Origin of the sequence: Sorangium sp. So ce590 (assembly GCF_051521365.1) — a bacterium.
In the GTDB taxonomy this organism is placed as follows: Bacteria; Myxococcota_A; Polyangia; order Polyangiales; family Polyangiaceae; genus Sorangium.
The window spans coordinates 8768555-8883897 of sequence record NZ_CP150346.1; the positions used below are offsets into that span (position 1 = coordinate 8768555).

Annotated in this window: 91 protein-coding genes and 1 pseudogene (2 of these 92 running past the window's edge); 55 read left to right on the plus strand and 37 right to left on the minus strand. The window is 71.5% G+C overall.

Annotated elements, in window-relative coordinates; genetic code table 11:
• Positions 1 to 264 carry the 5' portion of a class I SAM-dependent methyltransferase gene (locus tag WMF28_RS32995; RefSeq protein WP_437597420.1) on the minus strand. Its footprint begins 1647 nt before the window's first position, so only the first 264 of its 1911 coding nucleotides appear in the window; its start codon is at positions 262 to 264; the stop codon falls past the left edge of the window.
• On the minus strand, positions 264 to 1292 hold the full coding sequence (locus WMF28_RS33000) for a LolA family protein (RefSeq protein ID WP_437597421.1): 1029 nt from the start codon (positions 1290 to 1292) through the stop codon (positions 264 to 266). Before WMF28_RS33000 ends, WMF28_RS32995 begins: the two co-directional genes overlap by 1 nt.
• Before the next feature lie 351 nt (positions 1293 to 1643).
• On the opposite strand from WMF28_RS33000, the gene WMF28_RS33005 reads away from it, so the two are divergent.
• The 4 genes from WMF28_RS33005 to WMF28_RS33020 all read left to right on the plus strand — a co-directional run bounded on the left by WMF28_RS33005 (position 1644) and on the right by WMF28_RS33020 (position 6533).
• Entirely contained in the window at positions 1644 to 2918 is a 1275-nt protein-coding gene (locus WMF28_RS33005) for a SpoIIE family protein phosphatase (protein ID WP_437597423.1), read from the plus strand.
• Between the two features lie 52 nt (positions 2919 to 2970).
• Positions 2971 to 5346, plus strand: coding sequence for a phosphoribosylformylglycinamidine synthase subunit PurL (purL, locus tag WMF28_RS33010; RefSeq protein WP_437597424.1), 2376 nt, complete (start codon positions 2971 to 2973; stop codon positions 5344 to 5346).
• A 107-nt stretch (positions 5347 to 5453) separates the two neighbouring features.
• The gene (locus WMF28_RS33015) at positions 5454 to 5864 is read left to right on the plus strand and encodes a response regulator (RefSeq protein ID WP_437597425.1); all 411 of its coding nucleotides are present in this window, start codon (positions 5454 to 5456) and stop codon (positions 5862 to 5864) included.
• A 150-nt stretch (positions 5865 to 6014) separates the two neighbouring features.
• Positions 6015 to 6533, plus strand: coding sequence for a nuclear transport factor 2 family protein (locus WMF28_RS33020; RefSeq protein WP_437597426.1), 519 nt, complete (start codon positions 6015 to 6017; stop codon positions 6531 to 6533).
• 102 nt (positions 6534 to 6635) lie between these two features.
• On the opposite strand, the gene WMF28_RS33025 is transcribed toward WMF28_RS33020, so the two are convergent.
• From WMF28_RS33025 to WMF28_RS33040, 4 genes are all read right to left on the minus strand, one after another.
• The gene (locus WMF28_RS33025) at positions 6636 to 7421 is read right to left on the minus strand and encodes a GAF domain-containing protein (RefSeq protein WP_437597428.1); all 786 of its coding nucleotides are present in this window, start codon (positions 7419 to 7421) and stop codon (positions 6636 to 6638) included.
• 14 nt (positions 7422 to 7435) lie between these two features.
• Positions 7436 to 7825 (minus strand): hypothetical protein, encoded by a 390-nt coding sequence (locus WMF28_RS33030; RefSeq protein ID WP_437597429.1) that lies wholly within the window; start codon positions 7823 to 7825, stop codon positions 7436 to 7438.
• A gap of 1322 nt (positions 7826 to 9147) precedes the next feature.
• A complete protein-coding gene (locus WMF28_RS33035) occupies positions 9148 to 10269 on the minus strand; it encodes an aminopeptidase (protein ID WP_437597430.1) in 1122 nt (373 codons plus the stop codon).
• An 87-nt stretch (positions 10270 to 10356) separates the two neighbouring features.
• Positions 10357 to 11712, minus strand: coding sequence for a class I SAM-dependent methyltransferase (locus WMF28_RS33040; protein ID WP_437597431.1), 1356 nt, complete (start codon positions 11710 to 11712; stop codon positions 10357 to 10359).
• Positions 11713 to 11936: 224 nt separating this feature from the next.
• On the opposite strand from WMF28_RS33040, the gene WMF28_RS33045 reads away from it, so the two are divergent.
• The 8 genes from WMF28_RS33045 to WMF28_RS33080 all read left to right on the plus strand — a co-directional run bounded on the left by WMF28_RS33045 (position 11937) and on the right by WMF28_RS33080 (position 20857).
• On the plus strand, positions 11937 to 12311 hold the full coding sequence (locus WMF28_RS33045) for a hypothetical protein (protein ID WP_437597433.1): 375 nt from the start codon (positions 11937 to 11939) through the stop codon (positions 12309 to 12311).
• A gap of 436 nt (positions 12312 to 12747) precedes the next feature.
• Positions 12748 to 13605, plus strand: a complete 858-nt coding sequence (locus tag WMF28_RS33050; protein ID WP_437597434.1) for a response regulator — start codon at positions 12748 to 12750, stop codon at positions 13603 to 13605.
• A 146-nt stretch (positions 13606 to 13751) separates the two neighbouring features.
• Positions 13752 to 14447, plus strand: coding sequence for a succinate dehydrogenase cytochrome b subunit (locus WMF28_RS33055; RefSeq protein WP_437597435.1), 696 nt, complete (start codon positions 13752 to 13754; stop codon positions 14445 to 14447).
• Between the two features lie 19 nt (positions 14448 to 14466).
• Positions 14467 to 16380 (plus strand): fumarate reductase/succinate dehydrogenase flavoprotein subunit, encoded by a 1914-nt coding sequence (locus WMF28_RS33060; protein WP_437597437.1) that lies wholly within the window; start codon positions 14467 to 14469, stop codon positions 16378 to 16380.
• A complete protein-coding gene (locus WMF28_RS33065; protein WP_437597438.1) occupies positions 16380 to 17153 on the plus strand; it encodes a succinate dehydrogenase/fumarate reductase iron-sulfur subunit in 774 nt (257 codons plus the stop codon). Before WMF28_RS33060 ends, WMF28_RS33065 begins: the two co-directional genes overlap by 1 nt.
• A gap of 1176 nt (positions 17154 to 18329) precedes the next feature.
• Positions 18330 to 19112 (plus strand): DUF5995 family protein, encoded by a 783-nt coding sequence (locus tag WMF28_RS33070; protein ID WP_437597439.1) that lies wholly within the window; start codon positions 18330 to 18332, stop codon positions 19110 to 19112.
• A gap of 48 nt (positions 19113 to 19160) precedes the next feature.
• Positions 19161 to 20204: a protein-methionine-sulfoxide reductase catalytic subunit MsrP gene (gene msrP, locus WMF28_RS33075; protein WP_437597441.1), complete on the plus strand. Its 1044-nt coding sequence runs from the start codon at positions 19161 to 19163 to the stop codon at positions 20202 to 20204.
• A gap of 2 nt (positions 20205 to 20206) precedes the next feature.
• Positions 20207 to 20857: a protein-methionine-sulfoxide reductase heme-binding subunit MsrQ gene (locus WMF28_RS33080; RefSeq protein WP_437597443.1), complete on the plus strand. Its 651-nt coding sequence runs from the start codon at positions 20207 to 20209 to the stop codon at positions 20855 to 20857.
• Between the two features lie 31 nt (positions 20858 to 20888).
• Here the strand turns inward: WMF28_RS33080 and WMF28_RS33085 are convergent, their stop codons facing one another.
• Positions 20889 to 21479: a DUF420 domain-containing protein gene (locus tag WMF28_RS33085; RefSeq protein ID WP_437575085.1), complete on the minus strand. Its 591-nt coding sequence runs from the start codon at positions 21477 to 21479 to the stop codon at positions 20889 to 20891.
• A 183-nt stretch (positions 21480 to 21662) separates the two neighbouring features.
• Positions 21663 to 23081, minus strand: a complete 1419-nt coding sequence (gor, locus tag WMF28_RS33090; protein WP_437597445.1) for a glutathione-disulfide reductase — start codon at positions 23079 to 23081, stop codon at positions 21663 to 21665.
• Between the two features lie 159 nt (positions 23082 to 23240).
• Between gor and WMF28_RS33095 the strand changes: the two genes are divergently transcribed.
• The 9 genes from WMF28_RS33095 (at position 23241) to WMF28_RS33135 (ending at position 32027) form a co-directional block, all read left to right on the plus strand.
• On the plus strand, positions 23241 to 24326 hold the full coding sequence (locus tag WMF28_RS33095; RefSeq protein ID WP_437597446.1) for a lysylphosphatidylglycerol synthase transmembrane domain-containing protein: 1086 nt from the start codon (positions 23241 to 23243) through the stop codon (positions 24324 to 24326).
• A 302-nt stretch (positions 24327 to 24628) separates the two neighbouring features.
• Positions 24629 to 25429: an acyltransferase gene (locus WMF28_RS33100; RefSeq protein WP_437597447.1), complete on the plus strand. Its 801-nt coding sequence runs from the start codon at positions 24629 to 24631 to the stop codon at positions 25427 to 25429.
• Positions 25430 to 25443: 14 nt separating this feature from the next.
• A complete protein-coding gene (locus tag WMF28_RS33105) occupies positions 25444 to 25674 on the plus strand; it encodes an acyl carrier protein (RefSeq protein ID WP_437597449.1) in 231 nt (76 codons plus the stop codon).
• Complete coding sequence (locus WMF28_RS33110; RefSeq protein WP_437597450.1) at positions 25671 to 26846, plus strand: hypothetical protein; 1176 nt, start codon at positions 25671 to 25673, stop codon at positions 26844 to 26846. Before WMF28_RS33105 ends, WMF28_RS33110 begins: the two co-directional genes overlap by 4 nt.
• A gap of 49 nt (positions 26847 to 26895) precedes the next feature.
• Positions 26896 to 27855, plus strand: a complete 960-nt coding sequence (locus tag WMF28_RS33115) for a GNAT family N-acetyltransferase (RefSeq protein ID WP_437597451.1) — start codon at positions 26896 to 26898, stop codon at positions 27853 to 27855.
• A gap of 119 nt (positions 27856 to 27974) precedes the next feature.
• Complete coding sequence (locus tag WMF28_RS33120; protein WP_437597452.1) at positions 27975 to 28670, plus strand: pirin family protein; 696 nt, start codon at positions 27975 to 27977, stop codon at positions 28668 to 28670.
• Between the two features lie 348 nt (positions 28671 to 29018).
• On the plus strand, positions 29019 to 29498 hold the full coding sequence (locus WMF28_RS33125) for a hemerythrin domain-containing protein (RefSeq protein ID WP_437597453.1): 480 nt from the start codon (positions 29019 to 29021) through the stop codon (positions 29496 to 29498).
• A gap of 235 nt (positions 29499 to 29733) precedes the next feature.
• Positions 29734 to 30378, plus strand: coding sequence for a hypothetical protein (locus WMF28_RS33130; protein WP_437597454.1), 645 nt, complete (start codon positions 29734 to 29736; stop codon positions 30376 to 30378).
• Positions 30379 to 30434: 56 nt separating this feature from the next.
• Complete coding sequence (locus tag WMF28_RS33135; RefSeq protein ID WP_437597455.1) at positions 30435 to 32027, plus strand: S8 family peptidase; 1593 nt, start codon at positions 30435 to 30437, stop codon at positions 32025 to 32027.
• A gap of 2 nt (positions 32028 to 32029) precedes the next feature.
• Here WMF28_RS33135 and WMF28_RS33140 read toward each other — a convergent pair whose 3' ends face one another.
• The 5 genes from WMF28_RS33140 to WMF28_RS33160 all read right to left on the minus strand — a co-directional run bounded on the left by WMF28_RS33140 (position 32030) and on the right by WMF28_RS33160 (position 37716).
• Positions 32030 to 32455 carry an STAS/SEC14 domain-containing protein gene (locus tag WMF28_RS33140; RefSeq protein ID WP_437597456.1) on the minus strand — a complete coding sequence of 142 codons (426 nt, stop codon included), beginning with the start codon at positions 32453 to 32455 and terminating at the stop codon, positions 32030 to 32032.
• A 167-nt stretch (positions 32456 to 32622) separates the two neighbouring features.
• On the minus strand, positions 32623 to 34293 hold the full coding sequence (locus WMF28_RS33145; RefSeq protein WP_437597458.1) for an MXAN_6640 family putative metalloprotease: 1671 nt from the start codon (positions 34291 to 34293) through the stop codon (positions 32623 to 32625).
• The gene (locus WMF28_RS33150; RefSeq protein ID WP_437597459.1) at positions 34290 to 35117 is read right to left on the minus strand and encodes an HmuY family protein; all 828 of its coding nucleotides are present in this window, start codon (positions 35115 to 35117) and stop codon (positions 34290 to 34292) included. The genes WMF28_RS33145 and WMF28_RS33150 overlap by 4 nt, the downstream gene beginning before the upstream one ends.
• Positions 35118 to 35155: 38 nt before the next feature.
• Complete coding sequence (locus tag WMF28_RS33155) at positions 35156 to 36910, minus strand: hypothetical protein (RefSeq protein WP_437597460.1); 1755 nt, start codon at positions 36908 to 36910, stop codon at positions 35156 to 35158.
• A gap of 146 nt (positions 36911 to 37056) precedes the next feature.
• Complete coding sequence (locus WMF28_RS33160; protein WP_437597461.1) at positions 37057 to 37716, minus strand: Uma2 family endonuclease; 660 nt, start codon at positions 37714 to 37716, stop codon at positions 37057 to 37059.
• 198 nt (positions 37717 to 37914) lie between these two features.
• Between WMF28_RS33160 and WMF28_RS33165 the strand changes: the two genes are divergently transcribed.
• The 3 genes from WMF28_RS33165 to WMF28_RS33175 all read left to right on the plus strand — a co-directional run bounded on the left by WMF28_RS33165 (position 37915) and on the right by WMF28_RS33175 (position 41614).
• A complete protein-coding gene (locus tag WMF28_RS33165) occupies positions 37915 to 40191 on the plus strand; it encodes an ArnT family glycosyltransferase (protein ID WP_437597462.1) in 2277 nt (758 codons plus the stop codon).
• 59 nt (positions 40192 to 40250) lie between these two features.
• Entirely contained in the window at positions 40251 to 40865 is a 615-nt protein-coding gene (locus WMF28_RS33170) for a TonB family protein (protein WP_437597463.1), read from the plus strand.
• Positions 40866 to 41311: 446 nt separating this feature from the next.
• A complete protein-coding gene (locus tag WMF28_RS33175; RefSeq protein WP_437597464.1) occupies positions 41312 to 41614 on the plus strand; it encodes a hypothetical protein in 303 nt (100 codons plus the stop codon).
• 17 nt (positions 41615 to 41631) lie between these two features.
• Here the strand turns inward: WMF28_RS33175 and WMF28_RS33180 are convergent, their stop codons facing one another.
• The 5 genes from WMF28_RS33180 to WMF28_RS33200 form a co-directional block, all read right to left on the minus strand.
• Entirely contained in the window at positions 41632 to 42414 is a 783-nt protein-coding gene (locus WMF28_RS33180) for a hypothetical protein (RefSeq protein ID WP_437597465.1), read from the minus strand.
• 148 nt (positions 42415 to 42562) lie between these two features.
• On the minus strand, positions 42563 to 43861 hold the full coding sequence (locus WMF28_RS33185) for a hypothetical protein (RefSeq protein ID WP_437597466.1): 1299 nt from the start codon (positions 43859 to 43861) through the stop codon (positions 42563 to 42565).
• The gene (locus tag WMF28_RS33190) at positions 43848 to 44495 is read right to left on the minus strand and encodes an RNA polymerase sigma factor (protein WP_437597467.1); all 648 of its coding nucleotides are present in this window, start codon (positions 44493 to 44495) and stop codon (positions 43848 to 43850) included. The genes WMF28_RS33185 and WMF28_RS33190 overlap by 14 nt, the downstream gene beginning before the upstream one ends.
• A gap of 261 nt (positions 44496 to 44756) precedes the next feature.
• Positions 44757 to 45560, minus strand: a complete 804-nt coding sequence (locus WMF28_RS33195; protein WP_437597468.1) for a class I SAM-dependent methyltransferase — start codon at positions 45558 to 45560, stop codon at positions 44757 to 44759.
• 57 nt (positions 45561 to 45617) lie between these two features.
• The gene (locus WMF28_RS33200; protein WP_437597470.1) at positions 45618 to 46664 is read right to left on the minus strand and encodes a glycosyltransferase family 4 protein; all 1047 of its coding nucleotides are present in this window, start codon (positions 46662 to 46664) and stop codon (positions 45618 to 45620) included.
• Positions 46665 to 47045: 381 nt separating this feature from the next.
• Here WMF28_RS33200 and WMF28_RS33205 point away from each other — a divergent pair, with 381 nt between their 5' ends.
• Complete coding sequence (locus WMF28_RS33205; protein WP_437597471.1) at positions 47046 to 47897, plus strand: hypothetical protein; 852 nt, start codon at positions 47046 to 47048, stop codon at positions 47895 to 47897.
• Between the two features lie 216 nt (positions 47898 to 48113).
• Here WMF28_RS33205 and WMF28_RS33210 read toward each other — a convergent pair whose 3' ends face one another.
• Positions 48114 to 49910 carry a glycosyltransferase family 39 protein gene (locus WMF28_RS33210; protein ID WP_437597472.1) on the minus strand — a complete coding sequence of 599 codons (1797 nt, stop codon included), beginning with the start codon at positions 49908 to 49910 and terminating at the stop codon, positions 48114 to 48116.
• A gap of 283 nt (positions 49911 to 50193) precedes the next feature.
• Between WMF28_RS33210 and WMF28_RS33215 the strand changes: the two genes are divergently transcribed.
• Entirely contained in the window at positions 50194 to 51558 is a 1365-nt protein-coding gene (locus WMF28_RS33215; protein ID WP_437597473.1) for a dihydrolipoamide acetyltransferase family protein, read from the plus strand.
• Positions 51555 to 52826, plus strand: a complete 1272-nt coding sequence (glyA, locus tag WMF28_RS33220) for a serine hydroxymethyltransferase (RefSeq protein ID WP_437597474.1) — start codon at positions 51555 to 51557, stop codon at positions 52824 to 52826. The genes WMF28_RS33215 and glyA overlap by 4 nt, the downstream gene beginning before the upstream one ends.
• Positions 52827 to 52904: 78 nt before the next feature.
• Here glyA and WMF28_RS33225 read toward each other — a convergent pair whose 3' ends face one another.
• The gene (locus WMF28_RS33225; RefSeq protein ID WP_437597475.1) at positions 52905 to 53723 is read right to left on the minus strand and encodes a hypothetical protein; all 819 of its coding nucleotides are present in this window, start codon (positions 53721 to 53723) and stop codon (positions 52905 to 52907) included.
• A 271-nt stretch (positions 53724 to 53994) separates the two neighbouring features.
• Between WMF28_RS33225 and WMF28_RS33230 the strand changes: the two genes are divergently transcribed.
• Both WMF28_RS33230 and WMF28_RS33235 read left to right on the plus strand, forming a co-directional pair.
• Complete coding sequence (locus tag WMF28_RS33230) at positions 53995 to 54273, plus strand: hypothetical protein (protein ID WP_437575114.1); 279 nt, start codon at positions 53995 to 53997, stop codon at positions 54271 to 54273.
• Between the two features lie 188 nt (positions 54274 to 54461).
• Positions 54462 to 55064, plus strand: a complete 603-nt coding sequence (locus WMF28_RS33235; protein ID WP_437597476.1) for a hypothetical protein — start codon at positions 54462 to 54464, stop codon at positions 55062 to 55064.
• 188 nt (positions 55065 to 55252) lie between these two features.
• On the opposite strand, the gene WMF28_RS33240 is transcribed toward WMF28_RS33235, so the two are convergent.
• Together WMF28_RS33240 and WMF28_RS33245 are read right to left on the minus strand one after the other, a co-directional pair.
• A complete protein-coding gene (locus tag WMF28_RS33240) occupies positions 55253 to 55591 on the minus strand; it encodes an HU family DNA-binding protein (RefSeq protein WP_129578885.1) in 339 nt (112 codons plus the stop codon).
• 364 nt (positions 55592 to 55955) lie between these two features.
• Complete coding sequence (locus tag WMF28_RS33245; protein ID WP_437597477.1) at positions 55956 to 68174, minus strand: tetratricopeptide repeat protein; 12219 nt, start codon at positions 68172 to 68174, stop codon at positions 55956 to 55958.
• A 614-nt stretch (positions 68175 to 68788) separates the two neighbouring features.
• Between WMF28_RS33245 and WMF28_RS33250 the strand changes: the two genes are divergently transcribed.
• The 4 genes and pseudogenes from WMF28_RS33250 to WMF28_RS33265 form a co-directional block, all read left to right on the plus strand.
• Positions 68789 to 69472 (plus strand): hypothetical protein, encoded by a 684-nt coding sequence (locus tag WMF28_RS33250; protein WP_437597478.1) that lies wholly within the window; start codon positions 68789 to 68791, stop codon positions 69470 to 69472.
• Between the two features lie 455 nt (positions 69473 to 69927).
• Positions 69928 to 70458 (plus strand): hypothetical protein, encoded by a 531-nt coding sequence (locus WMF28_RS33255; protein WP_437597479.1) that lies wholly within the window; start codon positions 69928 to 69930, stop codon positions 70456 to 70458.
• A gap of 189 nt (positions 70459 to 70647) precedes the next feature.
• Entirely contained in the window at positions 70648 to 71016 is a 369-nt protein-coding gene (locus WMF28_RS33260) for a VOC family protein (RefSeq protein ID WP_437597481.1), read from the plus strand.
• Between the two features lie 523 nt (positions 71017 to 71539).
• Positions 71540 to 71623 (plus strand): annotated as a pseudogene (locus WMF28_RS33265) (addiction module protein); the annotation flags it as partial.
• A gap of 235 nt (positions 71624 to 71858) precedes the next feature.
• Here the strand turns inward: WMF28_RS33265 and WMF28_RS33270 are convergent.
• Positions 71859 to 72026, minus strand: coding sequence for a hypothetical protein (locus WMF28_RS33270; RefSeq protein ID WP_437597482.1), 168 nt, complete (start codon positions 72024 to 72026; stop codon positions 71859 to 71861).
• Between the two features lie 393 nt (positions 72027 to 72419).
• On the opposite strand from WMF28_RS33270, the gene WMF28_RS33275 reads away from it, so the two are divergent.
• From WMF28_RS33275 to WMF28_RS33310, 8 genes are all read left to right on the plus strand, one after another.
• Positions 72420 to 72548: a hypothetical protein gene (locus tag WMF28_RS33275; RefSeq protein WP_437597484.1), complete on the plus strand. Its 129-nt coding sequence runs from the start codon at positions 72420 to 72422 to the stop codon at positions 72546 to 72548.
• A 98-nt stretch (positions 72549 to 72646) separates the two neighbouring features.
• Positions 72647 to 73696, plus strand: coding sequence for a hypothetical protein (locus WMF28_RS33280; protein WP_437597485.1), 1050 nt, complete (start codon positions 72647 to 72649; stop codon positions 73694 to 73696).
• A 37-nt stretch (positions 73697 to 73733) separates the two neighbouring features.
• Positions 73734 to 74366, plus strand: coding sequence for an RNA polymerase sigma factor (locus WMF28_RS33285; protein ID WP_437597486.1), 633 nt, complete (start codon positions 73734 to 73736; stop codon positions 74364 to 74366).
• Complete coding sequence (locus WMF28_RS33290) at positions 74363 to 75163, plus strand: hypothetical protein (RefSeq protein ID WP_437597488.1); 801 nt, start codon at positions 74363 to 74365, stop codon at positions 75161 to 75163. Before WMF28_RS33285 ends, WMF28_RS33290 begins: the two co-directional genes overlap by 4 nt.
• A 251-nt stretch (positions 75164 to 75414) precedes the next feature.
• Positions 75415 to 76296, plus strand: a complete 882-nt coding sequence (locus tag WMF28_RS33295) for a hypothetical protein (RefSeq protein WP_437597489.1) — start codon at positions 75415 to 75417, stop codon at positions 76294 to 76296.
• Between the two features lie 189 nt (positions 76297 to 76485).
• Positions 76486 to 77616, plus strand: coding sequence for a beta-ketoacyl-ACP synthase III (locus WMF28_RS33300; RefSeq protein ID WP_437597490.1), 1131 nt, complete (start codon positions 76486 to 76488; stop codon positions 77614 to 77616).
• 28 nt (positions 77617 to 77644) lie between these two features.
• Positions 77645 to 78343, plus strand: coding sequence for an iron-containing redox enzyme family protein (locus tag WMF28_RS33305; protein ID WP_437597491.1), 699 nt, complete (start codon positions 77645 to 77647; stop codon positions 78341 to 78343).
• A gap of 1 nt (position 78344) precedes the next feature.
• Positions 78345 to 79250: a DUF6999 family protein gene (locus WMF28_RS33310; RefSeq protein ID WP_437597492.1), complete on the plus strand. Its 906-nt coding sequence runs from the start codon at positions 78345 to 78347 to the stop codon at positions 79248 to 79250.
• Positions 79251 to 79356: 106 nt separating this feature from the next.
• On the opposite strand, the gene WMF28_RS33315 is transcribed toward WMF28_RS33310, so the two are convergent.
• On the minus strand, positions 79357 to 79884 hold the full coding sequence (locus WMF28_RS33315) for a MarR family winged helix-turn-helix transcriptional regulator (RefSeq protein WP_437597493.1): 528 nt from the start codon (positions 79882 to 79884) through the stop codon (positions 79357 to 79359).
• Between the two features lie 80 nt (positions 79885 to 79964).
• Here WMF28_RS33315 and WMF28_RS33320 point away from each other — a divergent pair, with 80 nt between their 5' ends.
• Together WMF28_RS33320 and WMF28_RS33325 are read left to right on the plus strand one after the other, a co-directional pair.
• The gene (locus WMF28_RS33320) at positions 79965 to 80846 is read left to right on the plus strand and encodes an SDR family oxidoreductase (RefSeq protein WP_437597495.1); all 882 of its coding nucleotides are present in this window, start codon (positions 79965 to 79967) and stop codon (positions 80844 to 80846) included.
• A gap of 248 nt (positions 80847 to 81094) precedes the next feature.
• Positions 81095 to 81646: a glucuronyl esterase domain-containing protein gene (locus WMF28_RS33325; protein WP_437597497.1), complete on the plus strand. Its 552-nt coding sequence runs from the start codon at positions 81095 to 81097 to the stop codon at positions 81644 to 81646.
• Here WMF28_RS33325 and WMF28_RS33330 read toward each other — a convergent pair.
• Positions 81643 to 82146, minus strand: coding sequence for a hypothetical protein (locus tag WMF28_RS33330; RefSeq protein WP_437597499.1), 504 nt, complete (start codon positions 82144 to 82146; stop codon positions 81643 to 81645). The two genes, WMF28_RS33325 and WMF28_RS33330, sit on opposite strands and share 4 nt — an antisense overlap.
• Positions 82147 to 82323: 177 nt before the next feature.
• Between WMF28_RS33330 and WMF28_RS33335 the strand changes: the two genes are divergently transcribed.
• Genes WMF28_RS33335 through WMF28_RS33345 form a run of 3 tightly spaced genes read left to right on the plus strand, consistent with a single transcriptional unit; the run spans position 82324 to position 84712 of the window.
• Entirely contained in the window at positions 82324 to 82989 is a 666-nt protein-coding gene (locus WMF28_RS33335) for a hypothetical protein (RefSeq protein ID WP_437597501.1), read from the plus strand.
• Positions 82962 to 83606 (plus strand): hypothetical protein, encoded by a 645-nt coding sequence (locus WMF28_RS33340; protein WP_437597503.1) that lies wholly within the window; start codon positions 82962 to 82964, stop codon positions 83604 to 83606. The genes WMF28_RS33335 and WMF28_RS33340 overlap by 28 nt, the downstream gene beginning before the upstream one ends.
• Positions 83603 to 84712 carry an Ig-like domain-containing protein gene (locus WMF28_RS33345; protein WP_437597504.1) on the plus strand — a complete coding sequence of 370 codons (1110 nt, stop codon included), beginning with the start codon at positions 83603 to 83605 and terminating at the stop codon, positions 84710 to 84712. Before WMF28_RS33340 ends, WMF28_RS33345 begins: the two co-directional genes overlap by 4 nt.
• Positions 84713 to 84722: 10 nt before the next feature.
• On the opposite strand, the gene WMF28_RS33350 is transcribed toward WMF28_RS33345, so the two are convergent.
• From WMF28_RS33350 to WMF28_RS33360, 3 genes are all read right to left on the minus strand, one after another.
• Positions 84723 to 86603 carry a serine/threonine-protein kinase gene (locus WMF28_RS33350; protein WP_437597505.1) on the minus strand — a complete coding sequence of 627 codons (1881 nt, stop codon included), beginning with the start codon at positions 86601 to 86603 and terminating at the stop codon, positions 84723 to 84725.
• Positions 86584 to 87939 carry a sigma 54-interacting transcriptional regulator gene (locus WMF28_RS33355; RefSeq protein WP_437597507.1) on the minus strand — a complete coding sequence of 452 codons (1356 nt, stop codon included), beginning with the start codon at positions 87937 to 87939 and terminating at the stop codon, positions 86584 to 86586. The genes WMF28_RS33350 and WMF28_RS33355 overlap by 20 nt, the downstream gene beginning before the upstream one ends.
• 732 nt (positions 87940 to 88671) lie before the next feature.
• Positions 88672 to 89256, minus strand: a complete 585-nt coding sequence (locus WMF28_RS33360; RefSeq protein ID WP_437597508.1) for a hypothetical protein — start codon at positions 89254 to 89256, stop codon at positions 88672 to 88674.
• Positions 89257 to 89447: 191 nt separating this feature from the next.
• Here WMF28_RS33360 and WMF28_RS33365 point away from each other — a divergent pair, with 191 nt between their 5' ends.
• On the plus strand, positions 89448 to 90056 hold the full coding sequence (locus WMF28_RS33365) for a helix-turn-helix domain-containing protein (protein WP_437604331.1): 609 nt from the start codon (positions 89448 to 89450) through the stop codon (positions 90054 to 90056).
• A complete protein-coding gene (locus WMF28_RS33370) occupies positions 90047 to 90868 on the plus strand; it encodes an SRPBCC family protein (RefSeq protein ID WP_437597509.1) in 822 nt (273 codons plus the stop codon). The genes WMF28_RS33365 and WMF28_RS33370 overlap by 10 nt, the downstream gene beginning before the upstream one ends.
• Before the next feature lie 29 nt (positions 90869 to 90897).
• On the opposite strand, the gene WMF28_RS33375 is transcribed toward WMF28_RS33370, so the two are convergent.
• Together WMF28_RS33375 and WMF28_RS33380 are read right to left on the minus strand one after the other, a co-directional pair.
• The gene (locus WMF28_RS33375) at positions 90898 to 91908 is read right to left on the minus strand and encodes an RNA polymerase sigma factor (RefSeq protein WP_437597510.1); all 1011 of its coding nucleotides are present in this window, start codon (positions 91906 to 91908) and stop codon (positions 90898 to 90900) included.
• Complete coding sequence (locus WMF28_RS33380; RefSeq protein ID WP_437597511.1) at positions 91905 to 92492, minus strand: dihydrofolate reductase family protein; 588 nt, start codon at positions 92490 to 92492, stop codon at positions 91905 to 91907. Before WMF28_RS33380 ends, WMF28_RS33375 begins: the two co-directional genes overlap by 4 nt.
• Positions 92493 to 94328: 1836 nt before the next feature.
• Between WMF28_RS33380 and WMF28_RS33385 the strand changes: the two genes are divergently transcribed.
• A complete protein-coding gene (locus WMF28_RS33385; RefSeq protein ID WP_437597513.1) occupies positions 94329 to 95084 on the plus strand; it encodes a hypothetical protein in 756 nt (251 codons plus the stop codon).
• Positions 95081 to 95803 carry a hypothetical protein gene (locus WMF28_RS33390; RefSeq protein WP_437597514.1) on the plus strand — a complete coding sequence of 241 codons (723 nt, stop codon included), beginning with the start codon at positions 95081 to 95083 and terminating at the stop codon, positions 95801 to 95803. The genes WMF28_RS33385 and WMF28_RS33390 overlap by 4 nt, the downstream gene beginning before the upstream one ends.
• Positions 95804 to 95980: 177 nt before the next feature.
• On the opposite strand, the gene WMF28_RS33395 is transcribed toward WMF28_RS33390, so the two are convergent.
• From WMF28_RS33395 to WMF28_RS33405, 3 genes are read right to left on the minus strand one after another with little or no spacing between them, the layout of a single operon-like run.
• Positions 95981 to 97516, minus strand: a complete 1536-nt coding sequence (locus WMF28_RS33395; RefSeq protein ID WP_437597515.1) for a hypothetical protein — start codon at positions 97514 to 97516, stop codon at positions 95981 to 95983.
• A gap of 40 nt (positions 97517 to 97556) precedes the next feature.
• Complete coding sequence (locus WMF28_RS33400) at positions 97557 to 99215, minus strand: hypothetical protein (RefSeq protein WP_437604332.1); 1659 nt, start codon at positions 99213 to 99215, stop codon at positions 97557 to 97559.
• A gap of 2 nt (positions 99216 to 99217) precedes the next feature.
• A complete protein-coding gene (locus WMF28_RS33405; protein ID WP_437604333.1) occupies positions 99218 to 100219 on the minus strand; it encodes a hypothetical protein in 1002 nt (333 codons plus the stop codon).
• A 346-nt stretch (positions 100220 to 100565) separates the two neighbouring features.
• Here WMF28_RS33405 and WMF28_RS33410 point away from each other — a divergent pair, with 346 nt between their 5' ends.
• The 3 genes from WMF28_RS33410 (at position 100566) to WMF28_RS33420 (ending at position 103443) form a co-directional block, all read left to right on the plus strand.
• Positions 100566 to 101696, plus strand: coding sequence for an RNA polymerase sigma factor (locus WMF28_RS33410; RefSeq protein ID WP_437597516.1), 1131 nt, complete (start codon positions 100566 to 100568; stop codon positions 101694 to 101696).
• A gap of 120 nt (positions 101697 to 101816) precedes the next feature.
• Positions 101817 to 102680, plus strand: a complete 864-nt coding sequence (locus WMF28_RS33415) for a helix-turn-helix transcriptional regulator (protein WP_437597517.1) — start codon at positions 101817 to 101819, stop codon at positions 102678 to 102680.
• 199 nt (positions 102681 to 102879) lie between these two features.
• Positions 102880 to 103443 carry a sigma-70 family RNA polymerase sigma factor gene (locus WMF28_RS33420; protein ID WP_437597520.1) on the plus strand — a complete coding sequence of 188 codons (564 nt, stop codon included), beginning with the start codon at positions 102880 to 102882 and terminating at the stop codon, positions 103441 to 103443.
• A gap of 412 nt (positions 103444 to 103855) precedes the next feature.
• Here the strand turns inward: WMF28_RS33420 and WMF28_RS33425 are convergent, their stop codons facing one another.
• From WMF28_RS33425 to WMF28_RS33435, 3 genes are all read right to left on the minus strand, one after another.
• Positions 103856 to 105052, minus strand: coding sequence for an IS110 family transposase (locus tag WMF28_RS33425; RefSeq protein WP_437597522.1), 1197 nt, complete (start codon positions 105050 to 105052; stop codon positions 103856 to 103858).
• A gap of 530 nt (positions 105053 to 105582) precedes the next feature.
• On the minus strand, positions 105583 to 106014 hold the full coding sequence (locus WMF28_RS33430; protein WP_437597524.1) for a hypothetical protein: 432 nt from the start codon (positions 106012 to 106014) through the stop codon (positions 105583 to 105585).
• Entirely contained in the window at positions 106011 to 106199 is a 189-nt protein-coding gene (locus WMF28_RS33435) for a hypothetical protein (RefSeq protein WP_437597525.1), read from the minus strand. Before WMF28_RS33435 ends, WMF28_RS33430 begins: the two co-directional genes overlap by 4 nt.
• Before the next feature lie 744 nt (positions 106200 to 106943).
• On the opposite strand from WMF28_RS33435, the gene WMF28_RS33440 reads away from it, so the two are divergent.
• Positions 106944 to 108182 carry a putative sensor domain DACNV-containing protein gene (locus tag WMF28_RS33440; RefSeq protein ID WP_437597526.1) on the plus strand — a complete coding sequence of 413 codons (1239 nt, stop codon included), beginning with the start codon at positions 106944 to 106946 and terminating at the stop codon, positions 108180 to 108182.
• 466 nt (positions 108183 to 108648) lie between these two features.
• On the opposite strand, the gene WMF28_RS33445 is transcribed toward WMF28_RS33440, so the two are convergent.
• Entirely contained in the window at positions 108649 to 112599 is a 3951-nt protein-coding gene (locus WMF28_RS33445) for an NACHT domain-containing protein (RefSeq protein WP_437597527.1), read from the minus strand.
• A gap of 1361 nt (positions 112600 to 113960) precedes the next feature.
• Between WMF28_RS33445 and WMF28_RS33450 the strand changes: the two genes are divergently transcribed.
• On the plus strand, positions 113961 to 115343 hold the 5' portion of the coding sequence (locus WMF28_RS33450) for a protein kinase domain-containing protein (protein WP_437597528.1). Its footprint extends 3 nt past the window's final position; the window shows 1383 of its 1386 coding nt (coding positions 1–1383); it begins with the start codon at positions 113961 to 113963; its stop codon lies beyond the right edge, outside the window.

Sequence of the window (115343 nt, forward strand, 5' to 3'; positions counted from 1 at the left end):
CGCCTCGCGCCGCCGCGTGAACAGGAGGACCCCCGAGGTGTCGCGATCGAGCCGCTGGTGGATCCCGAGGTACGCCTCGGCGTCGCCCCGGCCGCGGAGGAAGGCGCGGAGGCGCGTCACGACATCGTCGATCCGGTCCGCCTCCGGCGCGTGCGTCGACAGGCCAGCCGGCTTGTCGACAACGATGAGATCCGCGTCCTCGGCGAGGATCCACTCCGGATGGAAGTCGGGAAAGAGCTCGGAGAGCGAGAGGGGCGGTGTCATCAATTCTGCTTGACGTCGGTGCCGGGCGGCGCGGCGAACTGGAACTCCGCGGGATCGATCGACGCGGGCTGCGACGCGTCCTCGAAGTCGAACCGGTTCCGGTTGCCCTGCGCGTCGACGATGAGGACGCGGCGCACGACGCCCGGGTCCTTCTTCGCGAGGAGCGCCCTGTCGATATAGAACATCACGAACTCGTAGTGAGGAGTCGGCGCCCGCGGCTTGCCGACGAGCACGGGGCCGCCCGCGAAGCTCGCCTTCTCGTTGAAGGTGAACGTGAACGACGGGCGGAGCCCGTGGCCCATGAGGAACGAGAGGGCGCCCGGATACTCCGAGTTCTGCACCGGCGTCACGAACATCTGCCGGTCCTCGGCGACGTAGACCTTGAGCGACACGCCGTCGGAGACGATGCGGTTCTGGTTCGGTGGGTCGTAGCGAAACGAGATCCTGTCCGGCTTCGCGACCGAGAGCGTGCCGCTCTGCTTCTTGACGGCGCCGGAGATCTTCTGCGTGTGCTCCTGCTTGAAGCGGGCGAAGTACGTCTTCTTGCCGACGAAGATCGCGTCGACCTCCGCCGCCACGGCGTCCGCGGATCCGGCCTCGGCGGGCGGCACAGGGGGCGGCGCCCCCGCGCCCGACGCCGGCGCGGTGGTCGCCGCCGGCGCCTCGGCGCGCGCGCCCCCCGCGTCGCCCGCTGCCGTCGCGCCCCCAGCGTCGCGCGCTGCCGTCGCGCCCCCAGCGTCGCGCGCTGCCGTCGCGCCCCCAGCGTTCGCGGGCGGCTTCCGGCCCGCGTCTTCCGCCGGCGCGCCCGCGTCCGCCGGCGCCGCCGCGTCGGCCGCGCCCTCCGCGCCCGCGGGCGCCGCGGGGGCGCTCGCCGGCGGCGCGACGGCAGGGGGCGGCGGTTCCGGCGGCGCGGCGTCGGCCGCCGCGCCGTCGGCCGCCGCGCCGCCGGCCGGAGCGGGCGGCGCGTCGCAGGCCGCCGCGGCCAGGGCAGCGGGCAGGACGAGGGCGGCGAGGCGGAGGCGGATCATCGAGGAGCTCGCTTTCGAGGGGTGTGCGCCGCGTGTTCTAGGACAGGTAGGGCCGAGGTGGTAGCGCCGACGACGCCCCCGGCCGCGCCGCCGCGCTGGCCTCGACGGCGCTCTCGCGTCGTCGCCGGGGCGCGCTCGACCAGCGCCGCTCGAAAAATAACGGATGGCGCGCTGCGAAGGACGCCGGCCCGACCACGGAGCCGCGAGGGGAATCACGATGGAATCACGATGAAAACGGCCGCGGGAGCGACGGCGGACGCGACACGCGCTGGTCGACGAGCTCGCCTCGAGCATCCCGGGCGAGACCATGTCTTGACCCCTATTTCCACGTAGCCCAAACTCTCCGACCGCATGCGCGTGGGCACTCCTTCCCTGATCGATGCGTCGTCGCTCATCCTGATCCTGGACGTCTCGCGCAAGCTCGCGGCGCCGTGCGACCTCACGGAGCTGCTCGAGCTCATCATCAAGACGGGGCGGGAGGTGATAGGCGCCGACCGCGGGAGCGTCTTCCTCTACGACGAGGAGGCCAAAGAGCTCTACTCGCGTGTCGCCACGGGCGAGGCGCAGATCCGCGTCAGCATCGACAAGGGCATCGCCGGCGAGTGCGCGCGCAATCGCCGGACCGTCGTCGTCGACGATTGCTATACCGACCCGCGGTTCAATCCGGAGATCGACCGCCGGACCGGATATCACACGAAATCCGTGATCACGGTGCCGCTCATCGGGCTCGACGACAAGCTCGTCGGCGTGCTGCAGATGCTGAATTCGGCGGCGGGCCACTTCGGCCCGGACGAGAGCGACGTCGCCGAGCTGCTCGCGGCGCAGGCGGCCGTCGCCGTGCAGCGCACGCTCCTGCTCGAGGAGCGCATGATCAAGATCAAGCTCGAGCACGACCTCACCATCGCGCGCGACATCCAGCAGAACATCCTCCTGCGCCGGCTCCCGCGCTGCCCCGGATACTCGCTCTCGGCGTTCAGCAAGCCGGCGGACGACACCGGCGGCGACATCTACGACGTCATCCGGCTCGACGAGCGCGCGGACATGTCCCCGATCCTCCTCCTGCTCGCGGACGCGGCCGGCCACGGCATCGGCCCCGCGCTCAGCGTGACGCAGTTCCGCGCGATGCTCCGCATCGGCCTGCGCCTCTCGGCCGACATGGACGCGCTCATTCACCACATCAACCAGCAGCTCATCGAGGACCTGCCGAACGACCGCTTCATCACGGCGTTCCTCGGGATCCTCGACCCGGCCACCCACCAGCTCCGCTACCACGCGGCCGGGCAGGGGCCGCTGCTCCATTACCGGGCGGCCGAGGGCCAGGTCGCGTGGCGCGATCCGACGACGGTCCCGCTCGGCATGTTCAAGGACCTCGACCTGCCCCCGCCGCCCCCCCTCGTGATGGCGCCGGGCGACCTCCTCGTGCTGCTCACCGACGGCTTCTACGAGTACCAGGACGCCGCCGGCCAGGTGTTCGGCAAGGAGCGCGTCGGCGACCTCATCCACCGCCTGCACGCGCGCCCCACCTCCGACATCCTCGGCGCCCTCCTCGCCGAGGTGCGCCGTTTCGCCGGCTCGGCGAAGCAGATCGACGATCTTACGGCGCTGCTCGTGAAGCGGGACGCGTAGAGCGCGCTCCCCTGCTTCCCATCCCCCCGTCCTTGCGCTAGCTAGGCCCGCGATGAGCGCTGTCGTTGCCGCCCCTCCTCCTGGCTCCCCCTCCCCCTTCCCCGGCGATCCGCCGGTCGACATCGCGCTCGCGCAGGCGCACAAGCTCTCGGCGAGCGAGTGGGAGCGCGCGCGCGAGCACCTCGGACGGCAGCCGACGTTCACCGAGCTCGGGGTGCTCAGCGTGATGTGGAGCGAGCACTGCTCGTACAAGAGCTCCCGCGTGCACCTCGCCCGGCTGCCCACGACCGGCCCGCGCGTCATCCAGGGGCCCGGCGAGAACGCGGGCGTCGTCGACATCGGCGACGGGTTCGCGGCCGTCTTCAAGATGGAGTCGCACAACCACCCGTCGTACATCGAGCCCTACCAGGGCGCCGCCACCGGCGTCGGCGGCATCCTGCGCGACGTCTTCACGATGGGCGCGCGCCCCATCGCCAACCTCGACTCGCTCCGCTTCGGCCGGCCGGACCACCCGCGCACGCCGCAGCTGCTCCGCGGCGTCGTCGCGGGCGTCGGCGGCTACGGCAACTGCATCGGCGTGCCGACCGTGGGCGGCGAGCTCTTCTTCGACCGCGCCTACGACGGCAACATCCTCGTCAACGCCTTCACCTGCGGCGTGGTCCGCACGGACCGCATCTTCTACGGGCGCGCGAGCGGCATCGGCAACAACGTGCTCTACGTCGGCGCCAAGACGGGGCGCGACGGCATCCACGGCGCCACCATGGCCTCGGACGAGTTCTCCGAGGGCGGCCCGAGCCAGCGGCCCACGGTGCAGGTCGGCGACCCCTTCATGGAGAAGCTCCTGCTCGAGGCGTGCCTCGAGATCTTCGCGGAGGACCTGCTCGTCGGCGTCCAGGACATGGGCGCCGCGGGGCTCACCTCGTCGTCGGTCGAGATGGCGGGCAGGAGCGGCAGCGGCCTCGACCTCGACCTCGACCTCGTCCCGCGGCGCGCCGCCCGGCTCACGCCGTACGAGATGCTCCTCAGCGAGTCGCAGGAGCGCATGCTCCTCGTCGCGAAGCCCGGATGCGAGGCGCGCGTCATCGAGATCTGCACGAAGTGGGAGCTCGACGCGGCGATCATCGGCCAGGTGACCGACACGGGCCGCTGGGTCGTGCGCGCCACGCCCGGCTACGACCCGCTCGGCGGCGCGGCCGCCGGCGTCGCTCGCAGCCCGGTCGTCGTCTGCGACCTCCCGGTCGACTTCCTGACCGACGCGGCGCCGAAGTACGATCGCCCGCAGCGCGACGACGCCGCGCTGCCGGCGCGCCGGGCGTTCGACCCGCGCACCCTCCCGGCGCCGTCCTCGTGGTCCGAGCTCTTCCTCGCGATGGCGGGCTCCCCGAACCTCGGCTCGCGCGCGTGGGTGTGGCGGCAGTACGACCAGATCGTGCGGGGCGGCACCGAGGTCCGCGCCGGCAGCGACGCGGCGGTGGTGCGCGCCCCCTGCGACAAGGACGGCCAGCGGTACGAGAAGCTCCTCGCGTTCTCGAGCGACTGCAACGGGCGCCTCTGCGAGCTCGACCCGTTCCAGGGCGCGGCGATGGCCGTGGCGGAGGCGTGCCGCAACGTCGTGTGCTCGGGCGCCGAGCCGATCGGCCTGACCGACTGCCTCAACTTCGGCAACCCGGAGCGGCCGGAGATCATGCGGCAGTTCGCGCTCGCGATCGACGGCATGGCGGCGGCGTGCCGCGCGCTCTCGGTGCCCGTCGTGAGCGGCAACGTGTCGCTCTACAACGAGACCGACGGCCGCGCGATCCTGCCGACGCCGACGGTCGCCGTCGTGGGGCTCGTCGCGGACGCCGGCGACGTGCTGCGGGCGTCGTTCCCGGCCGCCGGCCTCTCGGTGCTGCTGCTCGGCGACCCGCGCGGCGGCCCGCTCGGCGGCTCGGAGTACGTCGCGCGCCACACCGGCGAGGTGAAGGGGCCGAGCCCCGCGATCGATCTCGATCGCGAGGTGCGGCTCCAGGGGCTCTGCCTCGCGCTCGCCCGCTCGCGGCCGCGGCTCCTCCAGAGCGCGCACGACGTCTCGGACGGCGGGCTCGCGATCACGCTCGGCGAGTGCTGCGCCGCCGCCGACGACCCGGCGGCGATGGTGGGCGCCCGCGTGCGGCTGCCGGAGGCGCCGAACGATGAAGCGCGCGAGGAGCTCGCCGAGGCGCTGTTCGGCGAGGCGCCGAGCCGCATCGTCGTCAGCGTCCGGCCCGAGGACGCGCCCGAGGTCGCGCGGAGGGCCAGGGAGGCCGGCGTGCCCTGCGCCGAGCTCGGCACCACCGGCGGCGACCGGCTCACGATCGCGGCCGCCGGCGGCGCGCTGGTGATCGACGTCGAGCTCGGCGCGCTGCGCGACGCGCGCGACCGGTGCCTCGAGCCGATCGTCGGGAGCTAGCGAGCAGGCAACTCGGGGTCTGCCCTTCGATGTTCCGGGCGGTTCCCCACGCGCTGCGTGCAGCGTCCAACTTGCGTCCTGCGCCGGGACAAGGGGAATTGGCGCCCATGGCGCTCCGCAAAGCCGTGATCCTCCTCATCGAGGACAGCGCGATCGATCGCACCCTCTACGGGCGCTATCTGAGGGACTGGGCGGACATCGACGTCACGCTGATCGAGGCGCCGACGGCCAAGGCTGCCCTCGAGGAGTGCCGGAAGAGCCCGCCCGATTGCATCCTCCTCGACTACCGCCTCCCCGACATGGATGGCCTGGAGCTGCTCGAGAAGCTCAAGCACGTCACCGATGCCCCGGTGATCTTCATCACTGGTCAGCCGGCGCCGATGATGCTGACGCGGGCCCAGTCGCTCGGCATCGCGGGCTATCTCTGGAGAGAGGTGGCCGGCTCCGCCCGGCTCCGCGAGGCCGTCCTGACCGCCCTCCGGGTGGGCGCCCTCGCCGTGGCGCCCTCGCCGTCGTGACGACAAGCGCCTGAGCGGACGCGCTCGCCGCTCCTGCGTGGCTCGGCTCCGCGCCCCGCGCCGGAAGCGCCGGAACGCAACGCGCGGCGGCGCTCCGCCCGGGGGGGGGTTTCGCGCGCCCGCGCGGCGCCGGTCGCCTATACTTTCCTGATGAAACGCTGGCTCCCGCTCGGGCTCATCGCCCTCGGCGCCGTCCTCGCCGTGGTGGCGCTGCTGTTCTCGCCCTCCGAGGAGGACCGGATCCGCGACCGGCTCGCCCAGCTCGAGGCCGCGGTGCGCATCGACGACGGCGAGCGGAACCCGCTGGTGCGCCACGGCCGCGTTCGCAAGGAGTTCGCCCAGATCTTCACGAAGGAGGCGAGCGCCCGCGTCGTCGAGATCGGCGATCGGCTCAGCGGCCGTGACGACCTCGCGGCGGCCGCGACCCAGGCCGCGGTCGTCTATCAGACCGCGGACGTGAGCTTCGGCGACACGGAGATCCAGGTCGATCCGGCCGGCATGACCGCCGAGGTGACCGCCACCGCGACCGTCACGGGCGCCCGGCACGGACACCCGGCCCGGCGCGACGAGCTGCCCGTGGCGCTCCGGCTCGAGAAGGTCGACGGAGACTGGAAGATCGTCTCGGCCACCGTCCACCCCCGGCGCGCTCCCGGCGACGACGGCCTCTGACCGCAACGCCGGGGCCCGGGCCGACACGCTGGTGCGCTGGCGGGTCGTTGTCACATTGGCCCGGAGAGAATTCACATGAAGGCGGGAAGATCATGGATCTCTTCATCCCGGCATCCCGGCTTCCCGGCTTCCCGGCTTCCCGCCCTCCCGCCCTCCCGCCCTCATGTTCCCCGCCTCGATCTCGGCGGGCTTCCAGGCGACGGCGGTCTGCTCCACGACCTGCTTCCACAGCGCGAAGGAGCGCCTGGGACCGAGCACCGCGCCCTCGGCCGAGCTCTCGACCGGCTTCTCGGGGTTGCCGCCCCAGCTCACCGTCTGGATCACCTCGGGCCGGAACCAGACAACGTACCAGGGATCCGGCTCGGGGATGGAGAGGCAGAGCACGCCGCTCGCCACGTCCTTGATGCGGGCGAAGTCGGGCTCGACCCTCGACAGGGACTCGGCGTGAAACACCGGCTGATCGGCGACGGTGCGCCGGAGCCACGCGTGCAGGCGCCTGAGCTCCTCCGGCCCGGGCGAGGCGCCGAGCGGGGTCGCCGCCTCGCCATGGAGCACGGCGACGCCCGGCGCGTCCGCGAGCTCCATGAGCGGTCCGGCGCTCTCCGCGAGCCCGACCATGAGATCTTCCCGGCGCGAGACCGCCGCGACGATCTCGTCCGTCAGGGCCTTGAGCGCCTGCTTCTGCCCCCTGTCCTCGAGCTTCTCCTTGGCCGCGAGCTGGATCGACAGGAACCTGCCGCAGAGCTCGCAGCCCTGCCGGATCTCGAACGACAGCGGCCTCGCCGTGCGGTGGTGGCAGGCGATGAGCCCCCAGAGGACCCCCTCGCGGATGAGCGAGACGCTCATCGAGGCGCCGACCCCCATGTTCTTGAGGTACTGGATGTGCATCGGCGAGACGCTCCTCAGCACGGAGAAGCTGAGATCGATGGGCTCGTCCGGCGGAGGGACGATGTCCGACGGCCGGTAGTCGACGTCCGGGATGATGCGGAGCCAGCTCCGGAGGTAGAGCTCCCGCGCCTGCGCCGGGATGTCGGAGGCCGGATAGCGCAGCCCGAGGTAAGGTCGATGTCCGGCTCCCTGGCCTCGGCGATGACCTCGCCGTTCCAGGCGCGGTCGAACCTGTAGATCATCACCCGGTCGTAGCCGGTGAGGCGCTTGATCTCCTGGGCCGCCGCCTCGCACGCCTCGAAGAGCCCCGCCGCCGACTGGATCCGCTCGATCGCCGCGTGAATCACCCGGTACACGCTCGAGAACGACACGTCGCCCGGCGCGCCTTGCGGCTCGAGCTCCACGATCAACCGCTCGCCCGACCGGTGCGCGATCGCGTCTCGTACTGTATTTGTGCGGCCGGATCGAGCGGTTCGACCGCTGCCGCCCCGGTCGACCGGCGCGCGGTCGCTCCCCGGAGGGCCGCTCCCGGCAACACGGACGTCGGCGCGCGTCCGCGGCAATCGCGCAAAAAAAGAAAGGCCGGTCGGGAGAGCCCGCCGGCCTGAGGTCCGCTGCCGCGGCCCCACCGGAGCCGCTCAGGAGCGCCGGCGGAATGGAGATCCACCGGAGAAACCTGAAAGACCCGCGGTCACAAGAGACAAGTCAGGAAAGCAAGGGAAACGATAAAAATTACAATGAAGAAAGAAAGGGCGAGCTAAAGAAGAAGTCGAAGCGGAGGCGAAGAGTAGTACGATTCAAGAAGTGAGTCAAAGCAAAAGAAGAAGCGAAAGCAAAGGATGAAGCGCAGACTGGAATCGTAGGGGCAAGCTCAAGCGAAGCAGAGGGCAAGCTGAAGCGAAGCGCGAAGCAGAGTCGAACTCGAGAGCTGCAAGAGGTAAGGGAAGCTCAGACCAAGGTCGACAGGCCGATCACGATAAGCCATCTCGTTCGGCAACGCGCGTCGCGCGTGCCTCGCTCATCCCTCCTTAATCGCCTCGCAAGGCGGGTATCGTCACGCAAACCGAAGCTCTCTCCGCCGGCGCCCGGCGACAAGTCAATCAAGGAGCCGACAGCAAGGTCCATGGCATCCATGGTGGCGGCGGGGTCACGATCGCTCGGCATGGGCTGCCGTCGATCCCCTCGCTCGGCGCCCCCCAACGACTGGGGCTCGCACTGCGAACGATGTGCCAGCGGGGCCGCTCCCTTCGAATCCCCATGAAACCGAGCGGCGAACGGGAGCGACATCTGGGGAGCCATTGAGCAACCGGCGGGCCAACCTCGATCCCCCCGCACGAGCGGGCCCCGAGGGCCAAAAAACCCGCAGAAACCCGCATCCAGCAGCGGGCCGCGCCGCCCGGGGGTGCGATGAACGTCATACATTTCCGCAGGGACTGGTCCGATCCACGGATGGGTTCAGATCCAGAACTGAATTCTTACCTGGACATGAAAACGTCCACCCATCGAGGGCCGGCCACCCTGCATCGCGCCATGAGAGCGAACGATTGCAATGATGCGGCACGCGCCGCGCGACGCACCGCAGCGTATTTTGACGCTGCATGCTGGTTCCAGCGCGCAGCACGGTACGCGGCGCGCAGCACGGCACGCGCGCGCAGCGCACCGCGGCACGCGGCGCGCGGCTCCAGAGAGCGCGCAGCGCGGCACACGAGCCTACGTGGGCACGGAGCTACCTGCACCCGGCCCGGATCAGCGGCTCGACCACCCGGCCGATGTTCTCCTGGGGCGCAGAGAACCTGTGGCCCTCGAGCTTCCTCAGCGCGCCCAGGAACCTTGGCCAGCTGCCGCCGCAGGTCGAGAGCAGCGCCTGGAGCTCCGGGGTCCCCGAGTTGTAGACGCGGAACTGCACGAGCGAGGCGTTGTTGAGCGGGCGGCGCGCCCCGATGTCCTCCTTGAGCCGGGCCAGCACCGCCTTCTTCTCGGCCCGCTTCTCGGCGTCCGACGCCGGGGACGCGTACAGCCGGTTGAGGTGGACGTACGCGTCGTGCAGCGCGCGCGCCCGCGCCTCACTCCGCTCCTGCTCCCTCATGTAGGCCGTCTTCTCCGCGGAGAAGGGGCCCAGCCGCTCATCCAGGTAGACCTTGGCGAGCTCGTCCCCGACGAAGCTCGCGAGGCTCTCGTTCAGCCTCGTCTGGCCCTTCACGTACAGCGTCGCGTGCAGCGACTCGTGCAGCACCACGTTGGCGAGCTCGCCGAGCGCCTCGTCCCCGCTCGAGATCATCGTGGACAGGACCGGATCCTCCAGCCAGCCGAGCGTCGAGTACGCGCCCGCCGGGCGCACGTCGACGTCCCAGCCGTCCGCCTTGAGCGGCGCGGCGAAGGCCTTGGCCTCCTTGAGATCGAACCAGCCCACATAGGGAACGTTGCCGACGATGGGGAAGCTCCACGTCTTGGAGCGGAACCGGAGCGGCTCGCACGCGCTCACCACCCAGACCGCGGCCGGGCGATCGAGCTCGACATACGTCCTGTAATTGCCGGTCGGGGTGAGCCCATGACGCTCTCCGAAGCGCTTGATATGCGGGACCTCGCGCAGCAGCGCGCGCGTCCGCCACGGCCTGCGGGCGTCGCCGACGGCGTCCTCGAGCGACTCGGCGCTCCACGCCATCGAGAGCTGACCGAGGCCCGCCTGCGCGATGTAGCGGATCTGGGTACACGAGGAGAGCAGGGAGCAGAGCGCGACCGCGAAGAGCACGGAGGCCGCCTTGCCCGCGCGCGCCAGGCGGCGAGGGCGCGACGCAGACCACGGGGGCACGGCGCCGGGACGGGCGCTGGCCGGTAGCCGTTCGCTCATACTCTAGCTGATAGCTGGCCGCGCGGGCTTCACAAGATCTTCCGCGCGGAGGGCGCGCGTGCCGGCGGGACAGCGCCGCCCCGCAGATCAGGACGGCGCGGCCGCCCCCCACGAGCTGAACTGCACGGCCGGGACGCTCGGCGCGCGCTCCCGCGGCGAGGGCTCCTCCACGGCGTACAGGGGCTCACGCGCGAGCGGGTAATCGCGCGGGGCCCCGTTCGACAGCACCATCTGCACGGCGCCCAGGTACCCGCTGCGGAACGCGGCGGCGGCGCAGGCCAGGTAGAACTCCCATGTCCTCAGGAAGACGGCGTCAAAGCCGGTGACCCGCTCGATCTTCTCCCGGTTGTCCAGGAAGTTGCGGCGCCAGCAGCGCGCCGTGAGCGCGGAGTGGCGCCGGAGGTTCTCCGCGTCGAGCACGTCGAGGCCGCGCGCGGCGGCGCGCGCCGCCATCCCATGGATCGATGGAGGCCAGTACCCAGGGAAGATGTGCTTTTGCACGAAGGGGTCAGTCCGCGGCGACTCCTGCTCCCGGGTGACGCTCTCGAGCAGGCAGACGCCGCCCTCGGCGAGCAGCGCCTTCACCTTGTCGTAGAACACGCCGATCCGGCGCGCGCCGGCGTGGCACATCGAGCCCTGGGAGACGAGCCGATCCCACCGCGGCTCGCCCTCGAGCTCCTCGCAGCTCATCACGCGGACCTCGACCGGGAGCCGCCGCGCCGCCGCCTGCTCGCGGATGTACCTCGCCTGGTTCTCGCAGAGGGTGATCCCGAGGCATTGCACGCCGTAGGTCTCCGCGGCGTGGAACATGAGGTGGCCCCACCCGCACCCGAGGTCGAGGAGCCGGTGCCCACGCCGGAGCGCGAGCTTCCGCGCGACGAGGGAGATCTTGTGCGCCTGCGCGTCGTCGAGCGCCTCGCCCGGAGACCGGAAGTAGCCGCACGAGGTCTGGAGGCGCCTGTCGAGGTAAAGAGGATAGAAGTCGTTGCCGAGCCCATAGTGGCGCTCGACGGCGAGCCTCTCGCGCTTCGCCGAGCCGGAGAGCAGCCCGAGCCGGAGCGCGTCGAGCACGCCCGAGAGGCCGCCCTCGCACGACGGCAGCGCGGGCGCGAGGCACGGCAGGCGCGCCTCGGCGGACCGCAGAGGCCGCGCGAGCTGGAACAGGCCGGCGAGCGAGTCCTCGAGATCTCCGTCGAACGTGACCTCGCGCCGGATATACGCCTCACCGAGACCCAGGGTGCCCCGGAGCGCCGCCTCGCAGAGCGCCCGGCGCGTCCTGAACGTCACGGCGAACGCCGGCGCGCCCGCGCCGAAGCGCAGCCGCTCGCCGCCCCACAGGCGCAGCTCGAACGGGGTCCCGTCATGGCGCTCCAGCAGGCGCGAGACCGCCTCCTTCACCCAACGGGACAACAGCGGAACTTCGCCCTTCCTGACGATGAACATCGGACCCCCTCCGCGACCCCCCGGCCGCCCGACGAGCTGAACCGAGCTGCGCTTTCCCGTCAAGCGACATGTCATCTTCGTCGACACCATCGCAACGAGTCACGTAACGCCCACAACGGCCGGCGGACAACCCGGACACGCGCAGTTGTCGGGGACAGGAGGAAAGCATTGCCGGGCGCGATCCGCATCACAGCGGTGTTCGGGGGACTCCCGACAACAGATTCGTGTCGGGGAGGTTTCATGTTTCTGGCAAAGGGCGAAAATCGGGCAGAGGATTCCAGTTTCTCCTTACCTTCTTCGGGTCGCGACCCGTCGACGTCGCCGGCCCGCTCCCCGGTCCGATCGTCTGCTCCGCGGGCATCCGCCGCCGCGATCGCGGGTTCTCGGCGCGCGCGTTCACGATCCGGATCGACGGCCCGTCGGGCGGCTGCGCGCACGCAGCGATCCGCGAGGACATCGGCCGCGACCTCGTCGCGCGCGACGAGCTCACGGACCGCATCGCGCGCGACGAGCTCACGGACCGCGTCGCGCTCGAGCTCCTCCTCGTGGAGAGCGGCAGCGACGCCCTCCCCTGCCCAACACGACCGGGAGCTCGTTGACACAACGAGCCACAGCACCGACGTCGCCGGCGGCGACCCGCAGAACATCGACCACATCCTCTCCGCCGTGCGGCGCGCGACCCCACAACGGCGCCTCCGCGAAACAGGCCTTCCGACGCGCGCCCCCCGCGCTCTCGCCCTGCGAGGAGCGCTCACACGGTCCGCTGGAGTCGGCATACCGGAGCACATCCGCGCCGGGCGCGCGGCGCCGCGTCCTGTCAAACGAGGACCGCGTCAACGCCGCTTCGACTTCCGTTTCGCTGGAATACCGGTTCTATTGGACTGTAGGCGAACTTTGGACAGCTGGTAGAGATGCGGAGGGGGCTCCGCCGGGTGGATCGACATTCGCCGCGACCGCCGCGGTCGTCGCGCGATCACCGCGGCGCCGGACGGCGAGGCGGCGCGGCGCACCCCCTGTAGACCAGAGGAGGCATCAGTGAGCCAGGCCCGACCCCATGTGCTGGTGGTAGACGCCGAGAAGAGGATCCTCGACAGGCTTGCGGTCGAGCTCAGCGACGGCGGCTTCGACGTCACGTGCGCCGAGAGCGGGCTCGCCGCGCTCGAGCTCGTCAAGGCGCGCCGGTTCGACCTCGCGGTCGCCGACGTGAGGGCGCCCGGCATGGAGGGCGCCGGGACCATCGCCGCGCTCAAGGCGATCAGCCCGGACCTCGAGATCATCGTCGGCGCCCCGTTCTCGAGCGCGCAGGCCGCCGTGGAGTGCATGAAGAGCGGCGCGTACGACATCCTCGAGAAGCCGTACGACATCGAGGACATGAAGCGGCTGCTCGGGGCGGCGATGCTGCGCACCCACCTCGACGCCGTGGCGGCCGTCCACCAGGCGAGCGCCGCCCTGGTCGCCTCCCTCTCGCGCGACGACTTCCCCGAGCGGGCCGTGGATCTCGCGGCGAAGGTGGTCTATACGACCGGCGCCGCGCTCTCCCTCGCGCTCGATCACGGGGCCGCGCTCTACCAGGCGGCGTCCGGCGCCGAGGTGCCTGCAGCGTTCATCGCGCGGCTCGCCGGCCAGATCGAGGGCGCGCTCGCCCCCGTCCGCCTGTCCGCGGACGACGCGCCCGACCTGCTCTGCACCACGGAGGGCGATCGCTTCGGCGCCGCCATCGTGGCGCCGCTCCGCCTGGGCGAGAGCTCGTTCGGCGGCCTCGTGGTGCTCCGCGACGAGCACCTGCCGGCGTTCACCAGCCAGGAAGAGCAGGCCATCGGCATCTTCGCGATCGCGCTCGCGCTCGCGTTTTACGGGCACAAGGTACGGCGCGCGGGCCCCCGCGCCGCCTGACGCTGACGCTTGCCCCCCGCGCCGCGACAGCGCGGGCAGCGCGCTTCGCTCGGCCGAGATCTGCGGCCGAGGCCCGCAAATTCTGCGGAGCGGGTTCGAGATTCCCTCTGGCTAACGCGTTCGCGCCCCACTAAAGGAGGGGAGCGATGAGCCCCACTGCTGCCCCATCGACTCTCCCCACCAGGGCCCAGCGCGTCGCGCTCTTCTACCGGGATCTCGTCGGCAAGAAGTTCGCGATGGCGCTGAGCGGCGTCGTCTTCTTCGGCTTCGTGATCGGCCACATGGCCGGCAACCTGCAGGTCTTCCTCGGCCGGCAGAAGTTCAACGACTATGCAGCCTTCCTCCACGGGACCCCCTCGCTGCTCTGGGGGACGCGGCTGGTCCTCCTCGCCGCCCTCATCGTCCACGTCTACACGGGCGTATCGCTCGCGCTGCACAGCCGCGCTGCCCGGCCGATCCGCTACCAGGTGAAGGGGCAGCGGCACCCGAACCTCGCCGCGCGCACGATGCTGCTGAGCGGCGGCGTCCTCGCCGCCTTCATCGTCTATCACCTGCTCCACCTGACGACGGGCACCCTGCACCCCGACTTCGTGCCGCTCGACGCCTACGACAACGTCGTGAAGGGCTTCAGCTCGGCGCCCGTGGCGATTGCCTACATGGTGTCGATGGGCCTGCTCGCGCTGCACCTCTACCACGGCGCGTGGAGCATGTTCCAGTCGATGGGCCTCAGCCACCCGCGCTACACGCCGGCGCTCAAGAAGTTCGCGGCCGCGTCGTCGATCCTGCTCGCCGTCGGCTTCTCATCCATCCCGCTGGCCGTCCTGTTCGGCCTCGTCCGCTGAGCCCGGAGCGTCCGTCACCATGCAGCTCAATGCGAAGATCCCCGAAGGTCCCATCGAAAAGATGTGGGACCAGCACCGCTTCAACCTGAAGCTCGTCAACCCGGCGAACAAGCGGAAGTACACGATCCTCGTCGTCGGCACCGGCCTCGCCGGCGGCGCGGCGAGCGCGACGCTGGCCGAGCTCGGCTACAACGTGAAGAGCTTCTGCTTCCAGGACTCTCCGCGCCGCGCTCACAGCATCGCCGCGCAGGGCGGCATCAACGCCGCGAAGAACTACCAGAACGACGGCGACAGCATCTACCGCCTCTTCTACGACACCGTGAAGGGCGGCGACTACCGCGCGCGCGAGGCCAACGTGTACCGGCTCGCGCAGCTCAGCGTGAACATCATCGACCAGTGCGCCGCGCAGGGCGTGCCGTTCGCGCGCGAGTACGGCGGCGTGCTCGCGAACCGCTCCTTCGGCGGCGCGCAGGTATCGCGGACGTTCTACGCGCGCGGGCAGACGGGGCAGCAGCTCCTCCTCGGCGCCTACCAGGCGCTCGAGCGGCAGATCGGCCTCGGCAAGGTGAAGATGTATCCGCGCACCGAGATGCTCGACCTCATCGTGGTCGACGGCAAGGCGCGCGGCCTCGTCACCCGCAACCTGATCACGGGGGCGCTCGAGACGCACCTCGGCGACGCGGTCGTCCTCGCCTCGGGCGGCTACGGGAACGTGTTCTTCCTCTCGACGAACGCGAAGGGGTCGAACGCCACCGCCATCTGGCGGGCGCACAAGCGGGGCGCGCTCTTCGCCAACCCCTGCTTCACCCAGATCCACCCGACGTGCATCCCCGTCTCGGGCGAGTACCAGTCGAAGCTGACGCTCATGAGCGAGTCGCTCCGGAACGACGGCCGCATCTGGGTGCCCACGAACCCGGGCGACACCCGCGCGCCGGAGCTCATCCCCGAAGGCGAGCGCGACTACTACCTCGAGCGCCGCTATCCGAGCTTCGGCAACCTCGTGCCGCGCGACGTCGCGTCGCGCGCGGCGAAGGCGGTGTGCGACGAGGGCCGCGGCGTGGGGCCGACGCGGCTCGGCGTGTACCTCGACTTCTCGGACGCCATCCGGCGCCTCGGCAAGCCGGCCATCGCCGAGCGCTACGGCAACCTCTTCGACATGTACGAGCGCATCACCGGCGACGACCCGTACGCCGTCCCCATGCGCATCTACCCGGCCATCCACTACACGATGGGCGGGCTCTGGGTCGACTACAACCTCATGAGCACGATCCCCGGCATGTACGTGCTCGGCGAGGCGAACTTCTCCGACCACGGCGCGAACCGCCTCGGGGCGAGCGCGCTGATGCAGGGCCTGGCCGACGGCTACTTCGTCATCCCCTACACCATCGGCGACTACCTCGCGTCGACGAAGCTCGAGCGGGTCGACGACCTCCACCCCGCCGTGAGGGACGCCGAGCGCGACGCGGGCGCCCGGCTGAACAAGCTGCTCGCGACGAACGGCTCGCGCACGGCCGACTCGTTCCACCGCGAGCTCGGCAAGATCATGTGGGAGCACTGCGGGATGGCGCGCAACGCGGCCGGGCTGAAGGGCGCGCTCGCGCGGATCCCGGAGCTCCGGGAGCAGTTCCACCGCGACGTCCGCGTCTCGGGCACGAGCACCGGCCTGAACCAGGAGCTCGAGAAGGCGGCGCGCGTCGCCGACTTCTTCGAGCTGGCGGAGCTCATGTGTCGCGACGCCCTCCACCGGGAGGAGTCGTGCGGCGGGCACTTCCGCGAGGAGCACCAGACCCCCGAGGGCGAGGCGAAGCGCGACGACGAGGCCTTCAGCTATGTCGCCGCCTGGGGATGGCGAGGCGAAGGTCAGGCGCAGGAGCTCTGCAAGGAGCCGCTCCAGTTCAATGAGGTTCACCTAACGCAGCGGAGTTACAAATAATGCGCCTCACCCTCCATGTCTGGCGGCAGAAGGGCAAGTACGAAGCGGGCCGGTTCGTCACGTACGATGTGCCTGACGTCAGCGAGCACATGTCCTTCCTCGAGATGCTCGATGTGCTCAATCAACGGCTCATCCTCAAGGGTGAGGAGCCGATCGCGTTCGATCACGACTGTCGCGAGGGCATCTGCGGCATGTGCGGCTTCATGATCAACGGCCAGGCGCACGGCCCCCTCCGTGGGACGACCGTGTGTCAGCTGCACATGCGTCACTATAAGGACGGCGATGTGCTGTGGCTCGAGCCGTGGCGGGCCCAGGCCTTCCCCGTCGTGAGCGACCTCGCGGTGGACCGCAGCGCGTTCGACCGCATCATCGCGGCGGGCGGCTACGTCTCGGTGCCGACCGGCAGCGCGCCGGACGCGAACGCCATCCCCGTGCCGAAGCCGATCGCCGAGCGCTCCATGGACGCGGCGGCCTGCATCGGCTGCGGCGCCTGTGTCGCGGCGTGTCCGAACGCGTCGGCCTCGCTCTTCACCGCGGCGAAGCTCACGCACCTGAACATCCTCCCGCAGGGCCAGCCGGAGCGTGATCAGCGGAGCCTCAACATGGTGGGCCAGATGCGCGTCGAGAACTTCGGCCACTGCACGAACATCGGCGAGTGCGAGGCGGTCTGCCCGAAGGAGATCTCCCTCGACGCGATCGCGAAGATGAACCGGGATTACCTGCGCGCGACGCTGGACTACCGCGACGTGCAGACAAAGGCCGGCGCCGGCTGAGGCGCGGCCGCGCCGCGCCGCCGGCCTGGACCGAGGCCGGCGCTCTCCTTCTCCTCCTCGACAGCGAAGACCCTCCCCGCGCGCGCCGTGAACGGCGGCGCTCTCCGTCGCGGCCATCCCCGCCCGCACAGGCGGGGCCGCGCCCTCGGCGCCGCCGCAGCACGCCCCGCCGCCCGCCGCGCGCCGAACGCCGGGGGCGCCCCCTCCTCCCGGCGGTGACGCCCAGCCCTCCGGGTCATCGCCGCCGTACGGCCGGCCCCCGGTGCCTGAGAGGCGCAGGCTGCAGGATTTCGGCGCGAGGATCACCCGAGCACCGCCCCGCGGCATGACAGGCGAGCCCTGGCTTCGCCGTGTACGCCGGCGCGGCCACACCGCCCCCCTACCGCCGTGACATAACGGCGACCTCCCCCGGTATTTCCGCACCATTTTTCACGGGAAACGCAAAGACTGCACCTCCCCTGTGGAAAACGAACCAGGAGTTTCCTGAGCAGCGACTCAGGGACTTCCCAAACGTTCTTCACCTCTTCAGCTCGAGCCGTACAGCCAACATCGGATAAACACTCGGCATGTTTCGAGAACATCTCCTCGCGACGTGCGCCTACGCGAGTGGGGGGTTTCCGAGATCGACGAACCCTCGATTCAGTAGCAGCGCAACCCGGAAGATGCCGTGGCGCGCTCCCGCGCAACAAAGAAACATGTCAGGGTCAACCGCCGCTTGTTCGAGCTCGACAGTTAGAATAACTTCGAAGCTGTCCCGAACGGGATCAGGGCTCATAAGACAATTGTGGTCACCCCACACGATGTCGTAGACTAGGTTCAACTTAGAGCGCCGCAGCGAGGGGGGGCATCCCGCCGCGAGCGCGTCTAGATCGCGTCGAGCATCGCTCTTCTGCGGGGGGCCGGTCATGGGGAGGGCCGGCAGTAGGAGAAGCCAGGGCAACATCCGCGGCGACCTTTCTCCCGGCGGGTCTCCAGATCCGCTTTCGACATGGGAACTATGCGCATCGGGGCGCAGATCAGCGCGACCGGCTCCGGGCGGACCGCCGGTCGGCGTCTCTGCTGCGCCGTTCGTGCTGCGTGCCGGCGATGCGGCCGGCGCGAGCGAGGCGGTCGGATGCGGAGGTTCGAACATCAGATCAGGTCTCTTTGACGAGCGAAGAAGTAGGAGGGGACTTCATGAGCAGCTGCATCGACGGCCTTAATCTGCATCCAACGAGCGTCCACGATGCTGCCGTTGTTCTCGACACCGTGACGGATCGCCTCATCGCCGCGGGCGATCGGCGGGCGGCGTTCACCGACGTCTACGGTATCGTCACGCGCGCTGTCGCGGCGCAGGTGGAGCGGCGCGATGGCATGTTCCTCGAGCCGGCGTGGATCTCCCGCCTCGCCGGCCGGTTCTGCGAGCGGTACCTCGAGACGTTCCGCTGGTACGAGCGGGGCGCGGCGCAGGACTGCGGCGCCTGGCACATCGCGTACGCGAGCACGTCATCGCGGTACACGCCTCCCGTGCAGAGCGCCCTGCTCGGCTTCAGCGCCCACATCAACTACGACCTGGTCTTCGGGATCCACGCGACGATCGTCGAGTTCGGGCACGGCGGCGATCCGAGGATGCTCGCGCGGCTCAAGCACGATCACGATGAGGTCAATACGCTCCTCCGCCGCGCGGTCATCGAGGCGCTCGAGCGCCTCGCCACCCGGCACGGCTGCCCCCTGAGCGCGATCTTCCGCGACACCGCCCCGGAGCTCGCGATCTGGGTGTCGATGGAGATGCTCTCGCGCTGGCGCGAGCGCGTCTGGGCCGACGTGCTGGCCCTGCTCGCGGCGCACGGCCGGGGCGAGCGGGCGGCGATCGCCCGCGGCGTGGAGCAGCGCTCCGCGCGCATCGGGCGGATGCTCGCGCTGCCCTCGCTCCACCACGCGCCCGGCGTCGCGCTCCGCCTCCTGTCAAGGGCCGCGTGATCGCGGGCCGGCCCGCAACCGGAGCCCCGTCCGATCGTAGAATGGGGCATGAGCAAGCTGCCCAAGGAGCCGCCCGCCAGCGAGATCACCCCTCCAGCGCTCTACCTGCGGCGGCGCGAGCTCCTGAAGAACGCCGCGCTCTTCGCCGGCACCGCGTCGACCCTGGGCGGCGGCCTCGTCTGGCTCACGGGCGGCGAGGCCGGCGTGGCGGACGCCGGCGGGCCCGGCGCCCCCGGCGGCGAGGCCGCGCCGCTCGCCAGCGCGCCCCCGCCGCCGGACGCCGCGCCGCCGCTCCTCGGGACGAGCGCGGCGAGCGCGAGGACCGCGTTCGTCACCGACGAGGCGCGGACCGACTACGAGGCCATCGTCTCGTACAACAATTTCTACGAGCTCGGCCTGAGCAAGTCGGAGCCGGCCAGGAACGCCGGCCGGCTCCGGCTGCGCCCCTGGGCCGTCGCGTGCGAGGGAGAGATCAAGAAGCCCGAGGTCATCGACCTCGACACCCTGCTCAGGTTGTTTCCCCTGGAGGAGCGCGTCTATCGCATGCGCTGCGTCGAGGCGTGGTCGATGGTGATCCCCTGGCTCGGGTTCCCGCTCGCCCCGCTGCTCAGGCGCCTCGAGCCGACCTCGCGCGCCCGGTACGTCCAGTTCACCACGCTGCTCGATCCGGAGCAGCTGCCCGGCCAGCGGAGCGACGTCCTCGACTGGCCTTACGTCGAGGGGCTCCGGATCGACGAGGCGATGCACCCGCTCACGATGCTGGCCGTGGGCCTCTACGGCAAATCGTTGCTCGGCCAGAACGGAGCGCCGATTCGCCTGGTCGTCCCGTGGAAATACGGGTTCAAGGGGGGCAAATCGATCGTCCGCCTCCAGCTCACGGAGCGTCAGCCGCGGACGACGTGGAGCCAGGCCACGCCGGACGAGTATGGGTTCTATGCCAACGTGAACCCCGCGGTCGATCACCCGCGCTGGAGCCAGGCCACCGAGCGGAGGATCGGTGAGCTGCGCCGCCGCCCCACGCTGCCGTTCAACGGCTACGCGGAGGAGGTCGCCGGTCTTTACGCCGGCATGGACCTGCGGGAGAGCTTCTGACGATGGGCTCCCCCGCGAGGCCGATGTCGCCGGCGGGCGCCCTCTCGCCGGCTGGCCGGAAGCTGCCCTGGCTCGTGCCGGCGGTCGTCACCGGCGGGCTGATCCCGCTGGCCGTGCTCGGCCTGCGCGCCGGGGCCGGGGCGCTCGGCCCGAACGCCGTCGCCGAGGCGCTGAACCAGCTCGGCCTCCTCGCGCTCGTGCTGCTCGTCGCCTCCCTGGCGGCGACGCCGCTCAAGCTCGTCTCGGGCTGGACATTTCCGCTGCGCATCCGCAAGGCGCTCGGGCTGCTCGCCTTCTTCTACGCGTGCGCGCACTTCCTGACCTATGCGGTCGTCGATCAGGGGCTCGACGCCCGCGTCGTCATCGAGGACATCACCGAGCGCCCGTTCATCCTCGCCGGCTTCGTCGCGCTCCTGCTGCTCGCCCCGCTCGCGGCGACGTCGACCGCGCGCATGCTGAAGCGCATCGGCGCCGCGCGCTGGAAGCGCCTGCACCGCCTCGCGTATGTCGCCGCCGTCCTCGGGGTCGTGCACTTCTTCCTCCGCGTGAAGAAGGACACGACGGAGCCGATGATCTACGCGGCGCTGCTCGCCCTGCTCTTCGCCGTGCGCATCGCGAGCGCCGCCCTGCGCAGGCGCGCGGCCTCGCGCTGAGCCCCTGGCGGGCTCCCGCGCGGCGCGGAGCTCACGGCACCGCCGGCGGGCTCCCGCGCAGCATGAAATAGATGAGCACGCCCGTCACCGACACGTAGAGCCAGAGGGGCAGCGTCACCCGCGCGACCCTGGCGTGCTTCGCGAAGTTCGCCTTGTAGGCGAAGTAGAACGACGTCAGCGCGAGCGGCACGATTCCGGCCGAGAGCACGATGTGCGAGATGAGGACGGCGAAGTAGACGGCGCGCAGCGGCCCGGTGCCCTGGTACTTCGTGTCCCCGTGGACGAAGTGGTAGGCGAGGTAGCCGACGAGGAACAGCGACGAGGCGACGAACGCCGAGACCATCAGGTACTTGTGCACGACGATCGCGCGGCGCTTGATCGCGATCCAGCCCGCGACGAGCAGCGTGGCGGCCGTCGCGTTCAGCGCGGCGTTCAGCGGGGGCATGAAGCGGAGATCCGCGCCGCCCGCGCCGCGCCGGATGATGAGGATGTAGGCGAGGAACGCCAGCGCGGCCGCGGAGAGCACGGCATTGAAGACGTAGAACGATCGATCGCTTGTGCGGGCGAGCAGGCCGACCGGCTTCAAGGGGGTCGAGGCGTGTGTCGACATCGCGCGGTCCATACCAGAGGAGCGCGCCGAGGGCGAACGCGAGCGGGCGAGCCGGAGCGAGCGGACGGCGACGAACGAAGGCCGCCGGAAGGGGACGGACGCCGGCTGCAGCCGACCGATGCCGTCGCAAGCGGACGGGCGGGATCGCGCGAGCGCCGGGCGGAGCCAGCAGCCCGGCGAGCGCGCGCCCGCGGGCTACGCGGAGCTCGGCGCGATCCCCATCGGCGGGCTGCGATCTGCGTTGCGCAGCGGCTCGCGCATGGTCACGAACTCCTCGGCCGCCGTCGGGTGGATGCCGATCGTCGCGTCGAACTGCGCCTTTGTCGCGCCGCACTTCAGCGCGACGGCGAACCCCTGGATGATCTCGCCGGCGTCGGGCCCGACCATGTGGATGCCGAGCACCCGGTCGGTCCCGCGATCGACGACCAGCTTCATCATCGTCTTCTCCTCGCGCCCGGAGAGGGTGTGCTTGAGCGGGCGGAAGATCGAGAGGTAGACGGCGACGTCGTGGTGCTCGCGCGCCTGCGCCTCGCTCAGGCCGACGGTGCCGACGTTCGGCTGGCTGAACACGGCGGTCGGGATGCCGGCGTAGTCCACGCGCGCGCTCTCGCCGCGGAAGAGCCGCTTCGCCAGCGCCATCGCCTCGGCGATGGCGACCGGCGTGAGCTGCACGCGCGAGATCACGTCGCCGATCGCGTAGATGGACGGGACCGCCGTCTGGAATGCGTCGTCGACCACGACCGCGCCGTCCTCGTCGAGCGCCACCCCGACCTCCTCGAGGCCGAGCCCCTTCGTCTTCGGCAGGCGCCCTGTCGCGTACAGCACGCAGTCGGCCTCGAGCTCGGTGCCGTCGGCGAGCGTCGCGCACAGCGCGTCGCCGCGCCGCTCGATGTTCTCGACGCTCGCGCCCAGGCGGAGATCCAGGCCCTTCTTCTGGATCTCGGCGGCGAGGAACGCCCGGATGTCGTCGTCGAAGCCGCGCAGCAGGTGCATGCCGCGGTGGATCAGCGACACCTTGGCCCCGAGCCCGTGCAGGATCCCGGCGAGCTCGACCGCGATGTAGCCGCCCCCGACGATGACCGCCCGCCGCGGCATGGTCTTGAAGTGGAACGCGTCGTCGGAGGTGATCGCGAGCTCGCGTCCGGGCACGTCGGGGATCCAGGGGTAGCTACCTGTCGCGACGAGGATCCGCTCGGCGGTGATCCTGGCGCCGTCGATCTCGACGGCGTGCGGGTCCACGACCCTGGCCTGGCCCCGGCGGATGTCGGCGCCCGAGTTCTTCAGCAGCCGCTCGTAGACGCCGTTCAGGCGCTCGATCTCCTTGTTCTTGTTGCGGAGGAACGTCGACCAGTCGAACGCCGGGCCGGCCTGCCCGTCCCCGCCGTGGCCGGGCACCGACCAGCCGTAGCCGGCGGCGTCCTCGAAGTCCTCGGTGTAGTGCGAGGCGTAGACGAGGAGCTTCTTCGGGATGCACCCCAGGTTGACGCAGGTGCCGCCGAGGTGATGCGACTCGGCGATGGCGACCCGGGCGCCGTAGGAAGCGGACATGCGAGCTGCGCGCACGCCGCCGGAGCCGGCGCCGATGACGAAGAGATCGTAATCGTACTTGGACATGGCGAACGACTATGCCCCATGCGGGGCGCCGTCGCCGCGCAGCGTTCGCGCCCCCCGGGGACAGAGGGGGTGGCGTGTGGCCTCGAGGCCGGGGGCGGCGTGCTTCCGGGCGCGGCTCCTCTGGGCCACCCCGGCGGGGATTCTGCTACGGTCCCGCCGTTGCGCTCCTCGACCCACACTGGAACCTTCGCCGACGCCCCGCCGCCGCGCGACGGCGACCTGCCGCCGCGCGACGGCGACCTGCCGCCGTGCGACGGCGACCTGCCCGAGCGGCGCGCGCCCGGCCGCTGGGGGCGCGCGCGCCGCGCCCTGCCCTTCGCGCTGGCGGTCGCGCTCGTCGCGTTCGTCCTCGGCCGCCTCGACTTCGACGCCTTCCGCGCCGCCCTCGCGCGCGTCGACGCCCCGCTCTTCGGCGCCTTCGCCGCCCTCTTCATCCTCGCGCTGCTCGGCGCCGACACGTTCGCGACCGTCCTCGTCTACCGCCGCCTGATCGCCCCCGTCGCCTTCCGCGACTTCTTCGTGCTCCGCGGCGCCTCCTACCTTCCGTCGCTGCTCAACCACCACGTGGGCCAGGCGTTCATCACGCTCTTCCTCGCGCGTACGCACGCCGTGCCGCTCGCGCGCGCCGCCGGCGCGACGCTCGTCGTCTATGCGTCGTGGCTCGGCTGCCTCCTCCTCCTCGGCGCGGTCGCCGTCCCCGCGAACGGCGGGCCGCTCGCCGGGTCCGCCCTGCTCCTCGGCGCGGGCGTGCTCTACCTCGCGCTCCTCGCGCTGCGCCCCGCCCGGCTCGCCCGCACGAAGCTCCTCGCCCCGCTCTTCGAGGCGGGCGTGCGCGGCCACCTTATCGCCCTCGCTGCGCGCATGCCGCACCTCCTCGTCCTGTTCGCCGGCACCTGGCTCCCCTTCTGGTTCTTCGGCGTGCGCATCCCCCTCGGGGCCGCCTTGACGTACATCCCCATCCTGATGGTGGTGGTGACGCTCCCCCTCACCCCGCAGGGCTTCGGCACGCGCGACGTGCTCGCCGCCGCGCTCCTCGAGGGCTTCGCGGCCGGCGTCACGCGCGAAGAGCGCCTTGCCGCCATCGCCGCCACCACGACGACATGGGCGGTGGCGCTCACCCTCGTCGAGGCCGCGCTCGGCCTGATCCTGCTCCGGGGCGTTTTGCCCCATATGGAGGCGAAGGTCCCCACCGCCGCCGCCCGAGCGGGCGCCGCCCCCACAGGCGCGCAACGAGAACCGGCCTGACGCGGCGTCACGCGGCCTGTCGCCCCGGTGTTGTCACGGTATTTGCTAGTACCCGTGACCGGCGCGCGCTTTGCGATCCGATTGTAGTTCAATTGCAATCCGATGGTACTCCGATGGTACTCCGATGGTGAGCCGATGGTGACTAGACCGTGGGGAAGCACCAATAGAGCGGCTGAGAGAACGATCGACGGGGCCAGCTTCGAGGTATAGTCTCAGGTCCCCCTGCCGAACCTCTCGTCCTTCTTGCCGGGCGCCCCCGCTGGACATCGCTGCTCCGGCCAGGCTGCGCAGAGCGACCCTTCATGAAGAACCTCTATCGTTTCCTTGCCTCCTCCGATCACAGCGTCGCCCGCGCCGTGCGCCACGTGCGCCGGCAGGCCCGCGGCTTCACCCTGCCCGCGCCGCGGCCGATCGTGGTCCCGGCGCGCATGGCGTTCGAGGCGGCGCGCGAGGCGTACTACTTCGGTGCTCGTGTGCTCGTCTGCGAGCCGCACTTCAAGTCGCACTGCGCCCGGTACGGCAAGGGCGTCCGGACGGGGAACTTCATTCACTACATCCAGGGGCGGGGCGACATCGTCCTTGGCGACGATGTGGTGCTCGACGGCAAGATCAACATCGTCTTCGCCGCGCGGTTCTCCGACCGCCCGACCTTGCGGATCGGCGACAACACCGGCATCGGTCACGACTGCAGGATCATCGTCGGCAAGTCGATCTCCATCGGCAAGCACTGCCGGATCGCCGGGAGCGTCTACATCCTCGACTCGAGCGGCCACCCCAGCGACCCGGAGGCCCGGAAGCGCGGCCTGCCTCCGGCGGACGACGAGGTGCGGCCTGTCGTCATCGAGGACAACGTCTGGCTCGGCGCCCGGTCGATGATCTTCCCGGGGGTCACGATCGGCGAGGGCAGCGTTGTGTCGGCGGGCTCCATCGTGATGGCCGATGTCCCTCCGTATACCGTCGTCGCTGGCAATCCGGCCCGACGGGTGGCATCACTCCGGACCGAGCCGGCGCCGCCGGCCGAGCCCGGGGCGCGCCGCGCCGGTGCGAAGAGCAACGGCGCCGACGACGCGGGGAGGCGCTCGCTCGAAGGCGGCGCATCTTAACCCTGGAGTCCGTCATGGCGATCGAGATGGAGAAGGTGATCGATGTCATCGTCACGGTCGGCAGCCTGCCGGCTGCGATCAAGCCCGATGACGACATCTACGACGCGGGGTTCTCCTCGATTCGCGCGCTCCAGCTGCTCACCGAGCTGGAGGACACGTTCAACGTGACGCTCCCCGATGACAGGTTCAGCGTCGCCCGCACGCCGCGCGCGCTGAGCGACCTCATCGAGGAGCGTGCCTCGTGAGGAAGACCGTCACCGTCGAGCTCGCGACGCCCGCGACCGAGATGGCGCAGGAGGAGATCCCGAAGCAGGTCGCCTTCCTCTCGAAGGAGATCTCGAGCATCCGCTTCGTCCGCGGGGGCGCCGCGCTGGAGTTCGAGGCCCCCGAGCAGCGCGCGGCCGATCTGGCGCGCGCGGCCGAGGGGCTCGCGCGCACCATGCAGCGCAGCCTGCGCTCGCTCACGCGGAAGCTCGTGTACCGCAGCCCGGCGTGCGACCGGGTGGAGTTCCGCGGCGGCGCGCTCCCCGCCGGGATCACGCAGATGGGCCAGGGCCAGGTCGCCCTCGAGGGCATCCCGCTGCGGCTCTACCGCTACTTCGATCGCACGCTGGAGGCGCTCGGCGCGCCGTTCTCGCCGAGCCCGATCCTCGTGCCGACGTTGATCCCGGCCGCGACGCTGGCGAAATGCGATTATTTTCGCTCGTTTCCCCACATCGTCACGTTCACGTGCCACCTGCCGGAGGACATGCCGCGCATCGAGGATTTCCGGGCGCGGCACCAGGACCGGGAGACGCTCGACGAGCGCGCGCTGAGCGACATGGCGCCCCCGGAGGTGTGCCTCTCGCCGGCGGTCTGTTACCACGTGTACGCGGCGAACCGGGGCCGCGTGCTGCCGGCGGGCGGCGCGCGCTACGCCCTCGTGGGCCGCTGCTTCCGCTACGAGTCGAGCAAGATGGTCGACCTCCGGCGGCTCTGGGAGTTCACGATGCGCGAGATCGTCTTCCTCGGGTCGCGCGAGAACGTCCTCGGGCTGCGCGAGCAAGGGAACGAGCTCGTGGCGCGCTACCTCGACGAGCACAGGCTCGCGGGCGAGATCCGGACGGCGAGCGATCCGTTCTTCATCGCCCCGGACGCGGCCGCCAAGACCTACTTCCAGATCAGCAGCGAGACGAAGTACGAGATCTCGCTGATGCTCCCGGAGGACGAGCGGGTGGCGGCCGGGTCGCTGAACTACCACACCGACTTCTTCGGCCGCGCGTTCAGCTGCGACGTCGAGGGCGCGGGCCCGATGCACAGCGTGTGCATCGCGTTCGGCCTGGAGCGTTGGGTCTACGCGTTCCTCGCCCAGCACGGCAACGACCCGGCCGGCTGGCCCGACGTCGTGCGGCGCGCCCCGGAGATGAGCGGCCTGTAGCGCGGAGCTCGGGTTCCGTTTCCCGGGTGACTCTGCGAGGCTCGCTGTCATGCAGCTCGAGCACGTCGACCCGATGGTCGCGGCGGAGGAGGCCAGCCTGGTCCTGCGCGAGGCGTGGCCGCCGCCGGCGCTCCACTACACGGCCGACTACCTGCGGTGGCAGCTCGGCTTCCCCGGCCCGGCGCCGCGGGCCGTGCTCGCGCGCGAGGGCGGCGAGCCGGCCGGCTTCATCGGCGTCGCGCCGCGCCGCTTCCGCTTCGGCGGCGCCGTGTCGGCGGGGTACGTCCTCTCGTTCGTGAGCGTGCGCCCGAAGTTCCAGGGGCAGGGGCTGGCGAGCCGGCTGTACAGCGAGCTCCTGGCCGGCCTCCGCGCGTCCGGCTTGCCGATCGTCGTGTTCGTTGAGGCGCGATCCGCGCCCGCCCAGCGCGTGCTCTTCAAGGCGGTCGAGGCGGCCGAGCTCAAGCTGAAGCGGCTGGCCACGTGCCAGAACCACGGCTTCGTCCCCCGGGCGAGCGCCGCGCCGACGCGGGCCGTGGCCAGGCCGGCGGGGGCCGTGGGCGACGTGCTCGCGGCGATCGCGGCGTGCGGCGACGAGCGCGTGCTCTGGTCGGCGCCCGACGCGGCGCAGCTCGAGCACAGCCTGCGCGATCCGCGGCCGCGCAGGCTGCTGCTCGTCGAGGAGGCCGGCCGGTCGGTCGGCGCCGCGGCGGTGTTCCTGTCCGAGATCGCGACCGCCCGGGGGATCGACCGGGTGGCGACGCTCGACGCGCTCTTCCTGCCCGAGCCGACCGCCGACCGGCTCGCGGCCGTGCTGCGCGCGGCCTCCGAGGCCTTCTCCGGGGAGGCCGCCGCGCCGGTGGTGAGCGCGCCGAACCTGGCGATCGTCCCCCAGGACCAGCTCAGGCCGGCCGGCGCGCGCGCGACCGGGGCGACCTTCGACGCCTTCGTCGTGCACCCGGGGGACGGCCCGTGGCTGGACGCCGAGGTGACCAACCTCGAGGTCGTCTGACGCACCGGCGCGGCCGGGGGACCCATCTGCGATCCAGATGGGATCCATGAGGTGAATGCCGATTCACAAGATGGATCGGCGGACGCATGCTGATGGGCATGGAAACCACCACTTCTTCGATGCAACTCCGCCGTTCCGGCGAGCGCGGCTATGCCGATCACGGGTGGCTGCAGTCGTTCCACACGTTCTCGTTCGCCGACTACCAGGACCCGGACCACATGGGCTTCCGTGCGCTGCGGGTGATCAACGACGATCGCGTCGCGCCGGCGCGGGGGTTCGGGACGCACCCGCACCAGAACATGGAGATCCTCACCTATGTTCTCGAGGGGGAGCTCTCGCACCAGGACAGCATGGGGAACGGGTCGCTCATCCGCCCTGGCGAGGTCCAGCGCATGTCGGCGGGCACGGGCGTGTATCACAGCGAGATGAACGCCTCGAAGACGGGCGTGACCCACCTGCTGCAGATCTGGATCCTGCCGGACCGGCGCGGGTATCCGCCGGGCTACGAGCAGAAGGCGTTCTCGGACGAGGAGCGCCGGGGCAAGCTGCGGCTCGTCGCCTCGCAGGACGGACGCGATGGATCGGTGACGGTCCACCAGGACGTGAGCCTGTTCGCCGGCACCTTCGGACAGGGGGAAGAGGCGCGGTACGAGCTCGCGGCCGGGCGGAACGCCTGGGTCCACGTGGCGCGCGGGAGCGTCGAGCTGAACGGGACGCTGCTCGAGGCCGGCGACGCGGCCGCGATCGGCGCGGGCGGGGCGCTCCACCTGGTCGGGAAGGACGCGGGCGAAGTGCTGCTGTTCGACCTCGCCTGAAGGGCCGGGCGCGCCACCTCGGCCCGCGAGATCTCACCGGGGCTCGCCTGGCGGAGATCGCGGCCACGGCCCTCGGCGTGCCAGGAGAGATCTGCAATCCGAGTAAGGATCTCCCTGTGTCAGACAGGCACCTCGCAGGCGGAGGCCCAGCCCGCCGATCGCCTCATCGGTCCTCGCGCCTCGCGGTCATCCGACGCACCATGTCGAGCTCATCCGGGCTCCCGCACATGCCAGGACCTTACACCCGCTCCGCCGCGCGCAGCGCCTGGATGAGCGCCGCCCGGCGCGGCTCCCGTGCGCCCCCGCCCAGCTTGCTCGCGGGGCGGCGCCCGCTACATAGAAGCACCTATGGACGCCATCGTTCTCCTCGAACGCCACCACCGCGAGCTCGAACAGCAGTTCTCCGGCCTGAAGGAGGCCTCGTCCGTCTCCTCTGAGCAGTTCTCCGCGGCCGCCGACCTCCTCGCCACGCACATCACGATCGAGGAACAGCACTTCTACCCCGCCGTCCGGGCCCATCGCACCGAGGATATCCTCCTCGAGTCGCTGGAGGAGCACCTGTCTCTCAAGCGCGTGCTGGCCGATCTCGTGGCGCTCGACACGACGGACGAGAAGTTCGGGCCCAAGCTCCACGTGCTGGCCGAGCAGCTCGAGCATCACCACAAGGAGGAGGAAGAGCACCTGTTTCCCAAGGTCAAGAAGCTCCTCGACGACGGCGCGCGCGAGGAGCTGGGGCAGACGATGCAGACGAGGATGAGCGAGCTGCGGCAGGGGGAGCCCCGCAAGCTCGTCCTGGACCAGACCGACGAGGCGGCGCCCCTCGCCTGAGCCACACGATTTTTGTAGAAGGGATTCCCGTACGGTTGTTATTGTACCCTGCCGCGGGTCGTGCGGCGGGGGGTTCGAGATGGCAGCGGGTGCGGTGCATGCTGCGAAGAAGCCGGTGGAGAGGGCCTGATGCCAGGCGCCGGCGGCTCAGCGCAGCGCGCGCGAGCGGCGCTGGCGCTCGTCGGTGCGGGCGAGCGCTGGACGGCGCGGACGGGTGATCTTCGAAGGAGGTAGGATGACGGCTCGACCTGTACTCTCGATTGACACGTCCTTCGATCCGGAAAGCGCCTGGTTCGCGTCTGGCCGCACGCAGCTCTACGGGCGCATGGGAGAGCAGTTCTCCATCGTGCCCTTCGGGCGCGCGAGCGCGGAGCGACGGAGGATCCTCCGCCAGATCGCGCGGGCCGAGGGCGGGGGCAATCCCTTCCGTGGGATCGTTGTGTCGTCCCACGGCAGGACGAGCTGCGTTGTGGACGACGAGTCGCCCGATGGCCTCCTGATATCGCATGAGAGCCCGGCGCAGGAGATCGAGCTCTGGGCGCGGGGCCGCGTTCTGTATTTCTGCTGTGGCGAGACGGCGAGCGGCCCGCTGTTCGACCAGCTCCTCGACGCGGGCGCGCGAACGGTGGTCGGCTTCACCGGCAGGCTCTGCGCCACGACCGTCGACGGCAAGTTCTTCTGGCGGCAGCTCGATCAGGAGCTTGTGACCTGCGCGCTGCACGACCAGCTGGCGCCGGGCTTCGAGCGGGCAAGGCAGCAGTTCCTGGAGCGCGTCGCGACGCGGCTCGCGGCGCTCCCCGACGGAGCGGTCCGGGAAGACCTCTCGAGGACGATGGACCTGCTCGCGTCGATGGTGATCCGAGGCGCCAGGAAGGGGTAGCACCGCGCCGCCCAGGCTCGTCTCCGGTCGCGCGGTCCGGTAGATCCAGGAGCGCGATGCGACGCAAGCCATCTATCCTGCTCTCCTCGGCGGCGCTCCTCCTCGGGGCCGCCGGGACCGGCGACGCCCTCGCCAGCCCGCGCCCGGCCGCGAGCGGCTCGGCGAGGACACCCTCGTTCCTGGACGGCGGGCGCCGCGTCGCCGTCGAGCGGCTCGGGCCGGCCGCGTTGGGCGCCTCGGGCGGCTCGCTCTCGCCGGTGCGGCTCCACTACCCCGATGGCCGTACGGTCCAGGCGAGCGTGGGCGCGACCGCGATCGTGAAGGTCGACCCGGGCGCCGAGGGCGAGCTCGCCGGCGCGGGGCTCGAGGTGGTGAGGCCGCTGATGCCCTCGATCGGGCTATGGCTCGTCAGGGACACCGGCGGCGGCGACGGCCTCGATCTCGCCGAGCGCCTCCAGGGGGCGGCGCGGCCGGCTTCCCTGCGCGAGGCGATCCCGGACCTCCACGTGCGCCTCGCGGCGCGCGGCGCGCCGTTCACGCCGGACGACCCGCGCCTGCCAGGACAGTGGTACTTCGCCGATCTCAGGATGGAAGAAGCCTGGGGGCGCACGCGGGGCGACGCGGCCACCGCCATCGTCGTCATCGACACCGGCTGCGACCTCGATCACCCCGACCTCGCCTCGAAGATGGATCCGGGCCTGGACGTCATCGATCGCGACGACGATCCCACCTACAAGCCGGGCGCAGCGGGCGTGAACCACGGGACCGCCTGCGCGGGCCTCGTCGCCGCCGACACCGACAACGGCGTCGGCATCGCGGGCGGTTGCCCCGAGTGCAGGCTGCGGTGCGTGCGGCTGCTCGACGACGAGGCGCAGCCGATCTCCACCTCGGTGGACGCCTTTGAGTTCGCCCTGCAGGTGAACGCGGCCGTCGTCTCCAACAGCTGGGGATACGCCGAGCCGATGCCCGTCCCCCGGGTGGTCGAGGACGCGATCGACCGCCTGTTCGACGCCGGGCGCGACGGGAAGGGGGCGCTCGTCCTCTTCGCCGCCGGCAACGACGACCGCGAGATCCTCGACGACGAGATCCAGGCGGTGCGGGGCGTCCTCAACGTGGGCGCGGTCAACCACCTGGAAGAGGAGACGTCGTTCACGAACCGCGGGAGCTCTCTCGATCTCGTCGCGCCCACCGGGACGCTGAGCACCGATATCGCCGGGCGCGAGGGGGACAGCCCGGACGACTACACGTCGCTGTTCGGGGGCACCTCGTCGGCGTGCCCGGTCGCGGCCGGCATCGCCGGGCTGCTCGTGAGCGCCGCGCCCGAGCGGACCTCGGTCGAGCTCTACGACATCCTGATCCGCACGGCGCGGCCGGCGCCGTACGCCATTCCCGACGAGAACGGGCACGATCCCATCTTCGGGCACGGGATCATCGACCCGGTCGCGGCGCTCAGGGAGGTGCTCGGGGACGAGCCGCCGCCGCCGCCGGACGAGGGCGGCGAGGACGCCGGTGGCGACGAGCAGGCCGGCTGCGCGTGCGCGGCGGCCGGCGCGCCCCCGGGCGAGCGGCGCGGCCTCGCGATCGCGGCGCTCCTCGGCCTCGCCGCGGCGCGCCGGCGGCGCGCGGCAGGCGCGCGCCGCGGCGGGTGACGTCATGCGATCGGCCGCCGCCTGGCGCGGACCGCGTTCCGCTGCGCGAGGAGCCACGCGCGCGCCTCGGCCTCCGTATCGAAGAAGTGCACCGGATAGGATTGCTGCGTGAGGATCTGCACGCTCTTCGCCGCGAGCGTGGAGATGACGCGCACGGCGAAGCTCGCGCCGAAGATCGCGATCGCGTCGAAGCGCACGGCGCGCAGCTCGTTCGCCATCACCTTGCGCGCGGACGGTGAGATGGTGCCGGTGCGGTGCGAATCGCAGAGCACGAGGACCTCGCGGCCGCCGTCCGAGAGGCGCTTGCACTCGGCGGCGATCGCGCGCGCCATCTCATCCGTCAGGTCGCCCTCGACCACGGTGCACAGGAGCCCCTCCGAATCCTCGCGGAGAGAGAGGTTCGCGTCCTCGGGACCAGCGTCGCGCATGCGGAGCATGGTAGCTTCTCGCGTGGAGCGCGGGACCGGCTTTCCATGACGGTCAGCGCGGTCGACGCTCGGCCGCGGGAGCCCCTCTGCCGCGGCGGACGACCCGGCTCGGCCGGGCGCCTCCGCGCGATCACGGCGCTCCTCGCCGGGTGCGCGACCGGCCGAGATCATCGGTGGATGGGCGTGAACCTGCGCCGGCGCAGGGCCAGCGCGAGCAGCGAAGCGCCCAGCGCCCAGCGCCCGGCAGCGGCGAAGCCCCCCGCCGCGGCGGCCGGCGCCCCGACACGGCAGCCGCACCCTCCGTCGGCGGCGCCTTCGCCGCCCTCCAGCGGCGCCTCCCCTCCGGCGGCGCCGGCGCCTCCGGCGGCACCCCCGCCGCCGCCTCCACCCCCGCCACCGCCCTCCACGACGACGGCCCGGCACGCCGCGACCTCGTCGGCCGTACCGATGCACAGCGTCGGCTTGCGCGACTCGCCGTCCTGAAGGTCGTTCACCACGATCACGGCGAGGCCGTCGGCGTCGGCCGTGTCGACGAGCTCGGCGCCGGAGGCCACGTCGACGGCGCGCACGACCTCGCCGTACGTGCGGCCGCGCCGCGCCGCGAGCAGCAGGGTGAGGCCGTCGCGCTGCGCCGGATCCTCCGCGGGCGCGGCGAGCGCGGCCGTCATGGTCGCGCGCCCGTCGGGCCGGACGCTGAAGTACTGCGCCGAAGTATGGAAGACGCGGAGCCGGCCGGCGTGGGGCGCCGCGACCTGCTGCGGGGCGAGGCCCCTGTAGCCGGCCCCGGCGGCGTAGGAGCGCCCGAGATCCGCGTGGAGCCCGGTGAGCAGGTTCCAGGTGGCGAACTCCACGAACGCCTCGGCGAACGTCGCCTGCGCGCTCGATGAGAGCAAGGGGTCGAGCTGCTCGAACCACACGGGATCCGCCTCGCCGAACGCGTCGTCCTCGACGCGCTCCCAGAGCGAGCGGACCGTGCCGTCTCCGTAGCGCTCCTCGAGGAACTGGAAGAAGAGCGCGCTCCCGTAGCTGAAGGGGTCGAGCGGGCCGGCGATGGGCACGTCGAGCGATCGATCCGTGTTCGAGAGGTAGCCGCCGACGAAGCCCTCGAAGTCCTGCAGCGAGGGGTCGAACGACTCTGTCGCCCAGACCGCGCTCCCCTCCATCATCGGCGTGTCCTGGCCGTGATCGTAGGCCGCCTGCACGGCGTGGAAGAGCTCGTGGCTCCCGAGGATCCGGTTCGCGGTGCGCGTCGACGGATAGTCGTAGCCGGCGTAGTCGTTCTCCTGGGTCATGAAGCCGGCGCAGCGGTCCTCGCCGTCCGGGTCGCAGGCGTCGACGCGGAACACCCCGTCGCCGACGCCGGCGAAGTCGACGAGGTAGACGTCGAAGCGGCCGTCGCCGCCGTTGTCGGGGAGGTCCTCGTCGCTCCTCGGCGGCCGGAAGCCGAGGACGTCGCGGTAGTGGACGATCACCTCGTCGTAGATGACGGCGACCTCCTCGACGAAGTCGGGGACGCCCGTCGCGTCGGCGTCCTCGCCGGGCACGGCGCAGCGGCCCTCGCGCGCGAAGTGGACAAGGAAGCTCCCGGAGGCCGACGCGAAGGTCTCGACGACGTCGTCCGGATCGAACCGGAACTGGAGGTCGGTGCCGCGCGTATCGGGCCGAGCGAGCGGCGCCGCGGCGGGCCCGTCGAGCGCGCTTGCAGGCGCATCGCCGGCGCAGGCCGCGAGCGCCGGTGCCACCAAGGCGGCGAGCGCCGGCGCGAGCCGGGCCGCGGCACCCCCGGCGCGGCGGCGCCGCGCGGAGGCGGGGCGCCCGGCGCCGGAGGGCCGGGTCACGGGAGGAAGGCCCACCGGAGCTGGAGGTTGGCGGCGCCGGTGTCCCCCATCTCGACCATCCCGGTCTCCTGGCACTGCGCCTGGGCCTCCTCGTTGTAGAAGTGCGTGACGGTCAGCTTGAGCCTCCGGCCGTCCGCGAGCCGGACAACGTAGACGACGCCGCTCATCTCCACGCAGCCGGGGTACTTCCAGTAACCGGAGAGCGCGGTCGCCGGGGACTCCAGCCCGGAGCCGTCGGCGATGAGCTCGCAGCTCTCGGTGAAGTACTCATCGCTGCGGAGCCTCAGCTCGCCGGGGGCCTCGGCGAGCGCGTCGTAGTCCGGCGTGCCCGGGAGCCGCGCCGCCATCACGCAGGACGGCCCGGAGTGGCCGCTGTTGATGCGCACCACGTAGCGCCGGAAGGCGACGTCCCAGTCCATCGATCCGAGCGACGCCTCGTCGGAGATCTCGACCTTTTCGAGGCCGGCGTCGGTGAACCGGGCATAGACGTAGGCGTCGGGCTCGGCGGCGAAGGCGCCGCCCGCGGTGGCATCGACGAGGGTGCGGTACCCCTCGCCGTCCTGCTCGTTGCTGAGCTCCCCGGGCGCCACGGCGGGCTGGAGGTTCATCTGCTGGAAGACGTCGTCCTCGCAGGGCACCGGCGTCGGCTGCGAGCACGCGGGCTCCGGGGCGGCGGTGGTGTCGCCGCCCCCCGCGCTCGCGCCGCCGCCTGCTCCCGCGCCGCCGGCGCCGGGCGGGCTCGGCGGGTCGTCGGAGCCGCAGGCGCACAGGGCGAGCAGGCCGATGCCGGCGGCGCGGCGAGCGGACGCTGAGACGGAGCGCATGGGCGGCATCGTAACAGAAGCCCGGGCCGGGGCGCCCGCTACGGCGCGCTGCTGCGGCGGTAGAGCCACCAGTCGCCGACGCGATCGACGGGGACGATGCTCGGGTCCTTCGCGAAGAGGTGATCGGCCCCCGCCCGGCGGCGGACGAGGAACCAGTCGAAGAAGGCGCCGTGGCGCCGCACGTCGAACTTCTCGGGCGTCCACTCCCACCGGAGCGGCGTCGGCGGCGGAACGACGGCGCCCGGCTCCGAGCGAGGCCGGTAGGCGACCGGCGAGGCGTCCCAGACGGCGAAGTGGAAGCTGAGCCAGCCGCCCCGCGTGGCCTGGACCCAGGCGGGGAGATGGATGAACGGGGTCGTCGACCGGGTCGAGCCGCCGTGATCGAAGACGAGGTAGAGCAGCCTGGGCGCGCGCGGGATGTGGGCGATGATGGCGTCGAAGTCCCGCGTGCTGTGGTCGAAGCGGCGGTAGTTGTCGCGCACCACGGCGCCGAGGGAGATCGCCGCGGCCGACAGCGCGAGCACGGCCGGCACCTTGAGCCAGGGCGAGCGCGGCAGGTCCGGGAAGGCGCCGAGGGCGAGGAACAGGGCCGCGACGATCTCGCGCGGGTAGACGTACCACCAGAGGCCGATCTGCAGCGGCAGGCTGAGGAACAGGCCCAGGAACACCGCCGCGCAGGCGACCGGGACGAGGGCCGCGAGGCGCGCGAAGGCCCGCCGCCGCGCGTCCGCGGCGAGCGCGGGCGCCGGCTCGGCGGAGGCGCCGGCGGGCGAGGACGCCGGCGCGACGGAGGCGCCGGCGAGCTGCGCGGCGGCGCCTCCGGCGCACACGAGCAGCGCGGCGAGCACGAGGCGCGCCGCCCGGTGGGCCGCCGCCGCCTCGGCGGGATCGGTGAAGCTCGTGAACAGGAGCGAGGGGATCTCGCCGAGCCGCTCCCAGTGGAGCGCGGGCGCGAAGGGCGCGCCGTGGAGGGTGTCGGTCCGGACCGCGAGCCACACGGCGAAGAGGAGCAGCGAGGGCGCGAGCGGCAGCGCGATGGGGCGGAGCCGCCGCGTCGCCGGGAACACCACGATCGCCGCGCCGACCACGGCGGCGATCGCGAACGGGAAGCGGAAGACGTGGGTGAAGAACAGCGCGACGAGCGCGAGCGCGAGCGCGATCTGGCGGCCGCGCGAGGGGCGATCGAGCAGCAGGAGCGTCAGGCCGACGACCATCGCGAAGAGGCCGAGCGCGCCCATGTGGTTGAGGAAGCCCCAGTGCGTGAGGTTGCACCAGACGAGGAGGAGGCCGAGGACGCCGAGCAGGGGGCTCCGCTTCAGGCCGTGGAAGAGGACGGCGAGGCCCGCGGGCAGGAGCGCGAGCATCGCCGCCGCCGCGACCTTCACCGCGGCCACGGGCGGAAGGACGAGCATGAGCAGGGCGCCGAGCGCGTACATCGACAGGTACGGGACCGCGAGCGGCTGGAGCGTGAACTGCTCGCGGAAGTGCCACGCCGGATCGAGGTAGTGCCCGAGCGCCGCCGTCTGGGCCGCGTGGAACGGGAGATCGGTCATCGGCGGATAGCGGACGACCGCGAGCGGGACGCCGATCACATAAACGGACGCGGCGACGACGACGAGCGCGAGCGCCGCGCCGAGGGGCGCGCGGCGCGCGGCGCCCGCGGCGCGGCGGAGCGGGCCGGAGAGCGCGCGGCGCGCGGCGCCCGCGGCGCGGCGGAGCAGGCCGGAGAGCTGCGCGCGGCGCGCGGGGCCGGGCGCGGCCGGAGGCTCCGCCGGGAGGGAGGGGGTACCCAAGGTGGCGGGAAGCTACCATCTCGGAACCGCTCGGGGATTCCGTTCGGCCGCTCGCCTCGCAGGGCCCACGGCGGCCGCGCGTCACCGGGAGCGTGGCGCGCGGGACGTGCCTGGGGCGGCCGCTCGCGCTCCGGAGGATCCGCAGGTCAGCGGTCCTGTCCGTCCTCCGGGCCGGAGGCCTCGTCCTCCGGGCTGGAGACGGGCGGCTCCTCCTCGCCGAGCAGGCCATCGACCTCGGACCAGAGCGCGTCGAGATCGAGCGACAGCCCCTCGCACCCGGGCACGGTTCCGAGCACCCCGCACGCGGCGCTCGCCGCGTGCGTGTAGCGGCCGCTCGCGTCGAGCTCGAGGATCTCGACGGTCCTGAATTGCGGGTCCACGATCCAGTAGAACCGCACGCCGAAGGAGGCGTACTCCTTCACCTTCTCGACGCGATCGCGCCGCACGTCCCGCGGCGTCGGGGAGACGACCTCGACCATGACGGCGGGCGGGGTGCGCGCGGCACCCCGGCGGGGAGGCCTGGGCTCGCCCAGGAGGAACACCGAGAGGTCCGGTTTGCGGCCGCACGTGCCCTGCAGCGCGAACTTGGCCCCGGAGGCGAACACGAACCCGCCGGTCCGAGCGAGCCAGCGTCGCAGTGTCTCGATGAGCCAGCCGACGACCAGCTCGTGCACGAAGTCAGGCACCTCTTCCTCCACGAGGCGTCCGCCGACAAGCTCTCCCGGCTCGTCTTCCGGCATGATTTCCCACTCGGCGAGGGTCATGGGCCGGCCGGGCGGGACCTTGTCGATTGCGCCCTGGTGCATGGTCCAAAGCTACCACGAGGCGCTCGGGAGGGAGTGTGGCGCCTCGCCGCCGGCCCCGCTGCGCGGGCGCCCCACGGTGGAGAGGTCGCGACCTGCCGGCGCGGCCTCCCGAGGGGGGCGGCCCCATCTCGACCGGGCGGCGCAGCGGGAGCTTCTCACCTCTCCCGGAGGCCCCATCGACGGTAGGCTGCGCGCAAGTTGCTCCCCCCGCGCCCCGCCCCTCGCCCAGCCGATCTGCGCGGCCTCCCCGTCGCCTCCCGCCTCGAGACCCGAGCGGCACTCGCCGTCACCGCCGTCGCGACGGCGTGGTTCGCGCTCGCGGCCGCGTGGGAGATGTTCGGGCCCCTCCTCGCCGGCCATTACGCGTCGTCGGCGGGCGTCGGGATCATCGCGGAGAACATGCTCCGCTGGGAGATCCTCGGGCCCGTGTGGGAGTACACCGCGAGCCGGCCGGCGCCGGCGATGTACTACTGCCACCACCCCTGGGGGATCTTCTGGACGACCGCCGCGTTCATGGAGGTCTTCGGGCGGCACGACGTCATCTGCCGCCTGCCCGCCGTCCTGCTGAGCGCCGCGACGCCGCCCCTGCTCTACGCCATCGGCCGGAGCGTCTACCGCCCCGCCGCGGGGGCGGCCGCGGCGGCGTCGTTCGTCGTCCTGCCGATCACGCTGGCGTTCGCGAACCTCAACGCGCTCGAGGTCCCGGTCATGGCCTGGACGCTGCTCGGGCTCTGGGGATACGTCCGGCTGACGCAGACGTCCCGGCGCCGCTACCTCGCGGTGAGCGCGCTCGGGCTCGCGCTCGGGATGCACGCCGACTGGCCCGCGTTCGTGCTCACGGGCGGGCTGCTCACGTTCGGAGCGATCCGGGCCTACCTGCTCCCGAAGCGCTTCTTCGGCCCGATCCACGAGCGGCGCTACGCGCAGTGGTGGGTGCTCACCGCCTTCCTCGCCGCGCTGACCGCCGCGCTCTACCTCGCCCTGTTCCACCAGGCCGGCAAGCTCGGCGACCTCCTGGGGAGCTACGGGTTCCGCTCCTCGGGCAACGCCGAGCCGCTCGCCAAGGTGCTCGCGAGCCGGCGGTACTGGATCGAGCTCTCGTTCACGCCGATCGCCATCGCCGCAGGAAAGCTCGCCGCGATCGTCTGCGCGGCGCGGCTCGTCCTGCTCCGGCGCGAGCACGACGCGCTGCCGCTGCTCTACCTCGCGACGGCGACGGTGCAGTACGTCGTCTTCCGCCAGGGCGCCGACATCCACATCTTCTGGCCGCACTACTTCGGGGCCTACTTCGCCCTCGCCGCCGCCGCCCTCGTCGAGACCGGCGCGGCGCTGCTCGAGCGCGCCGCCGCCGCGCCGCGGGCCCCCGGCGCTGCGCCGCCGCCCGCGGGGCCGGCGCTCGTGGCGCTCGCGCTGTGGCTCGTGCCGCTCGCCGCCGTCCTGCGCGACGGGCTCCCGGCGCTGCGGTACGCGCGCGAGACGGGCGGGCGCTTCAACGAGCGGGGGCACCTCATCCACTCCGACGGGGCGAAGACGGCGTTCCTGCGCTGGCTCGCGCCGAGGCTGCCCGAGGACGCGCCCGTCGAGATGCACGAGGGCATGAAGGCCACCTGGGCCCAGGTCTGGGCGCTCGGCGGGCGCGTCGTGAAGCCGACCCGGCCCGCGCCGAAGGAGACGCCGCCGCGCGGCGCTTACCTCGCGGACACGCGCTTCCTGCTCGACCGGGACCAGGCGAGCCTCGCGCGGCGCTTCGACATCACGGCGGTGGGCCCGTTCTGGGCGCTCGGCGCGGGCGTCGGGGCGGTCGCGCCGCCGGCGCAGGGGGCGCGCGGCATCGAGGCGTTCTCCTTCCGCGAGCGGGAGCCGGGGCTCCTCGCCTGGTACCTCGTCTCGGGCACCGAGCCCGAGCGCGAGATCGTGCCGGACCCGTTCCTCACGTGGGAGCTCCGCGCGCACTTCGGACAGCCGGCGGAGCCGCCGGCCGGGCCGCCGGAGACGCTGGAACAGAAGCGGATCGCGCACAACATCGCGCTGGCGGCGGGCGACGACGCGCGCGCGGCGGCGCTCCTCGCGGAGATCACCGCCGCGCTCACGCCGCTCGGGGCGCGGTTCGACGACGGCACGGAGCTGCTCGGGACGACGTTCCACGAGGGCGCGCGCTCGCTGCTCACGATCGTCGTGCGCGCGGGCGGGCCCGCGGCGAGCGACGTGGCGCTCACGGTGCGCTCCCGGGTCGTCGAGCGCGCCCCGCTGTCCACGACGATGGCGGACCCTGTCGATCGCGAGGTCGGCCTCCCGACGGCGATCTCGCCGCAGCGCTGGAGGGCGGGCTTCCTCTATGCCGATCCGGTGCCGATCCGGAAGCGACCGGGGACGGAGGTGTTCTGGGCGTCGCTGAGGGCCCGCGGCCGGGGTCGCGCGCCGCGGCTCGTCGACAGCGGCGGCGCGCCGGAGGTCGAGGTGCTGCGGCTGCGCTGAGCGGGGACGCGCCTCCATCCTCGTGGACAAGGCCCCGCGTTCCGGTTTTACCTTCGGGCATGAGCTCTCGCCGAACAGGTCTGGTTCTGGTCCTCGCGCTCGCGGCCGGCTGCGCGCCGCCACCCGCCCAGGCGCCGGCGCAGCCCGCACCGCCGGAGCCGGCGGGCACGACATCCGCCGAGCCGACCGGCACGACGTCCCTGACGACGGCGGGCCCGACGCCCGCCGGCAGCGAGGCGCCCCCGCCGTCCTCGCAGGTCCCCGCGGCGGCCGTGCCGGTCGAGGCGGCCGCGCCGAAGCGGGCCGCCCCGAAGGGCGACGGGAACGTGAAGCCCGGGGCGGCCACCGCGACCGGGACGCTGGGGGGCAGCATCTCGGAAGCGCAGGTCCGCGACATCGTGGAGAAATACGGCGAGCAGTTCGACGAGTGCTACAAGATCGGCGTCAAGAGCTCGCCGAAGTTCGTCGGGAAGGTGACCGTCAAGGCGACGATCGGCCCGAGCGGCAAGGTCAACAAGGCAGACGTCGTGAGGTCGACGGCGAAGAACCAGCAGGTCGACCGCTGCGTGGCCGATGCGTTCGAGAAGATGGAGTTCCCCCCGCCGCAAGGCGGGATGACGACCGTCATCACCTTTCCCATCGAGTTCAGCGGCGTCGAGCTGCTGCAGCCCTGAGAGAGGGCCCCGGGAGCGAGAGCACGGCTGGCCCGGGCGTCGCCGGCTCCAACGAACGGCCGCTCCGCCACAGGCGGCCAGCGCCTGGCGATCTGCGCCACCCGAGGCGGATCGTCCGCGCGGGCCACGCCGAGCGCGCGCGCCCGTGCGATGCATTCGCCCGGGCTCGGCCGAGCAGAGCGCCCATGCCGTCGAGGGCACGGAAGCTGCTACGCGCTGGCGCGGAGCATTCGGACCGCGGAGCTTTGGAACGCTGACGCGATGAACGCTGAAAGGCGACGGCCGACCGCCTGATCCACGCCGTGGGCACGATCAGCAGACGGCCCAGGCAGACCATATCTCATGGATGGATGTACCGGCGGCCGGGGCGGCGCGATGCCCGCGGCCGGTCGGCGTTCGAGATCCACTATCGCCGGGGACGGCACGGGTGAAGAAGCATGGAGCGGATGGAAGTTCAGCGGGATGTCCGGAGCGCCCTCGCGATAGCCTATGAGCTCTCGCGCCACGAGCACGTGCTGAACAGGGAGCATGTGTCCCAGGCGCTGGGCGAGCTCAAGGACGAGCTCGCCCGTATCGAGGCGAAGCTCGGAGGCGAGCGCATCCACGAGGTCACCGCGGAGGGGTTGCCGCCCGTGCTCGAGCAGATCGAAGGGCTCGTGGAGGACGCCGGTCCGGTCGTCGGCGATCAGATCAAGGCGCTGATGCGGAGCGTGGAGCGCATCGCCAGGGAGCTCGTCCCGGGGCCGTAGCCAAGACGGGAGTCCGGCTACGGACAGCAGGCATAGACCGCCTGGAGCGAGCCCGCCCCGCACGGCATGCTCGCAGCAGCATCGAAGTAGCGGAGCGGCAGCCCCAGCGCCTGGCAGATCGCGAAGGCCTCGTCCTTCAGCGCGGTCGGGTCCTCGCACGTCGCCCCGTCGCCCACCAGGCCGGCGGTGCAGCCGGGACCTTCCCACGGCGGCGGAAGCGGCGGCGGAAGCGACGGCGGCTCCTCCGGCGGCGGCTCCGGCCACGGCGGGCAGCACAGGTACGTCGCCTCGCGCACGCCCCCGCCGCACACTTCGTAATCTCCCTTGTCGAACTGGAGGTCGCGCAGGACCAGCCCGGCCTCCTCGCAGATCGGGGTGCCCTGCGCGATCAGCGTGCTCGGGTCCTGGCACGTCACGCCGTCACCCAGGACACCGCTCGTGCAGTCGTCCGCGCAGGTCACCCCGTCGAACAGGAGACCGCCGGAGCAGGCCTCCTCCTCTCCGGGCGTCGCGCCCGCCTCGGCTCCGGGCGTCGCGCCCGCCTCGGCTCCGGGCGTCGCGCCCGCCTCGGCTCCGGGCGTCGCGCCCGCCTCGGCTCCGGGCGTCGCGCCCGCCTCGACTCCGGGCGTCGCGCCCGCCTCGGCTCCGGGCGTCGCGCCCGCCTCGGCTCCGGGCGTCGCGCCCTGCCCGGCGGTGGTCGCGTCGAGGCCATCGCCGGACCGGGTACCGGTCGAGCAACCCGCGAGGAGCGCGGCGCCGGCGACCGAGAGGACGGCAATCGACCAATGATCAAATCGCATGAGATCTCCCTGGCCTCGCCGTGAGCCGCGAGGATGGCTGTGACGCGCGGCCCGCTGCATCGCGCGGCGCCGCGTCGTCATTCGCCATGATCCAACCGCGAGGAGAGCTCCGGTTTCCTGGACACGCGTCGTTTCGTGCGGACCTCGGCTACGGACAGCAGGCATAGACCGCCCGGAGCGCTCCCGCCCCGCACGGCATGCTCGCGGCATCGAAGTAGCGGAGCGGCAGCCCCAGCGCCTGGCAGATCGCGGAGGCCTCGTCCTTCAGCGCGGTCGGGTCCTCGCACGTCGCCCCGTCGCCCAGCAGGCCGGCGGTGCAGCCGGGACCGTCCCACGGCGGCGGAGGCGGCGGCGGCTCCTCCGGCGGCGGCGCCGGCCACGGCGGGCAGCACAGGTACGTCGCCTCGCGCACGCCCCCGCCGCACACTTCGTAATCTCTCTTGTCGAACTGGAGGTCGCGCAGGACCAGCCCGGCCTCCTCGCAGATCGGGGTGCCCTGCGCGATCAGCGCGCTCGGGTCCTGGCAGGCCACCCCGTCGCCGAGCGTGCCCGAGATGCACTCGACCGGCTCGACGCAGCGGTACTCGACGCGCCGGAACAGCCCGTCGCCGCAGGCGTCGCGCAGGTCGACCTCGGCCAGCTCGCGCAACGCGCCCTCGCACGCGCCGCGCGCCCTCTCCTTCAGCGTCTCGGCGTCGGTGCACTCGGTGTCCAGCGCCTCGGCCGGCTCGCGGGGCGCGCCCTCCTCGTCGCGCGTGCTCGCGGGCTGCTCGTCGTCCGCGCGCGCGGTCTCCTCGTCGCCAGCACGCCCGGCCGCGCCGGGGCCGCGCTCCTCGGGCCGGGGCACCGGAAAGAGCGGCAGCTCGCGGACATCGGGCGGCCCGAGATCGCCGGCGTCGCGGGGCGCCAGCGCGCGCCCGCGCCTCGGCTGCACGGGCGTACGGCTCGGGCCAGGCGAGCTGTCCGGCGCCGCCCGGGGCGGGCCCTCGATGTCCGCCAGCGGCGCGTCCTCGGTCCGCAGGCGCGGATCGAGGGGGAGCGCGCGGCGGCGCGGGGCGGGCGCGGGGGCCACCGGCGCGGGCGGCGGGGACACGCTGGGCCGCGCGGGACCGGGCTCCGCTCGGCCGCCGTCGGCGCGGGGCTCGCCGGCGACCGGATCGGCGGGCGCGGCCAGCTTGCGGGCGGCCACGCCCCAGCGCTCCACCGCGCGCCGGGTGCCGTCGTCAAGGCCGAGCGCGAGCGCCGCGGCCGCGACCAGGGCGACCGCGATCGGGCGCCGGAGGCCCCAGACCGCGCCCCGCAGCGCGGACCGCGCCGGGCCCGCCTCGGGGGCGCTGAGGCGCGCGCGGAGCCGCGCCTCGAGCTCGGGCCGCGGCGCCACGCCGGCGAGCTGCTCGTCGAGCGCCCGCAGCTGCGCGACGAGGTCGTCGCGCTCAGACGTCGCCATGATCCACCTTCCATCCGGCGCCGCCGACGTGCTGCACCGCCCGCTGGATGAGCTTGCAGACGTAGCTCTTCGAGTGGCCGAGGACCCGCCCGATCTCCTCCTGCTCCTTGCCGTCGAGGTAGTACATCGAGAACGCGATCCGCTCCTTGATCGGCAGCGCGTTCAGCGCGTCGAACGCGCGCCGGAGGTCGTCGCGGGCGATGGCGAGCACGTCGGGCGGCCGGGGCTCCTGCTGGTGCTCGCCGAGCAGCCAGCGCACCGGGGCGAGCGCGAGGAAGCGCTCGCGCCGGAGGCGGTTGAAGCAGCGGTTCGTGGTGGCCCGGTACAGCCAGCCCTCGAGGTCGTCGAGATCGGTGAGGATGGGCAGCGCCTTGAACAGGTCGAGGAAGACGTCCTGCGTGACGTCCTCGGCCCACGCCAGGTTTCCCTTGCCGTAACGGAGCGCCAGCCGGTGCACGAGCCGGTGGTGACGGCGGTAGAGCGCCTCGACCGCCCCGGCCGACCGCGAGGCCGGCGCCGCCTCGGCCGGGCGCCCGGAGGCCGTGCCGGGCGGAGGCGCATCCGACCGCTGCTCGCAGGAGAGCGGACGGAGCACCTCGGCGACGTCCGAGGAGGCGAGGTCGTGGCTGCGCAAGGACGGGTCCCTTGCTGCCATCACACACGAGCCGGCCGGCAGTTTCCTGAATCGTCGCCGGGGCGCCCGCGTCGCTCCACGCCGCCGACCCCCTCACCGGGTCGCGGTCGCCTCGCCCGCGCCGGGAGCGCGCGGCAACCCCGTGGCGCACGGGGCTTCGGGCACAAGCCCTCTCCCAGACCGAGGCGAGCCGTGATTCAAATCAACTGAAGCCCTCGCCGCGAAAGCGACCTTCTTGCCCTCCGGGACCTCCCCTCCGCTTCAGGCTGCCGGGGCCGAAGACCGCCGCGCCGCCAGGGTGAAGCCGAGCGTCTCGGTGGGATCGGGCAGCGCGCGATCGAGCACGCGCGCGCCCGCGGCCACCGCGATCATGGCCGGCGCGACAAGCGGCAGCGTCCACAGGCGCGCCCCGCGGCCTTCGGAGGCCTCATGGCCGAGCTTGCCCATCGCCTGCGCGACGCCGCCGATCTGCGCGACCTGGAGCGCCAGGTAGCTGTTCACCTTGTGCCCGAGCAGGCTCCAGAGGCTGCCGTGCGGGCAGATCTCCTCGATGATCAGGCCGGCGCGGCCGCACAGCGCGCGGAGGCCGTGGGGGCTGAAACGGAAGTAGTCGTGCGGCTCCTCGTGCAGGCGGAACGAGAAGGGCGCGCTCAGGATGAGCAGGCCGCCGGGGCGGAGGACGCGCGCCATCTCGGCGACGAGCGCCTCCGGGCGGGGGGTGTGCTCGAGGACCTGCACGCTCAGCACGGTGTCGAAGCTCGCGTCGGTGAAGGGCAGCCGCTCGCCGTCATAGAGCATGTCGGCCTTGCCGCGCGAGCGCGCGGCCGTGGCGCCGAAGGTCGCCTCGTGCTCCACGCCGAGGTACTCGAGAACGTGGGGGAGGAAGAGGTGCTCATACGGCTTGTCGCCGCAACCCACGTCGAGCAGCCGCCCGCGCGCCCGCGGGGCGAGGCGAGCGAGCGAGCCCACGACATGGGTGAGCTGGAGATCCACCCAGTCCGACGCGGCCCGCGCCGCGCGCCCGAGCGACGGGCGCCGGAGCAGGGCCTGCAAGAGCTCGTTCATGGCCGCCTCTTACCACGGGCGCCTCGCGCCCCCGGAGACCAGCGCGAGCGCGGCGGCTCATGCGGCCCGGAAGCCCTGGGCGCGCCGCGGGCCGGTCACGGTCCGGTAAAGCGCCTCGTATCTCCCCACCATCACGGTGCTGCTGAAGCGCTCGCGGGCGCGGCGCGCGCAGGCGGCGCGGTCGAAGCGCGCGAGCCCCGTCGCGAGCGCGGCGAGGCGCGCGGCGTCGCCCGGCGCGGCCAGGAAGCCCGTGACCCCCTCGTCGACGATCTCGGGGAAGGAGCCGCGGCGAAAGCCGAGCACCGGGGTGCCGCAGAGCATGGCCTCGATGGCGATCAGCCCGAACGGCTCCTCCCACTGGAGCGGGCAGAGGACGGCGCGCGCCCCGCGCAGGAGCGAGACCTTGCGACGGTGGTCCATCTCCCCGAGGTCCGATGCCCCGTGCTCCCGGAGGCGCGGGGCCACCTCCTGGAGATAGTAGAGACGATCCTTGAGGTGCGCGCGGCCGGCGAGGCGGAGCTGCATGCCCGCGGCCCTCGCGATGTCGAGGGCGAGGTGGGTCCCCTTCTCCTCGGCATAACGGCCGAGGTGCGCGAGGTAACCCTCGTCGGCCAGGCTCACCGGATAGCGCGCCGACGTGACGCCATGGTGGATCACGCACGAGCGCGGGAGCGCGATCTCGAGGGAGCGCTGCCGCTCGCTGATGGCCACGTACGCGACCTCCGGGTGCTGCGCGTAGATGCGCGAGCTCTCGTCGCACGACGCGTGGTGCAGGGTCTGCACGGCCGGGACGCCGACGAAGCGGGTGAACGGGACCGCGATCGGGCTGTTCACGTGGATCAGGTCGAACCTGTCCTCCCGCGCGATCTCCGACACGGCCCACGCGACGTGGTTGACCTCGTCCTCCGGCGTGGGAGGCCAGCACGGGCTCTCGTAGAGCGCCCGGCGGCGGCAGGTGACCACCGAATCGCCCGTCGCGAAGAGCGTCACCTCGTGTCCGCGCGCCGATAGCCCCTCGGCGAGCTCGTAACAGAACAGCTCGGTCCCTCCGTATCCGGCTGGTGGCACCCGGATGAACGGGGTGGAGATGATCGCGATTCGCATGCTCGTTGCTCCTCGATCGCCGCAGCGCCGCGCCGCGACCGGGGCGTCATGCTCGGCCCCGCTCGAGGCGGAGCGCATGCCCGGGGTTGGACATATCAACGAGCATGCCAGCAGGGGGCCCCCGCCCGCCCCGGCGAGGGACCGCGCTGCGCAGCAGCCGCCTCGACGCCGCAGGGCCGCCGCCGCCGGCCAGCGCGATTCGGCCCCGCGATGGGCGGCGCGACGCGCTTTCAACAGGCGCCCCGTGCGTCTAGGATGCCCGCCCGCTCCGTCCGCGCCGCGGGGCAGCGCAGGAAGCGTCGATGGCCTGCGGCGGCCAGGCAACCTGCACACAGGTGGACCATGACTTCGAGATCGAATCGATACGGATCCGCGCTCGCCTTGAGCATTTCGCTGCTGGCCACCTCGGGCTGCCAGCTGTTCACGATGCCCGATCGCAGCCTGATCGGCGAGGGCACGGGTGGGAGCGGTGGACAAGGTGGCTCCGGAGGAGAAGGCGGCGTCGGCGGCAATGACGGCGGCGGGGGTGGCTCCGGCGGCGACGGTGGAGCCGGGGGCGACGGTGGCTCCGGGGGCGACGGTGGCTCCGGGGGCGACGGCGGAGCCGGCGGAGTCGGCGGCATCGGAGGTGACGGTGGCTCCGGCGGTGGCGACGGTGGCTCCGGCGGTGGCGACGGTGGCTCCGGCGGTGGCGACGGTGGCTCCGGCGGTGGCGATGGTGGCTCCGGCGGTGGCGGCGGTGTCAACGGCGGCGACGGCGGAGCCGGCGGAGTCGGAGGCATCGGAGGTGACGGAGGCGACGCTGGAGTCGGCGGCGGCGACGGCGGGTCCGGCGGCGGCGACATCTGCACCGACGACGCGGACTGCTCCGAGCCAGCGAGCGAGTGCGCGGTCGCGAGGTGCGTCGACGGAGGGTGCGCCACCGAGCCCGTGGCCGCAGGGACACCCGCGGAGATGCAGATGACCGGCGACTGCAGCGAGCGCCTCTGCGACGGCGACGGCTCGATCGTGGACGTCGACGACGACGACGACGTCCACGACGACCGCAGCGAGTGCACGGTCGACTCCTGCCGCGAGGGCTCCCCGATCCACGAGCCGATCGCGGTCGGCACCGCGTGCTCCCTGGGCGACGGCGGGCTGTGCAACGCCGGCGGGGTCTGCGTGCAGTGCCTGGTCCACGCGGACTGCCCGACCGAGGTGTGCATCGACCAGGTCTGCCAGGAGCCCATTTGAAGGACGGCGTCCTCGACGACGCCGAGGGCGACATCGACTGACTGCGCCGACGACGACGCAGTCGATCCAACGCTGCGCCGACGGCCTCCGCGACGGCAGCCGCTTCGTGGCAACGGCGCCCACCCCGGGCGAGCCGAACGCCTGCCCCTGAGCCCGCCGCGGCGCGCGGAGCGCGGCCTGCCGGGCCGCGCCGCCGCCTCACGCTCCAGCCCGCCCTCAGCGCTCCAGGTAGATCTCGAAATCCTCGATGCGCACGGCGAGCTCGTAGCGATCGTCGATGAGATCCGCCAGCGCCGGGAACCCGTCCAGCGTGTCGCGCGAGTCGAGCGCGTCGCCTGTCACCGAGGGGAAGACGTCGTGGCGCTCGACAACGATCGCGGTCGGAGGGCTCGCGGCGAGGTCGCGCATCAGCGCGTCGCGCGCCTCCTGCCGGGCCCACGCCGCGCGCTGCGGGACGTTGTAGAGGTATCGCGTCGCCGACGGGCGATCGGCGAGGTCGTAGACCACCGGCTCGAAGCCCCACACGAACACGGGCCGCCCCGGCGCGACGCGCTCGCGGAGCCACGCCGCGACCGCGCGGTTCGCCGCGGCGTTGACGTCGGCGACCGAGGCGAGGCGATCGAGGCGGCCCTGGTCCCGCGCGCCCGCGGCGAGCAGCGCGATCCGCTCGGCGCAGCGAGCGAGGTAGTCGTCGGCCACGTCCTTTGTCGCAGAGCGGGCGAAGGCGGTCGCGAGGAGCACCGCGACGAGCGCGGCGGCCGCCCGCGCGCCGAGCCGAACGCAGCGCAGCCATGCCTTCCAGAGGCCGAGCGCCGCGAGCATCGCGGTGAGCGGCCAGGTCGCGCCGTAGTGGTAGGGGAAGAACTTCGCCTGCATCACCACGCCGACGAGGTGCATGGCGATCACGCCCGAGAGCAGCGCCACGCCCGCCCGCTCGTGGCGATCCGGGCGCAGCGCGAGCAGGCAGACCAGCCCGAGCGCGATCGGGCCTGAATACCGGATGAACCACTCGCCGACGCCGTGCCACGCCAGGTCGAGCACGCTCGCGTCGCGCCACCCGAGCGCGGTGTAGTGCGGCGTGAAGACGAAGAGGACCTCCCACAGATCGCCGAGCGCCCCCTTCGCGGCGAACCACGCGACGCAGGCGAGCACGGGGAGCACGCCGCCCAGCGCGATGAGCAGGGCAGGCCGGAGCGCCGCCAAGAGGAGCGCGGTCGCTGTCGCGCGCGCCGGCGCGCCCTCGATCGCGGGCCGGGCAGCCTCGAGCTCGTCCCGTCCGGCGCCGCGCGCCGGGCCGCGCCGCGCGAGCGCCGAGCCGCGCCGCGCGAGCTCCACGAGGGCGGGCGCGGCCAGCGCGGCGGCGAGCACGACGCCGCCGCCGGCGAGGGGCGGCTTGAGGAGCCCGGCGGCGCCGAAGAGCACGCCCGACGCGATCAGCGCGGCGGCGCCCGGCGCGGGACGGGGCGCGTCGGCGCGGCCACGCGGCGTGGCCACGAGCAGGGCGACGACGGTGAGCACGCCGCCGAACGACTCGGGCTGCGCCGTGTGCCAGAAATCGAGCTGGGCGTGCACGAGCACGGCGAGCGCGGCGGCGACGACCCCGATCCGGCGATCGCCGAAGGCGCGGCCGGCGAGCGACGTCATCGCGAGGCACATGCCGGCGAGGGCGAGGACCTCGAGGACGCGGATGCCCCACTGCGCCGGGCCGAAGAGCGCGCGCGCGAGCGCGTAGATCAAGAAGATGCCGGGGGGCTTGAAGTCGAACGCGTCGCGGTACGGCATGCCACCGTCGAGCACCGCGCGCGCGACCATCGCGTAGATGCCCTGATCGCGGCCGTAGCCGTAGGTCAGGATCTGCAGCAGCAGGAACGCGATGGCGCCGAGCGAGATCGCATGGATCGCCTGCGAGCCCGGGACGCGCGCCGGCCTGTCGGCGAGGCCCTCGCGCGCGCTCTCGGTCGAGGTGGCCCGAGGACGAGGGACCGCGGTTACATCCGGCGCGGCGTCACGCACCGGGCCCTTGTACCGGCTGGGGCACGCCAGCGTCTACGTGCGTCGACGCATGATTCCAGCCTTCCTGCGCCGGGCGTCTCGGCGGGGACGGCTCGCCGTCGCCGAGACGGCCCCGGCGGCTGAGCGCGGCGCGGGCACCGGCAGGATGAATAGACCCGAAAAGGATGCGCAGCGGGCGAACACTGTGTCGTTGCTCTCGAAGGACGGGCGGCGTATACGACCGTGCCGCCGTTGCCCGAGAAACGGGCGCTCACGGCCGGGTGCGTTGGAGGAGCGAGAAGCGATGGTCGATGTTCGCATGCCACAGCTCGGCGAGAGCGTGCTCGAGGGGACCGTCTCGAGGTGGCTCGTGCGTGAGGGCGATTTCGTCAAGCGCGAGCAGCCGCTGCTCGAGGTTGCGACCGACAAGGCAGACACGGAGATCCCGGCGCCGACCGCCGGCCGTGTCGCGCGGATCGCGGTGGCCGAAGGAACCGTCGTCGCCAAGGAAGGTCTGCTCTGCCAGATCGACGAGGCGGCGGTGGAGCCGCAGGCCACAGCGGAGCACCGCCCGCCGAGCGCGGCCGCAGCCGGCTCGCCTGCGCCGGTGCACCACCCGCTGAACGTGGCCGCGGCCGGCGCCCCGGCGCAGGGCAGCAACGGACATGATGAGAGCGCCCGCCCGCTGTCGAGCCCCTCGACGAAGAAGCTGGCGCTCGAGTCGGGCGTCGACCTGCGCGGCGTGCAGGGGACAGGCGACCACGGCCGGATCACCCGCGATGACGTGATCCGCGCGGCGCACGGCGCGACCGCCGAGCCGGCGCCGAAGGCGAGCGCGCTGCCCCAGCCGGCAGGCGCGGCGAGCCCGGCGGCGGAGCTGTCGCAGCTCATCCAGGCGAGCGGCGGGTTCGTGCCGCCGGTGCCCGGCGTCGGGTTCGGCGCGTACAAGGTGCCGCCCTACTCGCCCAAGCCGGGCGACAAGGTGGTGCCCTTCAGCCGGCGCCGCCGCATCACCGCCGACCACATGGTCTATTCCAAGGTGACGTCGCCGCACGTGGTGACGGTCGCCGAGGTCGACCTGTACGAGACGTCGAAGCTGCGCGACGCGCACAAGGACGAGTTCAAGAAGGCGGGTGCGTCGCTGACGTTCCTGTCCTTCATCTGCGCCGCGGCCGTCCGCGCGCTGCGCGAGCACCCGGAGCTCAACGCTCGAGTGCTCGAGAACTCGTACGTGGTGCTGCGCGACGTCAACCTCGGCGTGGCGGTGGACACGCCCGGCGGCCTCATCGTCCCGAGCATCAAGCACGCGGACGAGCTGGCGCTGCGCGGCATCGCGAGGAGCATCGACGAGCTGGCCGGGCGGGCGAAGTCGGGCAAGATCACGGCCGACGATCTCGCGAACACGACCTTCACGGTCTCGAACCCCGGCCTCAAGGGCAACCTGTTCGGCGGCGCGATCATCTCACAGCCGAACGTCGGCATCCTCCGGATGGGGGAGATCAAGAAGCGCGTCGTGGTGGTCACGAAGGACAAGGAGGACTCGATCGCGATCCATCCGGTCATGTTCCTCGCGCTGTCCTACGACCATCGCATCATCGACGGGGTGTTGGCGAACTCGTTCCTCTGGCGCGTCACCGACATCCTTTCACGCGGGGAGTTCGAGGTATGAGCGTGAAGAACGACGTGCAGGGCCTGCGGCCGCTCGACGAGGTCGATCCGGAGATCGCCGAGCTGATCCGCAAAGAAGAGCGGCGGGAAGCGGACACGCTCCGGCTGATCGCCAGCGAGAACTACGTGTCTCGGGCCGTGCTCGAGGCGACGGGCTCGGTGCTGACGAACAAGTACTCCGAGGGCTACCCGCACAAGCGGTATTACGAGGGCCAGCAGCAGGTCGACGTGGTCGAGGAGCTCGCGCGCACGCGGGTGGCCAAGCTGTTCGGGGCCGACCACGTGAACGTGCAGCCCTACTCCGGGAGCCCGGCCAACCTGGCCGTCTACCTCGCCTTCGCGCAGGCGAACGACACGATCATGGGCCTCGGCCTGCCCGCGGGCGGGCACCTGACCCACGGCTGGTCGGTGAGCATCACCGGGAAGTACTTCAAGAGCGTCCCGTACGGGGTGCGCGAGAGCGATCACCGCATCGACCTGGACCAGGTCCGCGACCTTGCGCGCGCCCACCGGCCGAAGCTCATCTGGTGCGGGACGACGGCGTACCCGCGCACGCTCGACTTCGCCGCGTTCCGGGCGATCGCCGACGAGGTCGGGGCGATCCTGGCGGCGGACATCGCGCACATCGCGGGGCTCGTGGCCGGCGGGGTGCACCCGTCGCCGGTGGGCATCGCCGACGTGGTGACGTCGACGACGCACAAGACGTTCCGGGGCCCGCGCGGCGCGATGATCCTGTGCAAGAAGGAGCACGCGAGCGCGATCGACAAGGCGGTGTTCCCGGGCCTCCAGGGCGGGCCGCACAACCACACGACGGCGGCCATCGCGGTCGCCGCGAAGGAGGCCGCGGAGGACGGGTTCCGGGGCTACGCGAAGCAGATCGTGGAGAACGCTCAGGCGCTCGGGCGCGCGCTGGAGTCGCGCGGCTTCCGGCTCATCACCGGAGGGACCGACAACCACCTCCTGCTGATCGACATGACCCCGAAGGGGATCGCCGGGAAGCCCTATGCGCAGGCGCTCGATCGCGCGGGCATCGTGGCGAACTACAACTCGATCCCGTTCGATCCGCGCAAGCCGTTCGACCCGTCGGGGCTCCGCATCGGTACGCCGGCGGTGACGTCGCGCGGCATGGGCGTCGCCGAGATGGAGCGCCTGGCGGCCTGGATGGATGACGTGGCGCAGAACATCAACGATGAGGCGCGCATCGCGCGCATCGGCGCCGAGGTCGCGGAGCTCTGCCGCGGCTTCCCGGCGCCGGGGATCCGCGTGTAACACCTCGACGATCGACGAGGCGAGCCCCCGAGGACGCCCGGAGAGAGATCTCCCGGCGTCCTCGGTGCTTTTGCGGCGTCACTTCACGTAGAGCTGCGCAGCCGCCACGCCCGAGCCGGCCGTGGCCTTGACGATGTACTTGGCGTTGATGCCCACGGGCAGCGACCAGCGGTAGCAGTTGCCCCGGCCGCCGAGCGCGGCGTTCGCGCCGGTCAAGTTGTCCTGCGCCAGCACCGACGAGCCCATCGGGATCGGGGTCAACGCGACGAGGCTGATGTCGAGCTCGGTGATCCCCGCGCCGACGCCGAGGATCGTGTAGCACTTGCCAGGCATCAGCTGGATCTGCTGCTCGAGCGTCTGCCCGGCGGTGAACTGGCCCGCGATCGGCCCTCCCTCCTTCGTCATGCCCGGCGCCTCGGTCGCGGCGAGGTTGTTCAGCGGGAGGGTCGCGGCGGTAGCGAAGTTCGGGTCGACCGGCGACGCGCTGCCGGTGCTGCTCCCGCCGCTCGGGGCGGGCTGCTGACCGCCGGTCGGCTGGCCGTCGGTCGGCTGGCCAGGGAGCGGGAACGGCCACGGGAAGCCGCCGGGCTGCGCCGAGGGCGCCGGGGCCGGCTGCGTGGGGGCTGGCTGCGTCGGGGCCGGCTGCGTCGGGGCCGGCTGCTGGTACCCGGGCGGCGGCTGCTGGTATCCGGGCTGCTGATAGCCGGGCTGCTGGTATCCGGGCTGCTGATAGCCGGGCTGCTGGTACCCCGGCTGCTGGTATCCCGGCTGCTGGTAGTAGCCAGGCGGGGGCTGGTTCGCATAGCTCGGCGGCGTGGAAGCCTCTCGCTGTTGACAACCAGCAGCGAGGGCGGCGGTGAAGACCATGGCTGGCAGAACGCCAATCGTACGGAGCAAAAGAACCTCCTCGAATTCCGGCAGAACGCCGCGTTCAATCTCACTGACGGGCTCGCGACGCAACGGTTCGCTCGCGGGGAGCTGCCCGGAGCGAACCCCCGAGGCCCGCTCAACCGGGCTCCAGGCCGTCCGCCGGATGTCGCTTTGGACGTGTCACGCCCTCGCTTTCATCGCGCCCGTCCGGCGGATTGATGCTGCTTCTGCCACGATTTCCAGCGTCACTGCCGCCACGCTCGGCTGGCCGAGAGCAAAACGTGAGGTAGACTACAGAATGACCGACCAAGGCTCCCGCGCGAAGCTCGATCGTCCCGGAGAGTTTGCGCAGTGGTTCCTGGAACGAGAGATGCTGGCGAGCGCGGGCATGGGGATCGCAGCCGACAGGGCGCGGCTGCACCTCGGGCGCGCGGTCACCTTCCTGGAGCAGGGAATGCTGCGCGAGTCGCTGGCGGAGGCGAACTCGGCCGCGTACCTCGACGACGCGATCCGGCCCGAGGCGCTCCTCGTGGCGCGCATGTGCATCCTGCGCGAGCTCGTGGGCGGGTCCGGCTGATCGGCGCGAGAGGCGACCGCCTGCGCTGGCCCGCCTGCGCGAAGACGCCTCGCACATAGCCCCCGGCCCCTGTCGGGTGTATGAGCGCCCGCGAGCGCAGCTGTCCGAACGAGGAGCCGCGGCGAGCGGCAGGGCTGTGCGCGAGGAGGCCGCAGATGACGGTGACGGGTAGGTCGTTGGGTTCAGCAGTGCTCCTGGCTCTCTCGGCGGCAGCGCTGGGTTGCGGCGGCGGCAGCAAGGAGTCGGAGTTCGCGGACGATCCCCCGGACGCGGGGGCGCTGCCGCCCCCGCAGCCGACAGCGTCCGCCCCGCCCCCGGACGCCGTCCCGCCGACGGTCGGGGTGCCCACGGCGTCGCCCTGCGATGGAGTCCAGTCGCTCGCGATGACCACCATGTTCCAGGGCCGCGCCACCGGCGAGGCGCCGAAGATGCAGCCGGAAGGGGCGCCGGTGTGCAACGTGGTGCCCGAGGGGCAGACGGCCTCGGGGCAGACCTTCATGCTCCAACCGGGCAATTGCTACACGTTCCTGGCGCAGGCGCTCCCCACCGTCACCGAGGTCGATCTCCAGCTGGAGCTCGACCTCAACGCCGGAGGACAGCCGGGGCTCGCCGCGTTCAACCTGAAACCGGTGCTCGCCGTCGACTCGGACACCGGCCCGACAGCCGCCATCGGAGCCAAGCAGAGCTGCTACCAATGGCCGTTCCCCATCCCGGCGACGGTGAAGCTGGTTGTCAAGGCACGCACCGGATCGGGTCCAGTGGCAGCGCAGGCCTACAGCCGCAAGAAATGACGCACGAAGCGACGTGACGGCGCGGGCGGCGGCTCCGCCGCTGCCCGGCCCCCCGGCGCGGGATCAGGCCGGCGGCGCCGGGCCCCGCCCCGGACACGCCCGCGGCGCCCCGAGGCCGGCGCGAGGCCATGGAGCAAGAACGGCCACGTCGCCGTGGCCGCCCTGCGCTCCGCTGGAGATCCGTATGCCTACAGGAGCGCGTCCTTGATGGCCTTGATCGGCCGAGCGCGGACCGACTTGCTCGCCGGCTTCGCGGCGAAGGTCATCGGCTGCTTGGTAAACGGGTTGATCCCCTGGCGCGCCTTCGTCGCAGGGCGCTTGACCACCCGGAACTTCGCAAAGCCGGGGAGCGTGAACACGCCCGACTTCTTCAGCTCGCGATGACCGATCGAGATGAGGGACTCGAGAACGTTCTTCACCTGCTTGCGGCTCAGCTCATCACCGGCAGCTTCGGTGATGGCCTGGATCAGGCCGCTCTTGCTCAACGTCTTCTTCGCGCCGCCCCCGGCCGTCTTCTTAGTTGCCATGGCACTCTCCTGGGACATGAGCCCGCGCGCGACACCTCGTCGCGCACAGCCTTAGTGAACCTTACACACGACTCAGGACAAAAAAAGACAAAAATGCGGGGAGAAAACGCGATTTCTGAGAGCGGGCATCGCGCGGACCCCTGAAAGGCCGCGCCGGAGCGGCGCCCCAGAGGGGGGAACGAGCCGCTGGGAGGGCCGGCGGCGCGGCGTCGCCGTGGACCGGAGAGGCGCCGTCGAGATGCCAGAAAGCCGCAAAATGCCGCTGGAAACGGGCGGCACCGCGCCGCCGGCGCGCCGCCTCGGGCGGCCCCGAGGGCGGCCACCGCGACCTGGGCATACCTGCGGAGACGGGCGGGAGGGGGGTTTAGCTGGCGCGCAGCTCGTCGAGGAGCGCCCGGGCCGCCTCGAGCGATCCGTCCTCGGAGACGGACTTGTCGAGCATCAGGCGCGCTTTGCGGCGGTCGCCGGCCGCGAACGCCATCGCCCCGAGGTGGTAATAGGCGAGCGCGCGCGCGGCGAGCGTGGTGCCGCCCTCGCCGGGCTCGGGGGCAATCTTCATCAGGGTGACCGCGCGGTAGGCGCGCGCGGCGAGGTCCTGCTCCCCCAGCCCGAGCGCGCTCTCGCCGAGCGCCATGGCGAGCTCGCCGTTCTGAGGGTCGTTCTCGAGCGCCCTCGAGAGCGCAGTGAGCGACTCGCTCAAATTCCCCTCGGCGTCCTCGATCCGCGCGAGGCGGTGGTAGACGGCGCCGAGGAGCCGCGAGCGGCGCCCCTTGCCGGCGACGATGAGCTCGGAGGTGATCGCGCGCGCCTCCTTGGGGCTGCCCGCGGCCGTCAGGGCGTCCACGAGCAGGAGGGCAACCTCGTGATCCTCCGGGCGGAGAGAGCGCGCCTCGCGGAGCACCGGGGCCGCCTGCGCCCCGTCGCCGACGTCGAGGAGCAAGCGGCCAGCCTTGACGAGGAGGGTGAAGCGGCCGGCCACGTCGGACGCGGCCGCGGCGTCCTCCAGCGTGATGGCGGCGAGCTCGCGGCTCGCGCCGATCTCGGCGTAGAGCGCGCGCAGGCGATCGCGGATCTCGGCGTTGCCCGGCGCGGCGCGGCGCGCGCGCTCGAGGCCGCCGCGGGCGTCGCTCAGGTGGCCGGCGCGCGCGCAGGCGCCCGCCAGGCGGAGCGCGGTGGCGACGAGGGCGTCGCCCTCCTCGAGCGCGATGAGCCGGCGGTAGACGGCGCTCGCGGCGTCCCACCGCTCGGCGGACTCCTCGAGGCCGGCGAGCGCCTTGAGCGCCGCGCGATCCTTGGAGTCGACGTGGAGCAGATCGCCGAGGTGGCCGCGCGCGCGCTCGAGATCGCTCGAGCGCGCGAGGATCTCGGCGAGGCGCAGCCGGAGCGCGCGCGGCGCGGCGGCCGCCGACCCCTCCGACGCGGGCTCGGCGGGCGCGGCCTCGGCCTCGGCGGGCCGCGCCGCCGCGCGCGCGAGCGCCCGCTCGAGCTCGGCGACGAGCGCGAGCGCGTACTCGGCGCCGCCGAGCGCGTAGGCGCGCTCGAGATCGGCGAGCGCGCGGTCGCCCTGCCCGAGCGCCCCGTGGACCTCGGCCCGCGCGCGGTAGAGCCACGGGTCGTCCGGGCTCGCCTCGAGCGTCGCCGTGAGCGCGCGGGCCGCGCGGGCGTGCTCGGAGGCCGCGCCGCACGCGTCGATGAGCGCGAGCAGGACGCCGCGATCCCCGGGGGCGACGCGCAGGGCGCGCTCGAGGAGCTCGGCCGCGGCCGCGGCGTCGCCCGCGCGGTCGCGGAGGATCTCGGCGGCGCGGCAGAGGGCCCCGACGCGCGCCTCGTCGGTGCCGGCGACGTGCACCGTGAGCACGTGGAGCTCGGCGAGCGCGTGCCACGCCTCGCGGGCCGCGTAGCGCGACGCGAGCTCCTCGCGGAGCCGGTCGCTCGTGGGGCAGACGGCGTAGCCGGCCTTGAGGGCGGCCTCGGCGGCGGCGTCGTCCCCGCGCGCGCCGTGCAGCTCGGAGAGCTCCAGCGCGAGCTGGGCCGCCTCGCCGCCCTGCTCGATGCGCAGGAGCTTCTCGAGCGAGTCGACGAGATCGTCGGCGTTGTCGCGCTTCCGGCCGAGGCGCACGAGGGCGCGCAGGACGTCGCGGTTCGCGGCGTCCCAGTCCACCGCCCCGAGGTAGACGTCGCGCGCGCCGCGATCGTCGCCGCGCTGCTCGAGGAGGGCGCCGAGGCGCATCGAGATCGACGCGATCGAGGCGACGTCGGCGCGGTCCTTCGCGGCGTCGAGCTGCAGGGCGAAGAGCTCGCCGAGCTCCTCGGTGCGGCCGGCCTCCTCGAGCATCGTGGCGAGGAGGATGGCGGCCTCCACCTGGGTCGGGTCCTCGTCGAGGATGTCGCGGAGCAGGAGCGCCGCCTCGGCCGGCGACTCCGGCGCGAGGAGGCGCGCGCGCTCGAGGCGCAGCGCGCAGCGCTCGGAGAGGTCGTCGACGAGGGGGACCGTGTCCTCGAGCAGCGCGGAGAGGCGCGCGGCGTCGCCGCTCCGGCGGTACACGCCGGCGAGGGGCATCCAGATCTCGCGCTCGGCGGGCTCGCGGGCGCGGAGCTCCTCGTAGAGGCGCGCGGCGCGGGAGAGGTCGTCGAGGGGGCTCGCGGCGAGCTCCGCGGCGTGCAGGAGCAGCGCGCGCTCGTCCTCGGGCTCCGAGGCGCGCGCGGCGCGCTCGCACAGCCACGCGGCGGCCGCGAGATCGCCGGCCTCCTCGCGGAGCTCGGCCAGCGCGACGAGCGCCCACGCGGCGCCGGGCGGGTCGGACGCGGGCGGCGCGCCCGGGCCGACGATGCGCTGCAAGATCGACTCGGCCTGCTCGCGGTCGCCGAACGCCCGGGCGGTGCGGACCGCCTCTTCGAGGACGAAGGGGCCCTCGATCTCCGCGAGGAGGAGCAGCGCGTCCACGAGCGCGCGCGGGCGCCCGCTCTGCCGGGCGAGGCCCTCGAAGAGGCGGATCGCGCGCGGGTTCCTCGGATCGGTGCGCAGCGCGTCCCGCAGGATCGCCTCGGCGCGGTCCGGATCGGCGTGGAGATCGAGCGCCTCCTCGAGGAGCGAGATCGCCGGATCGACCTCCGCCGGGTCCGACGCGAGCAGCGTGGCCAGGCGGTACCGCGGCTCGGCGCGATCCGGGCGGTTCGCGGGGGCGGCCGGCGGGCCCTCGGCGCGCGCGGCGTCGGCGTGGGCGATGCGCTTGCGGAGGACGTCGGCCTGCGCCGGGCGGTCGCCGAGGCGCGCGTAGAGGGCCTCCAGGGAGCGCCACAGCGACTCGACGTCGACGCCCGCCTCGCGGCCGGCAGAGGGCCCGCCGGCCGCGATCTTCGCCTCGGCGCGGCGGTAGACGGCCGCGGCGCGCTCCTGGCTGTCCGGCGCGAGCTCGAGGGCGCGGCCGAAGCGGAGCAGGAGCGCGTTCTCGTACGGCTCGCCGGCCGCCCGCGCGACGAGCCGCTCGACGAGGTCGAGGTACCGGCGCGTCTGATCGAGGCGGCCGGCGAGCTCGAGGGCGGCGTCGTGGGCGGGGCCCGCGCCCGGCGTGAGATCGAGGGCGCGCAGGCGGGCCGCGAGCGCGGGCTCCAGGCGATCGAGCGGCCCCTCGTAGAGCGACGCGAGCTCACCGAGCGCCGCGGCGGCGTCCCCGGCGGGCTCGAGGGCCGGGCCGGCGAGCCGCGCCTCGAGCGCGCGGGCGAGCAGGTCGTGGCGCCCGCGGGCGCGCAGCGCGGCGAGGAGCTTCTCGTGCTCGGCGTCGCTCTCGCGCGCCGCCTCGAAGGCGGACTCGACGTACTCCACCTCGCGATCAGGCGCCCCCTGCCGCCGCGCGATCTCGCCGAGCGCGAGGAGGACCTCGGCCCGGCTGAACGAGGTCGCGGCCGGGAGGGCCATGCTGGAGCGCATCGGCGGCATCGTGCTCCGCCGCGCGCCGACGAGCCCCTCGCCCTCGTCGCGGGGCCGGCGCACGACGAGCAGCAGCGCGCGGTAGGCGCGGTGCGCGCGCTCGAGCTGGCCGTCCTCGAGGGCGAGGCCGGCGAGGCCGTGGAGCGCATCGGGGTGCGCGGGATCGACGCGCAGCGCGAGGTCGAACTCCGCCATCGCGCGGGCGCGGTCGCCCGTGGCGAGGGCGACGCGGGCGAGCTCGTAATGGACGAACGCGCGCTCCTTGGGGCGGCGATTGCCGAAATCGGCGATGATCGCGCGCAGGGCGGCGGTCGCGTCGTCGGTCCTGCCCGCGGCGGAGAGGGCGCGGCTCCGCGCGAGGCGCAGCGAGAGGTCGTCGGGGGCGAGGACGATGGCCTCGTCGAACAGCGGGATCGCGGCGGCGGGCGAGCCGCCGCGCGTGAGGTAGAGGTCCGCGGCCTCGCGGAGGAGCGAGAGCCGGGCCGGCGCCTCGTCGGCGCGCGCGGCGTCGCCCGCGATGAGCTCGGCCAGCGCGCTCCACGCGCCCGACGCGCGGTAGAGGTACGCGAGCCGCTCGCGGAGCGGCGCGGGCTGCGCGGCGTGGGGCACCGCCCGCTCGAGGGCGGCGCGGGCGCGGTCGGGCTCGCCGGCGGCGAGGCACGCGTCCGCGAGACGGAGCGCGGCCTGGTGGAGCTCCTCGGGCGGCGCGCCCGCGCAGAGCCGCTCGAGCGCCTCGGCGGCCGCCGCGTGCTCGCCGCGGCGCGCGAGCAGCCGGGCGAGGGCGTCGAGCGCCTCGACGGAGCCGATCTCCGCGGCGCGGCCGTAGCTCGCGATCGCGCGCTCCGGCTCGTTGAGCTCGTGCTCGGCGAGGGACGCCGCCTGGAGCCAGAGCTCGGCGGCCACCGGGCCGGCGCCGACCGCCTCGCACGCGGCCGCCTGCTCCTCACGGAGCAGCATGAGCTCGCGGTGCAGCCCGCCCGCCTCGAGGAGCGAGGCGAGCTTGTCGATCGACGCCGCGTGCCCCGGGCTCTCCGCGAGGTTCCGGCGGAGCAGCGCGATCGCCTCGGCGGCGCGCACGGTGTCCGAGAGGAGCTCCGCGGCGTCGTACCGGAGCGCGACGCGGCGATCGAGATCGACCGAGACCTCGATCTGCCGCTCGCGCAGGCGCACGAGCTCCTCGCGCCGCGAGGCCGTCCGGAGGAGCGCCGCGAGGCTCTCGCCGACCGGCTCGTCCGCCGGGTCGTCCTCGAAGAGCCCGCTGTAGAGGGCGATCGCCGCCTCGGGCTCCGCCGCCTCGGCCGCGACGCGCAGGAGCCGGCGCTGCTCGCTCGACGCGAACGGGAGCGCGGCGCCGCGCCTGCAGAGCGCGACGATCTGCGGCCTGTCGCCCGCGTCCGCGAGCATGCCGAGGAGCGCGTCGATCGCCCACAGCGCGGCGCGCGAGGGGGGCCACGCGCCGGGGACCGGAGGCTGCCCCTCCTCGTCGCCGAGGCGCCGCACGGCGATCTCGAGGAGCTCCGCGGCGATCTCGCGGGCCCGGGCCGCGTCGCCCGCGTCGCGCGCGGTCTCGACGGCCTCGCGGTAGAGAGCGAGGTCGTGCCCGGTCGCCGCCGCGAGCCGGAGCAGGGTCGGGACGAGCGAGGGCCCGCGCCTGTGCCGGAGGAGCTCCGCGAGGTCGAGCAGGATGGCGCCGTTCGTGGGGTCGTGGAGGAGCGCTCGCTCGAACGCGCGCTCGGCCGCGTCCGCGTCGGCGCGCGCGTCGCGGTGCCAGCGGCCGACGCGGAAGGTGAGGTCGCGGAGCGCCCCGGCGGGCACGTCGCCGCGCCGCTCGAGCTCGGGGAGCGCGTCGGCGATCGTGTGCCAGCGGCCCGCGAGATCGGTGAGCCGCAGGAGGCCCTCGGGCGGCTCGCCGGGCGAGAGGAGGAACGCGCGGAAGGCGAGCTCGAAGGCGCCCTCGCGGTCGCCGCCGCGCTCCTCGAGGAGCGCCGCGGAGGCCTTCAGGATGGCGACCCGCTCGGCGTCCGCCTCGGCCGCGGCGAGCCGCGGCTCGAGCAGCGCGACCTCTGCGCGCCAGTCGTCCGCGGCGGCGCAGATCTCGAGCAGCGCGCCCACGGCGGCGACCAGCGCGCCGCGGTGCTCGGCCGACGCCGGATCGACGCGGCGGAGCAGCTCTTCCAGGCCCGCGCGCGCCGTGGACGACCCGTGCGCGGTCCCCTCCCCGCCCTCGCCGCGCTCCCCGCCCTCGCCGCGCGCGGCCCGCTCGGCCTCGTGCGCGCGGCGGTAGCCCTCGACGGCGCGCTCCCACGCGAGCGTGCGATCGCGGTGCGCATCGCCGAGCCGCCGGAAGAGCTCCGCGCTGCGCGCCGCGCCGGCCCCGCCGGGGAGCGCGCCCGCCGCGGACGCCTCGACCTCGAGCAGCGCGACGAGGTCGTCCCAGCGCTCGGCGCGCGTGTAGAGCGCGGCCAGCGCGTCCCCGCTCTCGGGATCGGGCGCGAGCTCCTCGCGGATGCGGCGCCAGGTGGCGATGGCCTGCTCCGCGTCGCCGAGCTCGCGCTCGAAGAGCCGCGCGACGCGCCCGAGATCGCGCCGGCCGCCCGCGCCGCCGCGCACCGCCGCGCGGCGCTCCAGCACGGCCGTGAGCTCCCGGTAGCGCCCGCCCTCCTCGAGGAGGATCGCGAGCCCGTCGAGCGCCTCGAGGTCCTGGCGGTCGTCGGTGAGGCGCGCCGAGTACGCCGCGATCGCCCGCGCCTCGTCGTGGAGCCGCGACGAGGCGAGCCGCGCGAGCTCGCCCAGGGCCTCGCGCCGCGCCGCCGGGTCCGTCTCGATCGCGGCGAGCGTGTCGAGCACGTCGCACCGCTCGGCGATGCGGTCGCCCTCGGCGAAGAGCCGATCGAGCGCGCGGGCGGCGTCCCGCGCGGCCGCGGCGTCGCCGTGGCGCTCGGCCAGCGAGAAGAGCCGGCGGAAGAGCGCGATCGCGCCGTCCGCGTCGCGGAGCCGGTCGCGGCGGAGGAGCGCGGCGTCACGGACGAGCGCGAGCGCCTGCTGCGGGTCGCCGGCGCGCGGCTCGGCCGCGGCGAGGACCTCGGCCAGGCGGTCGTGCCGGCCGAGGCGCTCGGCGAGCTCGGCGAGCTCGGCGCGATCGCCGGCGTCCGACGGCCTGAGCTCGACGAGCTCGGCGAGCCGCGCGAACGCGCCCGGCTCGTCGCCGAGGGCGTCGCGGCGGAGCCGCACGATCTCGCGCAGCAGCGCCGGGCGGTCGTCGACGTCGGCGCCATCGAGCTGGATCTCCAGCACGCGCACGAGGTCCTCCGGCCGCCCCTCCTCGCGGTGGTGCTTCGCGAGCAGGACGGCCGACCGCTGCCGCGCCGCGCGCGCGGCGAGCGCGCCCGCTTCGCCGGCGGGCGCCTGCTCGGCCGGGATCGCCCCGAGGATCCGCTCGAGCAGCGCGAAGGCGGCGCGGGGCGCGTCGTTCGCGCGGGACGCGCGCGACGAGAGCCACGCGTCGAGGAGCTGCTCGACCACGGGGAGCGCCGACGCCGCGTCGCCGACCCCCTCGATCCAGAGGAGCGCGATGCGCTCGCGGAGCCGCTCCGCGCCCTCGCCGGAGAGCCTCGGCAGCTCGGCCGTCAGGAGATCGATGAGCGGCCGGTGCCTGCCGTGCCGCTCGTAGAGCCGCTCGAGCGCGGCGCGGGTGCGCGCGTCGTCCTGGAGCGGCAGCAGCTGCTCGAGGTAGCGCATCGTGCGCTCGCCATCGCCGGCGAGATCGCGCGCGACCGCCGCGGCGTCCTCCAGGAGGAAGATGCGCTCGTCGGGCACCGTGGTGCGCTCGAGCATCACGTCGTAGAGCGCGAAGAGGTCCTCCCAGCGCTCGGCCGCGTTGTAGGCGAGCTTGAGCCGCTCGAAGCCCCAGAGCGAGCCCGGCACGAGCTCGACGAGCCGGCGGAGCAGCGCGAGGGCGGCCTCCGGCGCGTCGAACCACTCCTCGTGGTGCTCGACGGCCCGCCGGCCGATCTCCTCGATGACGTCGGGCGGGAGCGCCGCGCCCGCGTCGTCGAGCGCCGCGGCGTGAGCGGCCGCGACGCGCTCGGGCTGCTTCGCCCGGCGGCCGAGCTCCTCGAGCCGATCCCAGAGGGCGAGCTCGCCCGGCAGCTCCGAGACCGCGCGCAGGGCGACCTCGAGGCCCCGCGCGGCGTCGCCCTCGTGGTGCTCGAGCAGGCGCTCGAACCAGCCGCGGCGGACGGCGGCGCGCTGCGCGGACGCGAGGCTGCCCGCGTCGAGCGCGCCGCGCGGGGAGCCCGGCGCGGCCTCGCCCGGCGGGAGCGGCGCTGGCGAGCTCGCGAGGAGCGTCTCGAGCAACGCGACGCGCACCTCGGGATCGTCGAGCGCGTCGCACGCCCGCTCGAGCAGCAGCGCGGCGCGCGCCTGCGTCTCGGGGCGCCCCAGCGCGTGCTCCGCGATCTCGAGCACCGCGGGGTCGATCGTCCCGGCCTCGATCGCGGGCGCGACCGCGTCGAGCGCCTCCGCCGGCCGATCCAGCTGATCGAGCAGGAGCGTCGCGAGCTCGACGTCGAGCGCCACGCGCGCGCTGCCCTCGCTGCGATCGCGGCGCATCGCGAGCACCTCCGCCGCGCCCTCGTGGTCGCCGAGATCGGCGAGGAGGCGCCCCCGCGCCGCGAGCGCGTCGTCGTTCTCGGGATCCGCCTCGACCAGCCGGGCGTAGAGCGCCGCGGCCGCCGCGCGGTCGCCGTGCTCCTCCTCCCACGCGGCCCACGCGGAGAGCGCCCTGAGGCGCTCGCCCTCGGGCGCGCGCTCCACGAGGAGCGTGAAGAGCCAGCGACGGTCCACGCGGCGCGCGAGCGTGTCCGGGCTCTGCGCGAGGAACGCGCGGAACGCCTCCAGCGCGGCGGGGTCGAGCGATCTCTGCGCGGCGTCGCCGCCGCCGGGCGGCGAGAGCAGGCGCCGGTAGACGGACGCGGCGTCGTCCTGCCGGTCGGGATCGGCGGCGAGCACCCGCGCGAGGGCGGCGTCGATCGCGCGGACCCGCGCCGCCGCCGTCTTGCCGGCGGGCGCGCCCCCCTCCCCCTCGGCCCTCATGCGATCGCGGAGATCGAGCGCGGCGTCGACGAAGCGCGACGTCGCGCGCGCCCGGATCGCCGCGTCCTCGAGGGCCGCGAGCGCGGAGAGCGCGTCCTCGTCGGTCGTCGCTGTGTCGAGCAGGACCTCGCAGACGGCGGCGAGCCGAGCCCAGGCCCCCTGCCCGCGGTAGAGCGCCGCGAGGCGGCCGGCGGCGTCGCGGTGCCGCGGCGAGACGGAGAGCACGCGCTCGTAGAGCTTCTGCGCCCGCTCCGGATCCGCGAGCGGCCCCTCGGCGAGCGCGGCGGCGCGCAGCCAGGCCGCCACCGCGGCGTCGAGGTCGCCCGGGGCCGGGGTGGCGCGCGCAGCAGCGGCGCCCGCAGCGCCCTGGGCGTCTGCATCGCCGGCTTCCGCGCCGCCCGCAGCACCCGCGCCGCCCGCAGCGCCCGCGGCGCCCACAGCGCCGATGCCGAACGCCGAGAACTCGCCGAACCGCTCCAGCCAGAGCGCCTCGTCCTGCGGATCGGCCGAGGCGGCGACCCGCCGCTCGAGCACCTCGCGGAGCAGCGCGGCGTCGCCGGTGGACAGCGCGAGCGCCTCCATCGCGGAGAGCGCCGCGCCTTCGAGCGCCGCGCCGCCCGACAGGATCGCGCGGTAGTGCGCGACCGCGCTCGGGACCTTCCCGCCCTTCGCCGCCGCCTCGGCCATGCGCAGCTCGCGCGCGACGCGCTCGTCGGGCGGGGCGCCCGGGAGCCGCTCAGCCAGGGCGTCGTAGAGCGCGTCCCACGCGCCGCCCGCCGCGTACGTCTCCAGCAGCGCCTCGTACGCCGCGTCGTCGCCCGGGTCGTCCTCGATGGCCGCGCGGTACGTCGCGGCCGCCCCGGAGAGATCGCCGACGTCGCGGCGCTGGATCGTGCCGATCGCGTGCAGGAGCTCGCGCCGCCGCGCGGGCGGGCACGGCTGTGCGAGCGCCTCGCGGTAGAGCGCGAGCCGCTCCTCGGGGCTGCCCTGCTCGCGCAAGAGCGCGTCGACCCGCGCGATGAGCTCGCGCGACGACGGCTCGAAGGCGAGCGCCCGCCGGTAGAGGGCGAGCGCCTGCGCCACGTCGCCGCGCGCGAGCAGCGCCTCGCCCGCTCGCCGCGCGAGGTGCGACAGCGCCGCGCTGTCCACCGCGCGATCCCCGAGCGCCCCGGCGAGCGTCGGCGCGCGCCGCGCGGACTCGCTGCCGTGCTCGGTCATCCGCTCGACCTCGGCGACCCACCGGGCGAGCTGCTCGGGCGCGGCCGCGGTCGCGAGCGAGAGCCCGCGCGCCGCCAGATCGAGCGCCCTCTTCGGATCCCTGAGCTCGCGCTCGGCGACGGAGGCCGCCTCCTCGAGCGCCGCGAGCCTGCCCGAGACGTCAGCCGGCGCCGGCGCGGCCGCGCCCGGGGCCCACGCGACGGGCGCGATCTCCGCCCTGGTCTCGAGCACGCGCACGAGGAGCTGCGCCGCGCCTTCCGCGCGCGCGATCGGCTCCAGCAGCGCGCAGGCCGCGAGCCGCTGATCGTCGGACAGCAGGAGGTAGGCGCTCTGCCGCGACGGGGAGGCGTCCACGCCGCCGGCGCCGCTGCCCGGGGGCGGGCCCAGCATCTTCTCGACCGCAACCCGGCTCGGCCGATCGGTCGGATCGAGCGCGAGCGCCTCGCGGTACGCGGCGATCGCGCCGGCCGGATCGTCGAGCCGCGCCATGCGGATCGCGCCGATCCGGCCCAGGACCGAGGCGCGCTCCTGCCCGGTCGCGAGCTCGGCCTCGGCCTCGAGGAGCGCCTCGAGCTCGGCCCAGCGCCGCTCCTGCTCGAGCAGCGGGATGAGCCGCGCGTGCGCCTCGCGCGACGCCCCGAACGACGCGAGGTAGCGGCGCCAGGCGGCGACGGCGGCCGGCAGGTCGGCGAGCCGGGTGCGCAGGTCGGCCGCGCGGAACGCCAGCTCCCGCGCCGCGCGGCGGTCCGGCTCCGTCTCGGCGCGCCGCTCGAGGACCCACGCGAGGCCCTCGTGCGCGGCCGCGGCCTCGTACAGCCGCTCGAGCGCGGCGAGGGCGCGCGGCTCGCGCGAGGAGCCCGCCTCCGCGAGCTTGCGGTAGGCGGCGATCGCGCCCGCGGCGTCGTTGAGCTCCTCCTCGTGGAGGCGCGCGAGCTGCTCCGCCGCGGCCTCGCGCGCCTCGGCCTCCGTCTCGGCCTCGGCGAGCCGCGCGAGCGCGCCGGCGAGCCCGCGCGCGTCGCGCTCGCGCTCGCAGAGCTTCGCCAGCCCGCGGGCCGCCCGCAGCACGGCCGCGGCGTCGGGCTCGCCGTCGAGCGCCTGCTGGAACGACGCGCGCGCCTTCCGGCCCTCCCCGAGGCCGTCGTACAGCTCGCCGAGCTCGGCGGCGATGTGCGCCCGGAGCGGCTTGTCCTTGGCGCCGGACGCGGCGCGCATGAGCACGCGCGCCGCGTCGACCCGGCGGTCGAGCACCGACGCGAGCGCGAGGAAGCGCTCGCGCACGGCCTCGTCGGACGGGTCGACCGCGAGGATCTGCTCGGACAGCGAGAACGCCGCCGCGAGATCGCCGAGCCTCTGGAACTGCAGCTCGACGAGCCGCTTCTGCACCTCGACGCGGCGCGGCCCGCGGAGGTTCTCGATCTGGAGGGCCATCATGCGCGCCGCGTCCTGCGACCTCCCGCGCCGCGCGTGCGCGGACTCGAGCGCCGCGGCCGCGCGCACGACGACGGTCTTGCGCCCGAGCAGGGCCTCTGCGACGCGGAAGGCGGCCTGGTGGCCCGGGTTCTGCGCGAGCACCTCCTCGATGTGCGGCAGCGTCCGCTCGATCTCCTTGAGCGGGCCGCTGTAGAGGTCGATGAGCCGCGCGCGGATCTCGAGCGCGTCGGGCGGCGGCGTCTCCGCGGCGAGCGCCGGCTCGAGTATCCTCGCGATCTCCTGGAGCCGCCCGGCGCGCGCGTAGCGCGCCTCGAGCGCCCAGCGCGCCGACGAGTCGCCGGGGTCGGTCCTGAGGATCTGCTGGAGCAGCTTGACCGCGCGCTCCTCTTCTTTCGGGCTGGCCTCGACGAGCTCGTAGGCGCGGCGGAGCAGCGCGAGCTGCTCGGCGCGGTCTGCGCGGTAGCCCGCGGCGAGGGCGTAGAGGTCTGCGAGCTTGGGCGGCTCGTTCGCCTCCTTGAGGATGCGCTCGAGGCGGACGAAGGCCTCGTGGTGTGAGGGCAGGACGGAGAGAGCGCGCTCGAGGTAGGGGCGAGCGCCGCCGGGGTCGCCGAAGAAGTCGGCGAGGAACTCGGCGGCGTGGACGAGGACCTCGGCCTGGGCGGCCTGCGGGAGCATCCCGAACCGCCGCTCGCTGGCGAAGCGCTCGTACGCGAACGCGAGCTCGGAGAACCGGTCGTGGTGCGCGGCGGACTCGTGGAGCTTCGCCCACAGCTCGGGGTGCGGGCTTCCCTTCGCCGCGGCGGCCACGAGCACGTCGATCGCGGCTGCTTCGTTGTCGATCCCCTGCTCGAGCGCAGCTTCGAGGTTGTCGATACGAAACGAGACGCGCGCGGTCTTCGTGTCCTGCTGCATGTTGGATCCGGACCTCGGCTGGCGATGGGGCAAGGCGCCGGCGTGCCGGCGCTGCCGTCGAACCTGCGCCCGCAGTGCGCTGCGGAGCGTCGCCCAAGGTAACAGGAGCGTTTCCCAAATGGGCTCGGCGATCGGGGGCCGGGCGCGGGCGGGGCGGGCTCAACCGCCGGAGGCGGCGTTGCGCGGCGCGCGGGAGCGCGGCGACGCATGGCCGGGGCAGAGGTACAGAGATGCGGTGAGGCGTGGTGGGGCGACCGCGCCTGCCCCGCGCGCGGGCGCCTGGCCGCGTCTCGAGGCGGCCCGGGACGCGCGACCAGCGGGCGCGCCTTCGGGGTGATGCGCTGTCTGCGCCTCGGCGCTCGGGTAGGCGCACCGCCGCCGTCTTGCCACCTCGAGCGCCGGGACGGCCCGAGCGACGGCGGCCCGACGTCGATCGCGCCCGCCGCGCAGCATGGCTCATCCCATGGGGTTCGCCTGTCCGACTCCTCGCTTCGAAGCCTCCGAGCCGGCTTCGACGACACCGGTCTCCGTATTCTCCCCCTGACCGCTGCGGATCGCCGGGCGGCGGATTGTGATAGTGCTCGTCCTTCCCGGGGGGGGAGAAAGACAGCACCATGTCGGAGTCGAAGCTCGCCGCGCCGCAGATGGTCATCGATAGCCGCATGCTCTATTCGAGCTGGGTTCCAGCCGATCCGGACGCCGCCGCGGCGCTCTTGCCGAACGGACTCACGCCCGCCGCGAACAGGGCCATTTACATGAACCAGTACGTTGTCGACAAGCCGGAGCAGACCTCCGGCTTCGGAGCGTATTCGCTCACCTACCTGGGGCTGGATCTCGCGGGTCACACGACGCCGGACGGCGCGGGCCCGGCCCGCTTCTTCACGCACTACTTCAACTCTTCCGACGCCGTGCGCCGGTACGTGAGCGAGCGCGGCGTGCCGGCGTCGCCCGGGTCGACGACGCTCGAGCTGCACGGCAGGGAGCTCGTGGCGACCACCTCGGTGGACGGTGTGCCCATCATCCGGACGCGGGCGCACGTCGGCAACAAGATCGGCGTGGTCGCGCGCGGCCACCTCACCTACGTGACGAAGATCGGGGATCGGCTCGTCGCCGGCAACTACCCCTATATCGCGGACATGGCCGACCCCTACGAGCTCCTGTCCGTCGAGTTCCTCGCGAAGGATCATCCGGTGTACGCCCTGCGCCCCGGGAGCCCGATCCAGGTGGTGAAGAGCGCCTCGTGGTACTCGCCCCGCGACTCCTTCGTGTATCCGGGCGGCGAGCGCGAGCTCGCCTGACGGCGGGCGCCCGGGCCCTCCGTCGCTCCGGCGCGGCGCTCGGCCTCACCGGCTACAGCGCCCGGAGTTGAAGCCGTCAAGACGCCAGGGACGCCGACAGAGCCCAGAAATTCTCTTCTTTGCGCCCTTGGCGCCTTGGCGGCTCAATCTCTTCTCCTCTGGGGCCGTCCCCGGTGTTCTGTCCCCCTCCAGGAGGCGAGCAGCCCTGTGCCCATCCTGCCCGCCCGGCCAGCGCGCGCGGGCTCACAGGCCGGCAAGGTGGATCTCATGGGATCTCGCCAGAGCGCCCGACGAGGAAGGCGGGAAGCTTGGAGGGCGAATGGATCTCCGTCGCCGCCCGCCCTGCCGCGCCGGGCGCGCGCGGTCCCATCGTGCACAACGGGGCCCCCGGTACGTCGGTTGCTCCCGAGCCCCTCCGCGGCCGGAGGCGGCCGCTACTACAAGGGAGAGAACGAATGAACCGACTGATTCGATTCGGAGCACTCTCGGCCTTCCTGTCGCTCGTCCTCTGGGGCGGCAAGGACGTTGCGGCCGCTCCGATACCCGCCGATGTGAGCAGCAAGCAACTCAAGGACCTCACGACCACAGATGTCGAGTCCGCGTGCCAGTCGCTCACGCCGAGCCTCTCGCTCTCCAAGGAGGACACATGTGAGTTCGTCGGCATGCTGTGGTCCACGGTCGGAGGGGTGTGCAGCGTGGTGAAGGAGAAGTGCATGGCCGAGGCCCAGCAGCCGCGGGCGGACGAGGCCCCGGCGCCTGCGGAGAGCTGTCTGCCGCCGGCCGAAGCGCGCACGGGCTGCACCGCGACCGTGGCCGAATACGAGGCGTGCCTGCTCGCGCACGTCACGCAGGTCCGGGCGCTCACGTGCGCTTCCACCGAGACCGACCTGGAGGCGCCCATCCCGGCGTGCGATCTGATCTCGCAAAAGTGCCCGGATCTCGCCGGCGGCGACGAGGAAGAAGGCCAGGGCGCCACCCAGCCCTGACGCCGCCGCGCGGCGCGCCTCGCGGGCCGCTGCCCACCTCGGGCCGCTCGCGGGGCGCTCCGCCTCCTGCTCCCGAGCGCGCTCACGCCCGCGGGCCTCACCGACGTCGCGATCGGATATCTTCTGCGCAGTGGAGCCGGTAGCCTGGCGGTGGGTAGCCTGCCGGTCCACGACGCGTTGGAGGGCTTCATGCTGAAGAAAGTGGCATTTACGATGTTTCCGGTGAAGGACACGCCGCGCGCTCGCGCTTTCTACGAAGGCACGCTCGGCCTGCGCGTGGGCAGCCACTCGGACAACGGGGTGTGGACCGAATATGACCTGCCGGGCGGCGGCTGCCTGGCGCTGTTCAATCACCCCGATCCGAAGTCGGCTGCCGCGCCGGGCGGCGCGAGCATCGCGTTCGAGGTCGAAGACCTGGACGTGCTCGTCGCGCGGCTCAAGAGCGAAGGCGTGGAGTTCATGGCCGACGACGTGCAATCGCCGGTGTGCCGCATGGCGGTCATGCAAGACACCGAAGGCAACACCATCATCTTGCACGAGCTCAGGAAGAGCGCATGAAGCCGGCGCGGAGGGCGCGCCAGGGACCGCCCGTTCGGATTGCGCCCGGACCGGGCTGAGCGGATCGCGGGCACGCCCCGCGCGGTCCCGTCGGTGTGCTTCAGCGCAACCACCAGCTGCAACCCGCCGCGACCCGACCAAAAATCGCTTGCTCAGCTCCTCACCGCTGAGGCCGGATCGCTGCCGCAGCTCGCGCAGAAACCAGCCCAGTCCATCGGGCCCCGGAGCGCCGCTGCTCCGGGGCGCAGGCCGCCCCTCGCATATCGCGGCCCGGGTCTCTTCGGCGACCCCCCGGGGGACCGCCCGTTTCTCATTAAGTATCCATGGCTTGCGCCTGCGTCTGGTCTTGCGCGGCGCCCACCAGGACTCGGCCGGATGCCGTCAGCACCCAGAGCCCCGTCCGGTCGTCGGGGATGCACAGGGCCAAGATCCTGCTATAATGTATAGTTCCGGCAGGTCGTCCAGGAATGCCGTGCTCGCCGAGGCCCTGCAATTTCCGCCGGAGGAGTGAGCAGACGTCGCGAAGCGCTTGATCGCCAGCCTCGACGGACCCGCGGACGAGGACGTTGAGGCGGCCTGGCTCGCCGAGGTTGAGCGACGTCTATGAGCGGGAGGAATTACACCTGCCCCGCTCGCGACATGGCCAGGATCGCCCCGAACACGGCGCAAGGTACGATCCATGACCACCGACGCCACGCGCGAGGGGAGGTCCCGAGTTCGCGGTTCAGGGTGGGAGCGGGCTGCTCCTCGCCGGGGGCGGGCTGCTTTGCATCAGAGGCGGGGTGCTCCCCGCCGGGAGCGGGCTGTTCTTCGTCAGCCGCAGGGCGCACGGGGCCGCGACCCTACCACGCGCTCGCGCCACCACGACGCGCGCGCACGATCCTCGCCGCAACGAGCGGCCTGGGCGCCGCCGTGCCGGCGTACAAGGCCAGAGCGCGCAGGACATCCGGGCGCACCGGATGGATGCGGCGATGGATCTGACCGGTCCCGTAAGCGACGATCACGAGCATACCAGTATCACCCACAAGAACGCCTCGATTGCTGGACGCAAACTTTTACGCCTGAATTGCAGCAAAGACCACGCAGACGCGCGCATTGTCTCCAGCGCTGAGCCGCGCTGCTCATCTACTCTTTGCATGCATCACGTTCTTACCTTGCTCGCGGTCACCGCTGCTTCCATCTCGTGCACGAGCGCCATCGACACGACGTCAGAAGGCGTTTGCGGGGACGAGGAACGCGCGGGATCTGCCGCTTCGAGTACACGGCAAAGTATCTGAACCCGTTTCCGTCGATGACCGACGGTCGAGGTCGAGGACTCGCCGTGTGGCGGCCAGCTGAAGACGCAGGATGTCCCGGTCTGGGAGCTCGCGTACAATCACGATGTGGGGCGCAAGGGCCAGAGCATGCCCCGGAGCCGCAAGGTGCGCGATCGCATCCGGAGCCAGTCCGGCAACAGCAGGGACGAGACCAACGTGCAGATCACCTGGGAGGCGCTGACTCACGGCGACACCGGCAGCGCGGGTACCCCGTAGCGCGCCAGGACATCGGTTGCCGCAGGTGCCCCGGCGCTCGCGGCGGCTGCACCGAGGGAGTAGCGCTCCGGGCGCTGCGGCGCGACACTGGCCTCAAGGTGAGGTCACGCTCCGCCGCGGCGCGGCTCTTCATGGTCTCGGCGGTGCTCGCGGGCGGCGCGGTGGCGCGCGCTCAGCCGACCGCCGCCCCCTTGCGCATCGAGTATCGCGCGGAGGCTGGATGCCCGACGGAGGCGGATTTTCGCGCGCGTGTCAGCGCTCGCCTCCGCCGGGCCCTCGGGGAAGCGGACGCGGCGAGCGCATACGTCGTGACCCTCGAGAAGCTCGATGGCCGCTTCGCCGGGCGCCTCGGCGTACGTGGGGCGGACGGGACGGCATCCGACCGCGATGTCGCGGGGGACACCTGTGACGATGTCGTCGCCGCGCTCGCGGTGGTGACCGCGCTCGCCATCGACGCCCAGCGCGCGGACGCGCCCGCCGCGGTCGCCGCCCCCGTCGCTGCCGCGTCCGCGAGCACCGCCGCCGCCCCGCCCCGGCCCGCCGGCAGCGGGCTGGCTCGCCCGCCCGCGCCACCCCCGCCTGCCGGTAGCGGGCGGACGCGTCCACCCGCGCCCGCGCCCGCGCCGGACGTCGCGACGCACCTGACGCTCGGCGCGCAGTTCCTTCTTGGCGAGAGGATCGGCGCGCCCTCCTTCGGCGCGCGCATCTTCGCGGAGCCCCCCGTCGGCGCGATGGACCGCGGCGTCGGCCCGCTGCGCTTCGGCGCGGGCCTCGAGGCGGCCTCCGACATCCCCGCGGCGGGCGGCTCGGCATCGTTTCTTCTCGTGGCCCTCGCCGCCGACGCGTGTCCGCTCGGCGCGACGGTCGGCGCCCTGCACCTGGCCCCCTGCGCGCGCGTCGAGGGCGGCCTCCTCGCGGCGAGCCGTCGAGGCGTCGCCCCGGTCCGCAGCGCGACGCGCGGGTGGCTCGCGCTCGCCCTGCCGGTGCGCGCGCGGCTGCCGCTCTGGGGTCCGTTCGTGCTCGACGTCGAGGCCGGGGTGCGGATGCCGCTGCTGCGCGACGGCATCCTCGCCCAGGGCGCCGACGCCGTCGCCCGCCCGCCGCTCGACGTCGTCTCCGCGCTCGGGCTAGGCTTGACGATTCCGTGATCTCGGCGCTCGCCTGCGAACATAGCGGCAGAAGACGATGATCAGCGCGACGCGATCCGGCCCCCCTCCCCGCGCGGCGGTCGCGCGCCACGCGGCCGTGGCGGCGCACGCGGAGCGCGCCGAGCGGGTCGCGCCGTCGCCCTCCGCGGAGCGCTACCGCGCGCTGGTCGACGCGCATTTCGACTTCATCTGGCGCTCGCTGCGCGGGCTCGGCGTGCCCGCCGGGTCGGCCGACGACGCCGCGCAGCACGTCTTCCTGATCGCGCATCAGAAGCTCGGCGAGATCGCGCCCGGCCGCGAGCGCTCCTTCCTCTTCGGGACGGCGCTGGGGGTCGCGGCGAACGCGCGCCGCGCCGGGGCGCGCCGGCGCGAGCTCTGCGATGACGACGCCATGGCGGTCGCGGCCGACGACGCGCCGAACCCGGAGCAGCTCATGGAGATGAAGCAGGCGCGCGCGCTGCTCGACGAGGTGCTCGACGCGATGGAGGAGGACCTTCGCGTCGTCTTCGTCCTCTTCGAGCTCGAGGGCGTCCCGACGGAGGAGATCGCCGCGATGCTCGAGCTCGCGAAGGGCACCGTCGCGTCCCGCCTCCGGCGCGCGCGCGAGGAATTTCGCGCGATCGCGAGGCGCATTCAGGCGAGGGCGCTGCATGGGGGAGGCAACCGATGACCGATCCGAAGCGGCTCGGAGAAGACGAGTCGACCGAGTTCGAGCGCACGCTGCTCCGCTCGTGGAAGCACGAGTCGCCGCCTTCGTCGGCGCGCGCGCGCGCTCTCGCCATCGCCGGGCTCGCTGCGGGGACGAGCGCCGCGCCCGCCGCGCCTGCCGCGCCCGCGCCCGGGGCGGCCACCGGCAAGCTACTGTCGCTCGCGAAGTGGGGCCTCGGGACGGCGATCGGCGCCGGCATGATCGGCGCGGGCGTCGCGCTCCTCCGCCCTGCTGCGCCTCCCTCCTCGGCGGTACCGTCGAGCGAGCCGCCGGCGGCAAGCGCACCGCCCGTCCCCGGCGAGCCGCCGGTGGCAAACCCACCGCCCGTCGCGCCCGCATCGACCCCCGCCGCGCCTGTGACGCGCGCGCCGCTCCCGCTCCCGGCGAGCGCCCTGCCGAGCCCAGCGCCCCCCGTCGCGAGCCCGCCGCGCTCGAAGAGCACCACGCCGCGCGCGCGATCCGCGCCCGTCGCGCCGACCGACGCGCTCGGCGAGCAGGTCGCCATGATCGATCATGCGCGTGACACCCTCGGCGCCGGCGACGCGGCGGGGTGCCTCTCGGAGCTCGACGCCTACGACAGGAGGTTCCCGCGGAGCGCGATGGGCGAGGAGGCCACCGTGCTCCGCATCGAGGCGCTGCTCCGCCTCGGGGATCGGGCCCGCGCGGCCGACCTGGGCCAGCGCTTCCTCGCCTCGCGCCCGACGAGCCCGCACGCCTCGGGCGTGCGCGCGCTCCTCGGCGCGACGACGAATCCGTGATCGAACGGCGCCCGCGGACACATAGCGACAACAGCGACAAGCGACGGGGCGCTCCTCACCGAGAGCAGATGGCCATCAGGCGCACCGGCGTGAACGTGCTCTCAAGAGCGCTCCGTAGATGACTCGTGTGCTCGGTTCGTCGAACATGTCGAGTTCATTCGACACGAGAACCTTCAACAGAGAGGCTTCGTATGGTCTGGTCGTCATGGTCTATGCGCCGCGTGCGGCACGCGGCCCTGGTGGGAGCGGCGGTGTCAAGCCTCTCGCTGCCGCGGAGCGCCGCGGCGCAGGAGGCGATTGCTCCTGCGTGGGAGGAGCGCGAGGCTCGGGAAGACATCGCCCAGCGGCGCGAGCGCGCCGCGCTCCTGGCGCCGCACTTCACCGACGCGATCAGGATGCATTCCTCCTCGATAGCGCTGCCCATCCTCTTCAGCGGCGTCGGCGCGGCGGGCCTCGCGTCGAGCCTGGCATGGAGCGCCGATGCGCCGCAGCCCACCGATACACCGCTGCGCATCGCCTTCGCTGCCAGCTCCGCGGCGATACTCGCCGGAGGCCTCGCCGGGCTCGCTGTGCCGGAGACCTACCGGCGAGACACCCTGGGGACCGCCGGGCTGCTCTCGCAAGGGAGCCTCTGGCTCGGGTTCGCGTTCCTTGAAGACGACGGGCTCGCGAGGATGACGCCCGTCGCGCTCTCGGCTGGATTTTACGTGTCCGGCTTCCTCGCCGGTCTGAACCTGGCGCTGTCCGACTACACGCCGGTCTCCCGGCTCCGCGCCGACCATGCGCTGGTGGCGACGCCCGCGTGGCGCGCGCGGCTGTCAGGCGCGCAGATCGCGAGCATCGAGCGGGATCTGCTGGGCACCGCGCCTGCGATCCCGAACTGGGCCGTCTACCTCCCGGCCGCGCTCGGCGGGGTCGTCGCCACCGTGCCCGCATGGGACGGCGATCTGCCGGTGGAGACGCGGGTGCTGAGCCTGGCGAGCGGCCTCCTCAACTCGGCGTGGTCGTTCGCCCTCATGGCCCACGATCATCCGGCGCAGTCCTACCAGCAGGACCTCCGCAGGGCCGGCCTTCGCGTCGCGCCTTCGGGCCCCGACGGCACCGCGGGCCTCACGGTCTCGGGCGAGTTCTGATGCGTTGTCCCCCGAGGACTGCCGCGGCCCGGGATCGTGGACAGGCGAAACCCGGGCCAGCGTCCAGCGGGCCCAGCCGGCGGTCGGCGAGACGGGACATGGTTACGCCTCGGCACGGCGAGGCGACTGAGGTAGTGTCGATGGCCGCCGTGACGAGCTCCTAGCCCATGTCGGCCACGGAGAGGGATCATGGATCGTTCCGTCTACATCACCAGCACTGGCGCTTTCTTGCCTGGCAAGCCGGTCCCCAACGAGGAGATGGAGCAGTACATCGGCAAGATCAGCGACAGGCGCTCCAGGCTCGGGCGCCTCGTCCTCCGGCAGAACGGCATCAAGACACGTCACTATGCGTCGACGCCGGACGGCGTGCCCCTTCACAGCGGCGCGGACATGGCGGCTCGCGCGATCCGGGACGCGCTTTCCCGCAGCGAGATCGCCGCGGAGAGGCTCTCCTTCCTGGCGGCGGCCACCACCCAGGGTGACCTCCTCGTCCCCGGCTTTGCCAGCGCGGTCCACGGCGAGCTCGGCCTGCGGCCCATGGAGATCGCGAGCTTTCAGAGCGTCTGTGCCAGCAGCATGATGGCGTTCAAGTCCGCCTACCTCCAGCTGAAGGCGGGCGAGCACGACTGCGGCGTGGCCTGCGCAGCAGAGCTCTCCAGCCGCTTCTTCCGACCTGGCTTCTATGCCGATCGGGAGCAGGAAGGCGAGGACTCCTCCGCCTTGATGGAGACCGAGTTCCTCCGCTGGACCCTCTCCGACGGGGCCGGCGCCTGGCTCCTGGAGACCCGGCCGAACGAGGGGCGCCGCTCCCTGAGGGTGGAGTGGATCGATCTCTGCTCCTACGCCGACCGCTTCGACCCCTGCATGTACGCGGGCACCTCCAGGAACCGGGCGGGTGAGAGGAAGCCCTGGAGTCACTACGACAGCCCTGCGCTCGCAGCGCAGCAGGGCGCCCTCGTCCTCAAGCAGGACTTCGATCTGCTTTACCGCATGTTCCCCGTGTGGGCGAAGCACTACCTCGAGCTCGTGGATCGGCGACGGTTGAGGCCCGGAGCCATCGACCACTTCCTCGCGCACTACTCGTCCCACTCTCTCCGCGGAGAGATGGTCAAGCTGCTCGCGAAGACCGGGGCGATGGTGCCCGAAGCTCGCTGGTTCACGAACCTCTATTCCCAGGGGAACACGGGGGCCGCATCCATTCTCCTCATGTTGCACCAGCTGATCGAGGAGCGGGATCTGCAGCCGGGCCAGCAGGTCCTCGGCTTCGTCCCGGAGAGCGGCCGCTGCGTCATCGCCTTCATGCTGCTCACGGTCGTCTGACCCGCCGTCATCCCCAGGGAGGTTCAGGATGCTTCCGGAACGTACATCGCCTCGAGACGAAGACTCACCGCAGGCCGTCCTGCGCGGCCTGTCGTCCATCTGGCTGGATTTCGAGTCCCAGGTGCATCACATCCCGATCGTGCGGCGCGTGATCGAGCGTCGCATTCGCCTGGCCGATTACCACGAGCTCCTGCTGAACCACCGGGCGCAGGTCATGAACGGGGCGCTCTGGATCGCGCGCGCCGCCTCCAGCATCGGCCACGACTTCGCCGAGCTGCGCTCGCGCTTCATCCGCCACGCGGCCGCGGAGCACCGCGATTACCTGATGCTGGAGCAGGACTACCTGCAGAGCGGCGGCGACCCGGCCGGGCTCGCGCGGCACGAGCTGAACATCGGCAGCGAGGCCCTGTCTGCCTGGATCTTCCACCGCGCCGATCAGCCGAACCCCTTCGATCTCCTCGGCGCCATGTACATCATCGAAGGCCTCGGCAAGCGGGTCGCGGCCCGGTGGGCCGAGCATGTGCAGTCCGCCCTTCGCCTGGAGGCGCAGGCCGTCAGCTTCTATCTCTATCACGCGAAGGCCGACGAAGATCACCTGGGCGAGCTGGAAGAGGTGCTCCGCTGTGGTATCTTGGATCTCCCGCGGATGGCGCCGAGGATCCTCAAGACCGCCCGGGTCACCGCGCGGCTCTACCGCCTCCAGCTCGAGGAGATCGGGAGCTACTGACATGGATTTTCAGGACCTCTTCAGGAAGATGAAGCACGACCCCAGGGATCCCGATCCGTGGCTGGCCTTGTACCTGGATCGGTCCTTGCCGATCGACGAGAGGGCCAAGGCCGCCCTCCTGAAGAGCCAGCGCAGCACAACGCGCAGGGTCGTGATGCCGATCGTCAGGCCGTTCGCCCGCCTGTCGATCTCCGGCATCAAGCTCATGAAGATCCTCGTCCCGGCGAGCTGGCAATCTCCGTGGCTGTTGCATCGGTCCATTTACTGGGGTCTGAGGCTCTTCGTCGCCCCGGAGGCCAATTACCTCATCCTGCGCCACTTCACCATCGGCACGGAGATCTTGAAGTTCATCGAGGACAACGTCCCGGGCATCGAGCTCGAGACGACAACGCCGCTGAGGACCCGGAGGCTGGAGGACCTGCTGGACAACACGTTCACGGTCCACGATCTGACCTTCTACAACTTCATCATCGAGCTGAACGAGAAGCTTCGCGCCCAGGGGCGTGAGATCGAGCCCCGGAGGTCGATCGACTTCTCTGCCATCACCGAGGACGACGCGAGCATCGACGACCTCCCGGACACCTGGCTGAACGTCGTCGACCTGCAGACCGCCATCGAGATCTACACGCCGCTCTATGCGCTGTTCCTGTCTGACCACCATTTCTGGCGGGCGAGCAATTCGTTGCAGCTGGACGAGATCATCGCGCTCTACGTCGGCAAGATCCTGGACGACCCGCTGCCTGTCGCCCTTGTGCACAACCATCATCCCATGGTGCCCAGCTCGACGCTCGAGGCCGGGTTCCGGTTGACGCTACATGGCCTCGACTCCGAGACCCTGCACGGACACCTGAGGAAGCTGAAGGCAGAAGCGGGGAGAGCGGCGGCCCGGGGAGCCCTCGCGCCGTAGCGTCACGATCTTCACCCCCGGTCTCGAGGTCGGGTAGCGCCTGCTGGAGGCGACCGGCAGCCACCGCACGATATCCAGAGGCCGGGGCCGAACCCGCCGTGGTGCATCACCGACGCCGCACGCTGGGGCCGCTCGAAGGGGCGCGCCTTGTCGCCGGCTCGTTGTGCTTTTCCTTCTCCCTGGGCGCCGCCTGACCCCGGTCGTCGTCGATCATCGCGGCGAGATTGGCCAGCACGCGGCGCAGCAGGCCGTGGAGCGCCTCGATCTCCCGAGCGGAGAGCCCGGCCGTGGCCTCGCCGTTCGACTGGCCGAGGAGCTCGAGCGCCCGTGGCATGACCTCTTCGGCGCGGGCGCTGAGGCGGATGCGGGTGGCCCGGCGGTCGCGCGGGTCGGGCGACCTCTCGATCAGGCCAGCCTTGTCCATGCGCTGCAGCAGCGCGGCGGCGGTGGGCTGCTCGACGTGCGTACGCTGAGCGATCTCCGCCTGGGTCAGAGACTCCTCCTCGGCCAGGCAGAGCAGGACCGGGATGTGGGCGACGCCGAGCCCCAGCGGGCGCAGCTGCGCCTCGGCGACGCGCATGAACGCCCGAGCGGTCCGGGTGACGAAGTAGCCCGTGTCGTAGTCGATATCCATCGGTTGCCACCCTACAACATAGCGTGCTATTCATACACATAGCACGCTATGTAATTGGTCCTTTTCAGGGAGAAACGCTCATGATCCTCGTCACCGGAGCCACCGGACAGCTCGGGTCCGCCGTCGTCCACCGCCTGCTGGAGCGCACCGCCGGCGCTGACATCGCCGCGCTCGCGCGCGACGAGCGCAAGGCCGCCGGCCTCGTGGCGCGCGGCGTCTCGGTCCGGGTCGGCGCCTACGACGACGCCGCCGCTCTCGACCGGGCGATGGCCGGCGTCGACCGCGTCCTGCTCATCGCGGGCAACGCCCCCCAGCATCGCGTGCAGCAGCACCAGAACGTCATCGACGCGGCCCGGCGCGCCGGTGTCGCGCTGTTCGGGTTCGCCAGCCGGTCGCTGAGGGACGTCCACGCCTCGGAGAACGCGCTGATGCGCGACTATTTCGAGACCGAGGACCGCATCCGGCGCAGCGGGCTGCCCCACGTCCTGTTCCGCAACGCCCTGTACCTCGACACCGTTCCGCTCTACGTCGGTGGCGCGCGGGTCTTCGAGACGGGCATCCGGCTGCCGGCCGGCGACGGTAGAGTCGCCTACGCCCTGCGCCGCGAGATGGGCGAGGCCCTCGCCAACGCCATGCTCGACCACGAGGGCGCGGACCGCACCTACGTCGTCGCCGCCCCCCGCAGCTACACCTTCGACGACGTGGCGGCCGCCCTCACCGAGGTGTCGCGCAGGACCGTTGATTACACGCGGATCTCCGACGAGACGTACGTCGCGGACGCCATCCGGGCCGGCGTGCCGGAGCACCTCGCCCGCCGCTACCTCGGCTTCTACTCCGACATCCGGGGCGACCAGCTGGACGAGACGAGCTCTGACCTCGAGACGCTGCTCCGGCGCACGCCCACCACCCTCCCGGAGGGGTTGCGCGAGGTCTTCGGGCTCTCGACGTCAGGCGCTCGCTAGGGCAGCGATGCACTGATTTCCCCCCTGGAGCGACAATCATGATCGAGCATCGAACCATTCGCTTTGCAAGCTTCACCTGAGCTTCGGGCCAGGCGGGGAGCTCGGCTTCGACCTGGGCCTCTTCTTCCCGAAGGCCAAGGCGACTCCCGAGGAGGAGGCCGAGGCTCGTCCCATCTTGATCTCGCTCTCCTTCGGCTCCGGCGAAAGCAGCCTGGGGAGAGCGGCCGGTGCGCTCGCGCGAGGCTCTGATGACCGATCCAGCCGTGGATCGGGGCAAGATCATGGTCACGGGGGTGTCGCGCCTGGGCCAGGCGGTTCTGCTCACGGGCGCCTTCGACGAGCGCATCGCGCTCACCGCCCCGGTGGCGGGGGGCATGGCCTTTCGGTTCTCGGGCGCCGAGATGGGCGGTGGGCTCGGACAGGGCATCACCGAGATCGTCGCTCAGAACACCTACTGGTTCGGGCCGCTCCTTCCCGAGTTCAGGAACCAGACGGAGCGCCTCCCCTCGGACCAGCACTGGCTCCCCGCCCTCACCGCGCCGCGGCTGTTCATTCTGTGCAACTCGCTCGACGATCCGTACGGAAGGGCCTACGCGGCCGTGCAGTCGTATCTCGGCGCTCAACCGGTGTACGACTTCCTCGGCGTTCCTGAGCATCTGGGACTGCACTTCCGGCCCGGTGGGCACGGCGCCACCGAGGAAGACTGGAACGCCATCTTCGACTTCGCCGATCAGGTCCTCCTGGGGAAGCCGGGGGCCCGGCGCTTCGACGTCATGCCGCCGCGCGGGGATACTCCCTAGCCCGATGCCCTTCGTGCGCGGCCGAGCTTCGTGCAATCGTTCCTGGCCGAGCTGAAGCTCCAGTAGGCGGTCTTGGTGGAGCCGATGACCGTGAACTGACAGCTGCTGGAGGCGACGCCGTTGCCGGTGGCGATCGCGAGGCTCCAGGCGACGACCCGGAAGGTGAGCGTCACCGGTGTGCCCGCCGGCAGATCGGAGATCACCACCGCCGAGTCCTTGAACCGCGCCGCGGTCGAGGCGCCAGGACCGTAGCTCGGGAACTGCGTCGAGTCGTGCCCGTCACCGGCCGCGGCGATCTCCGCGTCGAGCTCGCCGATCCGGGCGAGCGATCGACCGTGGGCAGCGCCGGCGACGGTGCGGAGGTCGTTGTTCCAGACGACGGGACCGGCCTCGCTCAGACCGTGACTCGACCGGGGTCGAGCCCGATCCCGACACCAGTGCAGTTGCCATCCATGGTGGAGAAGTCGACATGACCCGCCCGGGAGCCCCTGTTCGCGCACGCCGCAACAGGCCCCTGTCACGGGCGGTGGACAGGTGTCAACTACGCGTGACGATCGGCGCCGGATCCAGCGGCGCGATCGCCCGAGGAATGCGCGCGGGGAGGGGTGGAATGGCCATTGCTACAGGCTACAGAGTACAGGGACCGGCAACCCTGAAAGTACCAGGAGAACACGATCATGAGAAATCGACTCGCCACCGCCTTCCTCGCGCTCACCGCGCTCGCTGCGACGGTGAACTGCACCTCTGTCAGCGGCGGCTCCGCGACAGGCACAAGCCCATCGCAGATCGCGTGCGATAGGCTCGACGAAGCCGCCTGTCTCCTGCGCGAAGACTGCGCTCCGCTCTACGGCGCGGGCTCGGACACCACGTTCGTCAGGTGCGCGGACGGCGCCCTCACGTGCGATGTCGACGCGTGTCCTGAGCCGCCGCCCATGGAATACTGGACATGCCCGGACGGAACCCGCATCTACCCTGCATGCACGCCGACGGATGGGGACTCCTGCGGCTGGGTTTTACCGGCGTGCACTCCGGACGTGAGCGGCGTCTGCGACGCCGACGCGTGTGGTGAGCCGCCGCCCGCGGAATACTGGACATGCCCGAACGGAACCCGCATCTACCCTGCATGCACGCCGAAGGACGGGGACTCCTGCGGCTGGGTTTTCCCGGTGTGCACTCCGGACGCGAGCGGCGTCTGCGACGTCGACGCGTGTCCTGAGCCGCCGCCCATGGAATACTGGACATGCCCGGACGGAACCCGCATCTACCCTGCATGCACGCCGACGGACGGGGACTCCTGCGGCTGGGTTTTACCGGCGTGCCCTCCGGACGTGGGCTCGCGCTGATCGCGCTGCTCGCCGGCGCTCCAGCGCTCGTCGCGGGGTGCGCCGGGGCGACCGGGGAGGCGCCCCGCACGCCGCGGCCCGGCGTCCACGTCGCGCTCATGCCCACCGCATGGGCCACCGAGGCGAGCGTCGAGGGCGTCGACGGCGACAGCGCGATGGCGTCTGCGCTCGCGCGGCGCGGGGGCGCGCGGGTCTCGCGGCTCTCGGCGCGGCTGTCGCGCAGCCCCGGCTGCGCCGACGACGCCGCGTGCGTGCGGGAGGCGGCCCGCGCGCTCGGCGCCTCGAAGATCGTCCGGACCGAGCTCGCGGGGCTCGGCGCGACCGTGCTCGTGCGCGGCACGATCGTCGACGTGGAGACACAGATGAGGGAGCAGCTCATGCAGGAGGTCGTGCACGACGCGGATCCGGCGCGGCTCCGCGCCGCGATCGAGCGGCTGGGCGAGCGGCTCGCGAAGCCCTGGGCGCCCCTCCCGCCGGGGCCGCGCCACGCCTGGTACGAGGAGCCGTGGCTCTGGGTCGGCGTAGCCGCCGCGGCGACGGCCGGCGCCGCGGCCGGGATCGGCGTCGCGCTGAGCAGCGGCGAGGGCGACCCCGACGTGGTGCTCACCCCGCCATGAGCCGGCGCCGGCGCGATCCTCCGGCGCGCGAGCCTGGGCAGGGCGCCGCGAGGGGAGCCTCTCCCGCCCTCCGGCGCACGCTCGCGCTCGGCGCCGCCGGGCTCGCGCTCGGCGCGGCAGGGTGCGCGGAGCCGCCCGCGCTCGACCTGATGCTCGTGCCCGATCCGAACGTGAACACGACCGAGCAGCTCCTCGCGCACGTCCAGCAGGCCGTGCTCGTCGTCGACGCCGAGGAGGGCCTTTACGCACCGGGCGAGGAGCGGTCGCGGGGCGGCGTGCAGGTGAAGAACGCCGACGTGGATGCGGCGCTCGAGCTCGTATTCACCCTCTCGATCGAGCGGGAGCGGCTCCCGATCATCCGCATCGAGCAGGGCAGTCTACCCGACGTCTCGCTCAGTATCCGGGTGCTCGGCCTGCAGGCGAGCCCGGCGCCGGGCAGCTTCGTCGCGCGCGGCGAGCTGATGGGGGCGCGCTTCGCGGCGCCGCCGCCGATGATGACGGTGCCCTTCAACCTGCGGCCGGAGGTGAGGCCGCCTCGCGTCGAGCGCGTCTTGCCCGACGATGGAGGCGTCGCGCTCAGATGTGCCGTGCCTTCGCTCGTCATCTCCTTCTCGCGCCCCATCGACGAGGCGAGCCTGCGCGCGCCGGGCGCCGTCACGATCACGCCAGATCCAGGGCCGATCTCGGTGGCCATGGATCCGTCAGGGCTCGTCGCAAACATCGCCACGCCGAGGCTCGTGGGGGTCGACAGGCTCGCGTATCGCGTCACCATCGCCAGCGCGGTACGCGATCCGACAGGGCAGCCGCTCGATCAGGTCGCGGCAGAAGCGGGCGCGCAGGGGTATCTCGGCGACTTCTCCCTGTCCTGCGAGCCGCCCCCGACGGAGCCGACCGAGCCCCCGTGCGCGCCGGACTACGCGTGTCCCCTGGGCGCCGCGTGCGTCGGCGGGGTCTGCCTCCCCAGAGACTGCCCCGTGCCGTGCCCGGGAGGGCGCGTGTGCGATCGGCTGCGCGCCCTGTGCGTCGACGACTGTCGCGCCGACGCGCTCTTCTCGCCGTGCGCTCCGGAGCACCGCTGCGACGCCACGAGCGGGATCTGCCGCTGACGGCGCACCCTCATCGCGCGAGCTCCGCGAGGAGGGCGTCGAGCTCGGCGTTCGTCGCCTCGTAGCGCCTGTCGAGGAACGACTGCAGCGCCGCCGCGGCGCGGCCCTCGGCGGCGCGCGTGTCGGCGCCGCGCGCACGCGCGGCGCGGAGCAGGGCCCCCACCCGATCGAGCTTTCGGCGCAGGATCTCCTGGTCGAGCCGCAGCCCGGCGGTGGTCGCGACGAACGTGTCGACCTCGGAGGCCGCCGCGGCGACGTCCCCCTCGGCGAGGGCAGCCTCGGCGCGCGCCGCGGAGGCGCGCAGGCCGGGCGGGAGGTCCGCGGCCTCGATCCCGCGCTTCGCGAGCGAGGCGCGGGCGGCGTCGAGCCGAGCGCGCAGCGCGGCCGCGCGCTCGTCGACCGGCGCGCCCTCCAGCCTGGCCGGTGGCGCAGCGAGGGCTTCGCCGGCTTCAGCGCGGGCGGGCAAGCCGCCGTCGGCGGCAGACGGCGCGGAGGCGCCCCCGGAAGGCGCGGAGGCGGCTGCTGGGACGCCGCCGAGGGGCCATGACGCGCTCGGAAAGGACGCTTTCGCCGCGACATCCCCGGCCGCGGGCGCCGACGGGACCCCGGCAACGCTGTCCCCGCTCACCGCCGTGGCGACCGGAGCGGCCCCAGCCGCGGGCGCGGACGGAACCTCGGCGGCCGTGCCTCCGCTCGCCGCCGTCGCGACCGGCGCGACCCGCATCGGGATCGCACGCGACGCCGCTCCGCCTGCGCGCAGCATGCGCTCTCCGACCAGCGCGCCGGCGAGCAGCGTCGCGGCGAGCGCGGCGATGGCGGGCCACGCCGCGCGGGCGGGCTGCGGGCTCCCGGCGCGGGGCTGTCCCGTCTCGGAGGAGGGCGCGGCGCGCGGCGGCTCCGGCGGCGGCGCCGGGGCAGGGTCGGGCGCGCAGGGCGCCGGTCCGGGCAGGGCAAGGGCCTGCGCGCCGCGGGCCAGCCAGGCCCGCTCGTCGCCCCGGAGCTCGGTCTCGAGCAGCGGGGCGAGCGCGCCGCGGAAGGCGGCGGCGGTCGGGAATCGTTCCTCGGGGAAGCGCGCCAGCGCGCGGGCGAGCACAGGGTCGAGGCGCGGGTCGCCGCCGAGCGACGAGGGCGACCGGCGCGGCGGATCCTCCGCTGCGCGCAGCAGCGAGAGCTCGTCGGCTGCGTCGAGCCAAGGCCGGCCGGTCACGAGCTCCCAGAGGAGGATCCCAGCGGCATACAGATCCGCGCGCGCGTCCACGCTCGATCCGGTCACCTGCTCGGGCGCGAGATACGCGAGCTTGCCCTTGATGACACCGGTCCGCGTGCGCGCGTCCCGGAGGCGCGAGCGCGCGATGCCGAAGTCGCCGAGCTTGACGGCCCCCTCGCGCGAGACGAGGAGGTTCTCCGGCGTGACGTCGCGGTGCACGATCCCGAGCGGGCGGCCCGCCGCGTCCGTGGCGCCGTGCACGAACGCGAGCACGTCGAGGAGCGTCGCGGTGACATGCAGCGCGACGCCGAGCGGCACGGCCTCCCCGGCGCGGCGGGCGGCGGCGAGGATCTCGGCGAGCGTTGCCCCTTCGACGTGCTCGAGGACGATCCATCCGCCCGCCGCGTCCTCGCCGTGCTCCAGCGTACGGACGAGGGCCGGATGGACCGGCGTCGCGAGCGCGCGCCCGAGCTCTGCCTCGTGCACGAAGGCGCGGACGAGCTCGGGATCGCCCCGGTGCTGAGGCAGCATCCGCTTCAGCACCGCGCGGGAGGCCCGCTCGCCGCGCACGAGGAACACCTCGGCCATCCCGCCCACGGCGATGCGGCGCACGACGAGCCAGCCGGGGGCGGCGGGGCCATGGAGGTCGCCCTCGGCGGCCGGCTCACTCGACCCGGAGGCCATGCTTCTGCATCAGCCGATAGCACGACTGGCGGGAGAGCCCGGCGAGCCGCGCGGCCTCGGAGACATTGCCCTGCGCCCGCGCGAGGAGGTGCTCGAGGTAAGCTTGCTCGAAGCGCTCGGTCCATGTGCGCTTCGCCTCGTGGAACGGCTCACCGACGGGGATCGGCAGGCCGCCGAGCTCGGCGCCGCCCGGCGCCCCGCTCGAGGTGCCGAGCAACGACGCCGCCGGGACCCCTGGGAGCGTCAGGAACCGCTCGACGACGTTGCGCAGCTCGCGCACGTTGCCCGGCCATGTGTGGCTCGCGAGCAGCTCGAGCATGGACCTGGGCAGATCGATCGGGGCGCCCGGCGCGAGCTTGCCGAGGAAGTGGCTGACGAGCCGCGGGATCTCTTCCTTTCGCTCTCGAAGCGGCGGGAGGCGGACCGTCACGACAGAGAGCCGGAAATAGAGATCTTGCCGGAAGCGCCCGGCGCGGACCTCGGCCTCGAGGAGCCGGTGCGTGCAGGCGATGTACCGGACGTCGATGTGCCGCGGCCTCGGCTCGCCGAGGCGGCAGACGGTGCGCGCCTCGAGCGCGCGGAGCAGCTTCGGCTGGAGCTCGAGCGGGAGCTCGCCGATCTCGTCGAGGACGAGCGTGCCGCCGTGCGCCGCCTCGAAGAGGCCCTCACGGGCCTCGGTGGCGCCGGTGAACGCTCCGCGCGCGTGGCCGAAGAGCTGCGCCTCCAGCAGCGTCGGGCTGGCCGCGCCGCAGTCGAGGATCACGAACGGCCCATCGCGCCGCGGAGAACGCTCGTGGATGGCGCGCGCGGCGAGCTCCTTGCCCGTGCCCGAATCGCCGAGCACGAGCACCGTCGCGTCGCTGCGGGCCGCGCCCTCGAGGAGCGCGAAGGCGGCGCGCATCGGCGGGCTGTGGCCGAGGAGATCGCCGAAGTTCATGGCACGCGAGAGCGGGAGCTCCCGCGCCCCCGCCTCGAGGGTGAAGGAAAGGCGCGTCTCTCCGGCGCGGATCTCCGTGGCCTCGCCGAGCCAGACTTCGCCGGTGCGCCGGCCGTCGACGAACGTCCCGTTCGTGCTCCCGAGATCGCGCAAGCGGAAGCCGAGGGGCGTGGCAGCGATCTCGAGGTGGCGCGCGCTCACCGCAGGATCCGCGAGCGTGAAATCGACGTCATCGCTCGCGCCGACGACCACCGGAGCAGCCTCGACGGCGATCGTGTGGCCCGCGCTCGGCCCGTCCACGGCCGTGAGGCGGCCGCGGGGGACGACGAGCCGCGGACCGCCTGCCACCTCGATCACACGGGTGCCGCGGGCCTCCGGTTGTACGCTGCGCTTCGACACAAGGGCCTGACCGTAGCGTACCACAGGCCCATCGGCGCTCGATCGTTATGCCTGGCGAGGCCCGCCGGCCGTTTCAGAGCGAGAATTCCATAGTTGACGCAAGTGCGCACGGCTCTCCGGGAGATCAGCCCCATGGCGGCAAGGGCGCGCGGCGCGGCATCTTGATCGGCGTCCTCACAAGCTCGGCGCGCTGACGCGCCTCTTCGTCGAGAGCGTGGAGCGGTTGTACGAAGAGCGCGCTGTGCGCCGAGGCGCGCTCAGTCCGGACGAGAGCCGCGGGGGTGCTCGCATCGTTGGTGCTAGTCCCTGTACCGCGGTATTGTACAGCGGCCCTCGTCCTGGCATGCTGTGCGTGATCGTGAGGCTGGCGCTGCCGGCGCAGCCGGGCGCCGGCCCGCCGGGCGGCGAATGAACCAGGATGAGCCCATGCCGAGCAAACCGAAGGAACAACCAGAATCCGCGCTTCCGAAGGGCATCGGGAAGCCGGCGACTCGAGCGCTCGCTGCTGCTGGAGTCTCTCGCCTGGATCAGGTCACGCGATTCTCGGAAGCCCAGCTCCTGGCGCTCCATGGCGTGGGGCCGAAGGCGGTCGGGATCATCAAGGCCGCGCTCGAGGCCCAGGGAAAGTCTCTCGCCAGGAGCGGGTAGCCCTCGCCGGCCACGCGCTGCATGACGCAGCGCCCGGCTCCGGCGGGCGGCTACCTTGATCCGGCGTCGGGCCGCCGGGGCAGCTCAGTCGCCGCCGCTGACGCGATGGTTGATGTACTTCCCCGCCAGCTTCCCGAGCTGGTTCGCCGCGTCCCGCGCGCGCCCGCCGGTCGATGGGTTGAACAACGTCGCTGGCGACTTCGCCTCGATCAGGATCTCGTCGAACACCCTCCCGGCCGGGTCGGTGATCTGCACCGTCGCTTTGAGGAGCGTGTGCTTGTTGAAGACTCCCGTGAAGATGCCGGGCTCGTAGAACGTCACGTTCGCGCGGATGAAGAACGGCGCGTCGGCGGCGCTGATCGCCTTGACGACGATGGCGTCCTCCGACGCTGCCTCCGCCATGAGGGCCTCCGTGAACTGCTCGTTCATCGCCGCCTTGTCCTCCTGCCAGCTCTGCCGCTGCTCGGCGTCCTTCTCGGCCATCCAGTCGGCCTCGGTGACGTCGCCGACCTCGAGGGCGAGGAACGCCACCGGGACGACAGCGAGGCGCCCCTTGCCGTAGAACGGGTTCGGCACAGCCTGACGGGTGGTCTTCCAGGGATGCCCGCACGCGGCGAGCAGGGGAGTCAGGCAGAGCAACAGGATCCAGAGCGCATGTCGACGGTGCACGGAGGGCCTCCTTCTCAGGCGGTGGCGGCGCGCGGGTGCGCGGGCACACGATGCTAGCGGCAAGCGCCGCCGGCAGAGCAAGAAAGCGCGCGCCGCCCGCGAGCGTGGGCGCGGGCGCGGACGCGCGGGCGAACACGGCGAGCCCACTCGAGATGCTTGACAACAAAAGTTGTCAATCTAGGATGGTCGTCGTGCTGGACGTGGAGGTCATCGAAAACCCTGCCGCGGCGGTCGTCGCGCTCGACCCGATCCGGAGCCGGTTGCTCTCGGAGCTGGCGTTGCCGGCCTCCGCCGCCAACCTCGCGGAGCGGGTGGGCCTGGCGCGCCAGAAGGTCAACTATCACCTGCGCGCGCTCGAAGCGCACAAGCTGGTGCGGGCGGCGGGCGAGCGCAAGTGGGGCGGCCTGACGGAGCGCCTGTTCGTGGCGACCGCGAGCGCCTATGTCGTATCGCCGGGAGCGCTGGGGCCTGTCGCCGCGGATCCACGGCGGACGGTGGATCGTCTCTCGGCGAGCTACCTCGTCGCGCTCGCCGCGCGCGTCGTTCGCGAGGTCGGCGGGCTGTGGCGCCGCGCGCTCGGCGCCAAGAAGCGGCTGGCGACGCTCTCGATCGACACGGAGATCCGGTTCGCGTCGGCCGCGGAGCGCGCCGCCTTCACCGCCGATCTCGGCGAGGCGATCGCCGAGCTCGTGGCGCGATACCACGACGCGAGCGCCGCCGGCGGGCGCGACCACCGCCTGCTCGTGATGGCTTATCCGAAGCCGAGCGATGAACCGAAAGAGGAGGAGACATGCCGATAAGGAGCGACGCACGAAAGCGCTGGGTCGAGCTCGAGTTCCTGGTGCCCGGGACGCCGGAGCAGGTGTGGCACGCCATCGCGACGGGCCCCGGCATCAGCGCCTGGTTCGCGCCGACCACCGTGGACGAGCGCGCCGGCGGGAAGGTCGAGTTCACGTTCGGCGAGGGCGTGACGTCCTCGGGGACGATCACGGCGTGGGAGCCGCCGACGCGCCTCGTTTACGAGGAGCACGGCTGGAGCGGGGACGCGCCGCCCCTCGCGTCGGAGTTCGTCATCGCCAGCCGCTCGGGCGACAGGTGCGTCGTGCGGCTCGTGCACAGCCTGTTCTCGACAAGCGACTCCTGGGACGATGAGATCGAGGGGTTCGAGCGCGGCTGGCCCGGCTTCTTCCAGGTCCTGCGCCTGTACCTGCGTCACTTCGCGGGCCAGAACGCCGCCGCCGCGCGCGCGCTGCGCGGAACCCCTGGCACGCATGCCGAGGTCTGGAAGCAGCTCGCCACCGCGCTCGGCGTCCACGGCCCCAACCTGGGTGAGCGACGGTCGGCGCCGGCAGGTGCCCCGCCGCTCGCCGGCACCATCGAGCACGTCGAGCAAGGCGACGAGACCTGTGAAGTCCTGTTGCGTCTCGAGCAGCCGGCGCAGGGCATCGCGCTCCTCGGGAGCTACCGCTGGGAGGACAAGGCGCGCGTCGCCGTCAGCCTGTTCTTCTACGGCGATCGAGCGGCCGAGACCGCCGCGGAGCTCGAGCCACGATGGCGCGCCTGGCTGGAAGCTCGCTTTCCGGCGAACGCCGTGCAGAAGGCGAACGCGTAGCGGCCTGCTCCGCCGGCAGGCCCCCGGGGCTAATCGTTGATCCAGTAGCGATAGCCGTTGGTGCGGAAGGGCACGGCGAGCTCGCGGCAGACCTCGGCGATCACATCGGGGGTGAAGAAGTAGTTGCGGATGCGGGCGAGGTGATCGCCGTCGGTCTCGACGGTCCAGACGGTGCGCACCGCGGGGCCGGTGTCGTGATCGAACCAGAAGAGCAGCAACAGCGCGCCGCGATGCTCGCGCACCTCGCAGCGCGGCGGGCCGCCGAGGTAGCCGACCAGGTGCCGGGCATCGACCCCGCCGGCGTCGGTGGTCGTGATCGGCGAGAGGCTGCCGACGAACGACCCGGTGTGCGGATCGGCCGGGGGCTCGCGCCCGTACTCGGTGACCACGCCGACGATCTCGGTGATCGAGCTGTCGAGGAGCAGCGAGGTCAGGGCCGGCAGGTCGCGGGCGTTGAAGGCGGCGCAGAAGGCGTCGAGCACGCCCGGCGCGGGTGCCCGGGGCTCGTCGGCCTCGGGCGCCACCAGCTTGCCGCGGCCGCGGTGCAGCGCCGCCTTGACCGCGCCGACCGAGGTCGAGAGCGCCGCGGCGACCTCCTCGAGCGAGAGATCGAACACGTCCTTGAGCACCACCGCCGCGCGCTCCTGGGGCGACAGGTGCGCGACAAGGGTGCCGGCGGCCTCCCGTGACGCCCGCGGCTCGTCCAGGGCTTGGCCTGGCGCCGGGCGCGCCGCCGCGGGCTCCGCAATGGCATCGTGCTCGAGCCGCCGCCGCCGGGCGCGGTCGATCCACAGGTTCGATGCCACCCGGAACAGCCAGGCGCGCGGGTTGGGCAGCTCGTGGAACAGCGTGCCGAGGGTGACGAAGCCGCGGGCCATCGTGTCCTGCACCAGGTCCTCGGCGTCCCATGGGCTCCGGGTCAGGTAGCGGCAGTAGCGGTACAGCTCGGGCCGGAGCGGCTCGAACACATCGAGGAACCGCTGCCACGATGCCTTGACGTCGTCGCTCAGCCCGCGGAGGTCGCCCGGCTCGTGGCTCATGCCCAGACCGGCTCGTAGCACAGGACCGACAGCCCGCCGCCCAGGTTCTGGGTCCGGATCTGCCGCAGCGCGAGGCGCCTGTCGCGGCGCGCGAACAGCGGCGTGCCGCCGCCGAGCACCACCGGGTGCACCACCAGACGGAATTCGTCGACGAGGCGGTGCTCGATCAGGGTCGACACGAGGGCCGCGCCGGCCCACGCGACGATCGGCTTGCCGGGCTGCCGCTTGAGCGCGGCGATCTCCTCGGGGTTACGGGCCACGCGGGTGTTGGCCCACGCGGCATGCGCCAGGGTCCGCGACAGCACCACCTTGGGCAGGGCGTTCATCTTGCGGGCGAACGAAAGGTCCTGCGGCGAGCGCGGGCGAGCCTCGGCGTCGGGCCAGTACTGGAGCATCAGCTCGTAGGAGGCGCGGCCGTACACGGCCAGGCCGACGGAGTCGATCATCTCGTCGCAGTACCGCTCGAACTGCGGGTTGCCGTCCTGGAACCAGTCCAGCTCGCGGTTCGGCCCCTCGATGTAGCCATCGAGCGAGGTGATCATGGAGACGTAGAGGCGTCGTTCGGTCGGGGTTGTCGTCGTCATGGCCCACCAACGAACGGCGCGGCCGGCAGGATACGGGGGGACGAGGAAATTGTTGCGGGCCGACCCCACCCAGGTTGGGCCGACCGGGCCCCACCCAGGTTGGGCCGACCGGGCCCCACCCAGGTTGGGCCGACCGGACCGACCGCTGCGCGACGCATAGGGGCTCCTCGGGCCTGACGTCATCGCGGAGCCAGGGACGAACTTGGGCTTCTTCCCTGGTGCCGGCGGACGATCGAAAAAAAAAAAAAACAACAACGATTTCAAATGGTTCCGCCTTGCGGTCGGCCAGGTCCGCTTCCGGCATGGCCCAACGCGGGCCCAATGAATAGGCGTTTGCGGGACTGCGCCGGGACCTCGCCGCCGCTGCTGCTCAGGCGCAGTCCCGCAAACGCCTATTCGTTCTGCGCTCCCGGTAGTTCGACACGAACTACCGGGGTACGCGCCCGGAAAGAACATCAAGGCGTGTCGCGGGGTTAGCTGTTCTTGGAAGCGCCGCTGAGGGGCTGAAAAACGGGGGAACGAAGGGCTCGATTTGGTAGTTCTGAGCGCCCCTCGACGCCGCGCGGACGTGACCCCGAGGGGGCGCCGGGACCGGCTGCGATCGCGGGTGCGGCCGGGCCGTGGCGGTAGCGGCCATCGGCGGCGTCGCGTCAGATCCATCGCACATCGGCCCACGCTGCCAACGGAACTGCGTCCATTCCGTGCGGTGTCGGTCGTGGGGCGCTCCTCATCGGCAAGGAGCTCGGGCAGCCTCCGCGCGTCCGGCGCGCTCGGCGAGCACGTCCAGCCGCGGATTGGCTTCGTCCTCGGTCCAGCACGTCGGCAGGTTGGCCGTCCAGGTGTTCCCGGGCAGCCGGACGGAGCCCACGCCGTTGGCGCGCATCGCTCCTATTGGTTTGCGGTCGACGCGAGCAGCCGGCTTCGGGTTTTCCGTCAAGCTCGCCGGGCTCAGCGAGTCCGCGTCGGGCGCAGCAATCTCCTCGGACGACGACGGGCGCTCGTCGCAGCGGCTCGATCGCGCCCGCCGGCTTGGCGGACGCTGGCACGCGGGCGACGTCGTGCAGCCCAGGGCGCACCGCCGTCCGTGCGCTCTCACGGCCACGTGGACAGACCGCCAGTGACAGCAGCCTGACGAACACTGGCGCCGCGGACAGCTGCGCAGTGGCCCACGCTCTGGACGGTATGACCCATGTCCATTGGGGTACCCTCCTCCAGGTTGCATTTGACGACCAATCCTGCCATCAGAAGAATTGGTTGCATCGCCAGGTTCTCCGGGCGGTACCAAAGGGGGAAGTAACCGATGAGAACGGAATGCGGACGGGTCGCATCGGCGGCGATGTTCGCTCTCGTGCTCGGTGTCGCTTCGACGCAGGTAGAGGCATCGGAGCTGAGCGCCGGTGTAAGTCTCGGCTGGATCCAGGCTGGCACTGCGCCGCGCTTCGCGGTAGGCCCGCATGCTGCGATATCGTGGCACCTTAAAAAGAACCTCCTGTTGAAGGTTCATGATCTGTGCAGCGTTGTGCCTCCAATCCAGATAGGCGGACCCGGCGCTTACAATCACACCTCCGTTGCCCTTGGATACAGCTGGATGGATGGCGACATTGGCGTGGGCCCATCGGTTGCGCTCTACTTCATGCCAGCGTGCGGAAGCACCTTGTGTGGACAGGTTGCCGGGGTGGCGGTAGGCGGACATGCGCAAGCCAGCGCGTACATTGCGGGGCCGCTGGGCATATCGGCGAGCGCCAACCTGGATTGGATCGACGGAAGAAGTCTTGTTCTACCAGGCTACGCATCCGTCGTTGTTGTTGCCGGCCCCGTGATGCGATGGAGTTCCAGATGAGCTCAAGAACGAGCCTGCTTTTCATCGTAGCTATCGCAGTTTGGGTGTTGGCGGCATGTAACTGGACGGTGGGAGACTGCTACCCTCGCGAGGAATGGACCTCGGGCGCAGGTGCGGGGCCAGGTTCGGAGCCCGTTCCGGTCTTCAGCTCCAGCGCAGCCGGTGACTTCGGTGATGCGCCATCGGGAGAACGGCAAGGCGCCGGCGAGCAAAAGATCCAGTGCAACAAGACGGATAGTTCAGACGAAGAGGAAGAAGAGCGCCCGAGAGACAGCTCGGAGAGTCCGACAAATGGCACATGCTCAGGCCCCGGTGACACCGCCGGAGACGGCCAGACTTACGTATTCTGTAGCGACATCTGCAGCTCGAAGTGTCCGCCGGCCGGAGTGAACGGCTTCTCGCCAACCATCTTCAATTTCGTCACAACGATCCACGACGATGGAACAGGAGAATCGGGAGGCTGGCAAAAAGCCACCGTTAGTCTGAAGGTCAAGCGATGGGTTGAGATATATCCGGAGTTCTGGGAATGTCCACAGATGACGTTCGGGATGCCACTGCGAAACAAAGCTCAGGGGCAAATTCCAGCGGACGAGGCCGCGCGCATCAGTGCCGATGTAGCGACCAAAGCTTCGCGTAAAATAATGAGGGCAAACCCCACTATTCCGCGAGGAATCTACTGTACCATGTTAAAGGACGAGATGGACATCAGCCTCCGCAAGCGCGTGGATGGGTCCAGAGTCACACAGCCATGAAGCACGGGGTCGAGGAGTTGTTCGACGTCGTATATCGCTACTACCCTCGGCGAGTTCCGTACGAGGATCTTGGTCGCGTGCAAACAGAAGAGAATCGTCGGCTGGTGGACGCCCGTCGCCGAGCCGGCGCCGACTGCGAACGGTGGCTTGGCATGTTGCGGCGCCTGCGTGAGCAGTTCCCCGAGAACGAGGTCGACAATTTCTCAGTTCATCTCGCGATGGGAAGTCACGACGGCTGTTATTCCGGCTCTCTCTATCTTCCGAAGGCCACCGGAGAACACCGACATGCAATCGAATTGAGGGTGAGCTTCCTGGTCCCTTATTACATCGTCTACAGCTCGCGCCTCGTTGATGATCTCGAGGGGATCGAGAGGAAGAAATCGCTCCGCGCGACGCCACCTCGTGCCGTCACGATCTTCGTCCATGATACGGCCTACATCCTGCCCGCCTGGGTTGGCAAGCTGATCAAGCTGGTCAGGCCCGAGCTTGTCGAACCACCTTCGATGGAAGATAAACCCACGCGGCAGGTCATCTCCTTTGAGCTATCGCCCGATGAGCAGCCGTACGCTGCAGGGATCGCCCAAGAGATCGAAGCGACATGGGGATACGAGCGCATGCCGCCGGAGGTCGGCAACGTGGTCGTGCCGGACGTGGCGACCAATCTACGACATTTGGGAGAGGCCAGGCTATACGATTGCCTTTTTTCAGACGCATGGTAAGCCGTTGATGCTCTCAACCTCGACACTCACCGACACCCCAAGCGATCTGGCAGAGCATGATGCGCAGCGGACCGGGCTCGAACCGTCCACAGCGGGCCGAGCTCGCCGACGTGTCCTTCGACCTTCGCGCCCGGTTCTATCAAGCCGGATAGCTCGCTGCGGTAAGCTTCAATCCAGTTATTCAGGAAAGCGCAGCGTCTCGACCTGAATGCCGTCCTCCCCCGTGATCGTCTCACCCGACCAGTCCCAGCTGATGCCGCCCTTGCCCGGCGGACCGAGCTCGTAGGTGACGCCCTCCAGCGTGAGCTGGTCCTCGTCGAGGTAGGCGATGCCGATCGAGTCGCCGCCGCGCCCGGGGCCGCCGTAGCCGCCGTCGCCCCCTCGGCCGCCGTCGCCACCGTCGCAGGACCACGTGCCGTCCCCCACGGCGCCGCCGAGCTCGCCTCGCCCGCCTTTGCCACCTTCCTCGGGCTCCCCGCCGTCGCCGCCTGGACCCGCGTCGATGGTCGTGATGACGCTATCGCGCAGCGTCACCTTGGCATGAAGCGCGACGATGCCGATGGTCGGGTGCCCGTTTTCGCCCCCTCGGCCACCCCTGCCACCGCAGCCGCCAGCGCCGCCGGAGCCGCCGCCGGCGCCTCCCTTGGTGGCCACGCCGCACACCGCGAGCTCGCCTCGACGGCCGCCGCCCCCGCCGCCGCCTTGACCCGGCATCCCCCTGCCGCCGTCGCTTGCCCACTCACCCACCCAGCCTGTCTCGGTGATGCGTCCGATGCCTTGACCCGCGGCGCCGACGGCGCCGATCATGCCGGAGAGCCCGGGGGATCCATTGCTGCAATGGGCGCCTGGCACGTCTCCGCCTCCTCCCCAGCCACCCTGCCTGGAGTTTGGGTCTGGCATCGGCTCCCCGTCGTTCCCGTCCTCCGCGCCGTCGGGGAGCCCGTCGCCTCCCTTGCCGCCAACGCTCGGGATTCCACCGTCGCACGGATTCACCACCGCCGGGCCGCCGGGAACGGTATCCGCCGAGCACGCATCGTCGCCGTACACGCCATCCGGTCCGTCCGCTGCACGATGTGGCCCGCGCCCCCCATCATGACCTGCCCAGCCGTACGACGTGCCAACCTCGCTGCGGATGAGCTCCACGACCGTGTCGGATTGCACGAGCATTCCGGTCGGGCCGCCCGACTTGAACCGCATGTCGACGATCGTCGATACACCGTCCGCGGCTCCCGTATCTCCGGCGCTCGCCGGTACGACGAACAAGGCGATGCCGTCGATAGCTGAAATCTGAAGCAGCGAGCGCGTGTCGGGCATGCGATCCCAGTCGATGCAGCTGAAGCCTCCGATGAGATCCACGCCGGAAGGCAGCGTGAGGGGCCCGAAGAAGCCGTCCGCGCACGCGAACACGCGCCCGCGTCCGGTACGTGCGAGCTCCACGGCGCGCTGCAACGTGCGCACGGGCCGCTCCTTCGTACCCGGGTTCGTGTCGTCGCCGTCGCCCCAAACGCCGGCCACGAACACCCCGCAGCCATCCTCCCACACGTCCGCGGCGAGGCGCTCGAGACAGAACGACTCTGTCGGCGCGTCCCCCTGACACGAGGAGGTGCCGTCGCAGCCCGTTCCGCCCGGCTCGTTGGGACCCGGTGCGGTGCCGCAGCCGGCCGCGACGAGGAGCAGCGCGGGGGACAGATAGATCGCTCTTGTGGTTCGCATCGTTCTTCCTCGATGTCGCGTCGTGCATGGGGGGGGACATTCACTGGGGCGGTGGGGGATCGGGGACGTCGAATTGACGGTAAGGCACGGAGTCGCCCTGCAGGCCCATCCCGACGTGGTCATCAGGCGCTGCATTGCCGGCGAGGCCACCCTCCCCACCGCTTCCGGCCTTCGCGGGGGCGTCCGGCCCGAAACTCACGGAGGCAGCGATGGACGCGACGCCATACGAAGGGCCGCCGAGGCCACCTCCGGCATCGCCTCCGCGGCCGCCGTTGCCTCCACGGCCGCCGCTGCACCCCCTCCACATGTTGTTATAGCCGAGCCCACCGTCACCGCCCATAAGCCCCAGGCCGCCTGGTTGGCCCGTTCCGCCGACCCCACCCCGGCCGCCGTTGCCCGCAAACACCTCCGTCCGCTCGAGCGTCAGCGCGCTCCCCTGCAACGCAATGATGCCGATGCTCGCCCCGCCATAGCCGCCGCCCTTGCCTCCCTGGCCGCCGCAGCCCCCGCTTCCTCCCGAGCCGCCGGCCGCCCCGGCTTGAGGTCGGCCCGCCGGGCACGCCGTCATCTCGCCGCGCGATTTGCTGCCGCCACCGCCGCCGCCCCCCTGGCCGACGCCGCCCTTCTTCCCGTCCTCACCACGGACACCGATCCATCCATCGTCGCTGAGGAATCCTGGACCCAAGGCGCCACCCGCGCGATCGGCGTGGGCGCCGTGTGCGCCATCGTTGCCGTCGCTGCATCTCGTGAGATCCGAGCCGAGCCCCGCGTGGCCGTCATTTTCCGAAGTCTCCGCAGGTGCGGGCTGTCCCGTAGCGCCATCGCCCCCCGATTCGAGGTCGCCGTAGCCCCCAGATCCGCCCGTCGACTCGATGCCGTCGTCGCACATCGTCACGACGGGGAGAGCGCCTTTCGCGAAGTCCGCGGTGCAGGCGTCCGCGCCGTCGTTCCCCTGCACGCCGTCGCTGGTCGGTTCGCTGCGCGCGTCCTCTCCCGGCTCCCCGTCCTTGCCGTTGCGCGCGATGATCTGGCTGTCCCGCACGATCGCCCGGGCCCCCGAGCTCAAGATCATCGCGATCGACGACTTTCCATCGATCGCGGAAGCGTCGGCCGCCACGGCGCGCACACCGACGATCAACGACGTCGCGTCGCCCCCCGCGATGCCTGCATCTTCGCCCCCGAGGACCCGCACCGGGATCCTCGCAGGCGGTGCGATGACGGTCGACGCCTTCGGTCCGATGGCCGACCATTCATACGACCAATCGCTGCCGCCGTCACAGAGGCGGCTGCCCCAGAGGTCGACCCCAGAAGGCAGCGTGACCTCCTCCTCGAACAACCCGCCGCACGCATACACGCGCCGGGTCGCAGCCTCGCCGTTGCCTCGTCCGCTCGCGGCGATCCCGATCGCGTGTTGCAGGGTCTTCACCGGTGCGTCCTTCGTGCCAGGGCTCCTGTCGTCACCCAACAACGGGCTGACGAATACGCCGCACTCGTCCAGCGCCATTGTCGTCGCCGGGTCGCCGTCACAGAGAGTCGGCTCAGGCGCAGGGGCGCACTCCATTACTTCCCAACAATCGTCGCGGTACGAAGTGCAAGCTAGCAGCGTGCTGCTCGCTCCCCACGCACAGACCACGACAGCAACGGCGGCGGCCAACGCTCTTCGGTTTTCCCGTTGCCGCATCCCCTCGGTACCCGGCATGGTCACCACACCCCCTCGATCCTCACGCCCGTCTCGTGCCCGGTCACGACGGGCGATACATTGACCCGATCCTGAGCTGGCGTGCGTTCCAAGAAGGAGAAGTCGGTGAAGAAGGACGCGGCGGTGGCCGCGCCGATCACACCGCCCGTGATGACGAGGGCCGTACCCACCCGGTCGGACAGGTTGCGCGCGTCGCGCAGGCGCCGCAGCTCGCCGCACGGCGAGCGCTCTGGCGCTTGCCAGCACATGGACGAGCTCGATCTTGGGTCGCTCTTGAGCTGGTCACGCCGAGCGCTCATATCCTGGTCGAGCTTGCTGGCGCTGAGCATGAGGATGGCGCCTGTCGATACGGTGCCCGTCGCGAGCGTGATTCCCACGACACGCAGCGTCCCCGGCCAGGAAGCCCACGGGCTGGGGGCCTGAGCGCGCGGAGCCGGCAAAGCGCGCACGGGGGTCGGCGTCGTCGACGCGGCCTCCTTGGCGCTGCTCGCCTCCTTGGTGCTGCTCGCCGCCGCACACAGCAACGGCATCGTGAACTCGTGCTCCGCGCCTGCCACGGCGCGCAAGGAATGAAGCGCGTCCTTACAGCCCGGTGCACGGCCCCGCACCATGTGCTGGCCCGGCTCCAAGAACAGCGTGTAGGTCCGCGCGGTCCGGCCGATGCGCTTGCCCCCGATGAGCACCTCGGCGTCGGGCGGATCGACCGCGAGCACGAGCCGCGCGACGTGCGGCGCTGCGTTGCGCTGCCCTGCCTCGAATCGCTGCTGGAGCGCTTCTGGCAATGCTTCGCGCTGTTCGAGGCTCCTGGCCAGGTGCTCGGCCGCGTCGCGGTACTTGTGCAGCGCAAGCTCGCAAAGGCCGAGCTCGCCGGCGAGCTCCGCGCGCTCCACCTCGGTGCTGCTCGCCGCTTCCGCGGCCTCGAAAGCCGCCTTGTAGGCAGCGTATGCCTCGGTCCACAGCCTGGCCTTGCGTGCTGTCCGACCCCGGCGAACATGCTCCTTCAGCGTCGCCCCGTCGCTCGGTCCCGCCTTGGGATGGATATCGCCCGCGCTGGACGAGTTCGTGAAGCCTGTTACGGCCCCGAGCGTGAGAAGAATCGAGAGCGAATGCGCAATGTAACGCATGTAGCGACGGTACTGACGCCGACTGCTCGGCGTCAACCGGCAGAAACCGCCACACGTCGGCGGTTTTTGCGACAATTGGCGGCCGGATGACGGAATGCGCTCGTCCGTCCGCCGGACCTGGTCAAATGTAGTCCAAGTCGCCACATGCGGCTACTTTGTCCGACCGAACTTGTTCCTCGACTCATTTTTCTGAACCGTTTTGGCCGCCTCAGGTGTGCTGCTGACCGTGGACAAGCCAGCCACCGTCTCCCTCGGCTTCGAGCTCTTCCGGCGCCTGGCCAGGCGCCACGGTGTCCCGGCGCGAAACGCTGAGGATGTCGCCCAGGAAGCGCTGCTGCGGGGGTTGGACGCCGACAAGCGGATCGAGCCGGGCGGCGACCCGGCGCCGTACCGCGTCACGATCGCCGTCAACCAGGCGCGCAATCACGTCCGTGACACGCGCTGCCGCGGCGAGGTGCTGACGTCGTTCGATGCGTGCGAGATCCGAGATGAGTGCCCCACGCCGGAAGAGTTGCTCCGGAGACGGCAGCGGGAAGAGCTCACCCGGCAGTTGCTCGCCCAACTCGATCCCAACCACCGGGATCTCTTGATCAAGCACGACCTCGAGGACATCCCGCTCGCCCAGATCGCCGCCGAGCAGGGGGTCCCGCTCGACACGGTGAAGACGCGACACCGGCGGGCGCTCGAGGAACTCGAGGCGCAGGGCGGACGGTGGCGGGCGCGGCAGCGCTCTCACGGATGGGACGACAGCGCCTGCGTGCCGCTCGCCTGGGGGTTCCGCCGTCGCGCGTGGCGGGTGGCCTCGCTGCGCCGTCTTGGGATGAGGATCCTCGTTCAGGCCGCGCTCGTCGTGCTGACGGGCGCGCTCGTCTCCGCGGTGCCGCCCTTGCCCGACCCGGAATCGCGGATCAGGGCGGCGGCGGTCTATGCCCCTGCCACCGCACCCGCGACGCAGGACGCCGTGGCGCCCCCCGCGCGAGGTGGCGCCCACAGCGCCGCGGGTCCCGCCGGCGGAGACGGGGCGCCCGACGCAGCGGCGCCCCCCGCGGCGATCGTCCACGAGATCTCGTCGCGCACGGAACACGGAAGCGCGCACGGCGAAGCGATGGCGATCGGCACGCCCGCTCCCTCGAACGCGAAGACGACAAGTCACCGGGCCGCGCCTCCGGCGAGCGTCGTTCGACCGACCGCCGGCGAGGTCGAGAGGAGCCTGGTCGACCAGGCGCGGAGGGCCATCGAGGCCAACGACGTCATGGCCGACGTCGAGGCTCGCCGGCTGCTCGAGGCCCACGCGCGGCAGTTCCCGCGAGGGCGGCTCGCCGCCGAGCGCGAAGCGCTGTTCAGGCAGCTTCGCTGAATCGTCGGCTACCCATCAATAGCTAGGCAGGCGGGGATAGCGGTGCTGCTTTCACGCAGCGCAAGGCCGAGATCCGCCTTGTTTCGGACAAGAACGCTCACGTCCAGGAGGCGAAAGGTCATGGAAGACATGCTGGGTGCGATGTGGCTCGTGTCGCCGCTCGGGCTCGCGATGATCGCGTGCGTCGCGATCGGCTTCGCGGTCACCGCGCGCGAAGCGCTGGGACGAGAGCGCGGGATTCGCGAGGCGCGCGAGCACGCGCATGATGACGAGGAGGCAGCCCTCACCGATGCGAAGGAGCAGGCAGCGGACGAGCGGGACCGATACCGGCGCCTTTTGGACTGTCACGTCGACGCGGCGCTCGCAGAGCTGACAGAGGTCCACGCGCGCCCGGTCCCCTGGCCAGGAAGGGTCCTCGAGTCGTTCTGCGCGACGATGCCTTCGTGGAGGAGGAAGCTGGCCGAGAGCACTGGGTTGGACCCGCGGGAGGTGGAGCGGCTGCTGAGGAGCGAGCTTCCTATGACGCCCGGTCTTGCTCGGCAGTTGGAGGCCTTCACCGGCACTCCTGCTCGGTACTGGGAGCGCCTCTGGCGGCTGCACGACGACCACCGGACGGACGCCGAGGAGACCGTGGTGATCCAGGTCGGCGAGCCCGTGACCAAGCGCGAGAGCTCGGCGCCGCCGACTCCGCCCACGATACCTGCCCGCGCGCTCGACGTTCCTCCGCCTGTGGTGCCGTCTCCCGAGCTTGCGGCCAGGAGCCCGCGCGCGAAGCTCCCGCCGCCTCCACAGCCGCGCCTTAGGTCGCCGCTCCCTGTCCGCGCCGCCACGGGGACAGAGCTCGTCCGGCGCGCTGCCACGCTGACGAGCTTCCCGGTACAACGCGGCGAAGCGGGGGCGAGCTCCCCCAACGGGGCCGACTGGGAGGAAGCAGAGCGATCTCCGCTGAACACGACGCTGCCGGGAGTAGGGGGCCATGGATGAGCGCCGCCGCGCCTCACAGCTACACGCCATCAGGAGCCTGCTGGCGACCATGGCACCGCTCCGGGAACTGAGCAGCTACGGCTGACGTCTTCCTTTGGCCGCGGACACCTCCGGGGAAGACCGCGAGCCGGTGCCGCATGTGTGCGGAGACGCGGCATCATCAGATGATGGGCGATTGCCCGCGGGGGAGGGTGAAGCCATGGGTCGTCTGTCGAATGACGACGAACGCGCCGCCGCGTGCGCGCGCCTATTTTGCCCGGCGGTGGTACGTGCCGTGCTGCGCTGGCTGCGGAGACTGGGGGTCCCACTATGCCATCGTGCGGATGTCGCAGGTCAAGTCTGGCTCAACGCCTGGGAGAGCTGGCCCAGGTTCGATCCGAAGCGTGGCAGGCCGGAACGCTGGTTGAACGCGATCGCCGTACACGTTGCCTCGCACTATCACAAGCGTATGCAGCACCGCAGGGAGGAGCTCGTCGATTTAAGCGATGTAGCCGATCCAGCACCGGATGCCGCTGCTGCGATGGAATCCGACAGCATCAGATCGGGCGCCATTGACGCGGTGAACGAGCTCGATCCGCAGCTGCGCTTCGTTCTCGTGGCACATGATTTGTATGGGATCCCGATGGCCCAGGTGGCAGAAGACGCGGGGCTACCTCTCTCTACGCTCTACAAGCGACGCACCAAGGCCATGGCTGCGCTGCGCGACATCATCGGGCTTCGGGTAACCATGGAGGACTTCGCCCGGAGAGTGGGGTCGCAATGAGCATCAACGATGAGGCAGCCCTGAGGTCAAGGACTTTAGCGCTCTCTTTGCGCGGCTGGCCGGCTTCGGCTCGGCAGCGGTAGCGTTCGGCGTCGTCAGTGCAGGTCGTTTCGGCATGGACGTCTCCCTTCGCCCTGCTCGGGCGTCGTTTCGCTTGTGCTTGAGCGCCTCGTCGCGTCCACAGGAGCGAGCTGTGGCTCGATCAACGATCCGCATTCACAGGCCGGCGGTCGCCGTGGTGGCCTGGATGCACGCTGGGGGTCCGAAACGGGATCGTGGAGGCGCAATCTAACGCACGGCGTGTTCGACCCAAAGGCCGATCACCCTTGGTGCTCGCGCGCTCATCCACGTGGCCCTCTTTCACGCTCCCAGTGTGACGCGCTCGTGGCGCACGTCCCCCGTGTGGGGGAAGTCAGTGCACCGAGGCCCTCCTTGAGGTCGAGACCGGCCTCGACGGAGCCGTTACCGCAGCGGCGCCAAGTCCCTTGTCGATCGAGCGCTGCCGACGGCGCGCCTTGATCGCGGCATTCTTCATGCCCTGCGCCTGCTGCTCGACCGCCTGTGCTTGCAGCCGCAGGCCCTTGGCCGAAGCGGCCGCTGCGCTCTGCGCATCGTAGACCGTGCCGTCGCGCCACATGGCCCACAGCACCCCCGACAGCCGGCGCGCCAGCGCCACGACCGCGACGTGGCGACCCCGGCGTTCGGTGATGGCATTGGCCCATCGGCCCAGCGGGTCGTCGCCGCTCTTGTGCCGCAGGAACGTGTGCGCAGCCTGCGTCAGCAGCGTGCGCAGATAGGCGTTGCCTTGCTTGGTGATCGAGCCCAATCGCCGCTTGTCGCGCCCCCCGGAGGTGTCCTCTAAGGGGACCAGGCCCAGGTAGGAGGCGAGCTGGTGGGCGTGGTGAAAACGCTTGGCTTCGTCCACCACCGAGACGAACGCGGCGGCGACAACCAGCCCCACGCCGGGTGTCGTGGTCAGCCGCGCGATCTCCGGCTCGTGGGTGCACAGCTGCTCGAGCGCGGCATCGGCCAGCGCGATCTGAGGGGTGAGCATCTCCAGCGCCGTCACCAGGGGGCCAACGAGCCGGCGGGTCTCGGCCGGCAAGGCCGCCGCGCTCAGCACCTTAAGGAAGCCCTCGGTGGTGCACGTCGCGAGCTTGTGTCCGCACGCGCGCACGATGGCGCGCACGGTGGTGACATATTGGGCCCGCGTCTCGACCAGCGCGCGTCGGACGGCCAGCTGGTGGCGGATGGCCCGCCGGCGAGGCGAAAGCACGTGAGCGAGCGGAATGCCCCCGCGCTCGACGGCGCGCGCTAACGCCTCGGCATCGAGGCGGTCATTCTTGCGGCCGTGCTGACCAATGCCGAGCTGACGTGCTCGCGTGGTGTCGACGACCAGCACATCGTGACCCCAGTCGCGCAGCTTGTCGTGCACCGCCCAGGCCTCGCGGCACGCCTCGATCGCCACCCGGGCCGGCGAGGACGACGGACCGAGGACATCCTGAAGCGAATCGAGCGAGCGGACCGTGCGTCGTAGCACCACGGCCCCGCCCGCCACCTCGCAGAACGAGATCTCGTTGACCCCCAGATCCAGCGCTACACTTCGCATGGCTGACCTCTCCTGGGCCCCCGTCTTCTGCGTCTTCGGACGCGTGGGGGTGCCCGCAGGCCACCCTGCAGGCGAGAGGTCAGCCATACTGCTTGCTGCTCCGAGCGGCTCTTTCTTGCGCGCTCCTCTCCGGAGCCTGGAGCCCCCGCCGGAGGCCTCCGTCCGCCCATCGCCCGCAGCTTTGTCCGGCTGGAGCGCGCAGGAAGAGTCAAGGGCGGCGGAGCCGGCGAGCTCCGCTCGCGAACCCTTGACGCCTCCGAGCACTCCAGCACGCTCTGCAGCTGCCGATGGGCCGACCGCCACGGTGCTGCGGGCTGCCTTCGCAGGCCCCGCCGCGCGAACGCGTCGAGCAGAAGCTCGGGTCGGTGCGGTCGGCATCGTGGGTCCAGGCGCCGCTTGGGCTGCCTCATCCCATCTAAGGCCTGGTTGTGCACTTCCCGCGCGACTTGGACGACCATGAGGCCGAGCGAATCATCGACGCTCTCATGAATGATCAAAGGGGTCATCAAGGTGTCACCTGTCGCAGCCGGTTACGAGGACGACCTGAACCGGCAGCGGGTCAAGCGAGAGCTGCGCGACAAGATCCTCGCACTTCTGGGTGAAGAATAGGCGTTGGGCTCGGCTCGAGCGCCACCCAGCCGAGCTCGTTCGGCCTCGGGCGGCAGCGGGAAGAAGTCGCCGGCGGCGCGACCCAGCACCAGGCTCTCGAGCCGATCCATGACGTAGAGCCCGTAGTGCGCCGCGATCCGCACCGTGTCGAGCAGCAGCAGCTCGCACGGGTAGTCGCGCATCATGATCGCCAGCCTGCGCAGGGTGCGCAGCGAACGGACGCGCCGCTTGAGCAGCGCGACCTCCGCGATCACCTCGTCGCCGCCGTACGAAAGCTCGCGCTCCTCGGGCGACGGCGTGTCGCGCGTGAAGACCTTCTTACTGCGCGGCGGTCCGTGCTCGGGCGCGGTCACCCGTGTATCGAGAGCTTCGCGCCGGCGGCGACGAGCTCCTCGTGCACGCGGACGAGGTTGTTCTTGCACCGCCGCCGGCTTACCCAGCTCGGCGTCCGGCCGAATCGCTCCCGCACCTCGCGCAGCAACCAGCCCAGATCGAGCGCGTTGTCCGCGTCGCCCGCGCGCAGCATCCGCTCGAGCAACAGCGCATCCGCCTCGCCCAGAGCCCACGCCGTTGCCCGTGTCCTGCCCCAGGCGAGGAAGCAGCCGCACCCGCTTGTAGCCGTCGATCACCACCGGCCGCTCAGACGAGGCCAGGTTCACCGCGACGATCGGCGCCTGCTGTCCGACCTCCGCGAGCGACGAAAACAGGCCCGCTCCCGCGCCGGGCTGCGGCCGCGAAGCTTTTCGTAGCGAAGGTCGAGCTGGTGGAACTCCAGATCCATCGGGCACCGGAGCGCCACTGCTCCGGGGCGCAGGCCGACCCGCGCTCGACGCGACCACCGTCGGCCGAGGGGTGGACCAGTTTTCGCGACCAGAGGCGGGTCAATTCTCGACCATGAAGCACGTGCTGAACCGCGGCGGTCTGGCCGTCCGCAGCCCCCTCGACGGCCCCTTCGGTCCGAGGCGGTGAACGGACCCGTATGTGTCCGGCAATCTCCTGATGATGCGGCCCGCGCCGTGTCACCCATGCGCGACGCCTCCGGCTGCGCGTCCGCCGTGCCCCCGGCCCGCGGAAAGGCAGCGACTGCCGCCGGTGTTAGACGGACCTACCCTATGGCGCTGGGCAGCATTTGGGCCTTGCGACGCAGAGCCGAGCCGTGCGACTTTCCGTAGGGGGAGGTTACTGAAGGCGACGATCTAGACGGATCTCGTGCGGCGGCTTCGGTTGACCAATCGACTGATAGTTGGACAGACAGGATGACCACAGATTCACGAATTGTGCGATGATAGAAGAGCAACTCGGACTGAATATTGGCGATTTCGCCCGCCGCCTTCACGATTCTCTCGGGGCCGCCGCAAATAAAACAACATCGGCCCAACTAGGATTGTTCATTGATACTACATTCTTTGCTGGCTTGATGCGCGAAGAAGGTCAGTTCGCAGCGTTCTCGATCGCGCTTGTTGACGATGAGATGCTCTCTGGCCACGGCGTGAACAGACGGGAGTGGAACCCAATACGATTCCACACGCCTAAACCATTCGATCCCGGGGTGATCGCCAAGCTCGCCCCGGCAATCGATCGACGCCAGACCATTATCGCCGTTTCCCAGCAAGACGCGGGCCTGGTCATCAGCGGTATCATCCGAACAAACACGGGGCGATACCGCTTTGCTCGCGGCGAATCGTTGTCATGTAGTGGTCTTGTGTACGATCCTATTATCCTTACGGTGACAGACATCGGCACCATCACCGTCGACATTGGCCGCCGTCGATTTGCAACGATTTCGAAAGGTAGGGTTCTTCAGGATGGAGTGGGCATTTTCGAGGGGGGCCGGCTCTTTTCAGAACTATACAAGTACGCCACCGCCTCCGGGCTAGACGCAAACATTTATGCCAGATTACTGAAACGTACTATCCATAACTTGGCTGATCGCGGACATGGTGGTATCGTATTGCTAGTTCAGGAAGGCGATCTGTCTTCCTTGGACATTCGCTACTGCACCAATAATGGATCGTCGGCCATTCAGGATGCTATCCGTTTCGCCGAGGGTGATCCACTGGGGTCCACGATCGATATTGGAAGTGTATCAGTCCTCGGCACACCAGAGCCGGATCCCACACAGATTGAAATTGAAAGACAGAGGCGCCGGGCAATCAAGGAACATGAATTTGAGCAAGATGTTGCCAGTTTCGCTGCCGATCTGGCGAGTATTGATGGGGCACTCGTGCTTCGACGGGATCTGTCAATCGTCGGCTTTGGAGCCCACATTCTATGCGCTGAGCCAAAGGAGGTGCCAATCCGCCTGGCTCGCGACACGGACCCGAAGGGTTTTGCCGATGTGAGCACATCGCCGTTGCTCCGACTCGGGACGAGACACAACTCTACCGCCCGCTTCTGTTACAACCACACTGATACGATGGCATTTGTGGTTTCGCAAGACGGCATCGTGTCTTGCCTTACCCGATACGCTGGTAACGCGGTAACGCTCTGGAGGCCCGTCGCAATGGAGCGGCACTGGTGATAGGATGCGCTGACAAGAGCTGCCCAACAAGCCGCTGCTGCCGACGGCGCTCCCGCGCCGCGGCAGACCGGCAAGTCGTTCATCGCGGCCCCCGCTCTGTCGCGTCCGTGTCCACGGGATTGGGAATTCACGGTCGTCTGGTCAGCGCGCAGATGTGCAACTCGTCCGTGCCCTTCTGTACGTGATGCTCATCGAGGATGAGGAGCCCTTCTCAGGCATCATAGCTGCTCGCGCTGCTACCGCCTGCATCGCTCGTGCTCGCGCCATCGCTGCTCTCCGACGAGCCCCGCGCGAGGTTCACACCCGAGCCGCCACCCGCAGCCTGACCGCTGCGACGCCGAGCGGCACCGCCGCAACCCCCTTGATCCGCATGAGTCACCTCCGCGTGATTTCGTTGACCGAGCAATGATGCCCGGGCGGTGGGCGCCAATACATTGGGATGGAACGCGCGGTAGTCACAGGCGGCTCAGGAGCCGCGGGAGCGGCGCGTCGACGCACCCTCACGCGCCTGGGAAGCCCGCGTGGTCTTCGACGCTGCCCGAGTTTTCCCGGCAACTCGGGCAGGGCCTTCGCGCGCCTTCGTCTTGGCCGTGCGGCGCTCGCGCTCGTCCTTAAGCACCTTCCGCTGGCCGCGCCAGCGCGTGGTCATGTCGAGCACGTAGGACGCGAGCGTGACTGGGTGCCTCTCACCCACACTTCGCCGCCTGTCTTCGAGCGCCACCGCAAAGGCCGCCTTGTCGCTCCAGGCAGCGGGGTAGTCGTACCGATCGCATTTGAACCAGAGGACGATGAACGCGCCGTGGCGCGCCCCGGTCGGGAGCATGTACTTCTCGACGAGCTGCTCTTCCAGGCGATCGATCAGCAGGCGTTCTCCGTAGCCTTCGTGTGCGACCTTCAGCTCCAGGATGACGCGGAACGTCGGACCTTCGCCCATAGGCCGCTGGATCAACAGATCGCAGTAGCCCTCTCGGATCGGAATCTCGTCGTCGATGGTGGCAACAAGCCCGGCGCTCTGGAGCTCCTTCCTTAATAGAGGCCAGAGGACGTTCTGGCAGTCCGTCTCCTGTTTCGGGCGCTGGGCGTTCCAGAAGCCTGCGACCGCCTCGGCGCGCTTCTCGAATCCTTCGGCCAGGCGGTCGAGGGCGTCGCAGGTCCACTCGAAGAGGTCGCGCTCGGTGTGCACAGCGCCGACGCGCTCTCGATTTATGAAGTCGAGCAGGTCTCCGGCCGACCAGGCCGACATCGACAAGCGGCTCTCGACGTCCTCGCTGACGTGGCTCAGCCAGCGGGCATCCACGTAGTCGGCGGCTGCGCGCAGGCGCGCCAGTTCGCCGATGGTGCTTGCGCGATCGACGGCCTCCATGATGCCGAGGAGGAACGCTTGCAGGGAGCCCGACCGATGCCAGCGGCTCGTCGTAGGGGTCGCTCGAACGAGGGCGTACCAATCGGCGAGCATGCGCACGGCGTTCGCAGAGGCGCGGGCAGCGGCCGACATGAAGAACGACGCACCGCCTTTCTCTGAATGGGATCTGGGAAAGATGATGTCGTCATCCAGCAGCGGAACGCGTCCTTGCGAGATCCGCTCCTCCAACTCGGACCAGGCCCAGGCGTCGCCAGCCTCCAGCAGGAGGAGCAACGCCAAAAAGGTGGCGGCGTCGTGATGGCGCGGGTTCATCTCGTCGCTGCGGATGACCTCGCGACGATAGTGTTCTTTCAGCGCCCCTGCATACCCGGAAGGCTTGAAGCGCTCCAGGTAGGAGATCATCTCGTAATCTCCGAGAAGCCCGACCTCTCCTCGCTCCAGCCGCTCCAGGCATCGGTGCACATAGAGATCGCTGCCGAGATCGCGCAGGTAGGTGAGCACGGTGCCGGGCATGAAGAAGTAGTCCTCGCCTTCGAGGATGTGGAAGATACATCGGCGCCATAGATCCGGGTCGGCCTGCCGCAAGTCGTCGAGGACCACGGCCCGAGCCTGACGGTTACCGCGGGATAGGAGCGTATGACATATGTTTTCGAGCTTCGTTCCCTCGTTCGCGTTGGCCCGAACCACCTCCGCGAGGTTTGCTCGCAATTCGAGCAATCTTTGCTCCGATGACGGCGTGACATGCTGCGGGGTCAACCAGAAGTGTGACGAAAACGCGGGCGCACGAGAGCGAGCAAGGCTTACGGCGTCCGCGGTGCGGTGATCCTCCAGCCATCGATGGATGGCATGAAACAAAAAACTATTCTGAGCTTTCGTGAGTCCATCGCAGGAGCCCGGCAGCAGATCGAGCAGGGCATCGCCGGCCGCATTGGCAAGCCCCCACGACACCTTGTAGACCTCGAACGAGGCGCTCCCCGTCGAAAGGGATTGCATCGCATGATCCCAGACGCGGCGAAGCAAGGCCGGGTTTGCTTGAAGAAGCCGGCTCGCGGTCGCATCACCGAACTCGGAGCTGTAGTCTGCCTGAGACCAGTCCTTTAGGATCAGGTCTACAGGTACGTCGTAGAAGCCGATTTTCTGAGCCTGTTGGTACAGTCCTTGGAGAGCGCTCCGCCACAAATCGCCCATTTGCTCCTGAACGGAGGGCATGACGGAGAACGCTTCCTTCAGCGCTTCGGGCGTGAGCCGCGAGCAGTAGCGGTAGATCTCCCCCTCCAGCGGACCGTGCATCGTCGTGTCTCTTCTTCCACGGAGAATCCTCGAGAAGTAATCAGCAGGCGAGGGCTCCTCCAGGAGAGCATACGCCTCGAGAGCCGTGGCGCGGATGTTATCGGAGTCGTCGTCGAACAAGCCGTGCAGCCGACGCACCGACGCAATATCCCTCGTCGCGGCGACCACCCTGAGCGCTGTGTTTCGTACGGTGACGTTCTGCGCCGTGTCGAGCGCGAGCTTCACCATGATCGGGTTCAGCTCCAGTGCCCCACCCCACGTTTCTGCGACGGCCACGCCCCAGTCTCGCGCTCGGGGATCATCGCTGCTCAGGTAAGGCGCGAGCAACGAGGCAACATCATGCGGACGGAGCTTCCGCAGAGCATCCTGAGGCGATCGACCATGAGGTCGCACGCCGACCCAAGGAATGCGATCCTGGACTATGCCCCGATCGATGATCTTCCTCGCCAGGGTGTCAGGTACCTCCTGAGGTAGAGCGGCGGGCTCTGCGAGGCCTGCAATGAGAGGCTCGTCTTCAAGCAGGTGTTCACGGTAGCGGTGATCGCGCTCCGCCAGCGCCATCGCGACGCCCCGAAGATTGACATGCACGCGCTCCGGGCCGTCCACCGGGACGCGCAGGAGTTGTCGCTGCTTGCGCAACGGCATCCCGTCGAGCGCTTCGGCGGTCAGGTGCTCGTGATAGAGCTGGTGCACGAATCGGCAGCGCCCGTCCTGCTTCACGAAGAGGGGTTGCTGGACCAGCGCGCTCACCGCCTCCGCCGACGGTCGGTGCCGGTGCTCTCCGAGAGAGCGCGAGTCGTCCAGCCAGTCGACGATCTCTTGCTCGGAGAACTCCGCATTGACGAAGGTTGCAAGACAGGCGACCTGGATGGCCAAGAACCGGAGTTTCTCAAAGGAAGGCCCGGGGGCACGCGCCACATCCTTCGGCTTCCGTCGCAGCATTTCCTTCAAGCGCTGGTCGACACAGATCCTCCTGGAAGGAGGGAGAGGACGGCCGGCGGCGAACTCGCGGGCCAGGTAGAAACCGTCGAAGGGCGTCTCCAGCAACCCTTCGATCCCGCGCTCGTAGCACTGTACCCTGAAGCGACGCAGGTTTGCGGCGTTCGGCACGATCTGCGCGTATGCTGCGTCGTCGAGGCGGTCCGCGCCGTAGGTGACGAACCCCTCGTCGACCAGCCAGCGCGGATCGTACGCCACGCGCCGGCAGGTCACGCTCACATGGGCAAGCGTGGCCGCGTGCGTGCCGAAGAAGTGTTCGACGTCGACAATGCGCCCAGCGTCCGGCCGTGCCTCATCGAGGGCGTCGAGGAAAAGCGCGCATCCGGCGGAGTGCTCCTGCCGTGCGCGCCGGAAGAGCCCGCCGCTCTTGCGGTCCAGCACCTCTTCGATCGGCGTCTGCGAGCTGAGCAGCTTCAACCACTCACCGAAGAGAGGAAGCGGGGCCGCCTCGTCGGCGAGGAAACGCTCCGCCGCCTGCTCGAACGCGAACTGGAGAATGCGGCTCTTGCCTGCCCCGGCATTCCCGAGCAGGACGAGCCGCCTCTCGCGGTGCAGCTCGTCGTCCGGCAGCACGCCCAGCGCCCGGGCCCTATCACGATCATGCGCCCACCAGATGAGTGGGTTGCTGATGCCGTACTCGTCCACGGGACGCTGCTCCTTGAGCACCAACCGGCGGACATAAGGCTCCCGGAGCTTTGCAAGTTCGCGTCGCACCTCGGCCAGGCGCTCAAGCACGAACTGCCGCGCGTTTTCCAGGAAGGTCATGACCGCGCCGGGGATCCCGGAGCGAGTCGAGCACCGAAGGGGCGCCCACGCTTCCCTTGTCCAGCGCCTGATGTCACGGACGTGTCGAAGAGCTTGCCCATACGCCTGCCTGCCCGCATGTTAGCCGTCGCGATGCGCGGGCCGGAAGCGTCTTCGAGGAGGAGCCATCCGGCAAGCGCCGCCCGCTGCACGGCAAAACGCTGCCAGCGGGCGTCGATCGCCTTCCGCGGTGCGGCGAGAGGCCGGCTACGATCGACGATCGCCGCAGAAGGTGCACCGAACAGGCGTCCACCATCGACGACCGCCGAACCCGGGGCGACATTCGCCGCCCCTCCGCCGACGATCGCTCGACCACCGCCGACGATCGCCTGTCGCCGACGCGCGCGCCTTGGCAGGCGGCGTGCCGACGCGAGTCGATGGGATCTCAAGTGGAAGCTCAGGCATGGCGGCGCCAAGGCGGAGCGCGGCGCCGTCACCTGGGAAGCCGAGCAAGCCGATGGATCCGACGGGTGCTGCGCGCCCGCGGCTCATCGGCCGGACGTTAACGCTCGGGTGCTGCGCCGGCCAGCGGGACGCGCTGGAACTCCGCCCGCGGCCGGCACCGTGCCTGGGGCGCGTCGATTCGTTCGAGCTGGCGGACGGCCGAGATGGGGGTCGAGCAGGCGTGCCTGGTGTCCCCTGCCCTCCGGCCACGACCTCTGCTTCTTCGTCCGCCCCACCACGCGACACGACGGCCCCGAGCACACGTGCTGCCGATCACCAACGCGAGGATCAGGCAGCCCGGCACGGCCGCGCGCGGCGCATCCCCCGAGCGTCGCACATCGCCCCCCCGTCGCGGCCCGTGCGCCTACCACCGATTCGATCCCGAACGCGCCGGCGGCGCGCTCGACGCGACCACCGTCAGCCGGGGGGTGGACCAGTTTTCGCGACCAGAGGTGGGTCAATTCTCGACGATGAAGCACGTCCTGAACCACGGCGGCCTGCCCGGCCGCAGCCCCCTCGTCGGCCCCTTGGGTACGAGGTTGTGAACGGACCGGTATGTGTCCGGCAACCTCCCTATGAGGCGGCCCGCGCCGTGTCACCTATGCGGGACGCCTCCGGCGGCGCGTCGGCCGCGCCCCCGGCCCCCCGGAAAACGGCGACTGCCGCCGGCGTTGGACGCATCTACCCTATGGCGCTGGACGGCATTTGGGCCTTGCGGCACCGAGCCGGTCCGTGAGACTTTCCGTGGGGGGGTTACAGAAGACGACGATCTAGTCAGACCTGGTCCGGCGGCTTCGGTTGACCAATGGACTGATAGTTCTGTGAACAAGGGGACGAAGGCCACGACCTGCAAGGCGGCACCATGAAAGACCAGTCTCATGGCTGAAGAACGACGCAAGGGTGACCGTGTTGGTCCCTGGAGACTCGAGCGTTACCTCGGCAGGGGCGGAAACGCTGAGGTCTGGGAGTCCATACACGACCACGGTTCGCGAGCAGCGCTCAAGATGCTCAACCAACAGTTTTGGAAACCGGGAAGCCAGCGATACAAGCGATTTTGCGACGAGATCACAGCCCTTCAACAACTGCGTTCCCGACCGGGGGTCTTGACGCTCATAGATGCCTGTGCGCCGGAGCAACCTTCGCACGACTCCCCGCCGCGGCTCGCAACAGTGCTGGCGATAGAGGTTACAAAGTACATCAGAAAAAACGACGCTTCTCTCGCCGACGTTGTGGATGCCATTGCGACATTTGCCGAAACACTAGCATCGTTGCATGCAGACTCGTACTTTCACCGCGACATAAAGCCAGCCAACCTCTACAACCATTCCGGTGCGTGGGTCATCGGCGACTTCGGTCTCGTTGACTTCCCGGAAAAGACGGCCGAGACAGTCCACGGCGAGAAACTGGGTGCGGAAAACTACATCGCACCCGAGATGCTACTGGGCAAACCCGGCGTCAGTGGCGCCAGCGTGGACGTATACGCTCTAGCCAAAACCCTTTGGGTACTCGCTGCAGGGCAAAACTACCCACCGCCCGGCCTCCAGCGTGTCGAAGATCGCGGCCTAGTATTAGACGCGTACATATCACACCCACGTGCGTACCTTCTTGATCGGCTTATTGAGCACGCAACGAGCCCGAACGCTTCTGACCGCCCGAGCATGGCCCAGATGGCCGCCGAGCTTCGCGCCTGGCTGGCCGCCCCTGTGTCTGTCAGACTCCCGTCGGATCTCTCAAGTCTCGCATCACGACTCGCCGCCTTGCACGAGCCGGCCAGAAGAGCCGACGAACTTCAGAAGGCTCGTTTGGAACGTGCCAAGGAAGCATTTCATACTTTGGAATGGCGGCTTCGTCCGCTCGTTAAGCAACTCTCGGAAGTGGTTCCATTTCCTGTCGAGTTCGACGCCGGCGGGCTCATACGCAACATGGCCCGTCAGAATTTGGCAGGCAAAGAGGACGAGTGGAACACCGGCATTGAAGCCACCGTTCGGAGCCCCGGCGACGTACCCGTGACGCTTTGGTCTGGAGCAGCTCTCTTTCTCATGGCTGATGGTAACCTGTGCATCGCCGCCGCTCATGCGGTGTCGGAACATCCCGCGCGCGGGCCAATTACGAAAATATGGATGGACTTACGCACTGTAAGGGTTGGGTCAGCGGAACAGGAGCAAGCCATTGGTCACCTCGTAGACGATCTTTGCGAACACGTTCGTGAGGCAGTGGAGGGATTTCTGTCGGCTCTTGCCTCGAAGTTGTCGAACGAGTCA

Excerpts from the sequence above, each read along its gene's own strand:
- WMF28_RS33350 (WP_437597505.1), bottom strand. The coding sequence starts at position 86,603 with ATGGCCTCCGGGTCGAGTGAGCCGGCCGCCGAGGGCGACCTCCATGGC.
- WMF28_RS33065 (WP_437597438.1), top strand. The coding sequence starts at position 16,380 with ATGCGCCTCACCCTCCATGTCTGGCGGCAGAAGGGCAAGTACGAAGCG.
- WMF28_RS33385 (WP_437597513.1), top strand. The coding sequence starts at position 94,329 with ATGAGCTCAAGAACGAGCCTGCTTTTCATCGTAGCTATCGCAGTTTGG.
- WMF28_RS33445 (WP_437597527.1), bottom strand. The coding sequence starts at position 112,599 with ATGACCTTCCTGGAAAACGCGCGGCAGTTCGTGCTTGAGCGCCTGGCC.
- WMF28_RS33135 (WP_437597455.1), top strand. The coding sequence starts at position 30,435 with ATGCGACGCAAGCCATCTATCCTGCTCTCCTCGGCGGCGCTCCTCCTC.
- WMF28_RS33185 (WP_437597466.1), bottom strand. The coding sequence starts at position 43,861 with ATGGCGACGTCTGAGCGCGACGACCTCGTCGCGCAGCTGCGGGCGCTC.
- WMF28_RS33080 (WP_437597443.1), top strand. The coding sequence starts at position 20,207 with ATGGGCTCCCCCGCGAGGCCGATGTCGCCGGCGGGCGCCCTCTCGCCG.
- WMF28_RS33370 (WP_437597509.1), top strand. The coding sequence starts at position 90,047 with ATGCCGATAAGGAGCGACGCACGAAAGCGCTGGGTCGAGCTCGAGTTC.
- WMF28_RS33140 (WP_437597456.1), bottom strand. The coding sequence starts at position 32,455 with ATGCGCGACGCTGGTCCCGAGGACGCGAACCTCTCTCTCCGCGAGGAT.
- WMF28_RS33260 (WP_437597481.1), top strand. The coding sequence starts at position 70,648 with ATGCTGAAGAAAGTGGCATTTACGATGTTTCCGGTGAAGGACACGCCG.
- WMF28_RS33105 (WP_437597449.1), top strand. The coding sequence starts at position 25,444 with ATGGCGATCGAGATGGAGAAGGTGATCGATGTCATCGTCACGGTCGGC.
- WMF28_RS33305 (WP_437597491.1), top strand. The coding sequence starts at position 77,645 with ATGCTTCCGGAACGTACATCGCCTCGAGACGAAGACTCACCGCAGGCC.
- WMF28_RS33290 (WP_437597488.1), top strand. The coding sequence starts at position 74,363 with ATGACCGATCCGAAGCGGCTCGGAGAAGACGAGTCGACCGAGTTCGAG.
- WMF28_RS33400 (WP_437604332.1), bottom strand. The coding sequence starts at position 99,215 with ATGCCGGGTACCGAGGGGATGCGGCAACGGGAAAACCGAAGAGCGTTG.
- WMF28_RS33055 (WP_437597435.1), top strand. The coding sequence starts at position 13,752 with ATGAGCCCCACTGCTGCCCCATCGACTCTCCCCACCAGGGCCCAGCGC.
- WMF28_RS33240 (WP_129578885.1), bottom strand. The coding sequence starts at position 55,591 with ATGGCAACTAAGAAGACGGCCGGGGGCGGCGCGAAGAAGACGTTGAGC.
- WMF28_RS33325 (WP_437597497.1), top strand. The coding sequence starts at position 81,095 with ATGACCGATCCAGCCGTGGATCGGGGCAAGATCATGGTCACGGGGGTG.
- WMF28_RS33130 (WP_437597454.1), top strand. The coding sequence starts at position 29,734 with ATGACGGCTCGACCTGTACTCTCGATTGACACGTCCTTCGATCCGGAA.
- WMF28_RS33120 (WP_437597452.1), top strand. The coding sequence starts at position 27,975 with ATGCAACTCCGCCGTTCCGGCGAGCGCGGCTATGCCGATCACGGGTGG.
- WMF28_RS33275 (WP_437597484.1), top strand. The coding sequence starts at position 72,420 with ATGCCCCGGAGCCGCAAGGTGCGCGATCGCATCCGGAGCCAGTCCGGC.
- purL (WP_437597424.1), top strand. The coding sequence starts at position 2,971 with ATGAGCGCTGTCGTTGCCGCCCCTCCTCCTGGCTCCCCCTCCCCCTTC.
- WMF28_RS33070 (WP_437597439.1), top strand. The coding sequence starts at position 18,330 with ATGAGCAGCTGCATCGACGGCCTTAATCTGCATCCAACGAGCGTCCAC.
- WMF28_RS33035 (WP_437597430.1), bottom strand. The coding sequence starts at position 10,269 with ATGAGCGAACGGCTACCGGCCAGCGCCCGTCCCGGCGCCGTGCCCCCG.
- WMF28_RS33425 (WP_437597522.1), bottom strand. The coding sequence starts at position 105,052 with ATGCGAAGTGTAGCGCTGGATCTGGGGGTCAACGAGATCTCGTTCTGC.
- WMF28_RS33150 (WP_437597459.1), bottom strand. The coding sequence starts at position 35,117 with ATGCGCTCCGTCTCAGCGTCCGCTCGCCGCGCCGCCGGCATCGGCCTG.
- WMF28_RS33170 (WP_437597463.1), top strand. The coding sequence starts at position 40,251 with ATGAGCTCTCGCCGAACAGGTCTGGTTCTGGTCCTCGCGCTCGCGGCC.
- WMF28_RS33300 (WP_437597490.1), top strand. The coding sequence starts at position 76,486 with ATGGATCGTTCCGTCTACATCACCAGCACTGGCGCTTTCTTGCCTGGC.
- WMF28_RS33215 (WP_437597473.1), top strand. The coding sequence starts at position 50,194 with ATGGTCGATGTTCGCATGCCACAGCTCGGCGAGAGCGTGCTCGAGGGG.
- WMF28_RS33200 (WP_437597470.1), bottom strand. The coding sequence starts at position 46,664 with ATGCGAATCGCGATCATCTCCACCCCGTTCATCCGGGTGCCACCAGCC.
- WMF28_RS33125 (WP_437597453.1), top strand. The coding sequence starts at position 29,019 with ATGGACGCCATCGTTCTCCTCGAACGCCACCACCGCGAGCTCGAACAG.
- WMF28_RS33195 (WP_437597468.1), bottom strand. The coding sequence starts at position 45,560 with ATGAACGAGCTCTTGCAGGCCCTGCTCCGGCGCCCGTCGCTCGGGCGC.
- WMF28_RS33335 (WP_437597501.1), top strand. The coding sequence starts at position 82,324 with ATGAGAAATCGACTCGCCACCGCCTTCCTCGCGCTCACCGCGCTCGCT.
- WMF28_RS33345 (WP_437597504.1), top strand. The coding sequence starts at position 83,603 with ATGAGCCGGCGCCGGCGCGATCCTCCGGCGCGCGAGCCTGGGCAGGGC.
- WMF28_RS33270 (WP_437597482.1), bottom strand. The coding sequence starts at position 72,026 with ATGCTCGTGATCGTCGCTTACGGGACCGGTCAGATCCATCGCCGCATC.
- WMF28_RS33005 (WP_437597423.1), top strand. The coding sequence starts at position 1,644 with ATGCGCGTGGGCACTCCTTCCCTGATCGATGCGTCGTCGCTCATCCTG.
- WMF28_RS33245 (WP_437597477.1), bottom strand. The coding sequence starts at position 68,174 with ATGCAGCAGGACACGAAGACCGCGCGCGTCTCGTTTCGTATCGACAAC.
- WMF28_RS33250 (WP_437597478.1), top strand. The coding sequence starts at position 68,789 with ATGTCGGAGTCGAAGCTCGCCGCGCCGCAGATGGTCATCGATAGCCGC.
- WMF28_RS33020 (WP_437597426.1), top strand. The coding sequence starts at position 6,015 with ATGAAACGCTGGCTCCCGCTCGGGCTCATCGCCCTCGGCGCCGTCCTC.
- WMF28_RS33230 (WP_437575114.1), top strand. The coding sequence starts at position 53,995 with ATGACCGACCAAGGCTCCCGCGCGAAGCTCGATCGTCCCGGAGAGTTT.
- WMF28_RS33375 (WP_437597510.1), bottom strand. The coding sequence starts at position 91,908 with ATGAGCCACGAGCCGGGCGACCTCCGCGGGCTGAGCGACGACGTCAAG.
- glyA (WP_437597474.1), top strand. The coding sequence starts at position 51,555 with ATGAGCGTGAAGAACGACGTGCAGGGCCTGCGGCCGCTCGACGAGGTC.
- WMF28_RS33310 (WP_437597492.1), top strand. The coding sequence starts at position 78,345 with ATGGATTTTCAGGACCTCTTCAGGAAGATGAAGCACGACCCCAGGGAT.
- WMF28_RS33060 (WP_437597437.1), top strand. The coding sequence starts at position 14,467 with ATGCAGCTCAATGCGAAGATCCCCGAAGGTCCCATCGAAAAGATGTGG.
- WMF28_RS33100 (WP_437597447.1), top strand. The coding sequence starts at position 24,629 with ATGAAGAACCTCTATCGTTTCCTTGCCTCCTCCGATCACAGCGTCGCC.
- WMF28_RS33285 (WP_437597486.1), top strand. The coding sequence starts at position 73,734 with ATGATCAGCGCGACGCGATCCGGCCCCCCTCCCCGCGCGGCGGTCGCG.
- WMF28_RS33420 (WP_437597520.1), top strand. The coding sequence starts at position 102,880 with ATGGGTCGTCTGTCGAATGACGACGAACGCGCCGCCGCGTGCGCGCGC.
- gor (WP_437597445.1), bottom strand. The coding sequence starts at position 23,081 with ATGTCCAAGTACGATTACGATCTCTTCGTCATCGGCGCCGGCTCCGGC.
- WMF28_RS33160 (WP_437597461.1), bottom strand. The coding sequence starts at position 37,716 with ATGCACCAGGGCGCAATCGACAAGGTCCCGCCCGGCCGGCCCATGACC.
- WMF28_RS33040 (WP_437597431.1), bottom strand. The coding sequence starts at position 11,712 with ATGTTCATCGTCAGGAAGGGCGAAGTTCCGCTGTTGTCCCGTTGGGTG.
- WMF28_RS33440 (WP_437597526.1), top strand. The coding sequence starts at position 106,944 with ATGATAGAAGAGCAACTCGGACTGAATATTGGCGATTTCGCCCGCCGC.
- WMF28_RS33395 (WP_437597515.1), bottom strand. The coding sequence starts at position 97,516 with ATGCGAACCACAAGAGCGATCTATCTGTCCCCCGCGCTGCTCCTCGTC.
- msrP (WP_437597441.1), top strand. The coding sequence starts at position 19,161 with ATGAGCAAGCTGCCCAAGGAGCCGCCCGCCAGCGAGATCACCCCTCCA.
- WMF28_RS33025 (WP_437597428.1), bottom strand. The coding sequence starts at position 7,421 with ATGCACATCCAGTACCTCAAGAACATGGGGGTCGGCGCCTCGATGAGC.
- WMF28_RS33015 (WP_437597425.1), top strand. The coding sequence starts at position 5,454 with ATGGCGCTCCGCAAAGCCGTGATCCTCCTCATCGAGGACAGCGCGATC.
- WMF28_RS33390 (WP_437597514.1), top strand. The coding sequence starts at position 95,081 with ATGAAGCACGGGGTCGAGGAGTTGTTCGACGTCGTATATCGCTACTAC.
- WMF28_RS33180 (WP_437597465.1), bottom strand. The coding sequence starts at position 42,414 with ATGCGATTTGATCATTGGTCGATTGCCGTCCTCTCGGTCGCCGGCGCC.
- WMF28_RS33000 (WP_437597421.1), bottom strand. The coding sequence starts at position 1,292 with ATGATCCGCCTCCGCCTCGCCGCCCTCGTCCTGCCCGCTGCCCTGGCC.
- WMF28_RS33320 (WP_437597495.1), top strand. The coding sequence starts at position 79,965 with ATGATCCTCGTCACCGGAGCCACCGGACAGCTCGGGTCCGCCGTCGTC.
- WMF28_RS33255 (WP_437597479.1), top strand. The coding sequence starts at position 69,928 with ATGAACCGACTGATTCGATTCGGAGCACTCTCGGCCTTCCTGTCGCTC.
- WMF28_RS33085 (WP_437575085.1), bottom strand. The coding sequence starts at position 21,479 with ATGGACCGCGCGATGTCGACACACGCCTCGACCCCCTTGAAGCCGGTC.
- WMF28_RS33175 (WP_437597464.1), top strand. The coding sequence starts at position 41,312 with ATGGAAGTTCAGCGGGATGTCCGGAGCGCCCTCGCGATAGCCTATGAG.
- WMF28_RS33115 (WP_437597451.1), top strand. The coding sequence starts at position 26,896 with ATGCAGCTCGAGCACGTCGACCCGATGGTCGCGGCGGAGGAGGCCAGC.
- WMF28_RS33380 (WP_437597511.1), bottom strand. The coding sequence starts at position 92,492 with ATGACGACGACAACCCCGACCGAACGACGCCTCTACGTCTCCATGATC.
- WMF28_RS33315 (WP_437597493.1), bottom strand. The coding sequence starts at position 79,884 with ATGGATATCGACTACGACACGGGCTACTTCGTCACCCGGACCGCTCGG.
- WMF28_RS33415 (WP_437597517.1), top strand. The coding sequence starts at position 101,817 with ATGGAAGACATGCTGGGTGCGATGTGGCTCGTGTCGCCGCTCGGGCTC.